This is a genomic window from Methanothermobacter thermautotrophicus str. Delta H (genome assembly GCF_000008645.1).
Lineage (GTDB): Archaea > Methanobacteriota > Methanobacteria > Methanobacteriales > Methanothermobacteraceae > Methanothermobacter > Methanothermobacter thermautotrophicus.
In genome coordinates, this window is the sequence record NC_000916.1 from 922,747 (window position 1) to 1,038,089 (window position 115,343).

Annotated in this window: 108 protein-coding genes, 7 tRNA genes, 2 pseudogenes and 1 CRISPR repeat array (1 of these 118 running past the window's edge); of the genes and pseudogenes, 60 read left to right on the top strand and 57 right to left on the bottom strand. The window is 48.7% G+C overall.

Going from position 1 to position 115,343, the window contains the following annotated elements:
- Positions 1–111 precede the first annotated feature (111 nt).
- From MTH_RS04770 to MTH_RS04780, 3 genes are all read left to right on the top strand, one after another.
- A complete protein-coding gene (locus MTH_RS04770; RefSeq protein WP_010876640.1) occupies positions 112–1,125 on the top strand; it encodes a phosphorylating glyceraldehyde-3-phosphate dehydrogenase in 1,014 nt (337 codons plus the stop codon).
- A gap of 32 nt (positions 1,126–1,157) precedes the next feature.
- The gene (locus MTH_RS04775; protein ID WP_048060947.1) at positions 1,158–1,985 is read left to right on the top strand and encodes a deoxyribonuclease IV; all 828 of its coding nucleotides are present in this window, start codon (positions 1,158–1,160) and stop codon (positions 1,983–1,985) included.
- Between the two features lie 145 nt (positions 1,986–2,130).
- Positions 2,131–3,246, top strand: a complete 1,116-nt coding sequence (locus MTH_RS04780; RefSeq protein WP_048060948.1) for an AAA family ATPase — start codon at positions 2,131–2,133, stop codon at positions 3,244–3,246.
- Positions 3,247–3,384: 138 nt separating this feature from the next.
- Here MTH_RS04780 and hemA read toward each other — a convergent pair whose 3' ends face one another.
- From hemA to MTH_RS04850, 14 genes are all read right to left on the bottom strand, one after another.
- The gene (gene hemA, locus MTH_RS04785; RefSeq protein WP_048060949.1) at positions 3,385–4,584 is read right to left on the bottom strand and encodes a glutamyl-tRNA reductase; all 1,200 of its coding nucleotides are present in this window, start codon (positions 4,582–4,584) and stop codon (positions 3,385–3,387) included.
- Positions 4,581–5,198: a precorrin-2 dehydrogenase/sirohydrochlorin ferrochelatase family protein gene (locus MTH_RS04790; protein ID WP_048060950.1), complete on the bottom strand. Its 618-nt coding sequence runs from the start codon at positions 5,196–5,198 to the stop codon at positions 4,581–4,583. Before MTH_RS04790 ends, hemA begins: the two co-directional genes overlap by 4 nt.
- An 11-nt stretch (positions 5,199–5,209) precedes the next feature.
- Complete coding sequence (locus tag MTH_RS04795; protein ID WP_010876645.1) at positions 5,210–5,677, bottom strand: methanogenesis marker 9 domain-containing protein; 468 nt, start codon at positions 5,675–5,677, stop codon at positions 5,210–5,212.
- Positions 5,678–5,804: 127 nt separating this feature from the next.
- Positions 5,805–7,397 carry a methyl coenzyme M reductase system, component A2 gene (atwA, locus tag MTH_RS04800; RefSeq protein ID WP_048060951.1) on the bottom strand — a complete coding sequence of 531 codons (1,593 nt, stop codon included), beginning with the start codon at positions 7,395–7,397 and terminating at the stop codon, positions 5,805–5,807.
- A gap of 93 nt (positions 7,398–7,490) precedes the next feature.
- Positions 7,491–8,219 (bottom strand): MJ0144 family RNA dihydrouridine synthase-like protein, encoded by a 729-nt coding sequence (locus MTH_RS04805; RefSeq protein WP_010876647.1) that lies wholly within the window; start codon positions 8,217–8,219, stop codon positions 7,491–7,493.
- A gap of 65 nt (positions 8,220–8,284) precedes the next feature.
- Complete coding sequence (locus MTH_RS04810) at positions 8,285–9,034, bottom strand: GTP cyclohydrolase III (protein WP_010876648.1); 750 nt, start codon at positions 9,032–9,034, stop codon at positions 8,285–8,287.
- A complete protein-coding gene (gene cofD, locus MTH_RS04815) occupies positions 9,031–9,936 on the bottom strand; it encodes a 2-phospho-L-lactate transferase (protein ID WP_048060952.1) in 906 nt (301 codons plus the stop codon). Before cofD ends, MTH_RS04810 begins: the two co-directional genes overlap by 4 nt.
- 46 nt (positions 9,937–9,982) lie before the next feature.
- A complete protein-coding gene (gene cofE, locus MTH_RS04820) occupies positions 9,983–10,741 on the bottom strand; it encodes a coenzyme F420-0:L-glutamate ligase (RefSeq protein ID WP_010876650.1) in 759 nt (252 codons plus the stop codon).
- Positions 10,742–10,751: 10 nt separating this feature from the next.
- Positions 10,752–11,360 (bottom strand): IMP cyclohydrolase, encoded by a 609-nt coding sequence (gene purO, locus MTH_RS04825; protein WP_010876651.1) that lies wholly within the window; start codon positions 11,358–11,360, stop codon positions 10,752–10,754.
- Positions 11,361–11,469: 109 nt separating this feature from the next.
- Entirely contained in the window at positions 11,470–11,859 is a 390-nt protein-coding gene (locus MTH_RS04830) for an ExbD/TolR family protein (protein WP_010876652.1), read from the bottom strand.
- A 4-nt stretch (positions 11,860–11,863) separates the two neighbouring features.
- Complete coding sequence (locus tag MTH_RS04835) at positions 11,864–12,703, bottom strand: MotA/TolQ/ExbB proton channel family protein (RefSeq protein WP_010876653.1); 840 nt, start codon at positions 12,701–12,703, stop codon at positions 11,864–11,866.
- A 172-nt stretch (positions 12,704–12,875) separates the two neighbouring features.
- Positions 12,876–13,496 (bottom strand): ribonuclease HII, encoded by a 621-nt coding sequence (gene rnhB / locus MTH_RS04840; RefSeq protein WP_010876654.1) that lies wholly within the window; start codon positions 13,494–13,496, stop codon positions 12,876–12,878.
- A gap of 35 nt (positions 13,497–13,531) precedes the next feature.
- Positions 13,532–14,602: a rod shape-determining protein gene (locus MTH_RS04845; RefSeq protein ID WP_010876655.1), complete on the bottom strand. Its 1,071-nt coding sequence runs from the start codon at positions 14,600–14,602 to the stop codon at positions 13,532–13,534.
- Position 14,603: 1 nt separating this feature from the next.
- Complete coding sequence (locus tag MTH_RS04850) at positions 14,604–15,284, bottom strand: hypothetical protein (protein WP_010876656.1); 681 nt, start codon at positions 15,282–15,284, stop codon at positions 14,604–14,606.
- A gap of 222 nt (positions 15,285–15,506) precedes the next feature.
- Here MTH_RS04850 and MTH_RS04855 point away from each other — a divergent pair, with 222 nt between their 5' ends.
- The 11 genes from MTH_RS04855 (at position 15,507) to sucC (ending at position 24,522) form a co-directional block, all read left to right on the top strand.
- Complete coding sequence (locus tag MTH_RS04855) at positions 15,507–16,178, top strand: archaetidylserine decarboxylase (RefSeq protein ID WP_010876657.1); 672 nt, start codon at positions 15,507–15,509, stop codon at positions 16,176–16,178.
- Between the two features lie 42 nt (positions 16,179–16,220).
- Positions 16,221–16,919 carry an archaetidylserine synthase gene (locus MTH_RS04860; RefSeq protein ID WP_048060953.1) on the top strand — a complete coding sequence of 233 codons (699 nt, stop codon included), beginning with the start codon at positions 16,221–16,223 and terminating at the stop codon, positions 16,917–16,919.
- A complete protein-coding gene (locus MTH_RS04865; RefSeq protein ID WP_010876659.1) occupies positions 16,920–18,245 on the top strand; it encodes a DUF515 domain-containing protein in 1,326 nt (441 codons plus the stop codon). It abuts the gene before it with no gap.
- Positions 18,246–18,325: 80 nt separating this feature from the next.
- Positions 18,326–19,225 (top strand): hypothetical protein, encoded by a 900-nt coding sequence (locus MTH_RS04870; RefSeq protein WP_238374175.1) that lies wholly within the window; start codon positions 18,326–18,328, stop codon positions 19,223–19,225.
- Between the two features lie 30 nt (positions 19,226–19,255).
- On the top strand, positions 19,256–19,978 hold the full coding sequence (locus tag MTH_RS04875) for a class E sortase (protein WP_010876661.1): 723 nt from the start codon (positions 19,256–19,258) through the stop codon (positions 19,976–19,978).
- 89 nt (positions 19,979–20,067) lie between these two features.
- Positions 20,068–20,433, top strand: coding sequence for a dihydroneopterin aldolase family protein (locus tag MTH_RS04880; RefSeq protein WP_048060955.1), 366 nt, complete (start codon positions 20,068–20,070; stop codon positions 20,431–20,433).
- A gap of 235 nt (positions 20,434–20,668) precedes the next feature.
- Positions 20,669–20,872: a 4Fe-4S dicluster domain-containing protein gene (locus MTH_RS04885; protein ID WP_048060956.1), complete on the top strand. Its 204-nt coding sequence runs from the start codon at positions 20,669–20,671 to the stop codon at positions 20,870–20,872.
- On the top strand, positions 20,865–21,995 hold the full coding sequence (locus MTH_RS04890) for a 2-oxoacid:acceptor oxidoreductase subunit alpha (protein WP_191216118.1): 1,131 nt from the start codon (positions 20,865–20,867) through the stop codon (positions 21,993–21,995). The genes MTH_RS04885 and MTH_RS04890 overlap by 8 nt, the downstream gene beginning before the upstream one ends.
- 10 nt (positions 21,996–22,005) lie before the next feature.
- On the top strand, positions 22,006–22,866 hold the full coding sequence (gene korB / locus MTH_RS04895; RefSeq protein WP_010876665.1) for a 2-oxoglutarate synthase subunit KorB: 861 nt from the start codon (positions 22,006–22,008) through the stop codon (positions 22,864–22,866).
- A 1-nt stretch (position 22,867) separates the two neighbouring features.
- Entirely contained in the window at positions 22,868–23,428 is a 561-nt protein-coding gene (locus MTH_RS04900) for a 2-oxoacid:ferredoxin oxidoreductase subunit gamma (protein WP_048060957.1), read from the top strand.
- Positions 23,425–24,522 carry an ADP-forming succinate--CoA ligase subunit beta gene (gene sucC / locus MTH_RS04905; RefSeq protein ID WP_010876667.1) on the top strand — a complete coding sequence of 366 codons (1,098 nt, stop codon included), beginning with the start codon at positions 23,425–23,427 and terminating at the stop codon, positions 24,520–24,522. Before MTH_RS04900 ends, sucC begins: the two co-directional genes overlap by 4 nt.
- A gap of 112 nt (positions 24,523–24,634) precedes the next feature.
- Here the strand turns inward: sucC and MTH_RS04910 are convergent, their stop codons facing one another.
- From MTH_RS04910 to twy1, 3 genes are all read right to left on the bottom strand, one after another.
- The gene (locus MTH_RS04910; RefSeq protein ID WP_010876668.1) at positions 24,635–25,720 is read right to left on the bottom strand and encodes a hypothetical protein; all 1,086 of its coding nucleotides are present in this window, start codon (positions 25,718–25,720) and stop codon (positions 24,635–24,637) included.
- 162 nt (positions 25,721–25,882) lie between these two features.
- Entirely contained in the window at positions 25,883–26,743 is an 861-nt protein-coding gene (locus MTH_RS04915) for a DUF1002 domain-containing protein (RefSeq protein WP_048060958.1), read from the bottom strand.
- Between the two features lie 74 nt (positions 26,744–26,817).
- On the bottom strand, positions 26,818–27,729 hold the full coding sequence (gene twy1, locus MTH_RS04920) for a 4-demethylwyosine synthase TYW1 (protein ID WP_048061270.1): 912 nt from the start codon (positions 27,727–27,729) through the stop codon (positions 26,818–26,820).
- Between the two features lie 649 nt (positions 27,730–28,378).
- Between twy1 and MTH_RS04925 the strand changes: the two genes are divergently transcribed.
- The 22 genes from MTH_RS04925 to MTH_RS05030 all read left to right on the top strand — a co-directional run bounded on the left by MTH_RS04925 (position 28,379) and on the right by MTH_RS05030 (position 45,440).
- Positions 28,379–29,035 carry a transglutaminase domain-containing protein gene (locus MTH_RS04925; RefSeq protein ID WP_010876671.1) on the top strand — a complete coding sequence of 219 codons (657 nt, stop codon included), beginning with the start codon at positions 28,379–28,381 and terminating at the stop codon, positions 29,033–29,035.
- 195 nt (positions 29,036–29,230) lie between these two features.
- Positions 29,231–29,920, top strand: coding sequence for a triose-phosphate isomerase (gene tpiA / locus MTH_RS04930; RefSeq protein ID WP_010876672.1), 690 nt, complete (start codon positions 29,231–29,233; stop codon positions 29,918–29,920).
- 32 nt (positions 29,921–29,952) lie between these two features.
- Positions 29,953–31,152, top strand: coding sequence for a phosphoglycerate kinase (locus MTH_RS04935; RefSeq protein WP_238374176.1), 1,200 nt, complete (start codon positions 29,953–29,955; stop codon positions 31,150–31,152).
- A 40-nt stretch (positions 31,153–31,192) separates the two neighbouring features.
- Positions 31,193–31,266 (top strand) — tRNA-Thr (locus MTH_RS04940).
- A gap of 7 nt (positions 31,267–31,273) precedes the next feature.
- Positions 31,274–31,348 (top strand) — tRNA-Pro (locus tag MTH_RS04945).
- 54 nt (positions 31,349–31,402) lie between these two features.
- Positions 31,403–31,475 (top strand) — tRNA-Tyr (locus MTH_RS04950).
- Positions 31,476–31,603: 128 nt separating this feature from the next.
- Positions 31,604–31,675: transfer RNA gene (locus MTH_RS04955), tRNA-Asp, on the top strand.
- Between the two features lie 8 nt (positions 31,676–31,683).
- A tRNA-Lys gene (locus tag MTH_RS04960) sits at positions 31,684–31,757 on the top strand.
- Between the two features lie 42 nt (positions 31,758–31,799).
- A complete protein-coding gene (locus tag MTH_RS04965) occupies positions 31,800–32,033 on the top strand; it encodes a DNA-directed RNA polymerase subunit H (protein WP_010876674.1) in 234 nt (77 codons plus the stop codon).
- 58 nt (positions 32,034–32,091) lie between these two features.
- Positions 32,092–33,633 carry a DNA-directed RNA polymerase subunit B'' gene (locus MTH_RS04970; protein WP_048060959.1) on the top strand — a complete coding sequence of 514 codons (1,542 nt, stop codon included), beginning with the start codon at positions 32,092–32,094 and terminating at the stop codon, positions 33,631–33,633.
- A gap of 22 nt (positions 33,634–33,655) precedes the next feature.
- A complete protein-coding gene (rpoB, locus tag MTH_RS04975; protein ID WP_010876676.1) occupies positions 33,656–35,467 on the top strand; it encodes a DNA-directed RNA polymerase subunit B in 1,812 nt (603 codons plus the stop codon).
- A gap of 38 nt (positions 35,468–35,505) precedes the next feature.
- On the top strand, positions 35,506–38,118 hold the full coding sequence (gene rpoA1, locus MTH_RS04980) for a DNA-directed RNA polymerase subunit A' (RefSeq protein ID WP_010876677.1): 2,613 nt from the start codon (positions 35,506–35,508) through the stop codon (positions 38,116–38,118).
- 138 nt (positions 38,119–38,256) lie between these two features.
- Complete coding sequence (gene rpoA2 / locus MTH_RS04985; RefSeq protein WP_394295920.1) at positions 38,257–39,483, top strand: DNA-directed RNA polymerase subunit A''; 1,227 nt, start codon at positions 38,257–38,259, stop codon at positions 39,481–39,483.
- A 10-nt stretch (positions 39,484–39,493) separates the two neighbouring features.
- Positions 39,494–39,790: a 50S ribosomal protein L30e gene (locus MTH_RS04990; RefSeq protein WP_010876679.1), complete on the top strand. Its 297-nt coding sequence runs from the start codon at positions 39,494–39,496 to the stop codon at positions 39,788–39,790.
- Positions 39,791–39,796: 6 nt separating this feature from the next.
- The gene (locus tag MTH_RS04995; protein ID WP_010876680.1) at positions 39,797–40,228 is read left to right on the top strand and encodes a NusA-like transcription termination signal-binding factor; all 432 of its coding nucleotides are present in this window, start codon (positions 39,797–39,799) and stop codon (positions 40,226–40,228) included.
- A 21-nt stretch (positions 40,229–40,249) separates the two neighbouring features.
- Positions 40,250–40,675, top strand: a complete 426-nt coding sequence (locus tag MTH_RS05000) for a 30S ribosomal protein S12 (RefSeq protein WP_010876681.1) — start codon at positions 40,250–40,252, stop codon at positions 40,673–40,675.
- Between the two features lie 5 nt (positions 40,676–40,680).
- Entirely contained in the window at positions 40,681–41,241 is a 561-nt protein-coding gene (gene rpsG, locus MTH_RS05005; protein ID WP_010876682.1) for a 30S ribosomal protein S7, read from the top strand.
- A gap of 17 nt (positions 41,242–41,258) precedes the next feature.
- Positions 41,259–43,451 carry an elongation factor EF-2 gene (locus tag MTH_RS05010; protein WP_048060960.1) on the top strand — a complete coding sequence of 731 codons (2,193 nt, stop codon included), beginning with the start codon at positions 41,259–41,261 and terminating at the stop codon, positions 43,449–43,451.
- Positions 43,452–43,564: 113 nt separating this feature from the next.
- Positions 43,565–44,806: a translation elongation factor EF-1 subunit alpha gene (gene tuf / locus MTH_RS05015; RefSeq protein WP_010876684.1), complete on the top strand. Its 1,242-nt coding sequence runs from the start codon at positions 43,565–43,567 to the stop codon at positions 44,804–44,806.
- Between the two features lie 34 nt (positions 44,807–44,840).
- Positions 44,841–45,149, top strand: coding sequence for a 30S ribosomal protein S10 (gene rpsJ / locus MTH_RS05020; protein WP_010876685.1), 309 nt, complete (start codon positions 44,841–44,843; stop codon positions 45,147–45,149).
- 81 nt (positions 45,150–45,230) lie between these two features.
- Positions 45,231–45,315, top strand: a tRNA-Ser gene (locus MTH_RS05025).
- A 40-nt stretch (positions 45,316–45,355) separates the two neighbouring features.
- A tRNA-Ser gene (locus MTH_RS05030) sits at positions 45,356–45,440 on the top strand.
- A 57-nt stretch (positions 45,441–45,497) separates the two neighbouring features.
- Here MTH_RS05030 and mtrA read toward each other — a convergent pair.
- Positions 45,498–46,040 (bottom strand): tetrahydromethanopterin S-methyltransferase subunit A, encoded by a 543-nt coding sequence (gene mtrA / locus MTH_RS05035; RefSeq protein ID WP_048060961.1) that lies wholly within the window; start codon positions 46,038–46,040, stop codon positions 45,498–45,500.
- A gap of 143 nt (positions 46,041–46,183) precedes the next feature.
- On the opposite strand from mtrA, the gene MTH_RS05040 reads away from it, so the two are divergent.
- From MTH_RS05040 to MTH_RS05055, 4 genes are all read left to right on the top strand, one after another.
- Positions 46,184–46,810, top strand: a complete 627-nt coding sequence (locus MTH_RS05040; RefSeq protein ID WP_010876687.1) for a TetR/AcrR family transcriptional regulator — start codon at positions 46,184–46,186, stop codon at positions 46,808–46,810.
- A 97-nt stretch (positions 46,811–46,907) separates the two neighbouring features.
- The gene (locus tag MTH_RS05045) at positions 46,908–47,375 is read left to right on the top strand and encodes a TIGR00288 family NYN domain-containing protein (RefSeq protein WP_010876688.1); all 468 of its coding nucleotides are present in this window, start codon (positions 46,908–46,910) and stop codon (positions 47,373–47,375) included.
- A 2-nt stretch (positions 47,376–47,377) separates the two neighbouring features.
- Entirely contained in the window at positions 47,378–47,821 is a 444-nt protein-coding gene (locus tag MTH_RS05050; protein WP_010876689.1) for a universal stress protein, read from the top strand.
- 11 nt (positions 47,822–47,832) lie between these two features.
- A complete protein-coding gene (locus tag MTH_RS05055; RefSeq protein WP_048060962.1) occupies positions 47,833–48,243 on the top strand; it encodes a transcriptional regulator in 411 nt (136 codons plus the stop codon).
- A 120-nt stretch (positions 48,244–48,363) separates the two neighbouring features.
- Here MTH_RS05055 and pscS read toward each other — a convergent pair whose 3' ends face one another.
- The 6 genes from pscS to hypD are packed head-to-tail and all read right to left on the bottom strand — an operon-like array spanning position 48,364 to position 54,050.
- Positions 48,364–49,497 carry an O-phospho-L-seryl-tRNA:Cys-tRNA synthase gene (pscS, locus tag MTH_RS05060; protein ID WP_010876691.1) on the bottom strand — a complete coding sequence of 378 codons (1,134 nt, stop codon included), beginning with the start codon at positions 49,495–49,497 and terminating at the stop codon, positions 48,364–48,366.
- The gene (locus MTH_RS05065) at positions 49,484–50,008 is read right to left on the bottom strand and encodes an NTPase (protein ID WP_010876692.1); all 525 of its coding nucleotides are present in this window, start codon (positions 50,006–50,008) and stop codon (positions 49,484–49,486) included. Before MTH_RS05065 ends, pscS begins: the two co-directional genes overlap by 14 nt.
- Before the next feature lie 10 nt (positions 50,009–50,018).
- Positions 50,019–51,011, bottom strand: coding sequence for a radical SAM protein (locus MTH_RS05070; RefSeq protein ID WP_048061273.1), 993 nt, complete (start codon positions 51,009–51,011; stop codon positions 50,019–50,021).
- A 21-nt stretch (positions 51,012–51,032) separates the two neighbouring features.
- On the bottom strand, positions 51,033–52,325 hold the full coding sequence (locus tag MTH_RS05075) for a TldD/PmbA family protein (RefSeq protein WP_010876694.1): 1,293 nt from the start codon (positions 52,323–52,325) through the stop codon (positions 51,033–51,035).
- 4 nt (positions 52,326–52,329) lie between these two features.
- Entirely contained in the window at positions 52,330–52,995 is a 666-nt protein-coding gene (locus MTH_RS05080; RefSeq protein WP_010876695.1) for a phosphoglycolate phosphatase, read from the bottom strand.
- 8 nt (positions 52,996–53,003) lie between these two features.
- On the bottom strand, positions 53,004–54,050 hold the full coding sequence (gene hypD, locus MTH_RS05085; protein WP_010876696.1) for a hydrogenase formation protein HypD: 1,047 nt from the start codon (positions 54,048–54,050) through the stop codon (positions 53,004–53,006).
- A 94-nt stretch (positions 54,051–54,144) separates the two neighbouring features.
- Between hypD and MTH_RS05090 the strand changes: the two genes are divergently transcribed.
- Entirely contained in the window at positions 54,145–55,086 is a 942-nt protein-coding gene (locus tag MTH_RS05090; protein ID WP_238374177.1) for a calcium/sodium antiporter, read from the top strand.
- A 123-nt stretch (positions 55,087–55,209) separates the two neighbouring features.
- On the opposite strand, the gene MTH_RS05095 is transcribed toward MTH_RS05090, so the two are convergent.
- Entirely contained in the window at positions 55,210–59,634 is a 4,425-nt protein-coding gene (locus MTH_RS05095; RefSeq protein ID WP_010876698.1) for a DUF11 domain-containing protein, read from the bottom strand.
- 278 nt (positions 59,635–59,912) lie between these two features.
- Between MTH_RS05095 and MTH_RS05100 the strand changes: the two genes are divergently transcribed.
- Entirely contained in the window at positions 59,913–60,560 is a 648-nt protein-coding gene (locus tag MTH_RS05100) for a class I SAM-dependent methyltransferase (RefSeq protein WP_143485768.1), read from the top strand.
- Between the two features lie 66 nt (positions 60,561–60,626).
- Positions 60,627–68,838: direct repeats of the CRISPR family, unit length 30 nt; unit sequence ATTTCAATCCCATTTTGGTCTGATTTTAAC.
- Between the two features lie 885 nt (positions 68,839–69,723).
- Here MTH_RS05100 and MTH_RS05105 read toward each other — a convergent pair.
- From MTH_RS05105 to MTH_RS05190, 18 genes are all read right to left on the bottom strand, one after another.
- The gene (locus tag MTH_RS05105) at positions 69,724–70,926 is read right to left on the bottom strand and encodes a TIGR02710 family CRISPR-associated CARF protein (RefSeq protein ID WP_010876700.1); all 1,203 of its coding nucleotides are present in this window, start codon (positions 70,924–70,926) and stop codon (positions 69,724–69,726) included.
- Positions 70,919–71,113, bottom strand: coding sequence for a hypothetical protein (locus MTH_RS05110; protein ID WP_143485769.1), 195 nt, complete (start codon positions 71,111–71,113; stop codon positions 70,919–70,921). Before MTH_RS05110 ends, MTH_RS05105 begins: the two co-directional genes overlap by 8 nt.
- Positions 71,114–71,123: 10 nt before the next feature.
- Complete coding sequence (gene csm5 / locus MTH_RS05115) at positions 71,124–71,984, bottom strand: type III-A CRISPR-associated RAMP protein Csm5 (protein WP_010876702.1); 861 nt, start codon at positions 71,982–71,984, stop codon at positions 71,124–71,126.
- Positions 71,985–72,893 carry a type III-A CRISPR-associated RAMP protein Csm4 gene (gene csm4 / locus MTH_RS05120; protein WP_010876703.1) on the bottom strand — a complete coding sequence of 303 codons (909 nt, stop codon included), beginning with the start codon at positions 72,891–72,893 and terminating at the stop codon, positions 71,985–71,987.
- Between the two features lie 6 nt (positions 72,894–72,899).
- Positions 72,900–73,637, bottom strand: coding sequence for a type III-A CRISPR-associated RAMP protein Csm3 (gene csm3, locus MTH_RS05125; protein ID WP_010876704.1), 738 nt, complete (start codon positions 73,635–73,637; stop codon positions 72,900–72,902).
- Between the two features lie 27 nt (positions 73,638–73,664).
- On the bottom strand, positions 73,665–74,075 hold the full coding sequence (gene csm2, locus MTH_RS05130) for a type III-A CRISPR-associated protein Csm2 (RefSeq protein WP_158296332.1): 411 nt from the start codon (positions 74,073–74,075) through the stop codon (positions 73,665–73,667).
- The gene (gene cas10 / locus MTH_RS05135; RefSeq protein WP_052261170.1) at positions 74,068–76,521 is read right to left on the bottom strand and encodes a type III-A CRISPR-associated protein Cas10/Csm1; all 2,454 of its coding nucleotides are present in this window, start codon (positions 76,519–76,521) and stop codon (positions 74,068–74,070) included. The genes csm2 and cas10 overlap by 8 nt, the downstream gene beginning before the upstream one ends.
- A 124-nt stretch (positions 76,522–76,645) precedes the next feature.
- Positions 76,646–76,909, bottom strand: a complete 264-nt coding sequence (cas2, locus tag MTH_RS05140; protein WP_048060963.1) for a CRISPR-associated endonuclease Cas2 — start codon at positions 76,907–76,909, stop codon at positions 76,646–76,648.
- A gap of 2 nt (positions 76,910–76,911) precedes the next feature.
- A complete protein-coding gene (cas1b, locus tag MTH_RS05145) occupies positions 76,912–77,880 on the bottom strand; it encodes a type I-B CRISPR-associated endonuclease Cas1b (RefSeq protein WP_048060964.1) in 969 nt (322 codons plus the stop codon).
- Between the two features lie 16 nt (positions 77,881–77,896).
- Positions 77,897–78,424: a CRISPR-associated protein Cas4 gene (gene cas4 / locus MTH_RS05150; RefSeq protein ID WP_010876709.1), complete on the bottom strand. Its 528-nt coding sequence runs from the start codon at positions 78,422–78,424 to the stop codon at positions 77,897–77,899.
- Between the two features lies 1 nt (position 78,425).
- Positions 78,426–80,912, bottom strand: a complete 2,487-nt coding sequence (locus tag MTH_RS05155) for a CRISPR-associated helicase/endonuclease Cas3 (RefSeq protein ID WP_083750453.1) — start codon at positions 80,910–80,912, stop codon at positions 78,426–78,428.
- On the bottom strand, positions 80,909–81,718 hold the full coding sequence (cas5, locus tag MTH_RS09390; protein ID WP_010876711.1) for a CRISPR-associated protein Cas5: 810 nt from the start codon (positions 81,716–81,718) through the stop codon (positions 80,909–80,911). The genes MTH_RS05155 and cas5 overlap by 4 nt, the downstream gene beginning before the upstream one ends.
- 1 nt (position 81,719) lies before the next feature.
- On the bottom strand, positions 81,720–82,889 hold the full coding sequence (gene cas7i / locus MTH_RS05165; protein ID WP_143485770.1) for a type I-B CRISPR-associated protein Cas7/Cst2/DevR: 1,170 nt from the start codon (positions 82,887–82,889) through the stop codon (positions 81,720–81,722).
- Positions 82,890–82,891: 2 nt separating this feature from the next.
- Positions 82,892–83,209, bottom strand: a complete 318-nt coding sequence (locus MTH_RS05170; RefSeq protein ID WP_010876713.1) for a hypothetical protein — start codon at positions 83,207–83,209, stop codon at positions 82,892–82,894.
- Complete coding sequence (locus MTH_RS05175; protein WP_010876714.1) at positions 83,209–85,005, bottom strand: hypothetical protein; 1,797 nt, start codon at positions 85,003–85,005, stop codon at positions 83,209–83,211. The genes MTH_RS05170 and MTH_RS05175 overlap by 1 nt, the downstream gene beginning before the upstream one ends.
- Positions 85,002–85,739 (bottom strand): CRISPR-associated endoribonuclease Cas6, encoded by a 738-nt coding sequence (gene cas6, locus MTH_RS09395; RefSeq protein WP_048060966.1) that lies wholly within the window; start codon positions 85,737–85,739, stop codon positions 85,002–85,004. Before cas6 ends, MTH_RS05175 begins: the two co-directional genes overlap by 4 nt.
- Before the next feature lie 220 nt (positions 85,740–85,959).
- The gene (locus MTH_RS05185) at positions 85,960–86,724 is read right to left on the bottom strand and encodes an ABC transporter permease (protein ID WP_048061277.1); all 765 of its coding nucleotides are present in this window, start codon (positions 86,722–86,724) and stop codon (positions 85,960–85,962) included.
- Positions 86,725–86,729: 5 nt separating this feature from the next.
- Complete coding sequence (locus tag MTH_RS05190; protein ID WP_010876717.1) at positions 86,730–87,668, bottom strand: ATP-binding cassette domain-containing protein; 939 nt, start codon at positions 87,666–87,668, stop codon at positions 86,730–86,732.
- Between the two features lie 96 nt (positions 87,669–87,764).
- Between MTH_RS05190 and kaiC the strand changes: the two genes are divergently transcribed.
- From kaiC to MTH_RS05210, 4 genes are read left to right on the top strand one after another with little or no spacing between them, the layout of a single operon-like run.
- A complete protein-coding gene (gene kaiC / locus MTH_RS05195) occupies positions 87,765–89,177 on the top strand; it encodes a circadian clock protein KaiC (RefSeq protein ID WP_010876718.1) in 1,413 nt (470 codons plus the stop codon).
- Between the two features lie 9 nt (positions 89,178–89,186).
- Complete coding sequence (locus MTH_RS05200; RefSeq protein WP_010876719.1) at positions 89,187–89,441, top strand: circadian clock KaiB family protein; 255 nt, start codon at positions 89,187–89,189, stop codon at positions 89,439–89,441.
- Positions 89,431–90,039 carry a rhodanese-like domain-containing protein gene (locus MTH_RS05205; RefSeq protein ID WP_010876720.1) on the top strand — a complete coding sequence of 203 codons (609 nt, stop codon included), beginning with the start codon at positions 89,431–89,433 and terminating at the stop codon, positions 90,037–90,039. Before MTH_RS05200 ends, MTH_RS05205 begins: the two co-directional genes overlap by 11 nt.
- Positions 90,040–90,073: 34 nt before the next feature.
- Positions 90,074–90,550, top strand: coding sequence for a pyridoxamine 5'-phosphate oxidase family protein (locus tag MTH_RS05210; protein WP_010876721.1), 477 nt, complete (start codon positions 90,074–90,076; stop codon positions 90,548–90,550).
- A gap of 269 nt (positions 90,551–90,819) precedes the next feature.
- On the opposite strand, the gene MTH_RS05215 is transcribed toward MTH_RS05210, so the two are convergent.
- A complete protein-coding gene (locus MTH_RS05215; RefSeq protein ID WP_010876722.1) occupies positions 90,820–91,665 on the bottom strand; it encodes a UbiA family prenyltransferase in 846 nt (281 codons plus the stop codon).
- Between the two features lie 220 nt (positions 91,666–91,885).
- Between MTH_RS05215 and MTH_RS05220 the strand changes: the two genes are divergently transcribed.
- The 3 genes from MTH_RS05220 to MTH_RS05230 are packed head-to-tail and all read left to right on the top strand — an operon-like array spanning position 91,886 to position 93,904.
- Positions 91,886–92,545 (top strand): diacylglycerol/polyprenol kinase family protein, encoded by a 660-nt coding sequence (locus tag MTH_RS05220; RefSeq protein ID WP_048061278.1) that lies wholly within the window; start codon positions 91,886–91,888, stop codon positions 92,543–92,545.
- Positions 92,542–93,144 (top strand): thymidylate kinase, encoded by a 603-nt coding sequence (locus tag MTH_RS05225; RefSeq protein WP_048060967.1) that lies wholly within the window; start codon positions 92,542–92,544, stop codon positions 93,142–93,144. Before MTH_RS05220 ends, MTH_RS05225 begins: the two co-directional genes overlap by 4 nt.
- A complete protein-coding gene (locus MTH_RS05230) occupies positions 93,122–93,904 on the top strand; it encodes an MBL fold metallo-hydrolase (RefSeq protein WP_010876725.1) in 783 nt (260 codons plus the stop codon). Before MTH_RS05225 ends, MTH_RS05230 begins: the two co-directional genes overlap by 23 nt.
- Positions 93,905–94,016: 112 nt before the next feature.
- On the opposite strand, the gene MTH_RS05235 is transcribed toward MTH_RS05230, so the two are convergent.
- Complete coding sequence (locus tag MTH_RS05235) at positions 94,017–94,277, bottom strand: hypothetical protein (protein ID WP_010876726.1); 261 nt, start codon at positions 94,275–94,277, stop codon at positions 94,017–94,019.
- A gap of 478 nt (positions 94,278–94,755) precedes the next feature.
- Here MTH_RS05235 and MTH_RS05240 point away from each other — a divergent pair, with 478 nt between their 5' ends.
- Positions 94,756–95,631 carry a hypothetical protein gene (locus MTH_RS05240; RefSeq protein WP_010876728.1) on the top strand — a complete coding sequence of 292 codons (876 nt, stop codon included), beginning with the start codon at positions 94,756–94,758 and terminating at the stop codon, positions 95,629–95,631.
- 201 nt (positions 95,632–95,832) lie between these two features.
- The gene (locus tag MTH_RS05245; RefSeq protein WP_048060968.1) at positions 95,833–96,930 is read left to right on the top strand and encodes an inositol-3-phosphate synthase; all 1,098 of its coding nucleotides are present in this window, start codon (positions 95,833–95,835) and stop codon (positions 96,928–96,930) included.
- 169 nt (positions 96,931–97,099) lie between these two features.
- On the opposite strand, the gene MTH_RS05250 is transcribed toward MTH_RS05245, so the two are convergent.
- Positions 97,100–97,285 carry an ATP-binding protein gene (locus tag MTH_RS05250; protein ID WP_048061279.1) on the bottom strand — a complete coding sequence of 62 codons (186 nt, stop codon included), beginning with the start codon at positions 97,283–97,285 and terminating at the stop codon, positions 97,100–97,102.
- Between the two features lie 176 nt (positions 97,286–97,461).
- Here MTH_RS05250 and oadA point away from each other — a divergent pair, with 176 nt between their 5' ends.
- On the top strand, positions 97,462–99,168 hold the full coding sequence (gene oadA, locus MTH_RS05255; protein WP_010876731.1) for a sodium-extruding oxaloacetate decarboxylase subunit alpha: 1,707 nt from the start codon (positions 97,462–97,464) through the stop codon (positions 99,166–99,168).
- 159 nt (positions 99,169–99,327) lie between these two features.
- On the opposite strand, the gene queC is transcribed toward oadA, so the two are convergent.
- From queC to MTH_RS05270, 3 genes are read right to left on the bottom strand one after another with little or no spacing between them, the layout of a single operon-like run.
- Entirely contained in the window at positions 99,328–99,996 is a 669-nt protein-coding gene (gene queC / locus MTH_RS05260; RefSeq protein WP_010876732.1) for a 7-cyano-7-deazaguanine synthase QueC, read from the bottom strand.
- Positions 99,993–101,228 (bottom strand): nickel pincer cofactor biosynthesis protein LarC, encoded by a 1,236-nt coding sequence (gene larC / locus MTH_RS05265; RefSeq protein ID WP_048060969.1) that lies wholly within the window; start codon positions 101,226–101,228, stop codon positions 99,993–99,995. Before larC ends, queC begins: the two co-directional genes overlap by 4 nt.
- Positions 101,229–101,248: 20 nt before the next feature.
- Positions 101,249–101,575 (bottom strand): MJ1244 family protein, encoded by a 327-nt coding sequence (locus tag MTH_RS05270; RefSeq protein WP_048060970.1) that lies wholly within the window; start codon positions 101,573–101,575, stop codon positions 101,249–101,251.
- A 129-nt stretch (positions 101,576–101,704) separates the two neighbouring features.
- On the opposite strand from MTH_RS05270, the gene cobZ reads away from it, so the two are divergent.
- From cobZ to upp, 4 genes are all read left to right on the top strand, one after another.
- Positions 101,705–102,538, top strand: a complete 834-nt coding sequence (gene cobZ / locus MTH_RS05275; RefSeq protein ID WP_394295908.1) for an alpha-ribazole phosphatase CobZ — start codon at positions 101,705–101,707, stop codon at positions 102,536–102,538.
- A 99-nt stretch (positions 102,539–102,637) separates the two neighbouring features.
- The gene (gene cobS, locus MTH_RS05280; RefSeq protein WP_010876736.1) at positions 102,638–103,387 is read left to right on the top strand and encodes an adenosylcobinamide-GDP ribazoletransferase; all 750 of its coding nucleotides are present in this window, start codon (positions 102,638–102,640) and stop codon (positions 103,385–103,387) included.
- 66 nt (positions 103,388–103,453) lie between these two features.
- Positions 103,454–103,996, top strand: coding sequence for a tRNA (cytidine(56)-2'-O)-methyltransferase (locus MTH_RS05285; RefSeq protein ID WP_048061280.1), 543 nt, complete (start codon positions 103,454–103,456; stop codon positions 103,994–103,996).
- A gap of 26 nt (positions 103,997–104,022) precedes the next feature.
- Positions 104,023–104,655 carry a uracil phosphoribosyltransferase gene (upp, locus tag MTH_RS05290; RefSeq protein ID WP_238374178.1) on the top strand — a complete coding sequence of 211 codons (633 nt, stop codon included), beginning with the start codon at positions 104,023–104,025 and terminating at the stop codon, positions 104,653–104,655.
- A gap of 101 nt (positions 104,656–104,756) precedes the next feature.
- On the opposite strand, the pseudogene MTH_RS05295 reads toward upp, so the two are convergent.
- The 5 genes and pseudogenes from MTH_RS05295 to rplJ form a co-directional block, all read right to left on the bottom strand.
- Positions 104,757–105,252, bottom strand: a pseudogene (locus tag MTH_RS05295) (fumarate hydratase C-terminal domain-containing protein).
- A gap of 21 nt (positions 105,253–105,273) precedes the next feature.
- Positions 105,274–106,422 (bottom strand): annotated as a pseudogene (mfnA, locus tag MTH_RS05300) (tyrosine decarboxylase MfnA); the annotation flags it as partial.
- An 89-nt stretch (positions 106,423–106,511) separates the two neighbouring features.
- A complete protein-coding gene (locus MTH_RS10265; protein ID WP_010876741.1) occupies positions 106,512–106,700 on the bottom strand; it encodes a putative PEP-binding protein in 189 nt (62 codons plus the stop codon).
- Positions 106,701–106,743: 43 nt separating this feature from the next.
- Positions 106,744–108,714 carry a phosphoenolpyruvate synthase gene (ppsA, locus tag MTH_RS05305; RefSeq protein ID WP_394295909.1) on the bottom strand — a complete coding sequence of 657 codons (1,971 nt, stop codon included), beginning with the start codon at positions 108,712–108,714 and terminating at the stop codon, positions 106,744–106,746.
- A gap of 55 nt (positions 108,715–108,769) precedes the next feature.
- Positions 108,770–109,252, bottom strand: coding sequence for a 50S ribosomal protein L16 (rplJ, locus tag MTH_RS05310; RefSeq protein WP_010876743.1), 483 nt, complete (start codon positions 109,250–109,252; stop codon positions 108,770–108,772).
- Between the two features lie 162 nt (positions 109,253–109,414).
- Here rplJ and MTH_RS05315 point away from each other — a divergent pair, with 162 nt between their 5' ends.
- The 4 genes from MTH_RS05315 to MTH_RS05330 are packed head-to-tail and all read left to right on the top strand — an operon-like array spanning position 109,415 to position 112,423.
- Positions 109,415–110,206, top strand: coding sequence for an AAA family ATPase (locus MTH_RS05315; RefSeq protein WP_048060971.1), 792 nt, complete (start codon positions 109,415–109,417; stop codon positions 110,204–110,206).
- A 1-nt stretch (position 110,207) separates the two neighbouring features.
- Positions 110,208–110,480 carry a KEOPS complex subunit Pcc1 gene (locus tag MTH_RS05320; protein WP_010876745.1) on the top strand — a complete coding sequence of 91 codons (273 nt, stop codon included), beginning with the start codon at positions 110,208–110,210 and terminating at the stop codon, positions 110,478–110,480.
- Between the two features lie 39 nt (positions 110,481–110,519).
- The gene (gene serS, locus MTH_RS05325; protein WP_010876746.1) at positions 110,520–112,061 is read left to right on the top strand and encodes a serine--tRNA ligase; all 1,542 of its coding nucleotides are present in this window, start codon (positions 110,520–110,522) and stop codon (positions 112,059–112,061) included.
- Between the two features lie 14 nt (positions 112,062–112,075).
- Entirely contained in the window at positions 112,076–112,423 is a 348-nt protein-coding gene (locus MTH_RS05330) for a hypothetical protein (RefSeq protein ID WP_010876747.1), read from the top strand.
- Between the two features lie 184 nt (positions 112,424–112,607).
- Here MTH_RS05330 and MTH_RS05335 read toward each other — a convergent pair whose 3' ends face one another.
- From MTH_RS05335 to MTH_RS05345, 3 genes are all read right to left on the bottom strand, one after another.
- A complete protein-coding gene (locus tag MTH_RS05335; RefSeq protein WP_010876748.1) occupies positions 112,608–113,654 on the bottom strand; it encodes a histidine kinase dimerization/phosphoacceptor domain -containing protein in 1,047 nt (348 codons plus the stop codon).
- A gap of 80 nt (positions 113,655–113,734) precedes the next feature.
- Positions 113,735–114,487 carry a peptidylprolyl isomerase gene (locus tag MTH_RS05340; protein ID WP_010876749.1) on the bottom strand — a complete coding sequence of 251 codons (753 nt, stop codon included), beginning with the start codon at positions 114,485–114,487 and terminating at the stop codon, positions 113,735–113,737.
- Positions 114,478–115,343: the 3' portion of a nucleotidyltransferase family protein gene (locus MTH_RS05345; RefSeq protein WP_010876750.1), read on the bottom strand. 232 nt of this gene lie beyond the right edge of the window; the window shows 866 of its 1,098 coding nt (coding positions 233–1,098); the start codon falls outside the window, past its right edge — the gene reads right to left on this strand; the stop codon is at positions 114,478–114,480. The genes MTH_RS05340 and MTH_RS05345 overlap by 10 nt, the downstream gene beginning before the upstream one ends.

Below are 115,343 nucleotides of genomic sequence, written 5' to 3' on the forward strand. Positions count from 1 at the left end.
TTTAGATAAGTATATAAAATAATCCATTAAAAATAGTATCAGGTTAGGAATTTAAACTCAAAGAGGTTTCCCTGGGAACAGCGTTTTTCAGGGGATAGGAGGTTTTTTTAAATGATATCTGTAGCCATTAACGGGTATGGGACAATAGGAAAGAGAGTTGCTGATGCTGTAGCTGCCCAGGACGACATGAAGGTCGCTGGTGTCAGCAAAACAAAACCTGATTTTGAGGCGAGGGTTGCAATCGAGAAGGGATACGACCTCTACGTCAGCATCCCTGAACGTGAGAAGCTCTTCGGCGAAGCCGGCATACCTGTGAGCGGTACCGTGGAGGATATGCTGGAGGAAGCAGATATAGTGGTTGATGCAACACCTGAGGGTATAGGTGCAAAGAACCTTGAAATGTACAGGGAGAAGGGCATAAAGGCCATATTCCAGGGCGGTGAAAAACACGACGCCATAGGATTATCCTTCAACTCATTTGCAAACTACGATGAATCCCTTGGAGCCGACTATACCCGTGTGGTTTCATGCAACACAACAGGACTCTGCAGAACCCTCAAACCCATCGATGACCTCTGCGGCATAAAGAAGGTGAGGGCTGTTATGGTGAGGAGGGGTGCCGACCCCGTACAGGTCAAAAAGGGACCGATAAACGCCATAGTACCTAACCCTCCAACCGTGCCATCACACCACGGCCCCGACCTCAAGACCGTCATGAAGGGCGTTAACATCCACACGGTGGCCCTCCTGGTCCCAACAACACTGATGCACCAGCACAACATAATGGTTGAACTTGAGGATCCCGTTGAGGCCGATGAGATAAAGGCCCGGCTCGATGAGACCACGAGGGTCATGCTTGTCAGGGCCTCTGAGGGTCTCGCATCAACGGCTGAGATAATGGAGTACGCCAAGGAACTTGGAAGGTCAAGGAACGACCTCTTCGAGATACCTGTATGGGAGGAGTCAATAAACGTTGTTGACGGGGAACTCTTCTATATGCAGGCCGTCCACCAGGAGTCAGATGCTGTGCCCGAGAGTGTGGATGCCATAAGGGCACTCCTGGAGCTCGAGGAGGACAACATGAAGTCCATCATGAAGACCAACAGGGCCATGGGCATCCTCTAAATCTCCCCCTCTTTTTTATAGTGGTGTTATTTTTGATAAGGGTTGGTCCGGCTGGTAACCCTGTTGGTTACCGTGGAAGCACCGTCAATGTCTTCAGCAAGATCAGAGCCATGGGACTGGACGCCTACGAGTACCAGGCAACCTATGGCCTCAGGTTAAAGAAAGAGAACGCCATCAGGATCGGAGAGAACTCCAGGAAGAATGACATCCTTGTCTCGATGCACGGACCATACTACATAAACCTCTCATCGGCCAGGAAGGAAACCGTTGAAAAATCCATTGAACGCCTATTTGACTGTGCCGTTGCAGCGGAACTGATGGGAGCCTACAGGATCGTATTCCACCCCGGATTCTATGGCGAGCATGGGAGATCAGGGGCCCTTGGACTCTGCATCAAAGCCCTGGATGAACTCATCGAGCGCCTGCATGGTGCAGGTATCAGGGAATTCACCCTTGCACCTGAGACAACCGGTAAGAGGTCACAGGTTGGAAGCCTTGATGAGATAATAAAGCTTTCAGAGGAATTCGATGAGGTCATGCCCACCATAGACTTTGCACACATACATGCAAGGGGCGGTGGATGCATAAGGGATGCCTCCAGTTACAGGGGGATACTTGAGAGAATCGAGTCCAGGCTCGGATCCCATCACCTACACTGCCACTTCACAGGGATAGAGTACACCGACGCCGGGGAGAGGAAGCATCACAGCCTCTCTGAGGGCTACGGGCCTCCCATAGAGCCCCTCATAGAGGTTCTTGTGGATGGTGGGTGGGATGCCACCATAATCTCTGAGACACCGATGAAGGACACTGATGCCAGGAAAATAAAGGGCATCATCAAGGAATACCTCGAGAGATAAGGAATACCTCCAGGAAATGATGGTAACTAACTTGAATCATCTGACCTAAAGGTTTATACAGACAACTGCACAATTTATCTATGATGACCTTGTTTCTGAGATATATCACAGTATCAGAATTTGTTTCTGAAGAACAGGTGATGTGGTGAAATTCAACAATATAATCTATGACCCCCAGGTATCCGATAAAAAGTTTCCAGTGCAGGCATCAGACCCTGAAAGGGAGGCTAAACTTGTTGTGCTGCAGCCAGTTGGATACCCCTTTGTATGCAACCTCATGGAGGCTCCGAGGATAGACGCTGTTAACAAGGAGCTCTTTGAGATATACGCCAGGGACCAGTGGGAGGGTTTCAGGGCAGCTGAGGGTTCATACCTCTTTGACCAGAAGCTGCTCCCTGACTATGCCTTCAAGATAATAAGGGCCCATCCTGACGGTTCAAAGATAACCAGGAACACCTCAATAATACTCCTGGAGAATGATCGGGAGGAATTCCATGAGGTCAGGAGCAGCATCACCATGGATGACGTTATTGGGCAGGAGGACGCCAAGATAAAGTGCAGGATAATCATGAAGTACCTTGAAGATCCGGACCGCTTCAGGGACTGGGCCCCCAGGAACGTTCTCTTCCATGGAAGCCCGGGGACAGGTAAGACGATGCTTGCAAAGTCCCTTGCAAATGAACTGAAGGTCCCCCTCTACCTCATAAAGGCCACGAGCCTCATAGGGGAACATGTTGGTGATGGCGCAAGGCAGATACATGAACTCTATGAACTCGCATCAAAGACAGCCCCCTCAGTCATATTCATAGATGAAATGGATGCCATTGGCCTTGACAGGAGATACCAGTCCCTCCGTGGAGACGTCTCAGAGGTCGTCAACGCCCTCCTCACAGAGATGGATGGTATAAACCAGAACTGGGGTGTTGTAACAATAGGAGCCACCAACAACCCTGAACTGCTTGATAAGGCCATAAGGAGCCGTTTTGAGGAGGAAATTGAGTTCAAGCTGCCTGATGATGAGGAGAGAAAACTGATGCTTGAGAAGTACATTGAAACCATGCCCCTCAAGGTGGATTTCCCTGTTGACAAACTTGTCAAGCTCACCAGGGAAATGTCAGGAAGGGATATAAAGGACAGGGTTCTTAAGACAGCCCTCCACCGGGCCATAGCAGAGGACAGCGAATCTGTTAGAGCCGAACACATAGAGTACGCCCTTAAGGAGCGTAAGGTCTCAGGCGAACCCAAACACATGTTTGCCTGAAACTTTTTTATTTACAGAGATAGCCTTTTACAGAGAAATAGCCGTTAAGCAATTATCTACTAGCTTTTTCACTTACAGAAAAAGAATAGCTTTAACGGGCTTACACCGCACAGAAAGAATAATCTTCTTAAGAGTTCCTCATTTTAGATCTTTGCAGTTAAAGAGCTTTGCGCACATGCTCAGAAATTCCTCATCGCCCCTCTCAGCCGCCTGCCGGATGCTGATGGCTATATCATGGAATATCTTATCCACGATGGACCTGCTGAGGGCCTCAATAACCCCCTCAGGGTCAGAGGAGTTCATGATCTTATTGAGGGCCCTTTCTGCCTCGCGCCTGCGGAGTGACTCCATATTGCCCCTCACCTCTGCAAGGAGGGGTTCAACCTCCATGTGTTTGAGGGACCTCAGGAGGAGCTTAAGTTCACCTTCAACAATTCTTTCAGCCTCCCTCGCCTCTGCCTCCCTCCTTCTCCGGTTCTCTTCCGCCACTCCCCTCAGATCATCGATTGTGAAGAGTCTGATGCCAAGTTCTCTTACCGACTCCTCTATGTCACGTGGGTTGGCTATGTCCACCATGACCACAGCGGATCTCCTCTCCGGAGGTATTGCGTCCCTGACACGTTCACGGGTCAGAATGTAGTGGGGTGAGCCTGTGGCACTGATAACAACGTCTGCGTCCCTGAGGGCCCTGTTGAGCCTGTCAAAGTGTATAGCATCTCCACCGAGTTCACATGCCAGCTGGTAGGCCCTCTCATAGGTCCTGTTGGCCACCATTATGGCGCTGAGGTGCTTCTCTGCAAGTGCCCTTGCAACGAGGGTCCCCATCTTACCTGCCCCTATGGCAAGGACCTTCCTGCACTTCAGATCTCCGTGTATGGATTCTGCAAGGTCAACCGCTGCTGACCCTATGGAAACAGAGCCCCTGTTTATCTGGGTCTTCCTCCTGACGGTCTGCCCCACATGGACTGCCTTGGTGAACACCATGTCCAGGACCGGGCCGCAGGTCCCTTCACGCAGGGCCTGAACCCTTGCAGCCTTTATCTGGCCGAGTATCTGGTCCTCCCCTATTATCATGGATTCAAGACCGGATGCGAGTCTCAGGATATGTCTGAGGGCATCCTCATCCCCTTCAACCGTGAATCCATCGAACTCAAAGCCCGGGGGTATCTCCTGGACTGAAAGGTAGTATTCGATGCGGTTGCAGGTCCTTATTGGGACCTTCTCCATCACAGTTCCACTGGACTCAAGTTCAGCCACAATGGCCTCCATCCTCTCATGTGAGGACTCCATGGTCTTCACATCGGATGTCTTGTGGTCCAGCCTTATGTTGAGAATCACCTGCAACACCCCAGCCGTTCCCTGATTATGATTTCAGCCCTTTCAACTGCCCCATCAAGGTCTCCCCCTTCAATCATCTCCCTCACCCCGGGGTCCTCTGAAATTTCATAGAGTATCCTGCGCCTCTTCCTGTGATCACCGGCCTCACCCATTAGAATCCTCCTTGCCCTGTCCTGGACCTCGATCATGAGGAGGTCCTGGGGGCTGATGGCCTCCTGGATCCTCTCCCTCAGATACCTTGCCATGAGGGGGCTCTTTGTCCCCGTGAAGATCGATACTGAAACCTCTCCAATGTTGAAGGTGGCCGGGACCACGACGTTACCCCTTGAGGGATCATCTGCCCTGTTTATCAGTTTACCGCCTGCAAGTTCAGTCACCCTTTCATTCAGGTCTCCGTCAGGACTTGCTGCCACTATGAGGTCGGCCCACTCCACCCAGTACTCAAGGTCGTCCTCCCTGGCAGGAATGGTTCCCTCAATTTCTGATGTGCCGATAACCGCGACCTCTGCTCCTGCTTTAAGGAATCTTTCAGCCCTCCTCCTCCCCACCGTACCGGAGCCAACGATGAGGACCCTTCTACCATCCATGTCTATGTAGATGGGTGTGAGGGACATCATATCATCCGTCAGAGGGACTTCATTCTCAGTATCTTCATTGCCGTCCTGAGGTCGTTGCCCGCATCCTCAAGGGCCTCCCTGGCCTCCTCGGGAGTTACGTCGAAGGCATCTGCCAGGGCCTTCACGCTCTCTGTGTCAGGTTCTGATGTGCCGACAAGTTCCTCGGAGAGTTTCTTCTTGAGTTCCATGTACTCCTCGGTGCTCATGTTTATCCTCTTCATTGCCATGTCCCTCAGGGGGCATGGTTTTGATGGCTTGCAGCACCATACCAGGGATCCGAAGCATGTCCCCTGGCCCTCCCCGAGCCTTGTTCTCTTTGCAAATGACTCCTTGATTTCAATGTAATCCTGGGGTGTGAGCCCTGCCTCCTCGAGGGCTATCATTATGGGGCAGGGTTTAACCGGTGGGCAGCAGAAGGTGAGTGCCCTCTTATCACCACCCCTGCAAACATGGGATGGTGCATCGCTCCATACCAAACAAAGTCCTCCTTTATTAACTATATTTACTATTAATAAAACATCATGGTTAACAGATACTTTAATGGCTTTAATTACAGTTTAATAAATAAATAAATTGTGGTTCCCCTGATTAAGAGGGGTCTATTTACTCCCTGAACATCTTACTCTTCTCATCGGGTGTGAGGTCACCGACGATTGACTCGGGGTCACCTGTCTTTAGAATCCTGCCGCCCCTCATGAGGGATGCCCTGTCACATACATCCAGTACAAAGTCCATGTCATGGGATATTATGAGGAATGTCTGATTCAGTTCCTCCCTTGCCTTGAGGATTGAATCTGTGACCTGCACCCTGGTTATGGGGTCCATTGTACCTGTCGGCTCGTCAAGTATTATTATGCGTGGCTCCTTGATGAGGACCTGGGCAAGGGCGACCCTGTGCCTCTCACCACCTGAAAGTTCATCCGGATATTTGTTCAGGATGCTCTCGGCGTATTTATCGTCGAAGCCAACCGTCTTCAGGACGTATACAGCCCTCATCTTTGCGAATTCATCGGGCAGCTCCAGGCTTATGGCCTCTGTGAGGTTGCCCAGAACATCCCTGTGGGGGTAGAGGCTGTACTCCTGGTGCAGTATTCCAAGGTAGGGTGTTACACGGCCACGGCCGAGGGGTCCCTTCTCGGTCATGTCAATCCATTCATCACCGAGCCTCACACAGACCTTCCCGCTGCTGGGCTCTGTGATACCTATTATTATCCTGGATAGGGTTGTCTTCCCGGCACCGCTTAGGCCAACAACACCAAAGATCTCGCCCTCATAGACCGTGAGGTCAACCCCATCAACTGCCTTAACAACACCCCTGTCAATGGAGTAGTAGTGTTTCTTGACATCAACCATCTTTATTATGGGGTTTTCCTGCTCGAATTCCTTGGCCTTTTCAGGGGCGGGTACCTGTTCCATGAACCTGGCCACCACTGTGTCCGGGTCTCCCTCCTCAACAATTTCGCCCTTCTCGATCCATATGGCGTAGTCTGAGAGGTCGCTCATGACCTCTGGCCAGTGGGAGGTTATGATCATTGTGATGCCCTTGTCCTTGACACCCTCAAGGAGTGCGTCGTGTATGAGTTCCGCTGTCTGGGGGTCCAGTGTACCTGTTGGTTCATCTGCCAGGAAGAGCATGGGTTCCTTTGCAAGCTGTCTTGCGAGTACGACCCTCTGTTTTTCACCACCACTCAGGTCCCTTGCAATGTGGGTTATCCTGTGGCCCATCTGAGTCATCTCAAGGAGCTCCAGGGCCCGGTAGAGGGCTGCCTCATATTCAAGCTCGGGCATTGACTTTATGACGTTATCGATTACGGTGTCATCCTCATAAAGGGCGAAGGTCCTCTGCAGCATGATGGCTATCCTTCTCCTCACAGCGGCGAATATCTTCTTGTCACAGTTCCAGAAATCGACCTCCTCCAGTGCAAAGCTTGATCCGCAGGAGCAGTTCCTGCCATCAAAGGATGGTGGCTCCACACGAAGGCATTCAGGACATATGGCGACGTTGTAGATCACCCGACCGCTGTCTGGTCGGTACTCCTTCATACCACGGAGCATGTTGATGAGAACTGATTTTCCGGCTCCACTCCTTCCGAGTATACCCAGAACCTTGCCCTCATCGATTTCAACACTGATATCCCTTAGAACCTCAACACCCTTAAACTTCTTTGTGACATTTTCCAGTTTTATGAAAGACATGTCCTCACCCTCAGTTACCAGAATCAACATTGTCAGTAAACATGAATCTGTATATTCTTTTGATGAAGCGACTATTAAAATTTTCCTAAATTTTTAGTCTGAATTAAATTTCAGTTCCCTGAGGTTGAAACCGAGTCTGCCGGATATTGCCGCCCTTGCAACCGACACAGCATCAGCCCCTGCTGCAAGCATTGCCCTCGCGGATTCAATGTCCCTCACAGAATTGTTACCTATGAGGATGGAGTCCCCCTTCACCTCTGAAACAAGGGATACGAGTTCCAGGTCAGCCCTGTCCTCCCCGGGTTTCATTGCATCGAGGTGGATGTAGTCGACCCCCAGGTCAGCCAGGACCCCTGCCACCCCGACGGTGTCAGCTCCAGGTACGTTTCCACGTATCTTGACTGAAACCTCAGATCTCGCCTTCCCTGTAACCTCCGCTGTGAAGTCCTCCAGGAATTCAGGATCCATGAGCATTGACTGGCCTGCCCCTATTTCTGTTATCTCCGGCTGTCTGCAGTGTGCATTGATCTCAACAACGTCAACAGACTCAATGGAGGAGATTTCCACTATTCTTTCAGGTTCAAGGGCTCTGATGTTCACTGAGACCATTACATCGAACCTCTCCTTTATCCTTGAGGCCTCATGATTGATGATTGATCTCAGTTCAGAACAGTCAAAATCAAATTCAGGTCTGCCCCTCTGAGCTATGAGCCTGCCGGCCCTGGAGGTCTCTCTATCCGCATTGTAGCCTCCAAGGGTGACCATGTCGAATCCATAGGGGATAAGTTTCAGGCAGAATTCCGCGTCACTTATTCCTGCCATGGGGGCCAGGACCCTTATGCTATCAGCAACCCTGATTTTTTATGGAGAATCAATCTGATTAGATACTATTCCTTCATCACATGGACAAGGTCATAGGTGAAGCCGCCCCTTATTTCCTCAAGGGCAAGGTCAGCCAGGTTGGCCGCCTTCTCGGCTGTCGGGGCCTTTCCTATACCCGCCTTAAGGGCCACGTTTATCTCATCATCTATCTCATTGATTATCCTCAGGAGCCCCTGAGGTTCAAGACCATTGCAGGGGGACATGAAGTTATCTCCGCCTATGAAGAAGAGGAGGGCGCCCTCCTTTATCAGCTTCTTCATCAGAAAATGCTGAACCCTGTTCACGATGAAGGATGTGTCATAGGCAGGTACAATGTCGGTCATCGTCTCTGTGATGCCATTGATATCGATGTGAGCTATCTGCACGTAGCCCTCATCCACAAGGCCGTCTATGGCAAGTACCTCCTTCCTCTCCTCTGACTGGGCGCCTCCATGGCTCTGAAGAGCCCTTGAAGCGTTCCTCTGAGCATCGTAGGGTGTCTCAGCAGCGCCCACACCCATGCTCACGGTTATTGGGTACCTGTTGCCTATGGATTTCTGTATCCTGCGGTGGTCCTCAAGGTCCATTCCATTGGTGACTGCAAGCATGTTATCGAATCTTGTGAAGAACACCAGTCCCTGGCGGGCAGCAAACTGGCGCTGAAGATCAGCGTAGAGCTCTGCCTGCATTATCTGGAGATCCGCCTCATTACGGGGGGTTGGTGTGACTGTCCATGGCCCATAATTGTCTATTTGAATTAAGGTCATCTGTATCATAATATTTCACCCAAAAGTATTCTGGCCAACATTATTTTATCCCCTATGTTTTCCATGTTGGTCTTTGTTATTGTCACCTCTTTTATTAGTTTTTCTATTTCCCCCTTGAGATCAGAATCGGTTTCATCGATTACCAGTCTGTCAAGAAAATCTGCGTAGATCTCTGCAACCCCAAGACTTGAGGCATCATAGCCCTTCGCCTCCATGAATTTCCCGGCTGGACCACTGAAGGGCCTCCCGCCGGTAAAGGGAGATACAGCAGATACATTCACCTTTCTCAGGGAATCAGTGACCCCCTCCATATTTATGATGGGCCCTATGGATGTGACTGGATTTGATGGCCCCAGTATAACCATGTCTGCTGATTCAATGGCATCAAGTACGCCGGGGGCGGGTTTAACCCGGCTGAATCTCACATCAAGGACCCCAGGCTCGGATCTCCTCTCAACAAGGAATTCATGGAACTCCATATCCCCCTCATCGGTGACTATTACTATGTCGGAATCCTCATTACTCATGGGCAGAACCCTGGATTCAACGCCCAGTGCCCTGGACTGTATCTCAACAGCCCGGTGAAGGGGCATCTCCCCGAGGAGAAGGGTCTTCTGTATCTTAAATGCCCGATCCCTGTCCCCTATTCTGAGGAGTTCAGGGCATCCAAGTTCCCTGAGGGTCTCATGGGTGATGAAGGTATCGCCCTCCACACCGTACCAGGTCTCCTCGTTGATGATACCTGCAAGGGTGTAGAGAACCGTGTCAACATCGGGAGCCACATAGACTCCTGAAAGGTAACCGTTCTCAACTGTGTTCACTATAACTGTTATCTCTTCAGGATCAACTACCCTGACGAGCCCCTGCAGGAGCTTGGGTGTTCCTGTACCCCCTGATAGAACGGTTATCATTGATTGCCTCCACACAGGATATTCATATTAACCTGGCTAACATTGATTAGCCCCTGAATACGTCCAGTTCCCTTGGTCTTAAGAGTGGTTTCACGCCCCCATCTGATCTGAGGTGTCCCCAGGGGTAACCCCTGATAATGACGGCGGGTACTCCCTCATCTGCCTGGCCCATTACCAGGGATGCTGCAGCTGCAAGTTCATCTGCGACTGCAACCCTGGTGGTCTCAAGACTCCTCCCATAGAGGTCCCTCTCACCCTTACGGTCCCAGATGGGTGAAAGACCGGCAACACCCACAGCAACACCCACGGCCCCCTCCCTGAAGGGCCTTCCCTGGGTGTCCGATATTATAACGGCAAGTTCCCTTCCGGTGGCCTCCTGCAACGTCCGCAGTATCTTCTCTGCACTTCCATCGGGGTCACGGGGGAGGGGTGTTGCCAGGCCATCGTCAACGTTGGACTCGTCGATACCTGCATTTGCACATACAAAACCGTGGCGGGTTTCGGAGACTATGAAGTCATGGCCAACCCTTATTATTTCACTGGACTCCCCAAGGATCGCCTCAACTAGCGAAGGATCCTTACCAGTCCTTTCTGCGATATCCAGAGCCTCTGGGGATGGTTTAATTTCTTCAAGGGATATTATGTTGCCCTCTGCCTTAGAAACGATGGTTTCGGCGATCACGATTATGTCACCATCAAGGAGGTCCTCTCCCCCTTCATTGAGGGCACTGATGATGAGGTATGCAATGTCATCACCAGCCCCTACGAGGGGCATGCCCTCGACTCCGATTAGACTTATTCCCATCCAAGCACCTTTACATTTCTCTTGTCGCCAGATTCCAGCCCTCACCATCGTTGAATGCGGCTGCTGCTGTGACCGGGTGTGTGAAGGCTGCAAATTCGCCCCCTTTAAGTATGAACTCCGCTGCCTCCTCCGGACTTCCTGCCTTGAATTCTGTGGCTGCTGGCTCTGTCTGCTCATAGGTGGAGATGTACACTGGTGTCTCCTCCGGGACCCTGCTGACCATCAGCCCGTCTGCAGTCACTATACCTATGAAGGCTTCTGAGCCGTTGATGGCCGCTGCTATTCGGGGGGTGTTGAGTTCATCCTTCTCATAGTCCATTGCAAGGAGTGAAAGGCCGATGGCGTCCCTGAGGTTCATGCCGAGGGCCACCTTATCTGCGATGGTGTCTGTATGGGACCCGTTGGATACAACCGCAGTGTCACCAACTATCCTGATGCAGTTATATGCTATGTACGGGTTCCTGAAGACATCCCTTTCATGTCCCTCCACCGGGACAACTGCCACCCTCTCCTCCTGGATGCTCGTCGTCCTGTTGGGGAATGATCTGCTTGAAACCCTGTATGCTACAAAGGACCCATTACTGTTTCTTCCGACTGCAAGTATTCTTCCAAGATACAAAAAACCACCACTTCAAACTTTTTTATGCGGATTCCTATGAAGGTTCTTATGAGATTCCACAGGGACCATGGGTAAGTTCCTGGCAATTATGAGGTTCCTCAGTGAATGACTATGAGGGAGTCCTCACAGCCCTTTCTACTGGAAGGTCCGGAGGTGTGGTTATGATTATGGCCCCCTCCTTTGGCCTTATTATTATTTCACCCTCATCTATGACCCTTGTGTGAACAGCCACCGCACCGTTCCTTATGCGGTCGGACATGTCAATGCCGTTCACGGTGACCCTCCGGAGGCCTGCCACCGGGATGAGGTAGTACTCTGAGGGTCCTGTGTTTTCACTTATCTCAGGTTTTCCAGAGGCCTCTCCAGTTCCGCCTCCAGAGAATGTTGCTGTCACAACAAGGAAGATCAGTATCGTGAAGAGTATATCAATGAATGGGACCATGTTGAATCTGGGCTTACCGTGGATCTTGTTCCTGTACCTTTCTGTGTCAAGAGCCATCCTATCACTGTCTCAGTTTACTCTCAATGATCTCGGCACTCTTACCGCACCTTTCAATTATAATATTGTTTATGCTCTTCTCAAGCATGCTTGGCTTGAACGCCACAACCACGTTGGCGTCGGGTTCATCAACAACCCGGACACTCACCACACCATCAGATTCCATGAGTGCCTTCACAACGTCGTCCACATTCCCCTCAACACTTATCCTCATAACGGCGTAGCCCCAGTTGGTCATCTTCTTTATGAGTTCAATCTTGTCAATCTCATCATCGATTCTTCCTGTTATGTAGGAGTAGAGTGGCATCAGGATGATGGCGACGGCAAGTCCAAGGATGGTTGTTATCAGGGCCACATAGATCCCCTCAGCCATTGCAGCAGGGTCAGCGTTAACCCCAAGGGCCCTGAAGGTGTACCAGATCCCTATAACAGTCCCTATCAGACCCAGCATCGGGGCCACCTCTATGATGGTCCTCAGGGTGCCGAGGCCCCGGGTCATGTTACTCATCTCCACGATGAACACTCGCTCCATGGCGTCCTCCACCTCTGAACGGTTCCGGTACCCTATCTTGAGGGCCTCTGATATTATCTTTGATACCGGGTTCTGGTACTGACCTATCTCTCTGAGGGCCTCCAGGGCCCCTCCCTTCTCCATGGACTCATTGACGGCCCCTATTATCTGGGGCGTACTTACACGTGAAATTTTCCTCAGGTAGTGTATCTTCTCAAGTGCTGTGATGAATCCATAGATTCCGATTGCTGCTATGAGGTAGGTGATAACACCACCGCTGCGGAACATCTCAAGTACCGTGCCAAAGAAGTTGATAACTGGATCGAGAAACATTTTTCTGCCTCACCTGGTGGATATTTAAAAATCAATGGGTATTTAAGAATAGTGGTTTTAATCCGGCTACACGGTTAAAGAGTATCATGGTCTCAATCACAGTTAAAGGAACACCATGATCTTAATCGCCATGAAATGCTGAGGTCACCAAAATCTTTAGTGTTCCATTAATTCACTGCTTCTTCTTCTGAACGGTTGCCCATGACCTCCTGACAAAGTCTGGCAGTTCATCATAGGTGAATGATTCAAGAAATTCCCGGGTACGTGGGTCAGAGGGGTAACCGGACCCAATATCCCCGAGTTTCCTGTTCTTCTTCTGTATGCTCTCTATTTCAAGGTCCCTTTCAACCTTGGCTATTATGGATGCTGCGGCCACAGGGTAGTACCTTGTATCTGCACCGTGCTCTGCAGTGACCTCAATTTCCCCGAAGTGTGACCTGATCTCCTCCTCAAGCCTCTCTGGCTTAACATCCACCGAGTCAATGATCACACGGTCTGGCTGGGCCTCTGGTATTATCCTCTTTATGGCTATCTTCTCTATCTCATTCAGGTTGAAGCCCCTTTCACGCATTCTGTCAATGTCAGAGGCCGAGATCTTAACCGTGAATACCCTGGCGATTCTTCTTATCTTCCTTGCAAGGAACCGTCTCCTCTCGGGTGTGAGCTTCTTGGAGTCCTTCACACCCATCTTGCGGAGTATGGAGAACTTCCTCTCAGGGATCATCACACCCGCCACAACCAGGGGGCCTATCACCGGTCCCCTCCCGGCCTCATCAATACCAAGAACCTTCATCTGCTGGAGGCCCCTTCAAATCAAAAAAAGAATGATTATTTCATGGCCTTGAGCCTTACCTCTGGTTCAAGGGCCCTTGGCTCTGCAGCAACTATTGCGGCTCCCTTGGCCACCACTGTCATGGGGTCATCTGATATCTCAACAGGGATGCCCACCTCATCATAGATCCTCTCCTTCAAACCCCTCAGCTGTGAGGTTCCACCAACAACAACTGTCTTGTTGTAAACCCCGGATATGAGTTCCGGTGAGAGTCTCTCAAGGACCTCTGCGATGGATTTAACAATACCATTCACCACTGGCTCCGCTGCCTCTGCAACCATCTCTGAATCGATTTCGACCTTTTTGGGTTTGTTGGTTTCCATGCATTTTCCTATGACCACGGTTTTGAGGTTTTCAAGGTCCTCATCACATTTGACCATCCCGACCTCTATCTTTGCCTTTTCTGCTTCATGGATACCTATCTCAACATTGAATTTCTCCTTAACGAGTTCAACTATGTTGCTGTCTATGTCGTCTCCACCAACTCTGATGGTCTGGATATCGGTTATTCCACCCAGGGATATCACCACGATGTCACTTGAACCGGCGCCGATGTCAATTACCATGGTACCTGATGCCTCGGCTATTGGAAGACCTGCCCCTATGGCCGCTGCAAGACCCTCACTTATGACCAGGACATAGTTGGCGCCGGCCTTCCTCCCTATCTCCTCAACAGCGTTCCTCTCAACCTCCGATGCGTCCCCGGGTATGCCTATAACTATCCTGTCTATGGAATCAGAGTCACCGGCACCCATCTCCATTGCATAGACCAGGAGGGCTTCTGCCTGGGCCACGCTCTCAATAACACCCTTCCTGAGGGGTCTCACTGCAATTATATCCTCAGGAGTCCTTCCGAGCATCATCTTTGCCTCTTCACCCACTGCAAGAACATATGATGGGTCATCCTTCTTCACAGCCACCACTGATGGGATCTTGTAGATATCAAATTTATCTCCTGCCGGCTTGGCAACAACTGTGTTGAGGGTACCCAGGTCTATCCCGAGTGTGTTGGTGATGGCACTCTTCTTTTCAGGTTTTTCTTCAGATTTCTTTCCAAATGAAAACATTTCACTCCTCCTCGAATATGTCTTTAAAGTCAACTGCAAATATGTTGTTACGGGATGCTATTTCAGCTATCCTCTCAACGTCCTCCCTTTCATGGACAGAGATGAGAAGTGTTACAAGAACAACGTCTGTAACCTTGAAGAGGGGGTCTATGATGTTCCTTATTACTGATGGAAGCTTCTCTGTGAGATAAACATCTGTTTCTATGAAACCGCTGGTTTTATCTTCAAGTACGAATGAGAAGCCCACATCATTCTTTTCAGCCTCCCCTGCAAATTTCTTCATATAGTTCTCCGGCGCAACAAGGAGTACAAGGTTGGGTTCGTTCTCAACATAGTAGGGGGCTATCTTAATGTAGGCCCCTCCCTTGTCCTTACAGATAAGTGAAAGGTCCCTTATCTTGTTGCTGTCACCATAAAGCATGATGAGGTCGAACCTCTTCCTTAAAAAGGAGTCTCTGATGGTAACGTGTTCCCTGAAGATTATCCTTACAAGGTCCCGGGATGATATTGCCTCATAGGCCACAGAGTTAACCATGTCCTCATTACCTGCAATTACACACCACAGTCTATCTGAACTCTGGGCCGTTGAGACCTGTGCCGCCTTTCTGAGAACCTTTATCTTACTCTCTATCATCACCATCACATCTACCAGAAGGAACTTGTAGAAATGAAGTTCCCCCATCAGAAGGGAAGCTACTCTTTTAACTTGGATTACATTTAATCTTCAGTACATGAGTATATATATCTTTCACCGGCATATCACATTCTGAGGTTCATCATATGGTGTTCATATCGCTGTGAACTCCATGTGAAATGTTCATGTCACCGTGAACTCCATGTGAGAAGAAACCTATCAGATCATATTACCGGTAATGGGAACAGGTGAGTTATTTGTTTGTAAAGGGTGTTGCCAAAGAGGGCCAGCTTCCTCGTGAGTGTGGCCACAATTCCTCTGCTATTTGGTTACCATGCCATAGGCATACTCATGTTCACGGTTATAGCCTTCATGATGCAGTTCTTCCGGGACCCTGACAGGATCCCCCCCTCTGATGAGGACCTCATCATTGCCCCTGCAGATGGAAGGCGCCTTTCAGGTAAGATAGACAGGATAGAACGGGTGGGATCAGACTACCCCCTCATTGACAGGATATTCCCTGATGGGAGTGGTGGTATCCTCATAAGTACCTTCATGTCACCCTTCGATGTCCATGTTAACAGGGCCCCTGTCTCCGGGAAGGTGATATACACCGAGCATGTTGATGGGAGATTCCAGGTGGCCCGTTCAAGGGTACTCACTGAAAACGAAAAAAACTTAATTGTAATAAAAACAGATTATGGGAACGTTGGTGTTATCCAGATAGCGGGCTTCGTTGCAAGGAGAATCGTTCAGTACGTTAAAGAAGGCGAATATGTGGAGAGGGGCGACCGTATAGGTATGATAAGATTCGGCTCCAGGGTTGACCTGGTACTGCCTGAGAACTGTGAGGTGCTTGTGAAAACCGGTTCAAGACCCATGGCCGGGGAGACAGTGGTGGCAAGGTTCAATCCAGGCAAAAAAAGGGTTAATGTGCAGTGAATGATGACTACACCAGATTATAAGTAAAACAGGTGGCGGTTGATGAACGATAAAAAAATAACCTCATTTATAGCTCTTCCAGATCTTTTATCAATGTTAAATGCATCTTCTGGTTATCTGTCCATCCTGCTATCCATTGACGGTTCCCTTAACGCCGCATGCATACTTATGCTTCTTGCAGTATTATTTGATTCCCTTGACGGGTGGGTTGCGCGAAAAACAGGAAGAATTGATATCCATGGATTCGGCAAAAACATGGATTCCCTTTCGGATGTGATCTCCTTTGGTGTTGCCCCAGCAATTCTCATCTATTCAGCGGCCGTTGATTTTCGATATATTAATATATTAGTGGGTCCCTTAATAGTATTATGTGGTATACTGAGACTTTCAAGGTTCAATGTTCTCACAGGGGGTGGGAAGAACTTCACGGGTCTGCCAATACCCGTGGCGGCTGTTACAATATCATCATTCTATCTCACGGGATTTTATAGCGAACTGAGTGCTGCCTTCATAATGATTGCAGTTTCAGTTCTGATGATAAGCAGCATAGAATATCCGCGGGTGGATGGTATGGGGGCCTCTACAGCCCTCATACTGATAATCGCGACCATAATCTCGGTTGCAGCCGTAGAAATCCTCCAGGCCGCCAGTGTTGTAGCAGGTCCCGTGGCGATAATACTTTTCATCGCTACTTTGACCTATATTGCAGTGCCCATACTACCTAAAAGAGATGTGATCTGAATGCTGGACAAGATTAAGGGTAATGATAGGGATAAAAAGAATAATCCTCCTGACCTCCGTAAAAACAACGATAAAGGCGATTCTGACATTGGGGGTAAACTGAAGGGACTTGTGGGCAAATTCAGTGGTGGGAGTGGTTCTGATAAGAAAAAACCCCGCCCCATGCCCAAACCCCGCCCAAGACTTAAACCTCCTGAGAATTCAGAAAACCGGAAGCCACTTAAAGGTGGGGAAAAACCAAAGCCGCGTTTAGGCAGTGAAAAGCCAAGGCCAAGGCTCACACCACCACCCAAGAAGCCAGAGGGTCCCTCGGGTGGTATAGGGAGGAGAATCCCTGAGGAGGAACAGAGAACCATAATAGGTGCCCTTGTATTCGGCCTTATCATCCTTGTGCTTGCAGGGGCAGGGTACTACTTCCTGGTCTACCAGCCATACCAGGAGACCCTCCAGAATGCCAAGGCCACAAAGATCGCCGAGGTCGACGCCCTCTTCAAGGGTCCCCTTGCAACGGATCCCCAGAAACAGGCCATACTTGCCCAGATAGACGCCGCGGTGACGCCGGAGGAAGCCCTTGCAGTTGATGTTGTGGGGCCAGCCACACAGTCCTGGCGCACCTACCAGAACCAGCAGATTAACATCAAGAAGGACCGGGTAGGCAGGGTCATGGTGAACTACACCGATAACAACCAGGAGAAACGTGTGATAATGAAGGTTGATGATGCCAAGAAATTCGTGAGCCAGGCGGATGCAACCGTGCTTGCCAACACACAGATCCAGACCCCGGATACAGTTGCCGTGCCCATCATGATAACAAGACTGCAGGCCGCCGGTGGGCTTATAAGTGTGGGGGATATGGTGGACGTCTACCTCAACCAGAATGCGACCGGCAACAACACATCAGCAGCGACATCAACACCCCGTATAAGTGGCGCCACCGTACTTGCAATTCTCCGGTCAAAGGACAGTGGAGCCGTTGATGCGCGAATACTTAACACTCAGAGACTTACACTGAACAGTATAACCTCACAGAGCGAAAATGAGAGGGCATCATCAACTGATGTTGAGCAGCTGCTGAGGGCTGCAGCATCAGGAGGACTCAATGAGGCAGAGATCAACGCCATACTCCAGAATTACGGTATAAGACTCTCAGATTACGAAAGATCATCAAATCTGGGTGAGCTGGACACCAACTACCTCATCATACTGGAGGTCCCAAGGGAAGATGTCCTGTTCCTGATACAGAACATGAACAGCATAATCCTTACAGTACCAACACAGAACGCGCCCCAGTGGATGATACAGGAGCTGCAGAGAATATACGGTTAACCAAAACAAAAAATTAATTAATTTCTTATTTAATATTTTATGTGGGGATGCTTATGAAAAAATTGGTGTATACGGCTATAATGGCAATATTTATTATTTCTGTCCTGGGAGTTTCAGATACAGGCTCCGCTGCAAAGGAGACCTGGGTCAAGGAGAAGCCGGAAGCAACAAGTTTCAGGTTGAAGGATCTCACAGCTGTTATCACCGTTAAGATAAAGAACAATGATAACAATGTTCAGTACTTCAAGATAGGGCATGTATACCAGGGAAGTCTGACTGAGAACAGCACCATAAAATGGCTGATTCAGTGGACAGATCCTGCAGCGCTTAAGATGGTTAAATCAAGGAGCCCTGAACTTGGAGGGGACTATGGATGGAAGATTAAGCCTGGAGAGACAAAGACCGTGTCCTTCGGCCTTCAGGCCACAGGTGACATGGGGGAGATACCCAGCTACATCGTTAACGTTGAATCTGATGACAGCAACTACTGGCCCCTCATAAACGAGCCAGGCCTCATGGCTTCATGGTTCATGCCAAATGAGATAGAGGTGCTGAACCCCTCACTTGACCTCAAGTACTGGAAGGGGACCTTCGGATTCACACTGATAAACCTGGATGAGGAATCCGTCTCTGGAATCGTGAGGGCCCCAATAGCCCCTGCAAACTCCAAGCTCATATACAGCAGTCCAAAGGCCTTCGTGGATGATGACCTCTTTGTGAGCACACAGGTGGCTGCCTGGGATGTCACAATGGAGCCCGAGACATCACAGAGGTTCGTCTATACCTACGAATGGCCAGCCAAGGTCAGTGGTAACGGCTCAAGGGGCAGCGGATACTACCCTCCAGGCACCCTCTATGGAGCCACTGGAACATCAGCAGCATCCACTTCAGGGGCTAAGACCGGTGCGCCCTACGGGCCCCTGGTGATCGGTGTGCTGGTGACAGCAGCCGCAGTTGCATACACAAGGATCATGCGCTGATCCACCAACCATTTTTTTATTTTCAGGGACATGAGAGCATCAACTCTTCTGATAATCGCAGGCATGTTCATAGTATCCCTCTACGCCCTCATTGAGGTGAGTTTTTATTCATCCCAGGTAACAGTACACCGTCCTGATGTAAGGGCCCCTGTCATTGAAGTACCCTCCATAAACCTCACAGAGACCATCAACAACAGGTCAGTCTTCTACGGGGTGTACCATGAACCCATGTCCTACCCTCCCGGAAACCGGACGGTTATACTCTTCGGGCACAGGACCCTCTATGGTTCCCCCTTCCTTCACCTGGATAAACTCAGGGCAGGGGACAGTGTATACCTGAACTGGCCGGGCGTAGGATTTGCTGAATACCGTGTTAACAGGTCATTCATTGTGCCGGCCTCCTACCAGATGCCGGTGAATCAGGGTGCGAAGCTTTTCCTCATAACCTGCCACCCCCTGGGGTCCACCAGGGAGCGGCTGATAGTTGAGTGCCACCTGGAGGGTATAAGACCCTACCAGAGGAATGTCAGGGTCGATAACCCGAAGAGCTACTACTCGATTCCAATAATCCTGGGTTTCCTCTCTGCTGGACTTCTGGTTACACGATTCTATCCTGTTGAGGAGGATAGGAGGTTTCTCCTTGCAGCGGTCATCGGACTGACTGTATTCCTTGTGCTGGGATACCTGTTCCCGATACCTCCAGAATTCATCTCTGATAAGTTAATGGAATTCAATAACATCCTCGGCATTTGAATAAAGAGTGAAGTTTAAGTGATTGACAGTACCCTGGAGAAAAGCTTTTAATGGAATGAGTGAAACTGAAGATTTTGGTGGTGTTTGATATGAATGAACCTGGAGAGAAGTACTTTTCAAACCTGTCAGACCGTGAGAGGGCCATATTCGAGGGTGGCATAAGTATGGGGGCCCTCTTCCACCAGTTCACCGGGACGCCTGTCAGCCTCGAGACAGCCGATGGACTTGAGAGTGCCATCAGTGAATCCATAAAACTTCAGCCAGCCATCATGGACGTTGAGGTCCATATAGACAGGGAGATGATCAGAAAAACCGCGGGGGAATTCGGTTACGTCTCCCTCACCGGGGACATGCTGAGTGTGAGGTTGACCGTGGAGCATGGTTCAGAAAGGGTAACCGTCCGCATGGAGTACCTGGAGGAACTCAGGTATCCTCTGATGTACATAGAAGACTGAGTAAACCATGAAATGGAGAATCTCAGGTATCTGATTTACATAGGCCCCGGAAAACCTGAAAACCGGAATATACACATCTTTACCCCGGGACTGACAGGGCATTTTGCTGAAAACCTCTGGTGAAGGGAACACCCTGATAATTTATTATAATCTGAGTTCTGAATAATATTATTCTTGATTAATTATTTAAATTCTGAAGGCAAAGCTAAGATAAGAACCACGATGGAAGATGACCATGATAAAGATAGATTCAGATCTCTGTAAGGGATGTGACATATGCAGAGAGTTCTGCCCCGAAGGGGCCTATGTTAGATCAGAGGAACTCAACAGGAAGGGTGTGCATGAGCCAGTCCCGGAAAATCTGGAAAAATGCACGGGATGCAAGCTCTGCATGCTCCTGTGTCCAGATCAGGCGATAGTGGTGTATGAAGATGACTGAGGAGTATTTTATCCAGGGAAACGATGCCTGCGCACGCGGAGCCATCAAGGCAGGGTGCAGGTTCTTCGCGGGTTACCCCATCACACCATCAACCGAGATAGCAGAGGAAATGGCCCTCCTCCTCCCCCGGGAGGGTGGTGTTTTTGTGCAGATGGAGGATGAGATAGGGGCCCTGGGGGCTGTTATAGGTGCTGTCTGGAGTGGTGTCAGGGGGATGACCGCCACATCAGGACCCGGTTTTTCCCTCATGCAGGAGCACGTGGGATACGCCGCCATGACAGAAACACCCCTAGTAATCGTGAATGTACAGAGGGGTTCCCCCTCCACAGGACAGCCCACAATGGCCTCCCAGAGCGATATGATGCAGGCCAGGTGGGGCTCCCACGGGGACTACGAGATCATAGCACTCTCCCCATCATCGGTGCAGGAGTGCTTCGATTTCACGGTCCGCGCCTTCAACCTTGCAGAGGAATACAGGGTCCCGGTGATGGTCATGGGCGATGAAATAGTGGGCCACATGAGGGAGAAGATAACCATCCCCGACCGTGTGAAGATCAGAAAAAGGAGAGGTCCCTCAGTTCCCCCGGAGGAGTTCCTTCCCTTCAGTGCCCCTGAGGATGGTGTCCCTGAGATGCCGGCCTTTGGTGATGGCTACAGGATACCCGTAACTGGACTGACACACGATGAGGGGGGTTACCCTGACGCATCAAACCCCGAGGGACACCACAGGCTGGTTAAGAGGCTCTGTGACAAGATACTCAGGCACAGGGACAGGATAAGCGATGTCCAGGAGGAACTGACAGAGGATGCCTATATAACTGTTATCTCCTACGGAGCCCCCTCACGTTCAGTTGCGACGGCCGTCAAGATGGCCCGGGAGGATGGTGTCAGGGCAGGGTACCTGAAGATCAACACACCGTGGCCCTTCCCTGAAACCGAAGTGAGGGCTGCCGCAGAGAGGTCCGGGAAGCTGCTTGTGGTTGAAATGAACCTCGGCCAGATGTTCTATGAGGTCCAGCGTGTTGCCGCTGGAATGGCTGAGGTTGAACTCCTCCCGAAGATTGGTGGGGAGATCCACAGGCCAGAGGAGATCCTCAACATGATCTTGAAGATGAACAGATAGGAGTGTTTAGATGGAAAAAAGAGAAAACCCTTACCTCAGGTATCTCAGAAGGGAGAGGCTTCCACACATATTCTGTGCAGGATGTGGTAATGGAATAGTCCTCAACAGTTTCTTCAAGGGCATGGAGATGGCCGGCATTGACTTTGATAACATTGCAATGGTTTCAGGTATAGGCTGCTCCTCAAGGATTCCAGGTTACGTTAACTGTGACTCACTCCACACAACCCATGGAAGGCCCATATCCTTTGCAACCGGTCTCAAGCTAGGGAACCCCTCACTTGACGTGGTTGTATTCACAGGGGATGGTGACGCCGCAGCCATAGGAGGTAATCACCTCATCCATGGTGCCAGGCGGAACATCGACATGACGGTGATCTGTATCAACAACAGCATATATGGGATGACAGGCGGTCAGATAAGCCCAACTTTCCCGGAGGGTAGCTATGGGAGTACCGCACCATATGGAGCTCTTGAGGATCCATTTGACCTTGCAGAGCTTGTAACCGCTGCCGGGGCAAGTTATGTGGCCCGATGGACCACCGCACATCCCCTCCAGCTTGCAAACTCCATAAAGAAGGGGCTGAAGAACAGGGGTTTCTCATTCATAGAGGCCATATCCCAGTGCCCCACCTACTTCGGGAGGAAAAACAGGATGCGCTCCCCGGTGGAGATGATGAGGTTCATGAAGGAGAACAGCCTTAACAGGAGGAAGGCCCTTAAGATGGAACCAGATGAAGTTGAGGGTAAAATCATAGTTGGAGAATTTGCAAACAGGCCACAGCCTGAACTCTGCGAAAAGATCTGCAGTATGGTTGATGAGAAGTCAGGCAGGGCCCTTGATATGATCAGATCAGCTTACCGGGATGATTGAAGTGAGAAAGGAAATCAGAATAGCTGGATTCGGTGGACAGGGAGTTATACTTGCAGGCATAGTCCTTGGTAAGGCTGCAAGTCTCTATGATGGTCTATACGCTGTTCAGACCCAGTCCTATGGCCCTGAGGCCCGGGGAGGGGCTTCAAGGGCGGAGGTCGTGATAAGTGACCATGAGATAGACTACCCCAAGGTTCAGAGCCCGGATATACTCGTTGCAATGTCCCATCAGGCCCTCCTGACATACATGGACGACCTCAAAAGGGGAGGGGCCCTCATAGTTGACCCTGATATGGTTGTTGAGGCTGAAATAGAGGATTTCATCAGGGCGCGGGAGGTTAAATATTTCAGGGCCCCCGCAACAAGAACAGCCGAGGAAAGGGTTGGCATAACCATAGTGGCCAACATGGTCATGATCGGGGCCCTCACCGAGGCAACAGGGATTGTGAGTGTCAGGGCCGCTGAGGAGGCCATAAAGGACAGCGTACCCCCAGGTACAGAGGAGAAGAACCTCATGGCATTCCAGGCCGGTCGCGAACTTATAATGGAGGGAAGCAGATGAAGTTCTATGAGTACAGCGCCAAGGAGATATTCCGGGCTGAGGGTATAAGCACCCCCCGTGGAGGTGTTGCAGAGACCCCTGAAGAAGCTGAAAGGATAGCTGCGGAACTGGGGTGTGATGTTGCAGTTAAATCCCAGGTCCTTACAGGTGGAAGGGGAAAGGCCGGTGGTATAAGGTTCGCATCCCCCTCAGGTGTCGCTGAAGTTACCGGGGACCTCCTTTCCTCAGAGGTCCGTGGTGAAACCGTTGAGAAGGTCCTCATAGAGGAGAAGATACCCATAGACCGGGAGCTCTACGTGAGTGCTGTCATTGACCGGACAGCGAAGATGCCCCTCATAATGGCCAGTGCCGAGGGAGGGGTTGATATAGAGGAACTGGCAGCCAGATCCCCCGAAAAGATCGTGCGCTACCACATCAACCCCCTCGATGAGTTTCTTCCCTATGAGGCCAGGGAGATTGCAAGGAAGATGGGTCTTGAAAGTGAACTGATACCCTCTGTCGGTGGAGTGATCTGGAAGTTATATCAGCTCTTCAGGAAGTACGATGCCAGGCTTGCAGAGATAAACCCCCTGGTCATCTCAGGGGACAGTGTCATCGCAGCAGACGCAAAGCTTGAGGTGGATGACGACTCCATTTACCGCCACAGGGAATTTATGGAAATGGAGGAGTATGAACCCGAGGAGTTTGCCTTTGTGAAGCTCGACGGAGATATTGCGGTTATAGGTAACGGTGCCGGGTTAACCCTCACCGCAATGGACCTCATAAAACTGAACGGGGAACCCGCCACATTCCTCGACATCGGTGGCGGTGCCTCAGAGGACGTCATAAGGAGGGCCCTTGACCTCGTCATATCCCATCCCTCAGTCCGGGTTGTATTCCTCAACGTCCTTGGCGGTATAACCAGGGCCGATGATGTTGCCAGGGGTGTTGTGAACGCCCTGAGGGATGCCAGAAGAGACGTGCCCCTTGTGATACGCCTTACCGGAACCAATGAGGAGGAGGGTCAGAGGATCCTGCGGGAGGCAGGAATCCCCTTTGAGACGTCCCTTGAGAGGGCTGCTGAGAAGGCCGTTGAGATAGCAAAAAACCTCTAAACCTCCAGCTCCCCTTCTCTTTTTTCTGGAAATAGAAAAAACCTCCAGCCAGCTTCCCTTTTTCTGTTTCCTTATAACAAACCCTGAAACGTCGGGTTAATGCACACCAGTATCAGGAGATTGTCCTCTTGATGGTGACGGTGTGGGCCATCACCAGGGCGGATATTATTATGTATGTGAGAAGGGCTGATGAGTTAAATGACCTGTTGAATATGAAGAGGCCCATCAGGCTCTGTGACAGGAATGCTGCAAGGGACCCTATAAGGAGGGCCTCCCGGCCAAGGTACATCCTGCTACCGTTGAGTCTCTGCTCCTGATACCTCCTGAGAACACTGAGCCCACAGAAGGTGACTATCATAACCCAGAAGAGGAGGAAGAGCAGCCCAAAGAAGCCCGCGTCAAAGGCCACCGCAAAGATCCCGGGTAGCATGTAGTCGATGTAGTCCTTCTTAACCACCAGAACCCCGTAGAATATGTGGTATGGAAGCCCCAGGTTCTGGATCATGGTGATGGGGAGGGTGATATATCCATCGGCGCCCCCCAGGCAGGCTGATTTCCAGTAACAGGAACCCTGCACATGTCCCCAGAAGGTCGTATTTTTAAGGACCAGTGAAAGGCTTGGAACCGTGTTCTCCTCAAGCCTTGTGATCCTCAGCATTGGACTCAGAACGCTCTTATTGAGGACCTTCGAGAGGAACTCCATGAGGGCGAAAGCTCCAGCACCGGCGAGGATGAATGATAGGACCGATTTTTTGGTTATCTTTGTGCTCCTCCTGAAACTCTTTGACATGAGGAGATAACCGAAGGCCCATCCCAGGAGCCAGAGCACCAGGAATGACCTGTGCATCAGCCCCCCGGAGATGGCTATTACAAAGAAGAGTAGAAGTGAAAGTTTCTTAACGGATGCTGATCCTATACCTGCCTCGGTGAGGAGGTTTGAGGATGCAACCATTGTAACCCAGAATAAAACCGCGAAGGGTCCGAAGGGGTGGGTGAATTCATGGTGTGATAGGAAGGGTAGCAGAAGAAAAGCTGCATCCAGTGAGAATATAAGTGCAAGTGCGACTGTCAGCACGGTCCCCAGGAACATCACAAGACTGAGGGGTGCCGCCACCACATTGAAGAGCAGAATTATGCCAACATGGATTATCACTGCAACTTCCAGGATGAACTGAAGGTTATTCTGAGCTATCAACATGATTAGGAGATATTGTAATAATCCTCAATATATATTATGGTCTGATGTGAAGACCGGTCACCGAAAAGGATGCCCCTGAATAAGGGGACCCCATGAACCACTCCAGGCTGGAAGGTATGCCACCACTAGAATCCCCTGGAACTCCGGCACTCTAAAAATAATCTATGGGGATGCAATCCCCATGATGTAGTTGTAGATGCTCTGGAGGAACGCATATATCTGGTCCAGTATACCTGATCCTCCAACCTGCTGGCTAACACCCTCCAGCCTCTGTTTAAATTCTGTGAGGCTTCCCTGGACCCTCTGGGATGCTGCAACCGAATCGGCAACCTGCTGGACCTGGGTCTCTGTGAGGTTGATGTTCATCTGCTGTGATACATCAACCACGACCCGCTGTATGTCAGCGGGGTCCTGGAGGTTCTGACTCTGGGTCCTGTTTTTGACCTCATCGAAGAGTTCAGCCACCCTATCCCCTGTGGCGTTTGTTTCGTTAACAAGCCTGCTCTGGAGGTATATCTCCTCAACAGATACCCTCTTGGCCTCCTCGGGTATCTGCTCTCCGACGGCGATCTCATATGATTTCAGGACCCCTGCAAGTGCAGCCTCCCCTGACGCAGGTACCGGTGAAGTCACTACTACGTAGCCACGATCTATCCCTGAGGACCTGAGGGCGCTTGCATACATCTCAGGTGTTACAACCCTTATCTTGCTGGTATCAACCGAGACCTTGATCCCGTCACTGTAGGAAAGGTCCACCATTGCACAGGACAGTATCTGCGATGGTGAGTACACACGGCCTGTGACGCCCCGTGAAACCTCGTTGACCTCTGATGCTGTTACAATCTTAATATCAGCACTCTGAAGGTCCTTATCTGTCTTTGCTTTGAAGTAGTCCATCACAGCGCTTTTGTATGATGGATTGCTGCTGGTGGCCTCCCCAAGTGTCACAGAGAACCCTGAAACTGCAAATACAGGGGCGGCCACAAGGAATGCAATTAGAATTAATGGAAGAATTTGCCTCATAATTACCACCTGTTTAATAATTATCGTGGATGAATTATTTAAGGGTGGTGTCTGGTCATCCAGAATCCGGCGCCCTAAGCCAGAAGAACAACCCTGCTCTCCCGTGATTCATCCACGATCTCCATCCCGGATGCAGCCGCAAGTTCTTCTGCAAATTCATGGACCTCATAGAAGAGGGGCATGTTCTCTATATCAAGGCGTCTTCTTGAGTAGCCTATGTACATGTAGGCCTTTACCTCAACAAAGTCGGGTCTGGCCCTCTCGATCATCCTGGCGAACCCCTCAGGATCCTTCATGTTAATATGCCTTACTGCGGTGATCCTGAGGACCTTCCTGCAGCTGAAGGATGGCATGAGTTCAAGTGAGCTGTTGAGGAGATCCCAGGCCCCTGGTATCTGTGGCCTGCAGAGTTCCTTATAGGTGTCCCTGTCAGGGGCGTCCAGGGATATGTAGAGCTGTGTGGGTTCCTCTGAAAGTTTTTCAAGGTTCATGGGTGCCAGGCCATTGGTTACAAGGAATGTTGTGAAGTTTCTCCTGTGAAATTCCCTCAGGAGACCATCCATGTCAGGGTAGAGCATTGGTTCCCCTGCAAGTGATATGGCAGCATTTGTCGGGTCCTGTGACTCCATCACCTTGATTTTATCTGCCCTTTCATTGCCGAGGTATCCACATAGCAGTTTCCTCTGTGCCTCTATGGCCCCATCAATTATATCTGCGGGTTCATCATGGGGGCCCTCCCATGCTGTCCCTGTTGATGAGAGGTCCCTCCAGCAGAAGAGGCATTTCTGCTGGCAAAATGGCACACTTGGAGACATCTGGAGGCATCTGTGGCTCCTGATTCCATAGAATTTTTCCTTGTAGCATACTCCCTCATTGACTATGCTCTTCTTTGTCCAGAGGCAGGTTTTAACCGCTGAATGTCCGTGCTCTCCCACGAAGCGGTATCCCATCCTCTCCATTTTTCTCTGAGATTCTTCCAGGTACATGGCCAACCCATCTCTAACATTTTTTCAGATGTTCTGCCCTTGATATGATTTCTGCAGCTCCATTTAAATATATGCCAGCAGGTTCTCTGATGGAATGATGCTATGAAATGTTTCTTATTCAAATATATATGCCAGACACAGGAACCGCTGCGATTAGATGACCTCCTGTTAGCCCCCCTTACATCAGCCACACCAGACAGACAGGAATGTGGGTTAATAATAAATATAAGCTTAGTATTAAAAGGTCTGTGTTTAAATGGCTTTATAATCTCTGGTTTTGCCATATAAGCTCTCTTAAAAGCCCCTGATGGAATTGAATTCATTAAAATGTGCTTAGGTGTGCGTGAGGTGCTGATTTAATTTAAAAGGCTTTCAGATTTTTTTAGGGCCCCATATTCATTCTTTGGAAAAAATAAAACCTTTTAACAGAGTATTGGGGCGCCATTATCAATTCATGATTAGAATCCTCTGAATGCTGAAAAAAGCATTATATAAGCCTTTTTGTCTTATTCCGGAAACAAAGGTTTATATATAGTGGTGATGTGATTAAGGTTCATGGTAAGGTCGGCGGGTAGATCCTGCCATCAGTGGAGGCGGTAAGATTAAGAGACACTCGCGTTACCTCGCTCTACTTGCACTCGCAGTAGCAGTGAGTACCATACCCATAGGACAGCTGGAATTTCAAGATTCCAGTGGCGATAAGATAACAGCAAAGTCCACATCCCTCCCAAAGGTTGATGCAGCATCCAAGTACAAGAAGTACAAGAGATACAGCAAGGTCCATGCTTCCAAGGGTACGGTAAAGAAAACCTACCGGACAAAGACAAAAAAGAAGTACACGTACCGGACAAAGGCTGCCTATAAGACAAAGACAAAGAAGAAATACAGGAGCCGTGCTACCTACAGTACAACCTCAAGAAAAGCATACACCAGGGCTATAAGCTCTGATGAGCTTAACAATCTCCAGGGCGATGAGGGGCTTGAGAAGCTTGCATCCTACATTAACAGGAACCTTAATCACAGATCAGGCGGGCCACACACAGCTGAAGGCGTTGAGAAGACAGGCTATGGGGACTGCTGGGGACTCTCTGACTGGTCTGCCCGGAAACTTGCAGCAAACGGCTACAAGGTGAAGGTCGTGCAGGGTGCCACCTCATCATCATCAAGACACCGATGGCTTCACGTGTATTCTGAGGGCAGGTGGACGAGCTTTGAACCGTCACTGGTAACCAAGCGTTACGGTAGTAAACATTATACTGCAACCTGCGGTCGCGCAACACGCGTTGTGAAGACCTACAACATGTAGTATAATGTTTACAATTTAATTTTTCACTGGTTTAACATCATCCAACAGCTTTCTGCATTTAACACCTTCACTATGTGGGGATGCGCTGGATATTACAGGCAAATTCATTCATGAACCCCTTCAACAACTCCCGCACGGATGTCACAGCATATTTTATAATACACCTCAACCATACTATGAGATATCCCATTAATCATGCTGGAGGATTTGGAGTTGAAGGACACACCCATTGTCATACTGAATTTTAAAACATACCTCGAATCAACAGGTGAGAGAGCCCTCGAACTTGCATCAATATGCGGGGATGTCGCAGATGAGACCGGTGTTAACATGGCTGTGGCACCGCAGCACATGGACCTCCACCGGGTGAGTGATGCTGTAGAAATACCGGTGCTGGCACAGCACATTGACGCCGTTGATGCTGGTGGACACACAGGGAGCATCCTTGCAGAGTGCGCCAGGGACGCAGGTGCAGCAGGAACCCTCATAAACCATTCAGAAAAGCGGATGCAACTTGCAGACATCGAATGGGTGATATCAAGGATGAAGGAACTTGAGATGATGTCCGTGGTATGCACGAACAACGTCATGACCACTGCTGCTGCCGCCGCCCTGGGACCGGACTTCGTGGCGGTTGAACCCCCTGAACTCATAGGATCCGGAATACCTGTGTCAAGGGCCGAACCTGAGGTTATAACGGGAAGTGTTGATGCTGTGAAGAAGGTGAACCCTGAGGTCAGTGTGCTCTGTGGCGCCGGAATATCCACAGGAGACGACATGAAGGCTGCTGTTGACCTGGGGGCCGAGGGTGTTCTTCTTGCATCAGGCATCATCCTGGCTGACAGCCCACGGGACGCCCTTCTGGATCTTGTAAGTAAGGTTTGATGGTGATCCCGGTGTCCTTTAAATTTAAAACCATGGATGACATTGAAGTCACAGGAAAGACAGTCCTTGTCCGCGTGGACATAAATTCGCCTGTGGACCCCAATGATGGGACAATACTCGATGATACAAGGATGAGGCTCCATGCAGAGACCATAAGGGAACTCTCAGATAGGGGTGCCAGGACAGTTGTGATGGCCCACCAGAGCAGACCCGGGAAGAATGACTTCACAACACTGGAGCAGCATGCCAGGGCGCTCTCCGGGATACTCAGGAGGCCCGTTAAGTACGTTGAGGATATATTCGGATCCGCTGCAAGGGAGAACATCTCAGGACTGGGTGATGGTGAGATAATCCTCCTTGAGAACGTCCGCTTCTACTCCGAGGAGGTGCTCAAGCGAGACCCTGAGGAACAGGCGGAGACACACCTTGTTAGGAAGCTGGCGCCCCTCCTGGACTACTTCATCAACGACGCCTTCGCGGCAGCCCACAGGTCCCAGCCCTCCCTTGTTGGCTTCGCCCTGAGGGTACCGTCAGCTGCGGGTCGTGTGATGGAGAGGGAACTTCGAACACTTCAGGGTGCCCTTGAGAATGTTGAAAGGCCCTGTGTCTATGTTCTCGGCGGGGTGAAGGTTGATGACTCCATCATGGTCATGAAGAACGTCCTTGAAAACGGTAGCGCAGACCTTGTACTGACAACGGGCCTTGTTGCCAACATATTCCTGGCGGGATGCGGGGTTAAGATCGGTAAGGTGAACATGGACTTCATCAAGAGCAGGGGATACTGTGACTTCATCAAGGTGGCGAAGAAACTGAAGAAGCGCTTCCCTGAAAGGATAGTTGTACCCGTTGATGTTGCAGTATGCAGGGACGGCAAGAGGGTTGATGTTCCTGTGAAAAAGATACCCAACCATCCGATACAGGATATCGGAATGGAAACCATAAAGCTCTACGCCAGGAGGATACGTGAGGCAAGGACCCTCTTTGCCAATGGACCGGCAGGCGTATTTGAGAACCCTGATTTCAGCATAGGAACCGAGGACATACTGAATGCAATATCCTCTTCAGAAGGTTTCTCAATAATCGGCGGGGGTCACCTTGCTGCTGCAGCAGTGAAGATGGGCTTTGAGGACAGCATAAACCATATCAGCAGTGGAGGCGGTGCCAGCATAAGCCTCCTTGCAGGTGAGGAGCTTCCCGCAGTCAGGGTGCTTGAGGAATCCAGGCACCCATAACCACAAACTATATAAATGAGTAGTTACTAACATTGGAAATGCCTCGGTAGCTCAGTCTGGTGGAGCGCGAGACTTGTAATCTCGTGGTCGCGGGTTCAATTCCCGTCCGGGGCTTCAAAAAGGGACCATAGGGTAGCTTGGTCGATCCTTTGGGCTTTGGGAGCCTGAGACCCCGGTTCAAATCCGGGTGGTCCCATCCACAAAGCTTAAATATGCATCATGTCCAATGATGTCCAATGATGTATATCAACCCGCCTTAGCTCAATTGGCAGAGCATCGGACTGTAGATCCGAGGGTTGCTGGTTCAAGTCCGGCAGGCGGGACTCCACCAATGGTGTGAAAGCTTTAAATACTAGAAAAATGTAACTCATAGCATGCATGTCATATAGGAATGGAAAAGTATATAAGCAGGTAACTAGAGAACAATGGAATGCTCTCATTCTAGAGACTTGCCCTGGTGGTGTAGGGGCTATCATGCGGGCCTGTCGAGCCCGCGACTCGGGTTCAATTCCCGGCCAGGGCGTTTCCTGAGGGCCCGTAGCTCAGTCTGGCAGAGCGCTTGGCTTTTAACCAAGTGGTCGCGGGTTCAATTCCCGTCGGGCCCGCTATCTAATTTTACGGTGACTTTTTATCTGGAGGACTGAATTGTGAAGAGGGAGATCTTGAAACACCAGCTGGTTCCGGAACACGTGATTTTGAATGAATCTGAAGCAAAGAGGGTGCTGAAAGAACTCGATGCGCATCCAGAACAGCTTCCAAAAATAAAAACAACAGACCCTGTGGCCAAGGCCATAGGTGCTAAAAGGGGGGATATAGTGAAAATAATCCGTAAAAGTCCGACTGCAGAGGAATTCGTAACCTACAGGCTTGTTCAGGACTAGTTTTTAAGATCAACACTGCAGGATCATTTCATCATCTAATTTGTTTTGGAGGAAGTCCATGAAAAAAAGTGCATGGGGATTGGTAGACGCGTTTTTTGATAAATACGATCTGGTGGACCACCACATCCATTCATACAACGACTTCGTAAGTAACCGCATACAGGAAATAATAGATACAAGCGAACCCATTGAACTGGAACAGGGAAAATACCGGGTCGAAACAGGAAAGGTGAGCATAGAGAAGCCCTTCATCAAGGAGGCTGACGGCTCAAAGAGCAAGATATATCCCACAGAGGCCCGGCTAAGAAACCTCACCTACTCAGCCCACATGAGCCTGGAGATGAGACTCCTCAAGGAGGGGGGACCTGAAACGGAATTCGAAAAGGTATACATCGGTGAGCTGCCGGTGATGCTGAAATCGGAGATATGCCACCTCCATGGCCTCAGCAGGAAGGAACTGATGGAGAAGGGAGAGGACCCCGCGGACCCTGGAGGCTACTTCATTGTTAATGGATCAGAGAGGTCCATCGTCACGATGGAGGAGATAGCTCCCAACAAGATAATCCTTGAAAGAATCGGTGAAGAGGACGAGAACAGAGCAAGGGCAATAGTAACATCCATAAGGAGTGGATTCAGGGCCAGAATATCCCTGGAGTACCGTAAGCCAAGGAAGACCGGTGTTTTCCTGAGAATATCCTTCCCCTACGTTCCAGGGGAAATCCCGCTCGTCATACTCCTCAGGGCCCTTGGACTTGCAACTGACCAGGAAATCATCACCAGCATATCAGACGACTTCAACTACCAGATGATAGCTGCAGACGATATACAGGTCTCCCTCGACAGGCTCAACCTCAATAAAAAGGAGATGAAGGAACTCGATGAAGAGGACCGGAGAGAATACCTCATAAGGAGCGCCATAAAGTACATCGGTAACCGCGTCGCCAAGGGGATGACCGAGGACTACCGTATAAAAAGGGCTGAAGACGTTATAGACCGTTACCTCCTGCCCCACATAGGAACAGAACCCGAAAAGAGGCTGGAAAAGGCAACATACCTTGCCGAGATGACCGAGATGCTCCTTCAGGTCATATCAGGGGAGCGCAGGCCACACGACAAGGACCACTACACAAACAAGAGGCTCAGGGTTTCAGGCGACCTCATGGAGGACCTCCTCAGGGTGGCCTTCACAAGCCTGAGCAGGGATATGAGCTACCAGCTCGAGAGGAGCCTTGCCAGGGGTAAGGAACCATCCGTAAAACAGGCTGTGAGATCCGACGTGCTGACAGAGAACCTCAAGCACGCCATTGCAACCGGTAACTGGGTTGGTGGAAGGGCAGGTGTGAGCCAGCTGCTGGACCGGACAAGTTACATGGGTACACTCTCCCACATGAGGAGAGTCGTTTCACCCCTCAGCAGAAGCCAGCCCCACTTCGAGGCAAGGGACCTTCACCCCACACAGTTCGGTAAGATCTGTCCAAACGAAACCCCTGAGGGTCCAAACTGTGGTCTTGTTAAGAACCTCGCCCTGCTGGCAAAGATATCCGAGGGCTCAGATGCCAGTGAGGTTGAGGAGGTCATTAAAATGGGGGTTGTGAACTAATTTTCCACCGGGAGGCTGTTAAGTGAGTAAAACCAAAATTTACATTAACGGGAAGCTTATAGGAACCTGTGAAAACCCTGAAGAATTTGTTGAGGAGATGCGGAAAAAGAGGAGATCCGGAGAAGTCTCCCCTGAAATGAACATAACCCATTACCCTGAAAACCATGAGATTTACATATTCACAGACCCTGGAAGGGCCAGGAGGCCCCTGATCATAGTTGAGGACGGAGAACCTCTCCTCACAGAAGAACACCTTGAAAAGCTTGAAACAGGGGAAATGTCATGGGACGACCTCATAGCCGCTGGAATAATAGAGTACTTGGACGCAGAGGAGGAGGAAAACGCCTACATAGCCATGAGCCCTGATGAAATCAATGACGAACACACCCACCTCGAAATAGATCCCTCCACGATGCTCGGTATCTGCGCAGGTATCATCCCCTTTGCAAACCACAACTCATCACCGAGGAACACCATGGAGGCGGGGATGACCAAGCAGGCCCTGGGTCTATACGCATCAAACTATGACTTGAGGACAGATACACGTGCACATCTCCTCCACCACCCCCAGGTCCCCATAGTCAAGACAAGGATAATAGATGTGACAGGCTACGATGAAAGACCATCAGGTCAGAACTTCGTTGTTGCGGTAATGTCCTATGAGGGCTACAACATGGAGGACGCCCTCATACTCAACAAGGCATCCCTTGAGAGGGGCCTTGCAAGATCATCATTCTTCAGATCCTATGAGGCCGCCGAGAGGAGATACCCCGGTGGTCAGGAGGACCGCTTCGAGATACCAGAGAAGGGTGTCAGGGGCTACAGGTCAGAGAGCGACTACAGGCACCTCGATGAGGACGGTATAATAAACCCTGAGGCAGAGGTCTCATCCGGTGACGTCCTGATAGGTAAAACATCACCACCACGTTTCCTTGAAGAGATAGATGAATTCGGGACCGTGGCAGAGCGAAGAAGGGAAACATCAGTAACCGTGCGGCATGGTGAAAAGGGTATAGTGGACGCCGTTCTCCTTACAGAAACCGTCGAGGGCAGCAGACTCGCCAAGATCAGGGTCAGAGAACAGAGGCAGCCCGAGCTAGGTGATAAATTCGCCTCAAGACACGGTCAGAAGGGGGTTGTCGGCCTCATAGTATCCCAGGAGGACATGCCCTTCACCGAGGACGGAATAGTGCCCGACCTCATAGTCAACCCCCACGCCATACCATCAAGGATGTCTGTGGGACAGGTCCTCGAGATGCTCGCAGGTAAGGCTGCATGCATGGAGGGCCGCCGGGTTGATGGAACACCCTTCACAGGAGAGGACGAGGATGACATAAAGGAGGCCCTCAGGGCCAACGGATTTGAAACTGCAGGTGTTGAATCACTCTACAACGGCATAACCGGTGAGAGGATAGAGGCAGAGATATTCATTGGAGTGGCCTACTACCAGAAACTGCACCACATGACAACAGACAAGGTGTATGCAAGATCCAGGGGTCCGGTCCAGGTCCTCACAAGACAGCCGACAGAGGGGAGGGCCAGGGAAGGAGGTCTCAGATTCGGTGAAATGGAAAGAGACTGCCTTATCGCACATGGAGCAGCCCTCGCCCTTAAGGAAAGGCTCCTTGATGAATCAGACAAGTATGAGGCACTCGTATGTGCAGACTGTGGTATGATAGCAGTCTATGACAAGATAAGGGACAAGAAATACTGTCCTATATGTGAGGACTCAGAATCATTCCCTGTGGAAGTATCATACGCCTTCAAATTACTCCTCGACGAACTCAAGAGTCTCTGTATCTTCCCGAAACTCATACTGGAAGATAAGGCATGATAATGGATTTAAGGGAATAACAAAAAGGAGAGAATACCTTGAGAGGAATTTTAAAGAAAATTTCCCAGATAAACTTTGGCCTCATGTCCCCCGAGGATATCAGGAAGATGTCCGTCACCCAGATCGTCACCCCGGACACCTACGACGAGGACGGGTACCCCATAGAGAACGGACTCATGGATCCCAGGCTCGGTGTGATAGACCCCAGCCTCCGCTGCAGGACCTGCGGCGCCAAGGGAGGGGAGTGCCCGGGCCACTTCGGAAGCATAAACCTTGCAAGGCCGGTCATACACGTGGGATTCGCAGACACCATACACAAGATCCTGCGCTCAACCTGCAGAAAATGTGGGAGGGTCCTTCTCACCGAGACTGAAATCGAGGAATACCGTCAGAGGATCCTGGACGCCATGGAGAAGGAGGAAAGCCTCACACCAATAATAAAGGAGATATACGCAGAGGCGCGCCGCGATAAGTGCCCCCACTGTGAGGAGGAACAGGAGGAGATCAAACTCGACAAGCCCGTCTCAATCGTTGAGGGAGATTACAAGCTCACACCCAGTGAAGTGAGGGAGCGTCTTGAGAGGATAAGCGATGACGACGCCCTCATCCTCGGTGTCAACCCCGAGGTTGCAAGGCCAGAATGGATGGTTCTGACAGTCCTCCCTGTCCCCCCGGTCACGGTGAGACCCTCAATCACCCTCGAAACCGGTGAAAGGTCAGAGGACGACCTGACCCACAAACTGGTCGATATACTCAGAATAAACCAGCGCCTCAAGGAGAACATGGAGGCAGGGGCTCCCCAGCTGATCGTGGAGGACCTCTGGGAACTGCTCCAGTACCATGTGACCACCTACTTCGATAACGAGGCCTCAGGTGTCCCACCTGCAAGGCACCGATCAGGAAGACCCCTCAAGACCCTGGCCCAGAGGCTCAAGGGTAAGGAGGGAAGGTTCAGGAGCAACCTTTCAGGTAAGAGGGTTAACTTCTCTGCCCGTACCGTCATCTCCCCTGACCCCAACATCAGCATAAACGAGGTCGGTGTCCCTGAAATCATAGCCAGGGAGGTCACGGTACCGGTCTACGTCACAGAATGGAACATAGACCGTATGAGGGAGTACATAGAAAACGGGCCAGACGTCCACCCTGGAGCCAACTACGTCATAAGACCCGACGGACGCAAGATAAGGATCTACAACGAGACCAAGGAGGTCGTCCTTGAGAACCTCAAACCGGGATACATAGTTGAGAGACACCTCAAGGATGGTGACATCGTACTCTTCAACCGTCAGCCATCCCTCCACAGGATGTCCATGATGGCCCACCAGGTCCGTGTACTGCCCTACAAGACCTTCCGCCTCAACCTGTGTGTCTGCCCACCCTACAACGCCGACTTTGACGGTGACGAGATGAACATGCACGTGTTCCAGACCGAGGAATCCCGGGCAGAGGCCAAGACCCTCATGCGTGTCCAGGAACACATACTATCACCCAGATTCGGTGGGCCCATAATAGGTGGTATACATGACCATATCTCAGGCGCCTACCTCCTCACAAGGAAGAGTGCGGTCTTCAGTGAGGAGAAGGTCTTCCAGATCCTCAAAAAGGCAGGACTGCCACTTCCAGACAGTAGAGGACGTGACTGGACCGGTAAGGAGATCTTCAGCATGGTTCTCCCCGACGACCTCAACATGGTCTACCGGGCCGAGGTCTGCAGAAAATGCGAGGAATGCCTTGAAATGGAATGTGAAAACGACGCCTACGTTGTGATAGAAAACGGTCAGCTGATCTCAGGGGTCATCGACGAGAAGGCCTACGGTGCCTTCGCAGGTAAGATCCTCGACCATATCGTCAAGGAGTACGGCACCGACGCCGCAAGGGAATTCCTTGACTCAGCAACCAAACTCGCCATCGCAGGTATAATGCACGCGGGTTTCACCACAAGTACCAACGATGAGGAGATCCCTGAGGAGGCACGTGAGCGAATAGAGGCCCACCTGCGGAACGCAGAGGCACGGGTGGACCAGCTCATTGAGGCCTACGAGAACGGTGAACTCGAACCGCTACCCGGAAGGAGCCTCGAGGAGACCCTGGAGATGAAGATAATGCAGGTCCTCGGTGAAGCAAGGGACAAGTCAGGGGAAATCGCAGAGAGCTACTTCGACATGGACGAAAACCATGCCGTCATAATGGCACTGACCGGTGCAAGGGGTTCAATGCTCAACCTCACCCAGATAACAGCCTGTGTGGGGCAGCAGTCCGTCAGGGGTGGCCGTATCAGCAGAGGATATGATAACAGGACACTCCCACACTTCAAGAAGGGAGAACTCGGGGCAAAATCCCGTGGATTCGTACACTCAAGTTACAAGGAGGGCCTTGACCCAATAGAATTCTTCTTCCACGCCATGGGGGGAAGAGAGGGTCTCGTTGATACAGCCATCCGTACAGCCCAGAGCGGTTACATGCAGAGGCGTCTCGTAAACGCCCTCCAGGACCTCACAGTCGATGAGAACGGCAGGGTCGTTGATAACAGGGGCGTGATAATACAGAACCGCTTCGGTGAAGACGGCGTTGATCCGGCCAAGAGTGACTACGGAAAGATAGTGGACCTTGATAAACTCGTAGAGGAGATAAGGCTCAAGTCAAAGGGGTAAGGTGATTCTGTGCAGGACATTATAGGGAAGATAGAGGATTACTCCTCAAAGAACGGGATCCTTCTCCCGGATCCCGTGGTGGAATATGTGGCCCGGATTGCCGATGAGGAGAAGCTGAAGGAGCCTGAACTCCAGGAGATGGTGAGGCTCTTCAGCAGAATAGCCGAAAGAAACCAGGGCCTTGATGACGATGAACTCCTGGATGCGGTGGAGGATGACTACCAGCGGATACTCAAGGTTCAGGAGCTTGTCAAACGGAAGAGGGCCAGGTTCCCCCCGAAACTCATTGAGGACATAGCTGAGGTCATGAAGAAGCATGAACTCAGTGACGATGAACTGGATGAGCTCATAAGAAGGGTCAGGAGAGCCTATGACCGGGCCCGGGTTGAGGCCGGTGAGGCCGTTGGGACGGTGGCAGCCCAGTCAGTGGGTGAACCAGGTACCCAGATGACAATGCGTACCTTCCACTATGCAGGTGTGGCAGAGCTCAACGTTACACTGGGTCTTCCAAGGCTCATAGAGATCGTTGACGCCCGGAAGAAGATATCCACGCCAACCATGAGCATCTACTTCGAGGGGGACCTCAGGTACGATGAGGAATTCGTGCGAAGGAAGGCCAACAAGATAGGTAAGAGCACTCTGAACGATGTGCTTAAAAATTTCAGCATCCAGTACGCTGACATGTCAGTTGTTGCTGAACTGGATGAGGAGAAGATCCAGGAGAAGCACCTTGAATATGATGAGATACTGGCCAAGGTGGAAAAAACTTTTAAGAAAGTAGAAATAGATAACAACATACTGAGATTTGAACCCCCGAAGCCCACCATAAGGGAGCTCAGGTTACTCGCAGATAAGGTGAGGAAACTCCAGATAAGCGGGGTTAAAAACATAGGAAAGGTGGTTATCCGTAAAGAGGATGATGAATGGGTAATCCATACTGAGGGTTCAAACCTTGGAGCTGTTCTTAAAGAAGAGGGTGTGGATAAGGTCCGGACCACGACCAACGATATACATGAGATAGAGACAGTTCTGGGCATAGAGGCTGCCAGAAACGCAATAATACACGAAGCAAAGAGGACCATGGAGGAACAGGGGCTCACAGTTGACATAAGGCACATAATGCTCGTTGCAGATATGATGACTGCTGATGGCTCTGTCAAGTCCATTGGAAGGCACGGTATCAGTGGTGAAAAGGCCAGTGTTCTTGCAAGGGCTTCTTTTGAGGAAACCGGTAAGCACCTTCTGAGAGCAAGTATCAGGGGCGAGGTGGACCACCTCACCGGTATCATAGAGAACATTATTATAGGGCAACCTATACCCCTGGGTACAGGTTCCGTTAGTGTTGTGATGAAAGAAAGAAAATAGGAGGCAGTAGATGGACATAGATAGAGGAATACGAGTCGCTGTAGATACTGGTAATGTTATCCTTGGATCAAAGAGGACGATTCAGAGCCTCAAACTGGGTAAGGGTAAACTGGTGGTGATGGCCAGCAACATTCCAGAGGACCTCAAGGAGGACATAGAATACTATGCGAAGCTATCAGAGATCCCGGTGTACACCCATGAAGGCACCAGTGTTGAACTGGGCTCTGTCTGCGGTAAACCATTCACCGTGGGGGCCCTCTTAATCCAGGATCCAGGTGATTCAACAATACTGGAAATGGTGGGGTAGGTTGCTGTGACTATCAAATTTACCACAAATGAGATAAGGTACATTGCACTCTTTGAGAGCATGACGGGTGCAATGGTGAAGGACTGCATCGTGGATGATGAAAACGGCAGGGTAACCTTCCTTGTCAAGAAGGGTGATATGGGTCTGGCCATAGGTAAAAAGGGAAGCACGGTTGCCAAGGTTCAGAAGGCCCTTGATAAGGGTGTTGAAGTAATAGAACACTCAAACGACCCCGTGGAGTTCATAAAGAACCTCATGGCACCCGCCAAGGTCAGGAGTATCAGGATACTCCAGAAGGAAAACGGTGAAAAGATAGCCACAGTCGAAACAGACCCCAAGAACAAGAGAATCGCCATTGGACGTGGCGGGCAGAACATTGAGAGGGCCAGACTTCTGGCCAGAAGACAGCATAACATAAGCAATATTATAATAAAATAATCTTTACAGGAGGAATCTTATTTGCCAGGACTTTTCGCAGCAAAGAAACTTAAAAGCAAGAGGCAGAAGTTCAAATGGAAGGACACACACTACAAGAGGAGATCACTGCGCCTCGACGTTAAGGCGGACCCCCTTGAGGGAGCACCCCAGGCCAGGGGCATAGTGATCGAGAAGGTTGGTATAGAGGCAAAACAGCCAAACTCAGCCATAAGGAAATGTGTCAGGGTCCAGCTAATAAAGAACGGAAAACAGATCACCGCCTTCGCACCTGGCGACGGCGCCATTGGTTTTATCGATGAACACGATGAGGTTGTTGTTGAGGGTATAGGTGGACCTTCAGGAAGGTCCATGGGTGACATACCCGGTGTCAGGTGGAAGGTGACAAAGGTCAACAACGTATCCCTGCAGGAAATGGTTAAAGGGAAAATAGAAAAACCTGTGAGGTAATCCCTATGAGTTTAGTTTTTGATAAATGGGAACTGGACGAGGTCAAGGTTGAGGACATGGGCCTCGCCAAGTACATATGCCTTGACAGCATACTCGTCCCCCACACCATGGGAAGACACGTCAAGAGACAGTTCGCAAAGTCAAAGGTCTCCATTGTTGAGAGGCTCATAAACAAGGTCATGAGGACAGAGAGGAATTCAGGTAAAAAGAACAAGGCCTACAAGATAGTGCAGGAAGCCTTTGAAATAATAAACCGGAGGACCAAGGAGAACCCTGTTCAGATCCTTGTTAAGGCAGTTGAAAACACATCCCCAAGGGAGGAGACCACAAGGATCAAGTACGGTGGTATAGGATACCAGGTCGCAGTTGACATCTCACCCCAGAGGAGGGTGGACCTCTCACTCGGATTCATAACCAGGGGCGCCATGCAGGCAGCATTCAAGAACAAGAAGTCCATAGAGGAGTGCCTTGCAAATGAGATAATGCTGGCTGCAGAGTACGACACAAGAAGCTTCGCGATACAGAAGAAGGAAGAGAAAGAAAGGATAGCCAGATCCGCACATTAAACTTACAGGTGGTTTTAGTGAGCAGACGTGCAAAAATGATTAGTAAGATTAAGGAGCTCATGTACCAGCCGGAGTACATCCGTAACATCGGTATAGTGGCCCACATTGACCACGGGAAAACAACACTTTCAGACAACCTCCTGGCTGGTGCAGGGATGATCTCCGCCGAACTGGCCGGGGATCAGCGCTTCCTTGACTTCGACGAACAGGAACAGGCAAGGGGTATCACCATTGACGCTGCAAACGTCTCAATGGTCCACTCCTACGAGGGAAATGAATACCTCATAAACCTCATCGACACACCAGGTCACGTTGACTTCGGGGGGGACGTTACAAGGGCCATGAGGGCCGTGGACGGTGCAGTTGTTGTCGTATGCGCCGTTGAGGGCATAATGCCCCAGACAGAAACCGTGCTAAGGCAGGCCCTCAAGGAAAATGTGAGGCCCGTCCTATTCATCAACAAGGTTGACAGGCTCATAAACGAACTGAAACTGGACGCCAGTGAACTCCAGGAGAGGTTCGTGAAGATCATAGCTAATGCAAACAAACTCATCAAGAACATGGCCCCTGAGGAGTTCAGGGATAAATGGCAGGTTCGTGTTGAGGATGGAAGTGTTGCCTTCGGTTCAGCCTATCACAACTGGGCCATAAACGTCCCGATAATGCAGGAGACAGGCATAAACTTCAACGACATCTACAAGTACTGCACAGAGGACAACCAGAAGGAACTGGCCCAGAAGGTGCCACTGCACCAGGTCCTCCTGGGAATGGTTGTTGAACACCTCCCAAGCCCGGCCGAGTCCCAGGCCTACAGGGTTCCAATAATATGGTCAGGGGACCTTGAAAGTGAAGAGGGACAGGCCATGCTCAAAACAGACCCTGAAGGTCCCCTGGCGGTTATGGTGACCGATGTGAGTATAGACAAACATGCAGGGGAAGTCGCTACCGGAAGGGTCTACGGCGGAGCAATAGAGAAGGGAAGCGAGGTCTTCCTTGTGGGTTCCCACAGCAAGGCACGTGTCCAGCAGGTCGGTGTCTACATGGGACCAGAGAGGGTTAACACCGACAAGGTCCCGGCAGGTAACATCGTGGCCATAACCGGTGCCAAGAATGCAGTTGCAGGTGAAACAATCTGCGACACCGGCAGGAAGATAAAGGCCTTCGAGGGTCTTGAACACATCTCCGAACCTGTGGTTACAGTTGCAGTTGAGGCCAAAAACACCAAGGACCTCCCAAAACTCATAGAGGTGCTCAGACAGGTGGGTAAGGAGGACCCAACCGTAAGGGTTGAGATAAACGAGGAGACCGGTGAACACCTCATCTCAGGTATGGGTGAACTCCACCTCGAGATCATAGCCTACAGGATCAACGAGAAGGGTGTTGAGATAGAGACATCCGAACCAATAGTCGTCTACAGGGAGACCGTTGCAGGTACCGCAGGACCAGTTGAGGGTAAATCACCCAACAAACACAACCGCTTCTACATAGAAATTGAACCGGTTGAAGCATCAGTGATGCAGGCGATACAGGAAGGTAAGATAAAGGAGGGCCGTGTCAAGGGCAAGGAGATGGCCAAGAACTTCATTGAGGCAGGTATGGACAAGGAGGAGGCCAGAAGGGTCTGGGATGTCTATGAAAAGAACCTATTCATCAACATGACCCGTGGTATCCAGTACCTCGATGAGATCAAGGAACTCCTCATGGATGGATTTGAGAGTGCAATGGACAACGGTCCAGTCGCCAAGGAGAAGGTCATGGGGGTTAAAATAAAACTCATGGACGCCAAGATCCACGAGGACGCTGTCCACAGGGGTCCCGCACAGGTACTTCCAGCCATAAGGAAGGGTATCTTCGGTGCCATGATGTCTGCGGAGCCAGTGCTCCTTGAACCCATACAGAAGGTATTCATCAACGTGCCACAGGATTACATGGGAAGCGCAACACGTGAGATACAGAACAGGCGCGGACAGATCGTCAACATGACCCAGGAGGGTGACATGGTAACCGTTGAATCCACTGTACCGGTGGCAGAGATGTTCGGATTCGCAGGTGATATCAGGTCAGCCACCGAGGGACGATGTCTCTGGTCAACAGAGAACGCTGGATTCGAGAGACTTCCAAATGAACTGCAGCACACCATAACAAGGGAGGTAAGGACCAGGAAGGGTCTCAGTCCTGAACCTTACAGGGCAGACCACTACCTGGGTTAACCCCATTAAACTTATATAATTAAAAAGAATATAGGAAATTACCTTAGACAAACAGCATGCCCATTTGCTGGATCTAAAAAATCAGGCTAAACCATCATATATGGAGGTATATTATGGCTAAAGAAAAAGAACACATGAACCTGGCGTTTATTGGACACGTAGACCACGGAAAATCCACACTAGTGGGACACCTGCTCCTGCAGGCCGGAGCAATCGCCGAGCAGCAGTTAGCTGAAGGTGAGGACAAGTTCAGGTTTGTCATGGACAGGCTCTCCGAGGAAAGGGAAAGGGGAGTTACAATCGACCTTGCACACGCCAAATTCGAAACAGACAAGTACGAGTTCACAATCGTGGACTGCCCTGGACACCGTGACTTCGTTAAAAACATGATCACAGGTGCGTCCCAGGCAGACGCAGCAGTCCTTGTTGTCGCAGTTGACGACGGTGTAATGCCTCAGACCAAGGAACACGTGTTCCTATCAAGGACACTTGGTATAAACCAGCTCATAGTCGCAATCAACAAGATGGACCTCGTCAACTACGACGAAGAGAAATTCAACGCCCTCAAGGATGAGGTTGCAGCCCTCATCAAAACCGTGGGTTACAAGCCAAGCGACGTTGAATTCATCCCACTCTCCGCCTTTGAAGGGGACAACATAACATCAAAGAGCGAAAACACCCCATGGTACAAGGGTAAAACACTCGTTGAAGCCCTCGACGACCTTGAAGCACCTGAAAAACCTGTGGACCTTCCACTGAGGATACCTATACAGGACGTCTACTCCATCACAGGTGTCGGTACAGTTCCAGTGGGACGTGTCGAGACCGGTGTCCTCAAGAAGGGTGAAAACGTCATATTCGAACCAGCAGGTGTAAGTGGAGAGGTTAAATCAATCGAAATGCACCACGAAATGATCGAACAGGCAGAACCCGGTGACAACATAGGTTTCAACGTCAGGGGTGTCGGTAAAAACGACATCAGAAGGGGAGACGTTGCAGGACACCTTGACAACCCACCAAAGGTTGCCAAGGAGTTCACAGCACAGATCGTTGTTCTCCAGCACCCTGGTGTCATAACAGTGGGTTACACACCTGTATTCCACTGCCACACAGCACAGGTTGCCTGTACCTTCCTTGAACTGGTGCAGAAAATGAACCCTGCCACAGGTCAGGTGGAAGAGGAAAACCCTGACTTCCTGAAAACAGGTAACGCTGCTGTTGTGAAGGTCAAACCAACCAAGCCACTGGTCATCGAGAAGATAAAGGACATCCCACACATGGGAAGATTCGCCATAAGGGACATGGGACAGACAGTGGCTGCTGGAATGTGCATAGACCTCGTACCAGCAAAATAAACCCACCTCTTCCCTTTTTTACAGGAGGATTTAAATGCACAAAGCAAGGATTAAACTGACAGGGACAGACCCTGAAAAACTGGCATACGTCTGTGACCAGCTCAAGAAGATTGCTGAAAGGACAGGCGTGGACATGTCAGGCCCAATCCCCCTCCCAACAAAGAGGCTCGTGGTTCCAACAAGGAAATCCCCGGATGGTGAGGGAACCGCTACCTGGGAGAAATGGGAGATGAGGATCCACAAGAGGCTTGTGGGTATAGAGGCCGATGAAAGGGCCATGCGTCAGGTCATGAAGGTCAATGTGCCTGACAATGTCAGCATTGAAATTGAACTCAAAAGTTAACTGGGGTGTAAACCCCTCTAACTAAATTCACCACCAAAAACTATATAAATAAGAGTTTATCAATCTCTTTTATCTGATACTGCCGGGATAGCCTAGCCAGGTAAGGCGCGGGACTTGAGATCCCGTGGAGATTCTCTCCGCCTGGGTTCAAATCCCAGTCCCGGCGCTTAAAAAAACTTTTTTCTGAACTGAAATCTAACTGTTCTGCCGGGATAGCCTAGCCAGGTAAGGCGCAAGACTGGAAATCTTGTGGAGCTTTGCTCCTCCTGGGTTCAAATCCCAGTCCCGGCGTGAAAATAGGAGGAAGTGACCGCCTTCTGGTGGCGGTCAGACCCTTAAAAAAAATAATCAGGTGTTTTCTTCTGAATCCCCTTTTCCTATCTCTGGAACCTTTAAAATGAGGGGTTCCTCTTCCATTGCACCGGAGTCATGAACCACACATTCCTGGATCCTTGCAGCTATTGAATCTGGATCCTCAACATCAACCATGTCCACCAGTTCAACCTGTCTCCGGAACCTCTCTATGGCCTCCTCCGGCATGTTCTCAATGTAGGGTATTGCACCGGTTGCACCGATGATCCTCCCTGTTTCCAGGTCTACACCATTGCTGTGGAGGGCCTTCATGGTCTGCCCTGTGATGTGCCCCATTACCTCTGCACCGCATACAACAAGGAAGCGCAGGTTGGGGTTTGCAATAACGTTCCCAACAACCTTCTCTATCCCAAGGTTCTCTGTGTGAAGTGGACCTGAAATTGCAGCACCCGCCTTCACGGGTTCATCTTCCATGTGTGACCCGAGGGTGACAACCGCAACCGGGCTTTCTTCATCACCAACCACATAGTCCCCAACTATGTGTGGCCAGTCTTCAGGTACGGGTTTCTTTTCAACCATAAGAAACACCTCTTTAACCGTCAGTTAATTTTTAACTTTCGGTTAAAATTTAACTTGTAGTTAATGACATATAAATCTTCCGGTGCAAAATGTTTTAAAATACCGGAACAGATATTCATAGAGATACTGAATGGTGAATCCACATGGCCCCATCAAGACGCGAACGTGAACGTGAACGGAGACGTGAACAGATAATAAGGGCGGCAGAGAAGGCATTCTTTGCACGGGGATACGACAGAGTGACCATGGATGAGATAGCCGAGGAGGCAGAGGTCAACAAGGCCCTCCTCTACTACTACTTCAAAAACAAGGAATCCCTCTTCTTCGCAGTGAACCTCTACGGTGTCCGCATACTCCACAGCATGTACAGAAGGTGCCTGGAGCTTGACACGGATGGATACGGTAAGGTCAGGGCCATGGTGGAGGCCCTCTACAGCTTCTCAAAGGAACACCCCGACTACTTCAGGATATACTGCTACAGTGGCACCGAGAGGTTCGAGCTGAGTGAAAGTGAGGATGCGCGGGAGATAGTGGACCTCCGTACCGGAATGTGGAGGCTCATGGTTGAGGCCATAATGGAGGGCATGAATGACGGAAGCATCCGCAGCGACCTCGACCCTGTGGAGCTATCCATATACATCCATACACTGGCCATAAACGCCCTGAACCTTGATTTCACATCCAGGATGGTCCTGGAGGCCAGGAATATCAGCAGGGACAGGTTCTGGGAGGACCTTGAGGTTTTCCTTGAATCCGCCCTCAGGCCCTAATAAAATAACATCTAAACTCTTTCTCAACAGCACCACATAACTATATAAGTTTTTAGATACATAAGGGTATTAAAAGTTAAAGAGAGGAACTGATGAAATGGATAATGACGATAACTTTGTGATAATAAACAACAGCAGAAAAGATAAAAAGAGTCTTGGGCTCCTTGTTGATGGTCCAAACATGCTCAGAAAGGAATTCTGTTCAGATCTTGAATTTGTAAAGAACCTCCTCTTTGACAGGGGAAACCTCAAGGTAGGAAAGGTGCTGCTGAACCAGTACGCCTCAGATAAGCTGATAGAGGCCGTTGTGAACCAGGGCTTCTCACCCATGATAGTTGCGGGTGATGTGGATGTTCAGCTCGCAGTTGAAGCCTTTGAACTCATACACAACCCCAACATCGATGTGGTTGCAATTATGACAAGGAACGCTGACTTCCTCCCCCTCATAAACATAGCCAAGGAGAACGGGAAGGAGACCCTGGTCATAGGTGCAGAGCCAGGTTTCAGTATAGCACTCCAGAACTCAGCAGACGACTCAATAATCCTTGGAAGCGAAGGGGTGTAGAGGTGTACCGGCGAATACTGATACCCACAGACGGCTCAGGGGACGCCAGGAAGGCAACCCGGCACGCATTCCACATAGCAGGGATGAGCGGGGCAGACATACTGGCCATAAGTGTAGTTGACACGTCCTACAGGAAAATCTGGGACGAGGATATCAGCAGACGCCTTGAGGAGATACTGAAAAAACAGGCAGAGAAGGCAATATCCATCCTCAAGGAGGAATTCAGCTCTCAACAGGAGCTGGGCCACATGACAGAAACCCGCCTTGATACGGTTATACTTGAGGGTAACCCCGCAGAGGTGATCCTCGAGGTCATGGAGGACGAGGACGTGGACCTCGTTGTAATGGGCAGCTCAGGCAAACACGGCCTTGACCGCATAATATCCGGAAGCATAACAAGGAAGGTTCTTAAATCAGCCACAAAGCCCATGATGGTCGTTGGTTAACGGTGATTGTAATGATAGGTAAAAGGACACTGGATGATGAGAAACTTGCTGTGATAACCTTTACAGGGCCCTTCAGTAAAACACTGGAGGTCCTTGAAGAGGTTTCAGACTTTGTATCATCAAATGATAAACTTGAGGCCGACGGTGACCCCACAGTGATCTTCTACACAGCACCCCTCAAGGACGAGGGAAGATACGATGTGGGTATACCTGTAAAGGGCGAATCTGAGGGTGACGGGAAGGTGAGGATAGTCACAATCCCGGGCCATACTGTGATATTTACAGAATACTCAGAAGCCCGTGAGGAGGCCTACAGAAAGCTCATAAAATACGTTGAGGAGAACAGGCTGGACGTAATAGGTGCGCCAAGGGAGATCCTCCATGGGGATGTGAGGGAGATCCAGTTCCCTGTGGTCCTCTAAATGTACTCATAAAATTGAGAACAGCCTACTGGAATCCACTGATTTTTCTCCCTTACCCCTCTTTACATGAAAAAGGTAACATTTCTCCTCTCTTTTCAAGAACTGCAGCCAGCGGTCAGCTCACCGGTTCTCCTCGACTATATCCCTGAATGAGTCAACCACGTACTGCACCTGCTCCTCTGTCATGCCATAGATGCTGCACTTGAACCACTTTGTCTGGCCCCTCCTTATTCCAACTATACCCCTCTTCTTAAGTTCCTCATAGAGGAAAAAGCCCTTCCTTGGATGTGAAGCCGCTATCTCATGGAAAACAGGGGTTTCAAACCTCACGAGGTCATGTTCCTTGGGTCTCACACCCAGCTGCTCTATACCCCCGATATCCTCAAGTTCAGAGACAAGGTAGCGTGTCTTCTTAACCTCCCCGTCCCAGCGTGAAACCCTCTCCCTCACATAGGGCAGAGAGGCCATGAGGGTTGCCAGTGGCGCTCCACGTGATGTGCAGCCCAGGAGTTCAAGCTCCTTCTTCTCATGCCTCCCTGACCTCCTGAGCACAGTGTCCTCCCACTCAGATTTCATCCCCAGCACACCTATAGGCCCGGAGGCCGCCATGCTCTTGTGACCGCTCCCAACAACGAAGTCAACCCCAAGTTCCCTGAGGTTAACCGGGAGCCTTCCCATGGAGTAGGCGCAGTTCAGGAGTAATGGGACCCCCAGCTTCCTGCAGACGTCCGCCACGCCACGTGCATCTGTCAGGTTCCCGTAGTTACCATCGACATGGGTCAGCACAGCAAGTTTAACCTCAACCCTGTCGATGGTCTCCTCAAGGACCTCCCTGTAGGCTTCGGGTGTTACCTCATAGCTGGGGTGTCCGGTTGATGGCACCTCAACGATTTCAAGGCCGTTCCTCTCAGCTGCAAGGTGTGTTGTGTAGTGGGCATTTCCATCAACAACAACGGTGTCACCCCTCTCACAGAGTGCATGCATCACCGCAAATTTACCCTCCCTTGCACCATGAACCGTCCTCACCGCATCGGAGCCTGTGAAGTCTGCAAGGTCATCAAGGAAGCAGTTTATCGCGGGCCTTGTGACCTGGTCCAGCCTCCCATCACAGTAGTCACAGACACTGTAACCATCCCCGAATTCATGGAGGGCCTTCCTTGCAGCGGCGGGGAGAACACCGCCACGCTGGAGGGGGTTGAGGTTGAGGTTATCCCTTTCAAGTTTTCTTGTAAGACCATAATCAGCGCATTCCATGATAATCACCAAGTAAGTCAATTATCCTGAGGTAAACCCTGTCCCGTTTTTCAGGATCAACAACAAATACCCTTATGTCCTCCCTCTTTTTTATACTTTGAAGGGTTTTCCTGTGTACCGCTGCAATGAGGAGGACGTCAGAGCTGAGGACCTCGTCTACCGTCCTCCTGAATTCCCGGCTCTTAAGCTCCATGGGGCCGATTTCGTCTATGATTATGCAGTCATCCTCCAGCATGGCCCTCCGGATTGCAGGGACAGCCAGTTCATCCATGACCCCCACATTTACACCGTACCTTCCAATACGGGGGCCCTCTGTTTCAACTGACGCAAGGAGGCCCCTCCTGCCCGATGCTATGTCAACGACCTCAAATCCCCACCTTGAACCACCCACCCTCACCTCAGGTGTTATGATCCCCCCAACCGAAAAGCCCATGCCCTCAAGGTAATCCCTCAGCCTTCCAACCATGGTGCTCTTCCCGCTGCCGGGTCTCCCGGTGATCAGTATCTTCATCAGATTCCCCCTAGATAAGGTTTTCAAGGCCTTCACTCAGGGCCCATCTTCTGGCCTCCTCCAGCTCCTCAATGTAGAGGGGACGGTTGATCTCAGGGTAAGCTGAAGCCCTGTAGAGGGGCCGGTACTGGCCCATTATGTTCATTACAGTGTCTGTTCCCAGGTTCTCTGCGACCCATGATATGATGGGCTTCGTGCAGCACTCCAGGTGCCCTGGAAGCACCAGGTGCCTTATTATCATATCCTCACCTGCTATCATGAGGTGGTTCCTGGATACAACCTCAAAGTAGTTACCGGCACCTGCCAGTCTCTCTGCACATTCACTGTTGCCGAACTTGAAGTCCGTGAGGTAGAGGTCTGCAGCACCCATTATGAGCCTGAGGGATTCCCTGGTCATGTACATGTTACTGTTCCATACGACAGGCACACTGATGGAAACCCTGGATAGAACCCTCAGGATATATGGGAGTGCTGGTGTCGGGTCTCCGCCCACGAAGTTGACGTTTGCTGCCCCCATGCGCCTCCTCTCCTCTATGAGCGCTGCAAGTTCATCCACCTCAATGTGTCTGCCTGCAGAGGGGTTCTGGGATATGTCCCAGTTCTGACAGAAGACACACCTCAGGGTGCAGCCAGAGAAGAATATGGTATGGCTGGGTACAAGGGGGGCCTCCTCCCCGTAGTGCAGGAACTCCGAGGCCACCCGTGGCTCCATGACACCGCAGTGTCCCTGCTCCCTGTGGCGGTTAACCCCGCACCTCCAGGGGCACAGTGAACACTCCCCCAGGATCCTTTCAGCGATTTCGATTTTAAGATCAAGGAAGGACCTTTCACATGCTCCTGAACACTCTATGCCCTTCTCTATCCTTTCATGTTCCCTCCAGAGTTCAGACATCCCTGAGGTTTCATGGAAGGATGCCGGTGTCCTGGCGGCCACCATGAAACTGGCATCCGTCCTACCATCCCTCACAGAGAGGTAGTGGTGAAGTGCATCCTTCAGTGACATGATCATGAATGATAAATGGGGTTACCCTGTGACATGAACATCCTCAACCATGAGGGGCGCGGTTACAAAGCCCCCCACCTGCCTCCTTTCAAGGTCCGTTGATGAGACCTTCATCATGAGCTCAAATATGTTCCCTGAGAGCATTGCCTTCTTAACAGGTGTGAATTCCCCTGAGTCCGCCATGAACGCATTGTTGGCCTCCACCGAGAAATCACCGGATATTGGATTTGCTGTGTGGGCTCCAAGGACATCTGTGACAAAGATCCCCCTGAAGTCGTCCAGTGGCACTGTACTGTCAAATTCAAGTATGAAGTTGGTGGTTGAGACGGCCGGGACCTCCATGTAGCCCCTCAGACCATTACCTGTGCTATCAGCCCGCCCCTTTGATGCTGTGTATATGTTATGCATGTATCCCCTCAGAATTCCATCCTCAACAAGGGCTGTCCTCTGGGAGGGTGTCCCCTCACCATCAAAGGGGGCTGATCCCAGGCCCCCCTCAAGGGTACCGTCATCGTATACTGAGAGGCCCTCACCTGTGACCTGGCTTCCAATCCTATCTGCCAGTACGGACCTCCCCCTCTGGACGTTATCTGCGCTGAATGCGCCTGCGAATGTTCCAAGGAGTCCTGCTGCTGCATGGTAGTCCAGGACTGCGGGGATCCTGCCGCTTTCAATACTCCTGCCCCCCATCGAATCCCTTGCAATCCGGCAGGCCCTTCCAGCTACCCATTCAGGGTTGATGTCAAGTTTGCAGGAGGAGTCTGATTCGTAGGCGGTTGTCTTCATGCCATTCTCCCCGGCTGTCACAGATATGTGGGCTGAGAACCCTGTTGAAGATGATGACTCCTCAACACCCTCCGAGTTTAGGATGAATGTTTCAATCCTGGATGCGGTGAACCCGCCGCTGGTGGGTTTGCATCCCTCCTCCAGGACCCTGTTGATCATTCTACCGGCCATCTCCACGGAGTCCTCAACTTCAAGGTCATCGAAGGACCTGTCATGGATCCCCTTCACCGATGGATATGTGGAGGGTTCAGAGAACCCGAAGTTTTCATCAGGATCTGCAAGCTGGAGGTTCTGGGCCGCCATCCTCACAGCTACGTCCACCCCATCAGGATCCGATGTGTAGGCAAACCCCATTCGCCCCTCCTTCAGGATGCGGATGCCTATCCCTGTCATGGATTCAATTTTCCCGAAGTCTATGAGGTCACGCTGGATCTCAACCTCCAGTGTCTTCTCCCTCTCAATGTAGACCTCAGCCATCTCACCATACCTTAATGCGAGTTTAACCGCCTCTTCACCAATCCCGAACATCAGCTCACCACCCCATGAATCTCCTGACCGCCTCTGCAACCCCTTCTCCATGGGCTGCGGAGGTCACATAATCTGCCATCTCCCGCAGTTCAGGGTCTGCATTTGCAACCGCAACCCTGAATCCAGCAGCCTCAATGAATTCCAGGTCATTTTCACTGTCACCTATGGCCATGACATCCTCCATCTCTATCCCCATGGATTCAAGCAGGATCTCCAGGGATGAACCCTTATTCACTGAGGGGTCTGTCAGGTGTATGGCAAAGCCGGTATCATAGACCTCAACATCAAAATCCCTGAGCGCCTCCCTGACAGTATCTGCAGGTACATCCCTGGTCAGTGCTATCTCCGACACCCTGAGGTCAGAGAACTGGACCTTCCGGACAGGGTAGATCCCTTTGAGGTGACTGTAGGCCATCTCAGCCTTACTTATATCACCCAGGACCCTCACCTCATCATTGATGTGCAGCACACCGCCATTTTCAGCTACAACCCCTCCGCTGGCCCCTATTAGGACCGATGTTGCCATAGCAAAGCAGAGGATGTTACCGGTAACCATTATAACAGGCACCCCTGCCTCCTCGGCACCCCTGAGGGCCTTCACAGCCTCCAGAGACAGCCTCCTTTTTTTGTCGGTTATTGTGCCGTCGATGTCAACTGCAATGGCCCTCATCCTGACACCTAGAATGAGCTGTACCGGTAGGCTATGTTACAGGTGCCCTCCCTTGACACCATGCATGCCCCGATGGGACTGGTGGGGGTGCACTCATTCTTGAAGAGTTTGCATTCCTCCGGCCTTGCAACACCCCTCAATACAGCACCGCATATGCATCCCGCCGGTGTATCAACCGTATCTTCAACCTCTATATCGAATTTCTCCCGGGCATTGAATTCAGAGAACTCATCCCTTATCTCATAGACTGATTCGGGTATGACCGGGAATCCCCTCCACTCCCTCTCGGTTACCTTGAAGACCTCATCCATCACCTTCTGGGCCTTGAGGTTACCCTCGGGTTTCACGGCCCTCTTATACTCGTTCTCAACCTTTGCCTCTCCCCTATCGATCTGTCGGAGTATCATGTAGACCGCCATGAGTATATCCAGGGGGTTGAAGCCCGCTATGACCTGTGGTATGTTGTAGTCCCTTGAGAAGGGCTCATAGGGTTTCATGCCGATTATGGTTGACACGTGACCTGGTTCTATGAGGGCGTTGAGGTTCACCTCACCTGACTCTATGAGAAACCTGAGGGCGGGTGGTATGAGCCTGTGGCATGAAAGAACCGAGAAGTTCTCAGGTGGTCCTGAGAGTATCTCCGAGGCTGTTGTTGGCGCCGTGGTCTCAAATCCCGCTGCCATGAATACGACTTCCCGGTCAAGTTTCCTTGCTATCTCCACTGCGTTGCCCACACCGTAGACTATCCTGACATCCGCACCGTCCGCCCTGGCATCCGCGAGGGATCCCCTGGAGCCCGGGACCCGGAGCATGTCACCGAAGGTTGTTATGGTGACACCCTGCCTTGCAAGTTCAATGCACTCGTCGATTTCCCTTGCCGGGACACAGCAGACCGGACAGCCAGGCCCGGCGACCACCTCCACCTCCTCAGGAAGGAGGGACCTTACACCATGCTGCATTATTGTGTGCTCATGTGACCCGCATACATGCATTATCTTAACTGGACGTGATATCTCCTGTATCCTTGAAACCAGTTCCCTTGAAAGATTCTTCATAAGACCACCATTACACTTAAAGATCTATTTATCACGATCATATATATATGGAGGAGGCCAAAGGATTATGTTTTATGGGGAGAGAAGTTTAAACATGTCAGTTATCATCCTCCTCTTCCTCTTCACTGTCTCACTGATTGGCGTTATAAAGTCGGCCGATATATTCGTGGATCGGATCGTTGATATAGGTAGGGCCCTGGGGATATCCCAGATAATACTGGGGGTGACAGTCGCCGCTGCAGGGACCTCCCTTCCTGAATTTGGATCCGCACTGATATCCGTCCTCACAGGAAACCCTGATCTCGGTGTGGGTGTTGTTATAGGATCAAATATATGGAACATAGCCGGCATCATAGGCATATCAGCCATCCTTTCATGTGCGGTTACAACAAACCGGGATGAGATCCGGAGGGATGGTCTTTTCGGGCTTCTGAGCATACTCATCCTCACATTCTTCATGCTCATGGGACCGGTTGGCCCCCTGACTGGTGTCGTGCTCCTTGCACTCTACGGTGTTTACCTCTGGGTCCTCATAAAAAAACAGAGGGGCTACTATACCAGCCACCTCATGGATCATGGCGAGGTTGATGCGAAAACCATAATATCCGCCATCCTGGGATTCACTGGTCTTGTGGTGTTCTGCAGAATACTCGTATACAGTGCCGTTGGGATCGCTGAGATCATGAATGTTCCTGAGATGATAATCGGTCTTTTTGCCCTCGCAATAGGCACAAGCCTCGCTGAACTGGTCGTTGCTGTTAACTCTGCAATGAAGCGTATGTGCAGCCTGTCCCTTGGAACCGTCCTGGGGAGCAACATATTCAACATCCTGATAGGCATCGGGGTTCCATCACTCTTTGTTAGGATCCCTGTTGAGCCCCTATCCCTCATTCTTGACGCTCCAGTGCTCATGGGGGTGACAGTGGCCGTCATGTACTTCATGTGGACTGATATGGAGCTCAGGAGGGTTGAGGGGGTTGCACTGGTGGCATTTTACCTGGCATACGCTGTAATTAGAATAACACTTACACGGTAGGTTTAATGCGTTTTTTAAGATGCACTTAGAATAGCACTTACACAGTATATTGACATCAGTTGCACTGAAAAAACTAAAAAAACCGCTCAATATACCAAAATAAAAAAATGAAGGGAAATTTTTTTATCTTCTCCTTGCTATGGCTGAACCTGCAGCTAGAAGCAGTAGGCCTGCCATGAGTGCAGCTACCGGAGCACCCGTTGGCTGCATCGGTACCCTGCCAGGTGAAGGTCCTGGACCCGGTGTGGGTTCTGTGACCTCGATATCGACCTCTGTCGTGTTGTTGCCGCCTGATGAGCCTGAGCTCACCGTTGCCACGTTGATGAATGTGCCGCGCCTTATCATCTGGACCACTATTTCAAGGACTGCGCTTGAACCTGATGGCAGGTCTCCTATCAGCCATACGCCGGTTACCGGATTGTATGATCCCACAGTGGCGCTGGATGATACGTACCTCATTGAATCCGGTAGCCTGTCAACCACTGTTGTGTTGAGTGCAGTATCAGGTCCATTGTTTGTCACCGTTACTGTGAATTTCACGTTCTGTCCGAGGCGTACAGCCCTCCTATCAGCCGTCTTGGTGATGGTGAGCTCTGCCCGTGGATTTGCTGTTACAGTGGCATTAGCATCCCTATCAGGGTTCGGATTGTACGTATCAGACGTGACATTGGCAATATTGGTCAGGGTAGTGTTACTCACAGCAACCCTGGCAACAATCTCCAGAGTCGCCACAGCATCCCTTACCAGTGAACCAACAAGCCACACACCAGTACCCACATCATAGCTTCCCTGTGAAGCACTGTGACTCACGTAGTCAAGACCAGCAGGTAACACGTCATTAACAACAACACCCACTGAATCATCAGGACCCATATTGGTAACTGAAACCACGAACCTCACAGTATCATTGAAGTCAACCACCGTCGCATTAACCACCTTATCTATCACAAGATAAGCAGCCGGTGGGATGGTCACTGTGACGTTTGCAGTGTTGTTTTCAGGGTATGGATCGAACTGATCCCCAACTGCCTGAACCCTGTTTATCAGTTCACCTGTGGTGTTCACAAGGACCGTGAAGTTGAGGGTTGCTGATGCACCGTTTGCAAGGTCTCCAACTATCCAGATGCATGCAAGGGGATAGCAGATACCCTGTGAAATTGCATGTGACTGGTAGACAAGGCCCTCTGGAAGCATTTCTGTTACCGTGACCCCTGTTGCATCGTCAGGTCCATTGTTCGTAACCGTCACAAAGAAGGTTATCTGCTCACCGAAGTTCGGTGTGCTGTTTGACACCGTCTTTGTGATTGATATATCTGATGATGGGTTCACGGTGAGTAGAGCAGTTGCATTGTTGTTTGAGAGCAGAGGGTCGTACTCCTCGGCTGATGCATTCACGTAATTCGTGAATATGCCTGCGGCATTTGCAATTACCTCAAGCACCAGGGTTGCTGATGTGCCATTTGCAAGGTCTCCAACAGTCCAGAGCCCGCCTGCGAAGGTTCCCTGTGAGGCGCTGTGACTGAGCAGTCCGAGTCCTGGTGGTAGTATATCCGTTACAGCGACACCTGTTGCATCGTTCGGTCCGTTGTTGGTGACAGTGACCGTGAAGTTTGTTATCTGTCCATTGTTGATTGGTGTCAGGAGGACCGTCTTCTGTACCGCGATATCAGCCACGGCCTCTGCATTTAATAGCCCAGCAGCATGGTTGTTGGTCAGGTCAGGGTCATACTCGGTGCTCGTGACTGAGACCGTGTTTATCATTCCACCTGTGGCATTGACAAGCACGGTGATGTTCAGTGTCTCTGATGCACCGGGTGCCAGTGAATCAACAGTCCATACATTGAATTCCACGAAGTAGATACCCGCGGATGCACTGTGGGACTGGTAGACGAGACCTGATGGCATTGTATCAACGGTCCTCACAACCGTGGCGGTGTCCGGTCCAAGGTTCGTTACCGTTATGTAGAACACCACGGTGTCACCGAAGTCTGGTGCTGTGTTGCTGACGGTCTTCGTGATCTTAACATCCGCGCTTGGCCTCACATCGACTGTAACCGCATCAACGTTGTCTCCGGGTAGTGGATCTGGAAGCTCTGATGATACGTTGACTATGTTTGTCTGGAAGCCTGCCTGGGTTGCCCTTACAACCAGTGTGAGGGTTGCCTGGAACAGGGCAGGTAGTGAGCCAACCTCCCAGACGCCAGTTGTTGTGTTGAAGGATCCCTGTGTAACCGTGTATGATATGATTGAGAGTCCAGCAGGCAGGAGATCTGAGACCACAACATTTGATGGTGTGTCTGGACCAGCATTCCTCACGATCACCGTGAAGGTGGCGGTTTCCCCGTTATTTATAACAGGTCTGTCAACGGTCTTCTGGATGCTAAGGTCTGCTGATACCGCGTTAAGGGTTGATACCGCATCATTGTTGGTCCTGTCAGGGTCACGCTCATTACCGGTGACTGATACTGTGTTATTTGAATCACCGGTTGTGTTCACAAGGACTGTGAGGTTCATCAGGGCTGATGCCGCGTAATTCAGTGCTCCGATGTACCATACGCCAGTTGTGGCATTGTAGGTTCCCTGTGTGACAGTGTGACTGAGGTAGACAAGGCCCGGTGAGAGTATATCTGTGACGGTTACACCTGTGGCGTTGCTCGGTCCAAGATTTGTGACAGCAACCGTAAAGGTCACAACGGACCCATAATCTGGCCGCGGGTCACTCACTTGTTTCACTATAAGCAGGTCAGCCACCGGGATTCCCACCACCTCGGCGGTGTCATTGTTGTTATCCGGGTTGGGATCAAAGTTTGGTGATGTGATATTTGCAAAGTTTGTCAGTGATCCAGTTGCGTTGACCCTGGCTATTATTGTGAGTGTTGCTATTTCAAGGTAGTTCAGTGTCCCCACATTCCATGTGCCCATGTAGTAGGAGCCCTTGGATGGTGTCGCGCTGATAGGTATCAGTCCAGCCGGCAGAACATCCTCCACCACAACTCCTGCTGCGTTATCAGGTCCCCTGTTGCTCACAGTGATTGTGTACTGGATATTTTCACCCACATAGGGTTCCGGATTGTTAACAGACTTGTCTATGGTGAGGTCTGATGCCGGTGGAGAATTCAGGGCTGCTGATGCGTAGTTGTTTGCCATGTCTGGGTCGAAGACGTCACCTGTCACGTTGGCGTTGTTGACAATTGCCCCTGTTGCTGTGACCGTGGCTGTGATGTTCAGTGTTACCGTCTCGAAGTATTCAAGGTTTCCTATGGTCCATATACCTGTGGTGCTGTTGTAGATTCCCCTGGATGCACTTGCTGATACGAAGCTCAGCTGTGGTGGTAGAAGATCCGTTACATAAACGCCAGTGGCATTGTTTGGGCCATAGTTCACCACGGTGATTGTGAATCTGACGGTATCGCCAATGCTGGGTGCCGTGTTGTTGACTGTTTTTGCAATTGCAAGGTCGGCCCTCTCAAGTGCCCGGATGGTGATATTCTCACCGAAGTCTGAGTTGTAGTGGTAGCTTGAACCGCTCCTGTCTGTTATGAGACCGAAGAGCCTGGTCACCCCTGCGCCGGTAACGTTGAACAGCCAGACAGATACAAAGTTTGTCTGACCCTGTGCGTCAAGGCGTACATTGTTGCTGGTGTTTGGTCCGTAGGTCACCGTTACGTTGATGGGCTGGATAATTGCCGGGTTGTAGTTGGTTAGTGGAAGGTTAAGGATATCATATCCGGCTGATGCCGTTGTTGATACGACTGTGACTGCAATCACGTCTCCAATGGCCGGTGACGGGTTACTCACAGTTATGGATACCACGTCATTACGGTTCTGTGAGACAAGTTTCTCAACATAGAGTGTTCCGTTTATGGTGTCAGCGGAACCCGTGTTCGTCCCGCCCACCGTCACCGTATAATTCCTGGACGTCAGGTAGGCAAGTGAATTCCTTGATACCTCCACAAGGTAGAAGACATCCACCGTTGCACCCGGTGCTATATCACCCAGGTACTTGCTGGCTGTTTCATTCGCCGCGAGGTCGACGTAGGGATTGGTTGAAGTGAATGTGAGGTTGGCTGTTACATTAGTTGCGGTGGTCAGGGCATCGTTCCTGACACGTATCTGGATGAGATACTGGTTGGGACCGACATTCACATTATTATGGTCAAGCCCGATGATGTCCCATGAACCCTTGGTCAAGTTCAGGGTTCCGAGCCTGAAATCGGCAGTGGCTCTTCCTGACTCATCAAGGGTTACAGTGCTGGATGGTATCACGTGTCTAGGTGCAACTGCTGAGACAATAAATGTCCGGTCGGCTGCCTGGAAACTCACAGAGTAACTTCCATCCGGACCTGTTACCCCGGATGCCACACTGGAACCATTAACTGAGGCCACGTTTATAACTGCGCCCTCAAATGGATCTGTACCGTTACACTGTGTCACAGTTCCAGTTATGAGTGCATTAGAATCAGTCTGATTGTCAGAATCGGCGGCACTTACTGTTCCAATGGTAAGAATCACCAGAAGAATCGAAAGTGCCAGTGTAAATCTCTTCATTTTTCACCCCCCCTTTAAATTTTTTACACATTTACCTATTATGTTGAGGAGATATTTATAATCTTCTAATTTAATGCCCAGAACGGCCTTCAGGAAGATTTTATATTTAATTCCGGAGGGGTCAGAAGGTGATATACATCACCCAACACCGGTCAGCGCAAGTACCCTCCAGAGAAAGTTGCGTCGAATAGCATTATTTTGCGCCCCACATATACATCAGATGGGTGATCCATGCCTAAATCGAATGAATTTTATAGATGGTCATAGAATCAAAACTTATGAAGTCCGTGGTTTTCATTGGTAGGGGCCTCGCTGAATACATCGATATGTTCAGCCTGGATCCCATGGAACTGGAGGGCAGCAGGATACTTGACTGTGCTGCAGGTGTGAGCTCATTCCGGAGCGAAATGGATGAGATGGGATTCAGTGTAACAGCCGTGGACCCCCTCTACAGCAGGACCCCCGATGAAATTAAAAAACTGGCATGCGAAAGTTTCAGGAGCCACACCATGAACCATAGGGACTTTTTAAGGGATTTCAGGGTTGATGGGATCCCTGTTGAGGATTACCGGAGGATGGTTTTCAGAAGATTCCTGGATGACTATAAAAGGAACCCATCAGAGTACATAGCCGGTGAACTCCCCTTTCTCCCATTTGATGATGGGGAATTTGACCTGGTGGTCTCTGCAAATTTCCTTTTCCTGTATGAGGACCTGCTGGACTACAGTTTCCATGTTGAATCTGTGAGGGAGATGCTCAGGATCGGGAAAGAGGTTAGAATATTTCCTGTGTACAATATACACAGAAGAAAGCGTTCTTTACACCTTAAACCATTGATGGATGAATTTAATGATTATGACATTGAGGTCAGGAAGGTTAAGTACCATGAGGAGGCCGGCTGTAATGAAATGTTAATCATAAAATAAAATCCGGATCAAACAACTGGTTCTATAGTTCGTTATAGCTTTATATAACGAAATAAACGCATTCAAATTTCAATCCCATTTTGGTCTGATTTTAACTATCTTATGTCCGTTATTTTTTACCTACGTTGCAGATTTCAATCCCATTTTGGTCTGATTTTAACCAACAATAAAATTCAGGGGGACTGAGTACATAAAAGATTTCAATCCCATTTTGGTCTGATTTTAACGATTGAAATTACTGAGGATGGTCTCTACTTCCACCTTATTTCAATCCCATTTTGGTCTGATTTTAACACGGCGTCTGTGACGTCGTTAGAGAGGATGGAGTCGTATTTCAATCCCATTTTGGTCTGATTTTAACGGTTTTGTGTGGGTGTGCATTCTGGTTGTGGTTGGTCATTTCAATCCCATTTTGGTCTGATTTTAACAAGCGCCGGGCAGACAGCACACATACAAGACTTCACAAATTTCAATCCCATTTTGGTCTGATTTTAACTTTCACGATGACTCTGTTGAGTTCATCGTATTCTTTCCATTTCAATCCCATTTTGGTCTGATTTTAACTGATGTTGGGAAGGTTTGGCCATCTGAATGATTTGAATTTCAATCCCATTTTGGTCTGATTTTAACTCAACATGGGGACATACGTCCAGGGGGACAGACGCATTTCAATCCCATTTTGGTCTGATTTTAACTCACCCTCCAGACTAGCTCATCAATGTACCCATTACCATTTCAATCCCATTTTGGTCTGATTTTAACGAAATACAACCCCACACGCCAGTCCATCCTCTTTCATTTCAATCCCATTTTGGTCTGATTTTAACCTGTCTGCCCCTATTGTTTTGATCATGTTTGTGCATGATTTCAATCCCATTTTGGTCTGATTTTAACCCTTTAGAACTAAAAAAATAACAAAATAAAAAAAGACATTTCAATCCCATTTTGGTCTGATTTTAACGGGTTCTCATAGATGGGCGACAGAAAGACATGAAAAATTTCAATCCCATTTTGGTCTGATTTTAACCCGTTACTCATGCATTATTAGTGAGAAACAACTCTTTATTTCAATCCCATTTTGGTCTGATTTTAACGATTGAAATTACTGAGGATGGTCTCTACTTCCACCTTATTTCAATCCCATTTTGGTCTGATTTTAACGGTCGGTGCCCGGGTCGGGTCGGTGCCCGGGTCGGGTATTTCAATCCCATTTTGGTCTGATTTTAACTATCATCACGCTTGAAGAGTATAATAAAGTTGTTAAGAATTTCAATCCCATTTTGGTCTGATTTTAACTGTTCACTATTTGGGTCATTTATGGGTACTATTTTGATTTCAATCCCATTTTGGTCTGATTTTAACTATGAGGGCTGTGCATGCACGGATCAGCAAGGAAACAAATTTCAATCCCATTTTGGTCTGATTTTAACTCAGATTCTTTCTGACAATAATATGAGGTGATATAAAATTTCAATCCCATTTTGGTCTGATTTTAACAGTATGTGCAGTATCCTCTCTATGTCCCCTTCATTCATTTCAATCCCATTTTGGTCTGATTTTAACCCTATATTATGTCCATTATTTTTCATTTACGCTGCAGATTTCAATCCCATTTTGGTCTGATTTTAACAATATTGAAACGTTCAAGGACATGTTGAAGAGGTATGATTTCAATCCCATTTTGGTCTGATTTTAACGAGGAAACGTTTACCCTTGAAGGGCGTAAGGCCTGATAATTTCAATCCCATTTTGGTCTGATTTTAACTTTCGGTGGGGGGTAGGTGGGGGGTGTGAAGGTAGATATTTCAATCCCATTTTGGTCTGATTTTAACGTATCCATGACTCCTGATGCCCTGGCACGTCGAAGTCAATTTCAATCCCATTTTGGTCTGATTTTAACAGTATGTGCAGTATCCTCTCTATGTCCCCTTCATTCATTTCAATCCCATTTTGGTCTGATTTTAACGGTTTAGGGACTGTGAGATCGTTGTTGAACATAATAAATTTCAATCCCATTTTGGTCTGATTTTAACTCGGTGGGGGTAGGTGGGGGTATAATCAGAACAAATATTTCAATCCCATTTTGGTCTGATTTTAACGGTTTAGGGACTGTGAGATCGTTGTTGAACATAATAAATTTCAATCCCATTTTGGTCTGATTTTAACTCGGTGGGGGTAGGTGGGGGTATAATCAGAACAAATATTTCAATCCCATTTTGGTCTGATTTTAACAATATAGTGCAAATGATTCTAGAAAATAGTAAAATAATTTCAATCCCATTTTGGTCTGATTTTAACTAAAATGAAAAAAAGATTCAAAAAAACATGCAAATGATTTCAATCCCATTTTGGTCTGATTTTAACACAAAGTGCCCCGCATGTCGTGAAAAGATGAAGAAAATTTCAATCCCATTTTGGTCTGATTTTAACCGTGGAGGGCCTCGACTACTACAAGGCTATCAGGTTATTTCAATCCCATTTTGGTCTGATTTTAACTGAATCTGACATGAACTGCTATTGCTGTAACCGATATATTTCAATCCCATTTTGGTCTGATTTTAACGCTAAAAAGGAGTACCTGCAACGGAAAGTACCGGTATTTCAATCCCATTTTGGTCTGATTTTAACCTTTTAAATCCTCTAAAAACTGTTCTAAACACCAATCATTTCAATCCCATTTTGGTCTGATTTTAACAACTTCACAGAAAAGCCTCCATGGAGCAAGTGCTCTATTTCAATCCCATTTTGGTCTGATTTTAACAAGAGGTGAAAGATATGAAAATAAAAGTAAAAATAGAATTTCAATCCCATTTTGGTCTGATTTTAACCTCCTCACTACCACTAAGATCATATGCTGCCGCATAAATTTCAATCCCATTTTGGTCTGATTTTAACAGGAGAAACTGGATAGGAGGTGAATGAGATGATTGAATTTCAATCCCATTTTGGTCTGATTTTAACATGTTTTTGAGGTCGTATAGCACTATGATCGCACAAATTTCAATCCCATTTTGGTCTGATTTTAACGATTTTGACGGTGAGTACAATCTCTGCTGTCAGAACTGATTTCAATCCCATTTTGGTCTGATTTTAACAGGTTTATGGGTTCTAAACAATAGAACCCCTGATTAATTTCAATCCCATTTTGGTCTGATTTTAACATAGAATGAAGAGGAAATACAAGAAAACATGCAAATGATTTCAATCCCATTTTGGTCTGATTTTAACGGGTTAATAAAATCGTCGATGATGTTGTAGACAAAATCAATTTCAATCCCATTTTGGTCTGATTTTAACATGGATGAGGAAGGTGACGGCCCTGGGAAGTACAGGGATTTCAATCCCATTTTGGTCTGATTTTAACACATACCCTTCTTCATATAAGAACTGCACATAGTCAATATTTCAATCCCATTTTGGTCTGATTTTAACCGAGAAGGGTGAGGACGTCCTTGAGGGCGCATACGATGTCCTATTTCAATCCCATTTTGGTCTGATTTTAACGCTTAGTCGTTATAATCGAGTCGATAAGATTCTTTGAATTTCAATCCCATTTTGGTCTGATTTTAACCCGTGCTGAGGATGTCTTCGTGTACCCGGTCCTTCTATTTCAATCCCATTTTGGTCTGATTTTAACCTGTAGCGAATTACTCCGCTGAGTTCTCATCCTTTGATATTTCAATCCCATTTTGGTCTGATTTTAACCCATTTTGTTGCCTCATTTAAACTCATCTTTAAAATTATTTCAATCCCATTTTGGTCTGATTTTAACGCAGAGGAAAACGAAGAAAAGGAGAAAATAGAAGCCAATTTCAATCCCATTTTGGTCTGATTTTAACCTATCTAAGTAGTATGAGTCTTCAAAGAGGATATTGAATTTCAATCCCATTTTGGTCTGATTTTAACCAGGCTTAGTGTGGGTTTTATTGAATCTGTACTTATATTTCAATCCCATTTTGGTCTGATTTTAACCCGTGCTGAGGATGTCTTCGTGTACCCGGTCCTTCTATTTCAATCCCATTTTGGTCTGATTTTAACCTGTAGCGAATTACTCCGCTGAGTTCTCATCCTTTGATATTTCAATCCCATTTTGGTCTGATTTTAACCCATTTTGTTGCCTCATTTAAACTCATCTTTAAAATTATTTCAATCCCATTTTGGTCTGATTTTAACGCAGAGGAAAACGAAGAAAAGGAGAAAATAGAAGCCAATTTCAATCCCATTTTGGTCTGATTTTAACCTATCTAAGTAGTATGAGTCTTCAAAGAGGATATTGAATTTCAATCCCATTTTGGTCTGATTTTAACCAGGCTTAGTGTGGGTTTTATTGAATCTGTACTTATATTTCAATCCCATTTTGGTCTGATTTTAACAGGTGAGAAAAAATGAAAGGAAAAGAAGTTGAGAAAATTTCAATCCCATTTTGGTCTGATTTTAACTGGCTTGGCCAGGCTGGGGTCCAGGCCACCCTCATCGCATTTCAATCCCATTTTGGTCTGATTTTAACACTTATTTATCGATAAAGTTCTACTCACATGTTTAGTATTTCAATCCCATTTTGGTCTGATTTTAACGGGGAGGACCTCATAAAATTTTTGGATTAAAATGTGATTTCAATCCCATTTTGGTCTGATTTTAACTTTCCCTGAGATGATGTCCTTGATTGTGCTGCATTTCAATCCCATTTTGGTCTGATTTTAACATATACATCATATATTAATAAAATAAAAAAAATCAATAATTTCAATCCCATTTTGGTCTGATTTTAACGAGTTCATTGTACTCATTGATCGTCTCTTCATCCCCATTTCAATCCCATTTTGGTCTGATTTTAACTGGATTATTGGGACTTACATGCGACAGATTTTTATAATTTCAATCCCATTTTGGTCTGATTTTAACGGATCTGAAAATAAAGAAAGCTTCAAATCAAAAAATAATTTCAATCCCATTTTGGTCTGATTTTAACCTTCTAGCAAGAGACATTGACGATATACACAAGTACATTTCAATCCCATTTTGGTCTGATTTTAACCGGGGAGAGTCTGACATTCTTGAAGTAGAACCTCCCCATTTCAATCCCATTTTGGTCTGATTTTAACTCACACTGTACCCGAACTTCTCCGCGACTTTCTTTAATTTCAATCCCATTTTGGTCTGATTTTAACAGAGGTTATGAAATCAGTAATAGCCTCAAGGAGTAAGATTTCAATCCCATTTTGGTCTGATTTTAACTAAAAGTAACCTATAACAATTACCTATGGCTCATAAATTTCAATCCCATTTTGGTCTGATTTTAACCCTCAGTAATGTAATAATCGATATAGCAAGTTGCGATGATTTCAATCCCATTTTGGTCTGATTTTAACACGTAACAGTATATACTGTCCAAAATGTGCCGCAGAAATTTCAATCCCATTTTGGTCTGATTTTAACCTATAGGGTCATCCTCGAGGACAGCGCCCGCTTGATTTCAATCCCATTTTGGTCTGATTTTAACGGCTCGGCCAGGCAGGGGTGGAAATGGAACTCGTCGATTTCAATCCCATTTTGGTCTGATTTTAACTATGACGCCCTCAAAGTCTTTTTCCCGTGCGGCCTCGATTTCAATCCCATTTTGGTCTGATTTTAACCATGTCATGACCCGTGCCATGATCCGCCGATCAAAAATTTCAATCCCATTTTGGTCTGATTTTAACTCGAATGCCTATTAAGCCTGTATTCAGCATTAGAAGAATTTCAATCCCATTTTGGTCTGATTTTAACAGGCCTGGTTCATGGTCGAGGGTCTCCTTGCTTATATTTCAATCCCATTTTGGTCTGATTTTAACTGTTCACTATTTGGGTCATTTATGGGTACTATTTTGATTTCAATCCCATTTTGGTCTGATTTTAACTATGAGGGCTGTGCATGCACGGATCAGCAAGGAAACAAATTTCAATCCCATTTTGGTCTGATTTTAACTCAGATTCTTTCTGACAATAATATGAGGTGATATAAAATTTCAATCCCATTTTGGTCTGATTTTAACCATATAACGAAATTAAGTCAAATTCGTTTCATTAGTATTTCAATCCCATTTTGGTCTGATTTTAACTCAGGTTGAGGTTTCAGGTTGAGGTTTCAGGTTGATTTCAATCCCATTTTGGTCTGATTTTAACGGATGATCGGGGTGGGTATGTTCATGCATGGAAATCATTTCAATCCCATTTTGGTCTGATTTTAACTGAATACCTGTTCCTCTTCGTATTCCTCATCGCAACATTTCAATCCCATTTTGGTCTGATTTTAACCCTTTTTACTCTGTTTAGCCCTTTTTACTGCACAATATTTCAATCCCATTTTGGTCTGATTTTAACTTACTTTTATAAATAATATCTGAACTTTTTCACCTTATTTCAATCCCATTTTGGTCTGATTTTAACAAGGCGGTTAAGCACACTCAACGCTCTGATTGAGTGTATTTCAATCCCATTTTGGTCTGATTTTAACTCACAGTCAGCTCCACTGAGTCCATGCTTAGAGCCTCATTTCAATCCCATTTTGGTCTGATTTTAACTTAATTCCAATATGGGCCGATATCTGCCCTCTTTTATTTCAATCCCATTTTGGTCTGATTTTAACCCGGAACACCAGGTCCTGGGCTTGTGGGTTCTGCTCGATTTCAATCCCATTTTGGTCTGATTTTAACCATCTGTTTCACCTCTTCTTTTTTTCTTTGTGATTTCAATCCCATTTTGGTCTGATTTTAACTTTATTAATTTAGTATTGGTTGTTTGGTTAATTCATTTCAATCCCATTTTGGTCTGATTTTAACATATATACCATATTGAACATTGATTTTAGCGTTTTTATTTCAATCCCATTTTGGTCTGATTTTAACCCAGCAGAAACAGTAATAGTCAAATATTATAAGCACAATTTCAATCCCATTTTGGTCTGATTTTAACCTTGATAAGGGTAGTAAACGAACCCGATAGTGAATATATTTCAATCCCATTTTGGTCTGATTTTAACCCAAATAAAACGTTAATATCGATTTAATTCCAATAATTTCAATCCCATTTTGGTCTGATTTTAACCGTTTCAACTAATGAAACTGTCTTAAATTGCTTATTTATTTCAATCCCATTTTGGTCTGATTTTAACTCGCAGAACATCATACACATCAGGTAGTCTATACAGTATTTCAATCCCATTTTGGTCTGATTTTAACTGATGGTTTTGATGTTTTGTGTAAAATTCGTGAGATTTCAATCCCATTTTGGTCTGATTTTAACGAAGTCACACTGAATACGAAGAAATACAAGACACAGTATTTCAATCCCATTTTGGTCTGATTTTAACCCGGTCCTTGACGGGAAAATCTACAGGGCCACAATAGATTTCAATCCCATTTTGGTCTGATTTTAACACACAGTACAATTATTCGGAATAATACACGCACAATGATTTCAATCCCATTTTGGTCTGATTTTAACATGAACATGCAGATAAAAGATGATATAATAGAAAAATATTTCAATCCCATTTTGGTCTGATTTTAACAAGTATTTTTCTGAATTCACGGATTGCTTCGCATTTCAATCCCATTTTGGTCTGATTTTAACTATAATCGAATATTGTTGCGTATTGTGTTGTGTTTTTATTTCAATCCCATTTTGGTCTGATTTTAACAGGTTCTTGTGGGTTATTGTTGTCCTAGTCCAGTTTACACATTTCAATCCCATTTTGGTCTGATTTTAACCTAAAGTTTCTCTGTAGTCCACATCCCCTTTTTTCAATTTCAATCCCATTTTGGTCTGATTTTAACTGAGGTGACAAGTATCAGGTTCTCACAGTGTTTCATGATTTCAATCCCATTTTGGTCTGATTTTAACACCGATGGTACCTCAGGATACTATTCCCACCACTCACCATTTCAATCCCATTTTGGTCTGATTTTAACTTGAAGACTCATACTACTTAGACAGTTTTGAATTCGATTTCAATCCCATTTTGGTCTGATTTTAACATCGAGGAATTCTATTTTATCCTCACCAGGATAGCGGATTTCAATCCCATTTTGGTCTGATTTTAACATGTTTTCCGTTATACTATAGTGCGTTTTGGTATTGATTTCAATCCCATTTTGGTCTGATTTTAACCCATACCACACATTTGGATTGTAGGTGGTTGATGTTAATTTCAATCCCATTTTGGTCTGATTTTAACTAGCGGTTAATGTCGTCGATGTCCCTTGTTATTATTTCAATCCCATTTTGGTCTGATTTTAACAGGGCGGATTTTTTCTTCATTTGACCTCTATCGCTTTGAAATTTCTCCTTTCAGACATATAAATTTGTCGATCCCAGAAAATGCATTCTATTTATATGGATAGACGACTTAACAGAAGGTATTAAAATCCATAAATAAGACATTTAAAGTATTTAAATCAATTTAAAAAGAATTTTGGCAGGATAAAAAACCATCAGGTTGATAATAAAACCTTTAATCCTGAAAGAAGCTTAAAATAACATTATGTTATTATAATGGGATGCTGAAAAATGGCTCATAAACGACTGAACGAAAGGACCCCGATTGGATATATGGATTATTTAATCAATTTAAATTGAATTTTAAGATTTTTTAGTGTGATAAAGAATAAATAAAATCTTTAAAATGGTAGCCAAGGTTTCATGAAAAATCTAATTCAACATGACCAAAAAATAAATGTTTTTGGGGACATTTAATTAAAAATAGATGCTTATAAAACCTGAATTTGTCATAAAACCCTCTGGACTTCATTACAAAGAATAAAATGACCACGACGCTTCTTAGCAATATGCAAACCATGGAAGTATAACGTTGGTGAGGTTAACTCATTGCCAAAGAGTCTTTAAATATCGATAATGCCCATTAAAAACAATTAAAGCACCAAAGTTAATAAGAGTTCCTTAGAGACACAATAGAGACACAATAAGGGCAATAGCGACATTAAAACAATTAAAGCACCACAGTTAATCCATGCAATGACTGTGGTGACGGGGGCTTCGCAGACATTAAAACAATTAAAGCACATAGATTGCGGGGGTGGAAACAACCACCCCCAAGGGCTTCGCAGACATTAAAACAATTAAAGCACCAAAGTTCACTTACAGGCAGAGTAGTCTCTAAAAAAGATTATAAGCGGGGAAAGGTTGCATTATCTATTTTTGAATCTATTCTCTCATCGATCATACGTGCATATTCAAGAACCTTATCATAGAACCTCTCGTATTGCTCTCCGTTAACGGATTCAAATCCATGGGCCAGTATTGAATGGTTCCGGATCCTAAGGAGATCCAGTATCTCATTATCCTTACCGAAGGCCCTCCCCACATCATGCCCTTCGCATTCAAGGAGCCTGTATGCATTTTTGAGGGCGAGGTGTTTTTTACCGTCCAGTTTGAGGGCTGCCCTGGTACTCATGGCATATTTATCTGGATTGATACTGTCTGTTTCATCACCGTACTCTTCCTCGATTAATATCTGGGCTATGAGTTCAAGTGCACGGTAAAGCCTCGCAGCTGCATCATCATACCGGCCCTCAGAGGCTCTCCTCCTGGAATTGGCAAGAAGATCCGGAAGGAATGGCCGGTATTTATATTTGCGTCTTCCATTCCTTGAGCTGATTATCTCTCCCAGTATGCTCTTGTTTCTCTTTATAACATCCTCAAGTTCCTCAAGGGAGTTGACCTCATCGCTATTAAGATAATCGAGGGCCTCCTCATGTTCAAAGAGGTCCCAGTGGAGGTACGCCCTTGTGAGTTTGATGTAGGCCTCTTTTCTTTCATGGTTCACCACATCATTTTCAAGTATCTGGAGGGCTGTTTCAAACCTTCCATGGTTGAATAGTTCCTTGAATCGCCTTATATTCAGTTTATCGTATATCTGGTAGGTGTTCTGTTCTATATTAGACTCTGTTCCACTCTGAACTGTCCCATTCCTGTCACGAAACCCTGTTATCACTGAGAGCTCCTTTCTGTAGAGTATCCCCATAACAAAGGCTATAGAGGTCATTGTCTTGGTCCCTGAGGTGTAATCGATTATAACCTCCTGGTCGCCATATATCTTCATCTGCTCCTCAAACTTGTCGAACAATTCTTTGACGCCGTCAATGTCAAGTATCTCAATGAATTTATATTCGGGTAGATCCTTTCCCTGCGCCTCTGCCTCCTCCTTTATGTACTCAACGGTCTTTTTGCTCATCTCTGACCCAAAGAAGACTATTTTATCGGGTCTTTTGTTGGTTATTGATTGGAAGAGTCCATGGGCCAGACTCCTGATGCGGTCCTCTGATGTTCCTGTGCCAGTTCCCACCGTCATGAAGAGTACTCTATCCATTGAAGATCACCTTAACCCAGCCGGGTGGTATTCTGCCATCTATTAGCTTCCTTGTCTTTGGAAACTCATAGGGATAACTTCTTCCCCTGCTGACTTTTCTTATGGATTCATAGGTCCTGTAATCATCCTCCTTGAATCTGAGGCCTATGGTGGTTGCAAGGAAGCCGCTGCCCTGTCCTATCCTCATGAGGGGGTTTTCAGGGGAGTTCCTTTTTTTCAAGTTTTCTGTATATCCTCTCAAGGAAATCCACGCCATACCTTGATGCGAAATCCAGCTCATGTTCTATGTAGTCCCTGCTGAAGGTGTAAAGGGATTCCCTTATGGTTTCAGGGTCAACAAGTTCCCTTTTATTCCGCAACCCGATCCTATCATATACATCGTTATAGGTGAAGTTCATCTCAAATTCCAGTTTTTTTCGTGGTATGAACTCAAGGTAGAGCGGAAACTTCTTATAGCTGTATGATCCGCCTGAGACCGTGAGGACCCTGACCATGTGAAGTGCAGGTGCCTTTGAGGTGTTTGTGTCTGTAACCTCCAGGAACCTCATTATACTTTTCTTTGCAGTATCACGTGGGTCAGATGAGAAGAAACTGTTTATGATTTTATTCGGATCCCCTCGATGTCCCCTGCTGACTTCCTCCGAAATTCTTTCAAGGTCAGAATCCCTCAGGTTTTTATAGAGTAGAGCCGTTCTTATAGATCCCTTGATTGATGAACCCGGAATATATATCTCATCAGAGGTTTTAATGTGCTCATGAACATCCTTTATGTTTGAGCTTTCTGTTTTAAGAAAGCCCCTGTATCTCACAGCCCTCCTTGCAGCTTTTTTAAATTTTTTCATACTGTCAAGCTGGAAATCTTGCGTTGATATGTGATCAACAAGTTCATCCCTTGCATCATCATCAAGTTCACTGTAGAGTTTCGAAACGTCGACCCTCCCAAAAATTGGGACAAGCTTATCCCCTGACTTCGCCTTTCCGGTGTAAAACTCCTGGGGCCCATAGGTTGTGCCGTTGCCTATATGGACCGGTGTTATAACCTCAAGGGTGCATTGCAATTAACCACCACCAATCATGAATTTATATGCAAGGCCATATTCCACTGCAGATCTCCCGGACCTCACCAGGGTTCCATAGTATTCCTTTCCTGTATCATTGAAGGTTGAACCCTCCCTGAAGAACCTTACCTGTTTTCTTATCTCCCCATCGGGCCCCCTTCCCCTGCGGGACCCTAATTCAAACCATGCATCTCTGGTCACAGATTCAAGTTCAGAGGGGGCCGGTATGAACCTTGAAAGGGTTACAAACCTTTCACCTGTATATTCTGGGAGGGGGTTCCTGTCGAATTCGAAGGAGAATGTCCCCTTACCCGTGGATACGTCTGGACCAAGGCCCCTGTCTGCCAGAAATCGGAGGGCTGATTCCAGCCGGGATCTGAATGAAGCATCCCTGAACTTCACAAGGAAGAACCTTCCCATGTTCTCATAGAAAACTCTCCTGAGATGGAATACTCCCTCTGTTCTTCTTTCGATCCTGTTTACAACGTTGTGTGGCTCCTCAAATTCCACTTCACCAAATCTAATATCTTTATCGCCATCGATGAGGAGGCCTCCATATACCCTGTTTTTCTCCATTGAATTAACTATATGCTCCTCATCGGCTTCCCCGGATGCCCATTCAAGGAATAAACCTTCGGGAATGTATGAGACGCCCTTGTATTTCTTGAAGAGGATTGGATCATAGCTCCCTGGCTCGGTGATTATCCTGGGGTAGAAACGAAGCCTTTCATCCGTCTCTATGTAGGGGAAACTTGATGAGATGAGGAATGGAGGGTCCTCCATGAATTGATCCACAACTTCATCCACCTCATCGGGGTAGAGCTGGCTGAAGCTGTAGATGAGAGCACCGAAGATGGTGTCTGAAGATAATGGTGGGAGAGAGGACTCGGGTTTGAGGTATACGAGCATTTTAACTCACTCTGCAGTTGTATTGATATCTGCAAGGGATTCGAAATCCCCCATAGTGCTTTCGCCGGCTTCTCCACGGTAATATTCTACGGGCCTCTCTCTGATTTTTATGTTCTTGAATTCGATCTTACCGTAGCCCCTTGTACCGCTTCCACCAAGGTAGCTGTCCTCAAGGAGTCTGAGTCCCTCAAGTACAATTCTGAGGTTATCACTGTCACCATCATATTCACTCACTATTATCTCAAATCCAAATTTTGATCCCCTTGGAACCCTCTCCTGGTTCCTTGGATTTGCCATTGAGGTTATCCTGTTCAGGTTGTTCTCGTACTTAAGTTCAGCTCCTTCAACCACTTCACTGCTCTCCTTCCACTCCTCCACCGTTTCATCTGTTGGGAAGGCGTCTCTTACTATTATTCTTGTGGGCCCTGAACTGCTACTGCTATCTGTTCTTGTGGGCCCTGAACTGCTACTGCTATCTGCTGCGCTTCCAAATACCCTGCAGATTTCACATTTCCCGCATTTACATGGCCCGCCATTGCTTACACGGTCGAGTTCAAGCTCAAGGAGGGATCTCATCTTACCCTTGATTGATGATCCGGGGATGTAGGGTAGCCTCGTCACCGGATCCCTTATTATGGGGTTATCTGAGCCCCCTATCTCAATGGAGTCCTTGGATACTCCTATGTGGAGTCCTGTTCTGCACAGGATTTCGCCTGTTATAATATAATTTTTCTGGAACCTCATTTAAAACACCATCTTGATTAATAGAACTTAGCTTCTTGGGTTGTAGAACTTATGATAGGCCACTATTGATTCAAGAAAGCGTACAAATACCCTGAAATTTTCGATTTTTTCGTCATCATCTCCCCTGTCAACCTTATCCATCATTTTCTTCATTACCTCATAGAACCCCTCGGGTATGAGGTCCCTTCCCCTTGCATTTGCAAGCTGGGGTTTGAGTAGATAGAAATCCGCCTCTATGCTTTTCCAGGAATCAGCCTTCTTCTCCATGCTCCTTATTGCACTGAAAAATTTTCTGAGCTGTGTTGTCTTCAAATTGTTTGCCCTGGCTATAACATCAGCATATCCACCAGTATCGGCGTATTTCTTCGCCTCCAGATCGCTGAGCTTATCCAGTGCACTTATCTCCTTCTTAACATCCTCAAAAGTTAAATCACTCATGGATATCACCATTTCTTGTTCTTAAGCTGACCCATGACACCGGTATTCTGATCCATGGGATGAACCTGATCCCCTCATTAAAGAGCTCCCTTCTAATTTCCCTGTCAGATATATTTCTCAGTTTATAGACATAGTAGGGGACGTAGTCCTTTATGCGGAGCCTCAGCTCCTGGGATTCGACCCATTCATCGAAATCCCTGATATCTTCATTGAATGATGATTCATGGAGTTTAAGAAGGGAATATACGAAGTTCTTGGACAGTTTTCCATTTCTTTGGAGTTTCTCCAGTCTCATGCCGAATTCAAGGAGTTCATTGAATCCCATGAAATGGTCTGTATCCCACTGTACCGTCTCCCCAAATACAGATATTTTTCCCTTACCAAGGTTCTTGGATAGTTCAAGCTGCTTTTCTGCAATTTCAGCAGCTTTGCCGGCGGGAAACTTATGTCCGCCCATGAATATGCCTGCTGATATCTCAATTGAGGGGTTTTCGCACGTCCATTCCCTGAATTCGTTCCGGAGTCTTCCAGCGAATTCAATTATATCATCGTATGGGCCGAACACAAGGACATCGTCTCCTCCAGAGTAGGTTATGTATATGGTTGGAGTTGACCTTTCTCTGCATTCATCGCAGATTTCAGAGCTGGACGCTGATGATGGGCGGTATACTGTTCCAATTTCGCTTTTTATACTCATAAGTTTATCCCTACACCCATCGCAGGGCTCTCTTATGAAGAAGAACTCGGACGCGACCTGGTTTATGTATCCAAGGAAAAAGAGGTCCATGAAGGAGCTCATTGTCGAGATCCTTGATATTGATCGGTTCTCCAGTCCCTGGCTGAATATCTGTCCAAGGTTATCAACGTCCATCTTCAGGGTGGCCAGTTTACCTGCTCCAATGCTCAGGGATGATATCTCTGTGAAGTCAAGAGCTCTCTTCCTTCCACCATCAACCTCTACAGGCACAGTGTTTCCCATCAGGGTAAATCCAAAGGACACATTTTCATTCTGAATCCTGTCCTGAATTCCAAGGAAGTCTGTGCTGTTCAGCCTCAGCAATTCTATCCTTCCGCCGAAATCTGCCAGATTATCGAGCCTTGAAACAACAGAATCTTCTGTTTCAAAGAAGTATGATATTCCCCCCTCATTGAAATCAGAATCCATGGATCCATGAACCCTTATCATGTAATCTGCATTGGCAGCCCTTGCCCCCAGTTCTTCATGGGATCTGCACGAGCCACAGATGGTTGAAGATGAGGGCAGACCACAGACGGCACATGTTTGAGATGGAGCCTCCTCCTCAAATGTGAAGAACTCGTTGAGGAGTTCCCTGAACTTCGACCTCTTGTTTCTGAGGTTCCTCTGGGCAAGCTTATCCATGATGGCGCCGAAATCCTTAAGTTCATCACCGTTTACCTCGATGTAGGAAAGTGCAAGGTAGAGTTCCGCGTTGAAGGCCCCTATGAATCTCTGGTTAACCTCCCTGGAAACCCTATCAAGGATATCCTTCACTTCCTGAGTATTTGGAAGTATGATTGTGAAGTGTCCACCTCCGCAGAAGAGTATGTTTGGCTGGGATAGTCCTGCCTCAGATATTATCCTGTTTGCAACTGCATCTGTGAGGAGGCTTATGTAGAGGGATCTTCCCCTCAGACGTTTGCTCATACCCTTCTGTGCTTCCTCAGGAGATTTTACACTGGTTATGAAGTTCTGAATCCCTGATAGGTCGCCTGATACAATGAGGTATGGTTTACCCCCATTCCCCTCTTTCCTGTGAAGGTAGAGACATCCTGCCAGGGCTGCTGTCGTCTTGAGGTGGTCGAAGAGGGATATGTCTGGAACGCTCATATAGACTGCTGATGGAATCAGGGATGTGTACTTTTTGAGGAGGTGGTGGAGCGTGCTGACATCAAAGTTTTTGAGTTCAGCCACCTCTGAGGTGAAGAGTTTCCAGAGTCTCCGGTATTCTCTCTCAAGGTTCCAGCCAGCCATAACCTGCCTTTTTATCCTATCTGGTTTTGTTCCTTTAAGATCCGTTGGTATGAGTTCCCGGAGGGGTAGATAGTATTCACCCTCTGCTTTTTCCCTTTCAGGTAGTCTGACCTGGGAGAATACTGATATCAACGGGTGTTCTTTAACCTCCTGTTTTGATTCCGACTTCTCCCTTTCACTTGCTGAATGATGGTCCGCGTCCCTTATTATTCTGGCATATTCAGGATTCATGGAATTTGAAGGCTTGTGATGGTAGAGCACAAGGTCCTCTATATCCTCACCGAGGCCATGGTCAGCCACAAAGCTTGCTGACCATTTACCATGGGCTCCTGATTCCCCAAAATCAGACCTGGTGAGGCCACTATATTTATCACTGTGAGGTGAAGATGTTCTCTGATAAAATTTACCTATGTCATGTAGGAGTGCAGCTAGCTGTATATCCTCAAGATTCATATAGAACACCGGCAATTAATTATTTTAATATGGTTGGAATTATGATTAATATATATGTTATCCTTACAATTGAATGGAAAGATTTATAAATATGAAAATTTGTGGGATGTGATGATGAAGCTGTTCAGAGAATAACATCAAGTGGTGATTTCTCCAGGCCAAGAACATTGCGGTTCATGGCCCTCTCAGACCTGAAGGAGTATATGATAACAGAGTCCCGTTCACGATCGATAATTCTCTCAAGGTTTGTTTCTATGCGCCTAAACTGGCTTTCAGTTACTTCTCCCTCAAATACGGAATTCTGGACCCAGTGAAGTTCTGTCCTTAGATATGACTTCACCCGGTTAACCCTCTCAACCCCCACATCGTATACAATTAGAAGGTACACAGTTACCACCACATCACGAATGGTTCATAACTCTTCTGACCGATTAAATGTTTGATGAGCTTGTATGCCTCCAGCCTTATTAGACGTCTGTATGAAACTTTTCTCCCCAGTTCCCTGTGTTTAACTGTCTTCCCAAGACGTCTGTCATACTCTGCGAGAAATTTCCTTTTACCAGAATTGTTAAGGAGACAATGATTCATTCCATGCTCAAAATCTTCAGCCTTAATCGCTTTTTTCTTGATAAGGGAAATTATCATCCTGTCAATGAGGGTTGGTTTGAATATCTCACTTAGGTCCAGGGCGAGTGAATATCTCCTTTCAAAGGGTTCATGTAAATAGGAGATGGTTGGATTAAGCTGTGTATTGTAAAGTTCAGTTATTACTGTTGAGTAGAGGAGTGAGTTCCCAAAGCTTATCATGGCATTGGTCATATTTTCAGGGGGTCTGCGTGTCCTCTTACCTATCCTGAATCCTTCAGGAAGGATACTGTCAATTGCATTGTAGTAATCTGAACGTATCCTTCCCTCGACATTCATGACATCGGTTACTGAATTTGAGGAGTCCAGATCCATCAGTGTATCAGAAATCCCATTTTCGATGCCATAGTAACTCAGAACCCTCCTCATGTTAAGGGCGGCTCCCCTGACAAATGACCTTGCAAGTTCAATTCTTTTATCATGGTCAATGACATGTTCGGCCTGTTTAATAATTACATCTCCAGATAGAAGCGTCTCGCGGGGGTAGAAACTGCCACTGTAGAAGCCATATCTGTTGAAAAAGTGGATGGGTATGCCTTCCTTTGATAGAAGATTCAGGGCCTGTGACGATATTGTCAGGGCGCCATAGGAGTATATCGAATAAATTTTGTTTATGGGTATTGGTCGCTTTAAATCCTTGTTGATGAAGTATAACGTGTTTTCATTCCTTTTAAGCAAGCCATCTGTTGTTATATAGTAGTTTTTTCTTGTCATGATCATCCCACACTGCTCAAGCCCAGCAGAGTTCAAAGTAAGCGCAGCTTCTGCAGATGGGTTTTCTCTGGGGGGCTGGTGGAGGTCCCATTATTATCCTATCAATTTCATGGATCACTCTACGAAGTTCCTCTTCATCTTCAGCACTAAGTGAAACCTCGGTTCTCTTTTTAAGAGCTGGGTAGTCAATGAATCCCCTGATCTTTTCTATTCCCTTTTCATTTTTTAGGTAGAATAGATAATATAGAAGCTGGAACCTGTGGGCCTCCTCCATGGTCATGCCCTTTTTAACCTCATGGACCTCCAGGTAACCTTTTCTTTTAACAAAATCAGCGGCTATAAGATCATCAATTATCAATTCCTTTTTCTCACGTGTATATGATTCCTCATGTAACAGTTTCCCCAGTTTAACGAGTTCAGACTCCCGTTCCATACTAATATGGTGGGAGAAGAACCATAGCTTGGTTTTGCAGATGAAGTAATAGTTTATCTGCAATCCCCTGACTCTGAGGTTATCCTCTCCGATTATCAAGAAAACCGCCATCTCACACTATGAGTGATGATTCTGTTTCCCCGAAAATGCTGTCAAGTCCAAGTTCTTCTAGGAGCTCCACATCATCATCTTCCATAGATCCCCATACATAGAAACCCTTGAATTCGCCTGTCGTCCTGCTCCAGAAATCACTTTTCTCCTCGTAGAATACCGGCACATTGACTGAGTATTCATAGAGAACCTTCTTGAGGTCCCACATTGTTGTTTTCTCTCCAGTTATTCTCTCTATTTCTCCAAGTATATCCTTCCAAAGCCTGTAATCGCCCTTTATCAGTTCAGCGAAGGTTCTTTCAATTTCGGATTCTGAGTAGCGGAGGACCGCATCTGGAATGAAGACCTTGTAACCTGCCATGTTACGAAACAACCTCTGTGCCTGGGTTCTCTTTTCCACTGTAAAGTAATCAAGGTCAGATATTGTTTCTCTGATCTGGTTCTCATAAATCTCCTTGAGTGTCGATCCGTCAATTTCCTCCTGGAAGACCTCCTCTATCATGGACCTTTCAAGGTTATAGTCAAGAATCTGTCCATCATACCTTTCAAGAATTGCTCTAGTCGCATCCAGGACCTTTTTATCATATATGAGGGATGTTCTTCTATCTGAATCTGTGAAGATTATTATATTGGGATCTCCTGAATCGTAGTCAGCATCACGGTTACGGTGTATCCTTCCCCATCTCTGAATCTGACTGTCTATTGTTGAAATCTCTGTAATCATGAGATCAAAGTCAATGTCAACTGATGCCTCAATTATCTGTGTTGATATAACAGTTAAGCCCCTTTCATCTTGACTCCTTTTTTTTACCTCCCCTATCCTCTGGGACTTCACCTTCTCAAGCAACCTTGAGTGGAGTAGATAAACATCAGGATCGTCCTGATATTCCCTGTAAAGTTCAATTGCCTTCTGAACATTATTGACAACTATCAGAACGTTTTTTTCGGAATTTTCATCAAGTATTTTACCGAGTTTATCTGAAACTTCAAGTTCATCATTAAACAGAGGTTCCTCTATAAGCTGAGGGACATGCCTTTTTAAGTTGAGGTTTTTTATGTCATGTGCACCTGGAATGGCTGCGACATCCATCACCTCAAAGTTCATTGCATCAAGAAAGCTCCTGAAGTAGGGTGGAAGTGTGGCTGTCATTACAAGTATATTCCCATCAACCTCGTTGACCAGCTCGAGGGTTTTGATTATCACAGCAGCCATTTCCTCATTGTAGGTCTGTATTTCATCCAGAATCATCGAAGCGAAGGGATAAACAGATATAACCTTATCAGAACCGAAGTAATTGAGTGATGTTATTAGAACCTGGTCAGGTGTTGTCAGAAGCGCCGGTGACGCCATTAACCTTGCAGAGGTCATCATGGAATCAAGATCCGTCCCCCTGCCAAGTCTTTCCTCCTTCAGGTATTCTATGAATGCAGTTGAATGTAGTATATCGATTTCATCCTCACTGAAATATCCATCAGAGTCCCGGAGTCTCATGAAGATATCGTTGAGGGCGACCCTGAGTGGCAGTGTATAGATGAATTTTCTTCCATGCTTCGCCGCCCATAAAATAGAGAACTCTGTTTTTCCAGAGCCCGTTGGTGCGACAAGAACCATCTTTTTAGGGCCGCCAAGCTCCCCCATCAACCTTATCTGCCATGGTGCCCCACCTATCTTTGAGGTTATTTTCTCATCAATATCCCTGAAAACCTCTTCACTGAATAGTTCAATGTCAACGCCTGCACTGGCAGAATAATCAGCCCTTCGGAGGATCCCTGAGAGAATTAAAATGTCAGCTGATCTCTCTTCAGGTTCATAGAAGGCTGCAAACTCGGATATGTCATCATCATATTCCTTTATCTTCTCTAGGAGAAGCTCTGGCTTTTCGAAGTCCATGTTTGATCTTATTTCATCAGCTGCGGAAATCACAAGATCTGATTCCAGGGAATTCTGAATATAATTGAGTATGTCCTCAATGAAAATTCTCAGAGTCTCTTTTTTCTCAATTATGAAGTTCAGGTAGATTTCAAATGCGTCCCTGTAGGTGAAGATGATCTCCATGAGGTCCTTATCATTCAAGAAGTATTCATTGTAATGGTGGAGGAGTATTGCTGTCCTCATCATTGCATCAAGGTCATCGTTGCCGAGAAGGAATGTGCTCCATATTATGGAAAGTATCTCATGCCGGGGGGACCTTTTAAGGGGTTTAAGTGGTGAGAGGAATTCTTCAAGGACTTCCCATGCTTCTGAATCATCACCCATGAGTTTTTTCTGGAAGTTATAGTCAATCTTTCCCAGGTCATGTATTATGGAGGCCATGGCCAATGCTCTGAATGTCTTCTCTCCAATTTTATAGGAAAATTTTTCCCTGTTTGTTTGATAGAAATTATGGAAATCATCTATGCGCGCCACTGTTTCTTTTAAATGGTCCTTTAAAAGATAGTTTCGCTGATCATTGGATTTAGCCCGTATTATATCGATTAATTCCATCATAGCCACCCGAAATCTGCAGGTATTTTAAAAGTGGATCCATCTTCAAGTTTGTAAATCTCAGTCCTCACGGTGTCATTGAGGAATATGACCTGGTTCATGCCTGTGTATATAACAGTTTGAAATGTGGGAATCCTCTCGGTTGATTCGCCGATTTCCGCCTTGTTTGAGATTATACTTTCGCCATTTCTAAATATGACGCGCTCCGGGATTGAATAAACCGGAAATCTCTCATTTCTTATGGGGAAATGTGTTTTACCGTTACTGAGTTTTATGTATGTGGGGTATGTCATCCAGAGGTTCTTTTTAACCTCCCTTTCAATTACCTCAAAATCCCTGTGAATCCCTCTTATGAATATTATGTCCTCTGACCTCCCTAGGGATAGTGGCTTCGTGGGTTTGCGCAGTGAATCACATACCTCCTCAATTATGTCATCATCCCCTCTCAGGAAGATGTAGTAGTGACCGTTGAAGAGTTCCTGCTGATAGGAAGGACTCCGCTGGGACTTCTTGTTTACACTGTAAAGAGGGTAGCCCTTGTTCCAGAGTTTTAATTTATTATGGTGATACTTCAGGGCGATATCCCCCACTATAAAACTCTGGTAGTTCCAGAAGGTGCTCTCAAAGAGTCCATGTATGCTCACACTGATTTCGCTGATATCCTGGTCATAGTATCTTCCAGTGGCGTTCTGCAGCATTCCGGTCACAGTTGATTTGGGGCTGAGGGGATATGTCTGCGCGTAATCAAATGTGAAGGGGTTTCTGAACTGGGCAAATGGCTGGAATATCTCCACTGCAAGGGTTTCCATCCTAATCCCCTGAACCTTTCCGTAACTCTACAGAAGGGTCTGTGAAAACAGCCACTCTAGATAACTCTCCGTCGTCAAATATCCCTTCGACGAACTCTTCCACCTTATCAACGTCTAAACTTTCAGCTTCAAGGCCTTCCACTTCAAAAACAGGTTTTCTCTGTTTGCTTGTGACGTGCCTGACTTTAAGTATGCGTCCATTATCGGTTTCCTGTTCCTCTATCTCATCATATTCTTCCTCAGTGTATTCATCAAGGAGAACAATTCTGTCCTTGAAGGTCATGTATGGTGAATCCCTGTAGAGTCCCATTACCATGATTTTAGGTGAGAGGTCCTCGTCCCTAGCCTTTATGGATCGTTTAAGGTTCATAACTGTCTTTATAAGGTTCATTATGCGTTTCTTTATCTTTTCATCATCCTTGAGACGGTAACGTATCCTGTAAACCTTATCTATCTTTTCAAAGTCGCATAATTCAACATTTTCTGACTGTAATATCTCTTTCTTGTTCTTTCCCTTCTTCAGCTTAATAAGAAGCCCGTCGCCCTTCAGGCTGGATACCTTCTCAATAGATTCAAGCTTGTATTTACCATCTGCAAGAGTAACGTCACTTTTCTCAGAGATGTAAACCTCAATTTCGCCGATGCTGTCAACATCCACAACTATGGAATACTGATAGAAGGTCTGATGCTCCTCAGCTGTGAAGGGGTTTGGCTTCATCTCACCGTGACGTTTGCGCATACGATTCGCGAGACCTATGTTGGCATTGAAGTGGGCGTCATACATGAATGGTGTCATTGAAACTGCATGCCCCACCTTAACTGGGGCCGTTCTGAAATTCTGGGGTTTTGTCTCAGTTATCAGGTAACCAAAGAGGTCGAACTCAGGGTACTCGAGTATATCTCCTGTAAGGAGGAACTCAGTGGCTGGCTGTATCACTGTACTGTCGCCTTTACCTGATTTAACAAGGTTGTCTGCCTCAGCAAGTTCAAAGAGTCCAAACTTATCTGCAGTGTCCAGCATGCTGTACCTGAGAGCGTACCTACTCACAAGGGTGTATTGGCGACCATCCCACTTTGTTATCTTCTTGAGTTCCTGATAGTTTCCACTTCCCTGGTCATAGTTCAGGGAGTTTCCATAGAACACGAGGTCCATTACAATGTACCTTGACATTTTCATTCACCTTCTCCTGCTGCCATTATTCCGATGATTATTGAGTAAGCGACCTTCTCAAAATTTTCAGGGCTGAGAGGGTAGACCCATTCAAGCTTTCTGCACAGTTTCCTGACGTTTTCATCCCCCTTCCTGGAGTTGAGGGTTCTGAGCAGAAACGAAAAGAAATCTGACTGGTTATTAACCCTCGCTGTGTTGAGCAGTTTATAAACAAGCCTCTGTCTGTAGTTCTCAGACCCGATACTTTCAAATGCAGACCTGGAATACCTCTTTATCTGCCAGTAGTCCCTCTCAGAGAGGAGTTTCATTTTCTTATACATTATCTGCCTCCTAAAAATCCAGTTAGAAGTGCCGCTGCGTAAATATCCCATGTATCATCATTCTGAAGGATCCTGTTAAATAGATAATTTTTGAGGCTGTGAAATGCCGCATTCTCCTGAATAAGAATCTTCAAGAGGTTGTTAACGAAGAGGTACCTGTTGTTCCTCCTAAGGATTGATATTAGCTGATTTATGTTGTTCTCTCTGGTTCCTGGTGGTATGAGCTCCTGAATGTTTCTCCTTGCAGTATTCATTTCCCTGTAGGTCTCCTTTATCCTTAAAACGATTTCATCCATTCTGGCTGAAATTTGAAGTGGATCATTGAAGACCTCCGGTTCTTTACGGGAGAATATCTCAGAATCAATTGCAAGTGAATAAAGGAGGGGCTTGATTCCCATCTGCCCCGTCTTTCTGTTGGCCCTTAGTATGATATGCCTCATTATCAGTGGCTTTAGGGGCTTGTTCTGAATCAGGTTTTCAAGCAGCCATCTGTACTCAGACTGGCTAACATGTAGATTGTAGTTGATTGCATCCCTTATGACATCGTCAAGGAGTATTGACGCATGGATCTTTGAGATTCCTATGTACTCAACATCGACAAATCTCTGGGTCTGACTGTTAACATCCCGGTACTTTATGATATACATGTTCTCAAGGGCCCACGAAGATTTGAGTTCAATGAGTGAATCTATTATCTCCTGCCAGGTAACCCTCATAAGCACACTGTTTTCCTCTATCTTCGACTTTCTGAGTCTTAATTTCTTATTGACCCGGTATGTAATTTCAATGTCATTGGAGTAGAAGAGAACATAGCCTAATCTGTTAAAAAATTCAAAGGCCCTGTCAAATGATATTAGGTATACAAAGAGGTATTTGCTGAAACCTTTGAGGTGCTTGCTTGTTAGGGGCGTATAGTATGTATTCTTTGCCTTTTTGTAGGATGTTAAGAACTTGTTGATTGTTTTATCAACCCTTCTAAGCACATCCAGGTCATCAACTCTGAAGCTTATGATATCAAAGAGGCCCTGTTTCTGTTTCTGATGGGTCGTGGATTGCTGGAAGAATACAAAATTCTTATAGAACTTGTTATCAATGGGGATTCTGTAGAAAGAATCAAGATCCTCCGGGATGCTGCTGGTACCGATGACATCCCGCAGCCACATGCCTTTAAGTAGCTCCCTGAACCTCAACAGATGATCCTTGTAGTCTCTGAATGACTCTGAAAATTCTTCAGAAATTTCCCTGAGATTCTCATCGGGTACTGAAAATATCCTGTCAATGTCATCAAACTTGAAGCCTTTGAATTTACGTTTAAAAATCTCTCCCAGTTCCTCTGAATTATTATCAATTAAATTTTTCTCGAGTTCCTTTACCTTCAGCGCAAGATTCTTCACATCGTCTGGTAATTTATCAGGAACTTTCTTCTTGAATATTGTTGATTCTGTCTTATTTTCAATCCAGAGGTCCATAGCTGCCCTTGTGATGTAACTGTTCCATGTGAACTCAAATATTTCATCTGGTGAATCAAATTCAGAATCGAAAAGTGCTTTTATGAATTCATTTATCAGTTCGCTGGAAACCCTTGATTTGGACTTTCTGTTTATCTCGCTGCACAGGTATGCGAAGGGGAAAAGTCCATAGTAGAGTAGTTTCTCATTTTCTGAAATTTCACGAATTTTATGGATATCAAATCCATAAATGTCCTCGATTATAAATATGAATCCAAGAATACCTGAATCAACGAACCAGTTCCCTGTGAATTCAAGGCCTGAAGTGCGTCTGAATTCGTAGATCATGATGTAACCACCATACCAAAACCCATACTGTTCTTTTCACCAAAGCCACAGTCATATCCAAACTCTATTAAACGGGGATCCCCCTCTACCCTGAACTTCATGTGATAGGCCCTGTGGTATGTCTCAGCGCCCTCCTTGGGTATCATTATCCTTTTCCTCTTTATTGAGCGCTGATAGGGTACCAGTCTGAGGTACTCGTCGCCATCATAGTCACCATAAAACTCCCGGTACTTCCTCACAAGGTTATTCTGCAGGTTCTCATAGAATTTGAGGTCATTGGGGTTAACGTCCCACTGCTTCAGGACCCCATCCTCCTCCCTAACAGTCTTTATTATTATCGGGGAGAGTGTCCTGAACTTCATGTTTCTCCTGAATTCAGGTGGCTCCAGGAACTCCACGTACTCGACGTTTACACTTCTCCTTAGAAAATCAATCTCTGGCCTGTCGATGAATCCCTCCACCAGGCTCTTGATCAGTTCCGTGTTTGGTGATGATATGAAGAAGTGGAATCTGCCGTCCTCTGAGAGAAGAAAGTTCTTGAAGGCCTTCCTGCGGGGTATGCTGATCTGTGAGAAGGTGAAAAACTTGAATCCATCTGCACCATGCAGCTGACTTGCAAGTTCCAGGTCAGCTATCCTGCGGTATATTATCGCGGACAGTACATGGTTGTAGTTGTACTGAATCTTGAATGGCCTAATGTCTGATTTCAGCTCTATCTTGATTCTTAATTCAATACCCCCTACATAATGTCAATGACTAATGTTGACATTATTGTATATAAATTTATCTATTTTTGTTTAGCTAATAATATCTCACAGATAACTCAATTCCCGCATTATTTTAAAAATGTGCTAAACCCTTCAACCTTAAAAAGAATAATATAATATTATCCTGGGAATTTGATGGCCTCTTTATGCGCAGCCCCTCTGTCTCCCCCTAAATGACCTCCTGGATCTACATGAGGTTCTGCTCCTTCCTGTTGAAGAGGAAGGCTGCGATGAGTACCGCTATCACCGCAAAGATGGTTATCACCAGGAGGTTAACCTCAAGGGGGAGCACAGATCTTCTGAGTATTGTGAACCTGAGGGCATCCACTGCATAGGTGAGGGGGTTGATGTACACCGCGCCCTGAAGCCATGCTGGAAGCCCTGTTATCGGGAAGAGGGCCCCGCTCAGGAGGAATATGGGGAGCACTATGAAGCTCATTATGAGGTTGAATCCCTCCATGCTGTCGGTGAAGGCTGCTATCACCAGTCCGAGGCCCCCGAGGCCCATGGAGATTATGAGGGCTATCACCATGCTCACAATAAAGCACTGGGGTGACATGGTGATTCCGACTATGAATGACAGGGCAAGGAGTATTGCTGCCTGTATCATTGAGGCCGTGCTTATACCCAGCGCCTTTCCAACCACCATTGACTCCCTTGAGATGGGTGCCACCAGGATCTCCTTCAGGAACCCGTACTGCCTGTCAATTATCACCGAGACCCCCGAGAATATGCTGGTGAAGAGCACTGTCTGGCCTATTATACCCGGGTATATGAATGCCTTGTAGCCCCCAGGGACTCCCCCGAATCTGACCGCGGCCCCCAGCCCTGTCCCGAATATTATGAGCCAGAGGAGGGGTGTGACTATTGATGTGACTATCCTTGACCTGTACCTGAAGAACCTCTTCATTTCACGGAGCCATATCGTGTATATACCTTCAATTTCAGCCATCCAGATCACGCCTCACTTATTCCCCTGCCTGTGTACTTTATGAATACGTCCTCAAGGGTGGGGTGTTCGAGTTCCACTGCCCTCACATAGTAGTTGTTCCTGGCTGCCAGGTTAACTATCTCAGGGACCAGGTTCTCCCCCCTCTCAACCAGCACCTTAACCTCATCATCCATCAGGTATGCCTCCTTGACGTAGTCCTGTTTCTCAAGGATTTCATGGAATCCCCTGGCCCTGTCAACCCTGACGGTTATGGTGTCAGCGCCGAGCTCCCTTTTGAGGTTCCCTGGACTGTCGGCCTTTATTATCTCACCGTGGCTCATTATGGCCACCTCGTCGCAGAGCTTATCTGCCTCCTCCATGTAATGGGTTGTCAGGAGCACTGTGACGTCCTCCTCCCTGTTGAGCTTCTCTATGTACCTCCATATGCTCTCCCTTGTCTGGGGGTCGAGTCCCAGGGTTGGCTCGTCCAGGAAGAGCACCCTTGGGTGGTGTATGAGGCCCCGCCCTATCTCCAGGCGCCTCTTCATACCCCCGGAGTAGGTCTTCACGTACTCGTCTGCCTTGTCCCCGAGGGCTATGAGTTCAAGTACCTCCTCTATCCTCCTATCCCTTACATCGCGGGGTACGCCGTAGAGGGCGGCGTGCATCTCCAGGTGCTCCCTCCCTGTGAGTATATCGTCGAGGGCCCTTGACTGGAAGACTATCCCTATGGATTCCCGGACCTTCCTCGCATCCCTGACTATGTCGTAGCCGTTGACGGTACCCCTGCCCCCTGTGGGGCGTAGTATTGTGCACAGCATGGAGATCAGTGTTGTTTTACCTGCCCCGTTGGGTCCCAGGACCCCGTAGATGGATCCCTCCGGTACCCTGAGGTTCACCCCCTTAACCGCAAGGAATTCATCATACTTCTTTTTTATATCCTCTGTCTCGATTATGTGATCCATCCAAATCCTCCGCGACCCTGAAGCATCGGGTATTATGGTTAGATTTTTATCCCTGATAGTATAAATTGTTATAGTGATGCTGTGGAGGGTGCATGAATGGATTTTGAGAACATTGAGAAGGCCCCTACCGGAATAAAGGGCCTTGATATGATTACTGAGGGTGGTTTTCCAAGGGGTCGTAACACGCTGATATATGGGGGTCCCGGGACAGGGAAGACTTTCATTGCAATGGAGTTCCTGCTTAAGGGTGCATCGGTCTATGGAGAGCCCGGTGTCATGGTGAGCTTCGATGAAGCCATGGAAAACCTCATTGAGAACTTCAGATCATCGGACAGGCTTCTTGAAAGGCTTATTGATGAGGGCCTGCTCTTCATAGAGGATGCTTCCAGGGGTATGGACCCGGATGCGGGGTCCTACAGCCTTGAGGCCCTGAAGCTCCGGCTTGAGGATGCCATAAGGAGGACAGGTGCCAGGCGGGTGGTCCTGGATAAGGTAGATAATCTCTTTGATGGCACTGAAAGGCAGGGAATGATTGGCTTCGAACTCAGGGAACTCATAAGGTGGCTGAATGGCATGGGGGTTACCAGCGTATTCACCTCAGGGGATTATGGTGGTTCCCCAACCCATAGGCTTGAGGAGTACATATCCGACTGTGTTATCCACCTGACACACACCTTTGAGGGACAGGTGGGTACAAGGCACCTGAGGATAGTGAAGTACCGTGGATCAGGCCACGGCCTGAACAGGTACCCCTTCATTATAACCCGGCGCGGTGCATCCATATTCCCCATCACCTCCATCAGCCTTGATTACAGTGTGAGCAGGGAACTTGTATCAACAGGAATCCCTACCCTGGATGAGATGCTCGGTGGGGGCGTGTACAGGGGGTCAGCAGTGCTCGTATCAGGTACCACCGGGGCCGGTAAGACCAGCCTGCTCTCGAAGTTTGCCTATGAGTCATGCAGGAGGGGGGAGAGGTGCCTATTCTTTTCCAATGAGGAACCCGCTGACCAGATAGTCCGCAACATGGAATCCATAGGCATCAAACTTGGTGAGTTCCTGGGCGATAAGCTACTCATACACTCTGACCGCCCCACATCCCTTGGCCTTGAGGCCCACCTCACATACATGCAGGACCTTATCATGGACTTCAACCCGGACAGTGTTCTGGTCGACCCGGTCACCGGGCTGGCAGGGGCTGGTGGGAGCCCTGAAACCCGGAATGAGAATGCTAAGCACCTCTTCATAAGGTTAACGGATTTCCTCAAAGGCAGGGGGATCACCTCAATATTCAGCTATCTGATAGCCTCGCCCTTCACCGCGACAACGACTGAGCTTAAACTCTCCTCCCTGATAGACACCTGGATCGTCCTTGAGAGCATCCGGGCCAACGGAGAGTACCGGAGGTCCCTCAGGATACTCAAGAGCAGGGGTATGAACCATTCAAGCAGCGTCGCCGAGGTCAGATTCACAGACAGGGGTATACTCATCAAGGGGGGCTCCTGGTGAAGGCTGGGGGTGTTATCTGATGATAAGGCTGCGCTCTATGTAACCGGGGATAGCCTCTCAGAGAGGGCCCTTGAAAACCTCATGGATGTCATTGATGATAGGGTGGAACTGGAGGTTGTGAACGTCCTGGAGAAACCCTGGCTTGCAAGGGAGAGGGGTATAATAGCGATCCCCACCCTTGAGAGGCTCAACCCGGGGCCTGAGAGGAGGGTTATAGGGGATCTTTCCGATGCAGATGCGCTGAGGAGGTTCCTTGGAATCTGAGGTGGATGCCATGGAGGGGAATCTCAGGAAGTTCAGGGATCTGCTCAGGGAGATATCATGTCATAGGAGCATGGAGTCCCTCATCAGGGACATGAGGGCAGGGGACCATATATGCCTAATATATGATGGTGATGATGAGTGGAGGGGTGCCGTTGTCCCCTTCATTGTTGAAGGCCTCCGGAGGGGTGTGGACCCTGTGAGGAGGTCCCTGATACGGCTGGGATACGATAACATGGCAGGATACCTTGCAGGTGGATTCCCCTCCTGGTACATGGCTGGACTTGAAATCATGAAAATGAGGGCCATCAGTGTCCATGAGTTAAGGGAGATGGAGGGTGACTTCTTCCTCCTGGACGTCCGTAAGATAACAGACAGGGAGAGGTTCCACATTGAGGGCTCAGAGCACATCTGGGTTGGTGATCTGCCAGATAACCTTGATTTGATCCCAGAGAAGGATGTTGTCATCTACTGTGACTCCGGTTACAAGTCAACCATTGCTGCGAGCATACTTGAAGGCCATGGTTTCAATGTGACCACCGTCCTTGGCGGTATCGGGGCCTGGCTGAGGGCAGGATACCCTGTAGCCGGTGATGTTTAAGTTTTAATGGATAACTGAATATGGAGGAAAAAGGATGAGTATTGTTAAGATACCCCTGATGACAAAGGAAGAGTATGATGAGTTCATAGCAGAGAACTTCATAAGCAGGATAGCCTTCAACGGTGACTATCCATACATAGCCCCATTTCTCTATGTATTTGATGGGGAACACCTCTACTTCCTATCAACGAGGTACGGCAGGAAGATAGAGCTCCTCAAGAGGAACCCCTACGTCGCTGTTGAAATCGAACACTACAGTGATGACCTTTCAGAGTATCGCTTCGTTACACTGCAGGGCCAGATAGTTGAGGAGAATGACCCCTCAACAAAGAGGCGTGTGAAGGAGATGTTCGCTGACCTCATAGAGAAGCGGGGGCTCTCAAGGAACATCCTCAGGGCTCTGGGGCATTCACCAGAGGACCCACTCAACTGTCTTGTGGAGATGGACCGATCCTATGTCTGGAAACTCGTTGAAGTGGTTGATATAGTCGGGATAAAGGGTGGTGAATGAATTCAATGGTTCCAGGTCGTTTCAGGATCCACAAATCAACCATAAAACAGTTATAAAGAAATTCAATGGTTCCAGGTGGTTAACCACCCGGAACAGGTTAGGGGGATGAAAATTAGAAAAAGGGTTAGGGTGGTTTTGAAGGAGTTTAAATGAAGGTTGGGGGGATGAACATCTACCTCCTTCACCTACCCTGCTCTCTTCTAACAATTCACATACACTAAATCTTTTTTGTGAATATATTCACTGTGGCCAGTTACTTTGTGATCACCTCAGGAAAGGCCTGTGAGTGCTGTGATGGTCCCGCTGCCAGCTGCAAAGGCGATGAATGTCAGGGCCATGCCTACCTTTATCATCCTTGATACCCGGGATGCTGTGGCCCTATCCTGACCCCTGAGGATCATTATGGCTGCCCTTAGAAAAACAGCCACTGCTAGTAGGAGTACAGGAATATAGAGAGCTGAGAATATCCCTAGGAGGTAGAGGCTGGGACTTGTGAGGCTGGCGATCAGCATGAAGGAGGCTGCCAGGACCCCTGAAATCCTCATCCCGTGGGTTATGGGGAGTGTTGTTGCACCCTCAGCCCGGTCCCCCTCAACATCCTCCATGTCCTTGACAATCTCCCTCGCCATGGTCATCAGGAAGGCATAGAAGCCCAGGAGGATTGAAGCCCTCACCTCCCCCAGGACTATGCCCCCGAAGACGAAGCTGAGGCCCGTTAGGAAGGATATCGTAATGTTACCCACCAGGCACCTTTTCTTGAGGCGCCATGCATAGTAGACCATGAGAAGTGAACTTGAGACCACAACGAGTCCCGGGAGCAGGCCAAGGTAGAACCCCATCAGGGACGCCAGAGCAAATAGTATGATTGAGTAAACCCCTGCAACGCCCCTGCTGATCCTCCCTGATGGTATGGGACGTTCTGGCCTGTTTATGGCATCTATTTCATGGTCAAAGTAGTCATTGATAACATTACCTGCACCCGTGGCTGTGAAAACAACCACAGATGCCAGGAGAACACTGAAATCGAATCTGCCCGTGATGAGGGCCATCAGCATAACTGTTATCACCGCCATGACGGCATTTACGGGTCTGAGTATCTCTATATATGGATTCATATGGAAACCTCCTCTTGAACCGGTAAAATCTCATCACCTCAGGTTAAAACTGAAGTCTGTCAGTTTGTTATCCTCCACCGTAAATTGGAATCAGAGCCATCCAGACCAGGTCAAATCAAAACCCTCATGGAAGCGGATAGTGTGGGCTGGGATGTACCCGAGCCAGCCAGACCAGGTCAAATCAAAACCCACTTATATCTTGAATTACTTCATAAATCCTATGACTGGCAGTGACATTCTTGGACTCCTGATGGTATATGTATATGTTGCAGTTTTATTACTTGTATCTGAGAGGTTCCTGGGTGATAGGCCAAATCTAAGCAGAAAGTTTGTACATATAATGGTTGGTAACATCCTATTTATATTACCACTCTTTGAGAGCCGCCTCGTCATAACATTCCTTGCAGCAGCCCCCTTCATCCTCATAACCTTCCTCCTAAGTCCCTACTCCCCCCTCAGGGTGAAGCACCGTGCCTCATCCTACGGACACGGCCTTGGACTCGTATATTATTCCATATCCTGGACCATCCTGGCATACCTCTTCTTTGAGGCCCCCTGGATTACAGGTATAGGGATAGCAGCCATGTCCTACGGTGACGGGTTCGCAAGCCTGACGGGTGAGAGGTTCGGGAGGACAACCTTCAGTGTCCTGGGGGATAAGAAGAGCCTTGAGGGTTCACTTGGGATGTTCATCATCCTCCTGGTGATGCTCCCCGTGGTCCTCACCTACTACTCCCAGGGCTTCACCCCGTACCTTATCCTGGGGGTGGCCCTGGTATCAACTGTACTGGAGGCCCTCACCCCCCGGGGACTCGACAACCTGACTGCTTGCTTCGGGGCTGTTGCAGCATACATCCTACTTGGGGGAATGGGGATTTGAGGTTCATAGTGATTGACGGCCTCGACGGAGCAGGGAAGGACACCCACGCGGAGCTGATAAGGAGGAGGTACCTTGAGAGGGGTGAGCATGTCGTCTTCAGGTCCCACCCCGAGGATGACAACCCCTATGGTAAGAGGGCTAGGGAGGCCCTCCTCAGGGGTGGTAAGGTTAACCACATCAGGGCAGCCATATTCTACGCCCTGGACGTCATAAGGTCCCTGTGGCTCTACCACTGGCGCTCCAATCCCGGACCGGATACACTCATATTCTCAAGGTACCTCATGGGTGTCGCCTACCTCCCTGGGCCCCTCTCATCAGTACTTTACCGTCTGCTATCAAGGGTTCTGCCCACAACAGAGTACATGTTCTTCCTGGACGTTTCCCCTGAGGAGTCCCTGAGGCGGCTGATGGAGAGGGATGAACATGAAATGTTTGAAAACCTCGATGACCTCACCAGCACCCGGGAGAAGGCCCTCAGACTTGCAGATGGATGGTACATCATAAACACCGAGGACCCCATCGAGGACGTGCAGAGTAGGATTGATGAGATCCTGGACAGACTTGACGGTGATGTATATGAAGATAACGTGCCTTGTTGAGGATAGGGCAAGACCACCCCTCCGGGCCGAGCATGGACTGTCACTCCACATTGAGGGTGATGTGAACATACTCTTTGATACCGGTCAGAGCGGACTCTTCATGGAGAATGCTGAGCTGCTTGGTGTTGACCTGGGGGATGTGGACCTGGCCATCCTTTCCCATGGACACTACGACCATGGCGGCGGCCTGACCCATTTCATGGAGATAAATGAAAACACTGAGGTATTAACCGGTGAAGGAGCGTTCAGGGGGCGATGGGCTGTTGAGGACGGTGCTGAGAGGTTCATAGGAATTGAGGAGATAACAGATCCCAGGATAAGGCTCATTGATGAGGATACGGTGATCCATGAGGGCTACACCATCCTGAAGGGTTTCAGTGGTCCATTCAGAAGACCCCTGGGTAACAGGACCCTCTTCATGGAGTCAGCGCAGGGTCTGGTTCCTGACACCTTCGATGATGAACTGGTCCTTGTCATTGATGGTCAGGGTGGGCTTACTGTTGTGACCGGTTGCTCACATAATGGCATACTGAACATACTGGGCACTGTGCGGGACCATTTCCCTGACAGGGAGATTGGAACGGTCGTGGGGGGCCTCCATATCTCAGGGGATGCACTGTATGTGGCCAGTGAGATCCAGGAATTTGAGGTTGGAAAGATTTACACGGGCCACTGCACCTCAGAGGAGGCATTTAAAGTTCTGGGCAGATCATGTAATGTAAATGTGCTCAGAACAGGAACTGTCATCGAGGTTGATTAAAAAAAGACCCGTGGCGACATCAAACATTACCCTGCTTAACCTGTTGAAAACAAAGCAGCTCTGGAACTCAGGTGACCGGTTCAGCACTCCCTTAATAGCTGCAAGCATGCGCTCATATCAGGTACATGGTAATTATAACTAATGTAATTAAAATTATGAGCAAGCTCCAGTATAAAGGATGATCATATTTTGATCCCTTCTCCCCTCTCCTTCCTGGAATGACGGTGAATGCCCAGTAGATGATTATATAGACGAGAACATCCCTGGATAGGATATCTGATGGGATGAGAAGAAGATTCTTCAGTACAATAACTAATCCCACCAGACAAAGTCCCGCCACTAGGGATACCTTATTCTGGTCTGATAGTCTCATGATCTATCATTTTTATATCGGCAGGTACATAACTGTAACCCTGATCTCCGCCGACCAGGATGGGGCTCCTATGATCCTCAGTTGAATGGGCTGGAGTTAATTTAATTGCTAAGGTTTCAGCTGGCTTCTAACCTCTAAAATCTCGAAGATCATAGCATTCTCTCAAAAATAGCCGATGCATATGCTTGAATACAGGGAGTGCATGGAATCCGGCGGTTATGACTACAAATCTCAAACTGGCCCCATGGAGTGCATTGAGGACCGGAATTCAAATTTTTTTTTAACAGTAAATAGCCGGCTAGCTTACCTCTACCTTTTTTCTTCTGAAACCCATGCCTCATCATCAGTTGCCATCCAGGCCACCTGACGCTACGGACAGTTCATTAAATAATATCTTATCGGAGAAAGGAGGGATGATATATGACAAAAAGAATCCGCACCGTGATATTTATTAAATCATATCTCCATATATATCAACATGAGAGGCTGGGTTCTGTTTATCATCGTACTCATAACCATTACCTGTGCCTCAGCTGCATACTCACATCAGCCGAGGCTGGTAACAGGGTCAGATGAGGTCATTGTACAGAACCCTGAAGTTTCACAGGCATTCTACGGTGAGCTGAAGGGAAAACCTGTCTACTTCAGGATAACGTCAGAGAGTCCCTTCAGGTTATACGTGAACATACTTGTCCCCTACTCTCCAGATGCAGAGCCCGTGTATGTGGACATAATAAGGGGTGACGGTAAGGTCATAGGGACCCTCAAGGGTAACATCAGCACCTGGGAGCCCTACTTTGAAGAATTCGGTGGCGACTACTACCTCAAGGGCCCGGAGTTCAACGGTACCGTTGATGCAGGCACATACCGGCTGAAGGTATACAGTCCCGCAAACAGGGAAAAGTTCTCCCTTGCTGTGGGTAGCATTGAATCCTTCCCACCGGATGAGTCCCTGAAGGCACTGGTGCTGCTCCCGGTGCTTAAATCAGAGATATTCCAGGTGCCGGTCATTCTCCTCTTCACACAGTTCCTGGGCATGATACTGGGTATGGGATCATTCACAGTTATCCTGCTACTCTCACGGCTGAAACTCGGATCAGAGGATGTTTACAGGCCACTTGTTAAGCTGGGGTGGGCCGGGATCATCCTGACGGCCGTTGCCTGGATACTAACCTACATTAAAAACCCCCTCAACATACTGGGTAACGTTGAAAACCTCATTCTAATATTGATCATAATTTTAACCTGGCGCTTCAATGCAGCCCTCCCCGATTATCAGAGATTCAGGGGTCCCTTCACGCTACTTATGTGGCTCCTCTTCCTCCTGATAAGGGTGAGCCTCATCTTCTACTGATCTGGAAGCGTTAATCCTACTGCTTCTGTGATTATCCCCTCATCAGGACATATAAAATGAGTGCGCAGATTCCTATGCAATTGAGAGGTTTCAGGGAAGGGCGAAACATTTAATAGTTTAATATGCAAATCTTAAAAAGTAGGTTGATCAATTTATAGCCTTGATTTTATGATTATCACAAGTCTCTGAAAGGTGTTTCAATTGGATAAGATAAAGATCGCGATAGTAGGTGTGGGAAACTGTGCCAGCTCCCTGATTCAGGGGATATACTATTACCGTAATAAGGGTGCCGGTGACTCGATAGGTCTCATGCACTGGGATATAGGCGGCTATGAACCCGGCGATATTGAGGTCGTTGCTGCCTTCGATATTGATAGGCGGAAGGTTGGCCGGGATGTGAGTGAGGCCATATTCGCCCCACCAAACTGTACAGCAGTCTTCTGCGATGACGTCCCGGAAATGGGTGTTGAGGTGTCCATGGGGCATGTCCTTGATGGTGTGGCCCCCCACATGAAGGACTACCCTGAAAAACAGACCTTCGTGGTTGCGGATGAGGAACCCGTGGATGTCGTTGAGGTCCTCCGGGAGAGCGGGGCTGAGATACTCCTCAACTATCTGCCGGTGGGTTCAGAGGAGGCCGCAAGGTTCTATGCCCGCTGCGCCCTTGAGGCGGGGGTAGCCTACATAAACAACATGCCTGTATTCATTGCAAGTGACCCTGAATGGGCTGCCAGATTCCAGGAGAAGGGCATACCCATAGTCGGTGATGACATAAAGGCCCAGCTGGGGGCCACCATAACCCACAGGACCCTCACAAACCTCTTCAAGAGGAGGGGTGTTAAACTCGACCGCACCTACCAGATAAACACTGGTGGGAACACTGATTTCCTCAACATGCTGAACCGTGACCGTCTGGACTCAAAGAAGGAGTCCAAGACCGAAGCTGTCCAGTCAATACTTGGTGAGGACCGCCTGGATGATGAGAACATCCACATAGGGCCAAGTGACTACATACCCTGGCAGAAGGATAACAAGATCTGCTTCCTGAGGATGGAGGGCAGGCTCTTCGGGGACGTCCCCATGAACCTTGAGCTCAGGCTGAGTGTTGAGGATTCCCCCAACTCTGCGGGCTGTGTTATTGACGCCATAAGGTGCTGCAAGCTGGCCATTGACCGGGGTATCGGTGGGCCCCTGACCTCCATATCATCCTATACAATGAAGCATCCCCCGGTCCAGTACACTGACGACGTGGCAGCGCGTATGGTGGATGAATTCATTGCCGGTGAAAGGGAGAGATAATCCCTTCACAGAATTCTCTTTTTTAAAAATACAACTTTAGAATCCCTGAAAATCTTCTTACCAGAATTCCATACATACAAAAAAAACCTTAGAAACGATCCCCTGAAAATCTTCTTACCAGAATTATCATATACAGAAATAAGGAATAAATAAAGGGTCTGTAAGGGAATCAGTCCTCTTCAACCTCTATGCACTCGTTTGGACATACGTCCATGCACACCTCACATTCATTGCATTCCTCAGGGTGCTGGACCTCGAGCTTACCATCAACTATTATGAGTACCTCCATCGGGCATACATCAACACATTCTCCACATGCATCACATTCATCATAATCTATGATTATCTTTGCCATTTTTGATTCTCCCTTAAAATTCCATGTAAATTTAATTGTTAGGATTATGATTTCATCCCTTATAACCATTATACGTTGTAGTACAGAGTTCTGATGAATTAATACATCTGCTGTGTATTTAAGGAAGTTCCTACTATGTATATAAAGAATCTAATTGATCTCATGAGAGGGTCACGATGAAAGGGATAAAGGTCGTTGAAACAGCATTCAGGGATGCGCACCAGTCACTTCTTGCAACACGCCTCCGTACCCGTGACATGACACCCATCGCAGAGGAAATGGACCGGGTGGGTTTCTTCTCACTGGAGGCATGGGGCGGTGCAACCTTCGATACCTGCATACGCTACCTGAATGAGGATCCATGGGAGAGGCTACGGGAACTTAAGGAACACGTGAAAAGGACGCCGATACAGATGCTCCTCAGGGGCCAGAACCTTGTGGGGTACAAGCACTACCCCGATGACATAGTGAGGAAGTTCATTGAGAAGTCCTATGAAAACGGCGTTGATGTCTTCAGGATATTCGACGCCCTCAATGACATAAGGAACATGGAGTACGCCATAAAGGTCGCCAGGGAACAGGAAGCCCATGTGCAGGGAGTCATCTGCTACACCATCAGCCCTTATCACACCCTTGAGAGTTATGTGGACTTTGCAAGGGAACTGGAGGCCCTTGAATGTGACTCCGTTGCAATAAAGGACATGGCAGGCCTAATATCTCCACATGATGCCTACGAACTCGTGAGGGCCCTCAAGGAAGAGACCGACCTCATGGTGAACCTTCACTGCCACTGCACAAGTGGAATGACACCCATGAGCTACTATGCCGCCTGTGAGGCCGGCGTTGATATACTTGATACCGCCATATCACCCCTATCCTGGGGTGCCTCCCAGCCACCCACAGAGAGCATTGTGGCTGCACTCCGGGACACACCCTACGACACGGGCCTTGACCTTGAGATCCTGAAGAACATCAAGAAGTACTTCGAGGAGATCCGGAAGAAGTACAGCAGCATCCTCGACCCCATAGCCGAGCAGATCGACACAGACGTCCTCATATACCAGATACCCGGGGGTATGCTGTCAAACCTTGTTGCGCAGCTCAAGGAGCAGAACGCCCTGGACCGCTATGAGGAGGTCCTCGAGGAGATGCCCCGGGTGAGGAAGGATATGGGTTACCCTCCCCTTGTAACCCCAACCAGTCAGATAGTCGGTATACAGGCCGTTATGAACGTCCTGAGCGGTGAGAGGTACAGCATGGTCACCAATGAGGTGAAGGACTACTTCCGGGGACTCTACGGCAGACCCCCTGCCCCATTAAATGAGGAGGTCGCAAGGAAGGTCATCGGAGATGAGAAACCCATCGACTGCAGACCAGCGGACATCCTCAAACCCCAGTATGATGAGTGCAGGAGGAAGGGTGAGGAGATGGGCATAATAGAGAAGGAGGAGGACATACTGACCCTCGCCCTCTACCCTGCCATTGCACCTAAATTCCTGAGGGGTGAAATCGAGGAGGAGCCCCTGGAGCCCCCGGCAGAGGAGATGGCCCCGACAGGTGAGGTGCCAACCGTCTTCCACGTGGAGGTCGATGGTGACGAGTTCGAGGTCAAGGTGGTCCCCACAGGCTACATGACCATCGAGGAAGCTGAACCCGAACCGGTGGATGTTGAGGGTGCAGTTAAGTCCACCATGCAGGGCATGGTTGTGAAGCTCAAGGTCAGTGAGGGCGACCAGGTGAATGCCGGGGACGTTGTCGCGGTTGTTGAAGCCATGAAGATGGAGAACGATATCCAGACACCCCACGGTGGTGTTGTTGAGAAGATATACACCGCTGAGGGTGAAAAGGTTGAGACCGGCGACATAATCATGGTCATAAAATAAAAACCTTCTTTTATATTCTGCCTCTAGTCCGGGACCGTTAAATATATGATTCAGGCCTCAACCATTCCTCTGAAAGAAGCCTGTTTTCATTATTTTTTTCACTGCGGATTTTACTGGATCAGACAAAAAATAGAATAGGGTTATGGGGCCGCTGTCGAACTATTCACGGTACTCTGTGGGATCATCAATACCTGCAAGCTCAAAGGCCCTTCTCCTCCTCATGCAGGACTCGCAGACGCCACAGTGGACCCTGTCTCCAGCGTAGCATGAGTAGGTTAACTCGAATGGTAGCCCCACTTCATGGCCTGCCTCCACTATCTCCCTTTTGGTCATACCAATCACCGGTGCCACCACACGAACACCATCCAGGGTCCCTATCTCCAGGAGCCTGTTGAATGCATCAAGGAACTCCTCTGAGTTATCAGGGAAGGTCTCAGCCTCCTCCAGGTCCCAGCCAACTATAACCGCACCGGCATCCATGGCCTCGGCGAAGGAGACCCCTATGGAGGTGAATACCAGGTTCCTCCCCGGTACCCAGACCTTCCTGGCTGTCTCAAGGCACTCGACGGTGTCATCAAGGTTCGATGGGGATGGTATGTCCCCTCCAGCCGTGAGCACTGAGCCCCCGAGTCTTCCAAGCCACTGGAGGTCCAGTGTGGTGTGTTCGATGCCGAGGTGCTCTGATAGTCTCCTCGCATATTCCAGCTCCATCCTGGCACTCCTCTGACCGTAATCAAAGGTTATGGCATGGATCTCATATTCATCCATCATGAGTGCCGTTGCAACTGCCGAGTCCATACCCCCTGAGAGTATGCTTATTGCCCTCATTTCAGGCCTCCGCTACCATCATTCTCCTGATCCGCCTTGAATTTAAGGTCTCTGAACTGTTTCTCAGACATTTCAATAACATCCCTGAGTGGTATTCCTGTCTCAAGTGATATCCTCCGGGCATCCTCGTATTCTATCCGTGCATTTACGACCCTTGAGCCCATGAGGCCAACCTTGAACCTTGCCGTCCTGCGGCCCTTGATATCAACCTCGGCCTCCATGATCCTCCTCTCAAGGACTCCCCTGTGGACCTGGGGGAATATCCTCACACCCAGGGTCCCTGTCTCTGAGAAGAGGTGCTCAAGGATCCTCTCATACTCGTTTTCCCTGCAGATGACCCTTATAAGCTGTCCTGGTCTGTTCTTCTTCATTATGACCGGCGTGAGGGTCACATCCAGCGCCCCGGCTTCCAGGAGCCTCTCGAAAATGTTTCCGAGGACCTCGCCGCTCAGGTGGTCCACGTTGGTCTCAAGGAGCGTGACAGTGTCATGGGGTACCTGCCCTGAGCCCCTTACTATCCTCAGTATGTTGGGGAATTCAGGGTCCATGCTCCCGGCCCCGTAGCCTGTGGCCTGGATCTCCATTGGTGGGAAGAACCTGCGGTGCTCCCGCACCATGTTCACGAGGAGGGCCGAACCGGTGGGTGTGGCAAGTTCAACCCCGGATGGTCCCCCTGTGACAGGGAATCCCCTGAGTATCTCGGTTGTGGCGGGTGCAGGGACCGGTGTGAGGCCATGGGCACCCCTCACCAGTCCCCCTCCGACTGCAACCGGGAGGGTGTAGACCTCATCCCTGTGGAGGTTGAGGTCGAAGTATGCGAACACCGCCCCCATGACATCTGCAACCGCATCCGCGGCGCCGACCTCATGGAAGTGAACTTCATCCAGTTTCACTCCATGGACAGAGGCCTCTGCCTGGGCTATGGTGTGGAAGACGGCCCTTGCCATTGATAGCATCTCATCATCCAGGGCAGGGTGGCTGATCCCCTCAAGGAGTCTGAGGAACTCCAGGTAGCCCACACTGAGTGATTCGTCAGCCCTCACATCAACGTATGTGGCCCTGAGGCCCGCCCTTTTAACCTCAGATACACTCACATCAGCACCGCCGAAGTGGGACGCCGCATCCTCCATGACCTCAGCTGTCCTCTCGGGGTGGGCCCCGAGGTCTATGAGGGCGCCCACCATCATGTTACCTGATACCCCTGCCAGCTGGGGGTCTATGACTGTTACCATCCGAGCACCGCTTATATTCACTAGGGTGAGTTGACTATTATCCTTCTTATGGGTATCTCTATTATGGTGTACTTCTCACTGGCCAGTTCCTCACCGAACCTGTTTACGATTGGTTCAACGAGTTCCTCATCAACCACCGAGCATATGAGGACTGCGTCCCTTGCATAGTCGTGTATCAGTGAAATGGCTGATTCAGGGTCCTCCTTGACTGAGAATCCCTTCCACTCTGTCGGGGAGACGCCCTTGTACTCCACTATGTAGAAGCCTGTGACGCCCTCATCTGCCAGTATGTTCATGACACGGCCCAGGTTCTCGACCTCAATGAATACCCGTAGATGCACCTTCATTAATATCACCATACATAGATATGTGCTGTGTAGATAATAAATCTGATGAGGGTGTAAACTCCAGCAGCTGAGAACTGCCGGTATCATAAGAGCTGTCACAGCTGGTGGCGTATGTTGAAGGTGAATCACTTGAAGAAGAAAATGAATGTTAACGGTGCAGAGATTGTGGTTGAAGAGGATCATGTAACTGTGAGTGCAGATTCAGGCCTTGTTACTGCAGATTCAAGCATCAGAATTGAGGACGAGGTCCATCATGACCTCCCCCGGGGCCACTGCATGGTGAGGGATGGTGATGCGGTGGCATTCTCATCCACAGGGGATGTGATGGACGTCCTGGTGGTCGTCGGGGAGCCCTGCGGTGACCGGATACCTGAAGCCCTGAGGATCAGTGTGGAGGAGGTATCATCGACCGCCGGGATCCTCACTGAGATAATGGGGCAGCGGTTGAGGGTCGTGGCACTCCCGGGTGATGGACGGCCCTGTGAAGATTACATAAGGGGGGCTGTCAGGCGCTCCCTTCAGGGTGTGCTCCTGGATGGCCCGGGGGTTGAGGAGCTCCTTGAGGCCCGCGGCGTCACCATTGATGGCATGGTCGATGCGGGTATGGATCTGGTGGTGGGTGTTGATGTCACCGCCGAGCTCCGGGACCGTCTCAGGTCAGAGATTCAGAGGGCACTGGGGGACCTCAATGTCAGGGCCCTCCTTGCAGCCGCCCTGCACCTTGAGGGGGACATAGAAAACCTGAGGATCCTCGGTGTGGATCTGAGGGATGACCCTGCCTTCCTCTACAGTGATGAGGTCCTGGGGATGGCGGTTGCCAACCAGGTGGCAGGTACGAAGGCCATATTCAACTTCAAGAGATATGATGAGGAAAAACCCGGTATCCTCGGGGAACTGGGCCCCATGGTGGATGATGCCGTTGCGGGTCTCATAGCCGGGTGCATGTCACGCCTCTTCGAATGATGGGGGTAGACCTGTGAGGACAGCAAGATCCGCCAGAACCCTGTTTACACCACTCCCCTCACCACAGACAGAAAGATCCGCCTGCGAGGGGGGTGCCTGATGAACGTCACCGGCAAACTCAGGGGACTCATATCCTTCTCAACGGTTCTGCCCCTGAAATCAGAGGCCAGCATTGAGGATATAGCTTCACTCACACTCCACTGGCCCCTTGTGGGCGCCCTCATAGGGGTTGCAGTGGGTTCAGCCGGGGTGGCTGCATCCCTAGTGTTCCCGGGGGCGGTTGTTGCCTGTGTTGCCTATGGATTCGCCATCTGGTTCACAGGTTTCCACCACCTCGATGGCCTCATAGATATGGGTGACGCCCTCATGTCCCATGGAAGCTTTGAGAGGAAGATAGAGATAATGAGGGATCCCAGGATAGGCACAGGTGGCCTTGGACTTCTGCTCATCGTATCATCAACCACCATAGCAGCCATCTATTCCCTTCCACAGGGTGTCCTGTTCCAGGGACTCCTCATAGGGGAGGTCTCGGCCAAGGTGTGCCTCACGGGCTGCGCCCGGGTATCCAGGCCCCTCGATGGTGGGACCGGGAGGCACTTCATAATGGCGAGTAGAAGCCCCTTCACCGGCATGGTCTGGATCTTCTGGGCCGTTGCAGCATACCTCCTGGCGGGGGTTCCCGGTGCTGTTAGTGTTGCTGTTGCTGTCCTCTCAGGAGTCTTCATTGGTCTTGTTGCCAGGAGGAACTTCTACTGGAGCACGGGTGACGTGCTGGGGGCCTCGAATGAGGTGGGGAGGATGATGTCACTTCTGGGCCTCCTTGCGGCCATCAGATTAACGGGGCTGTAGGTAAAGGGGGTGCCCATCCAGCATGTGGAGAGTTTAATGGTATTTAATGATTCATTGGAGGTCAGTATAATGGATGTGAAGGTTTTGAGGCTTGGTCACAGACCATCAAGGGATGCGAGGATCACGACACACGTATGCCTCACTGCAAGGGCCTTCGGTGCCTCGGAGGTTATACTGAGTGGTGAGGAGGACCCTAAACTCATGGAGGGTGTTGAGGATGTTGTCAGGAGATGGGGTGGTCCCTTCAGTGTGGTCTACCGGAGGAACTGGCAGGGTGTCATAGACTCCTGGAAGAAGGATGGTGGGGAGGTCATACACCTCACCATGTACGGTTTACCTGCCAGGGACGTTGTGCCCGGGATAATGGATAACGGCAAGGACAAGCTCATTGTGGTGGGGGGTGCAAGGGTCCCCGGGAAGGTCTACAGCCTTGCAGACTACAACGTGGGGGTGACCAATCAGCCCCACTCTGAGGTCTCCTCCCTGGCGGTGTTCATGCACATGCTCCTTGATGGGGCTGAATTCGACCTTAAATTTGAGGATGCCAGGATAGAGGTCATCCCCCAGGCCAGGGGTAAAATGCTCAGGGAGATCGATGATGGCGATTAACATGATAAGCTGTGGATGGAGAGAGGATGATGCTGAGGGTGATTGATAACCTGATAGTCAGGGAGAAGCTCACCACCATAAGGTGCAGGGGGATAGACCCGGCCAGCTTCAGACGGGGAGTGACTGATATAGGTCGCTACATGGCCTACGAATTTGCAGACACCCTTAAATGGCGTGAGGTTGAGGTTGAAACCCCCCTGGGCACGGCCAGTGGTGTTGAGATAACCGACAGGGACAGGATAGTTCTTCTGAGCATCCTCAGGGCTTCACTGCCCTTCACAGAGGGTGTGATGAAGGTCTTCCCTGAGGCAGAACACGGTATTATCGGTGCGAGGAGGTCAGATGAGCCCCCATTCAGGGTCTCAATCGACTACATCAGGGTCCCTGAACTTGATGATAAGATACTGGTGATAGCGGACCCCATGCTAGCAACAGGGAACACCATGATAGGTATCCTGGAGGCCCTTGAGGCCCATGGCTCCCCTGCGAGGACGGTGGTCTTCAATATCATATCCTCCAGGATGGGCCTTGACAGGGTCCTTCAGAGGGGTATAGATGTCTACACATGCGGTGTTGAGGAGGAGGTTAACGATATGGGCTACATAGTCCCTGGACTCGGGGACGCAGGGGATCTGGCCTTCGGGAGGCCATCAGATTAGTCCGATCCGGGTTGCCGTTTGAGCCATACCCTTTAAAATCAGAGAAAAACCAGTTACTGGTGTTCACGACAGGGTCTGCTAGGGTGAAGGCAGGGATCAGGTCAATCATAGATGGATGTTCCCCTGGCAGCTGCGACGATGCCGGGTATGCCCTCAACCCTGAGTTCGAAGATGGCCTCCATGCCCTCCTCCTCAAAGGCGGCACCTGCTCGATTTAACCCTGCTTGTCAGCAGGGCCGCTGTGGGTGGTGTTACTATGAAGACTGCGCCGGCCTCCTTGAGGGCCCTGACAGTCTCATCTCCAAGTTTTCCTTTGCCTATGTGGACAAGCACGCCCCTTGATGCAAGGTAGGGTATGCTTTCCTCTATGTCCTCCTTGTTGCTGCTTGTGGGGGCTATGCCTGCTGGACTTACAGCTGTGTGCATTATGGCGGCGCCCATGACGTTGATGGGCTCCTCTCCCGCTTTCAGGGCCTTGACCAGTTTTGGGAGGGCTGCATCCCTTCCCGTGTAGATGGTGCCATCCATGAGCACCCTGTCACCGACACTGAGTTTTGCTATCTCATCTCCGGTGGCTGGTAGTTCTATCCTTATCATGGTATCAACCTCTGACCCGGGTTACTCCTCCCTCAACCTGATACCCTCAAGGTCCCTCAGCAGTAGTTCGATGTGCTCCTCCATTATATGGGGCATGAGAACCACCCTTATGGCTGGCGGGCAGGATGAGACCGATACCGCCCATCCCAGCTCCTCGAGTCTGTCTGCAAGTTCATGTGGCCCCATGGCGGGGTGGTTGAAGGCCACTATGTTGAGTTCGGGTTCTACCACGAGCTGGTAGTCCAGTTCCACCAGTCCGTCCCTGAGTCTGCGTGTTACACCCATGACCCTCAGGGCGAGTTTGCGGTAGCCCTCACGGCCCATGTGTTTCATGATTGCCCAGGTTGCTGCGGCTGATGCCCCGGTCCTGGTGCCCACTATGGTTGACTGCTGCTTCTCTGTGAGGTAGGGTGTCTCTATACTCATGGCATCCAGGTAGGAGGCGTCCCTGAAGAGTATGCAGCCGCTGGGGATGGGGGCCAGGCCCATCTTGTGGGGATCCACGGTTATTGATGAGACCCCCTGAAGTTTGAAATCAAATTCAGGTAGTTCAGCGCCGGTTTCCCTGAGGAAGGGTATTATGAAACCCCCGAATGCGGCGTCTATATGCAGGTGTATGTCCTCATCAAGGCAGATCTCTGAGAGTTCCTCCACAGGGTCTATCCTCCCGAGTTCTGTGGTCCCTGCGACTCCAACAACGGCCACGGTGTTTTCTGATATGAGTTTCCTCACAGATTCAACGTCCACCCTGTAGTCCTGGTCCAGTTCAGCCTCCCTGAGTCTGAGTCCCAGTATATCTGCGGCCTTTCTGAAGGAGAAATGGGCTGACTTCGGGACTATTATCTCAGGTTTTTCAGCTCCAGCCATGTTTCTGGCTGCCCTCATGGCCATGAGGTTTGCCTCGGTGCCCCCTGTTATTATGTGACCTGCTGCATCGGGTTCTGAGAGGAGCTCCCCGAGCATGCCTATCACCCCGGATTCCAGTTCCCTGGTGCCCCTGAAGAGCCCGGGGTCCCCCAGGTTGGACTCCAGGAAGTCACAGTAAACCCTCCTTGCGAGGGGGTGGGATGATGTGCACATGGATCCGAGGATTCTGCCTGAGGTGTAGGTCATGTCCCTCCTCTGAAATTCGGCGAGAAGTTCAAGTACTTTTTCCTCGGGTAGACCCTTTCATCCATTTTTACGCCCAAAAATAGTTTAGAGGAGTTCCTGTGCGGCCTTGAGGAGGAGTCTCTGCTCGGCCCTTGCAACCGTCTTCCTCACCTCTGCAACCGCGTCGGTGTTGCGGATACACTGCTTATCCCAAGCTCCACCAGTTTCTCAACTATCCGTGGGATGCTGCCTGCTTGGCCACAAATACTTGTCCTGACACCTGCCACGTAGCATATCCTTAAACCCTCTCTATGAGTTTGAGGACGGCAGGGTGGCCCTCGGTGTAAGGTCGCCACGTGTTCATTGTACCTGTCTATGGCGAGGGTGTACTGGGTGAGGTCATGGTTCCAATCTCACAAAGTCAATTCCCTCCTCTATGAAGTCCTCGATTATCAGGGCCGCTGCAGGTGTTTCGACCATTATACCGAATTCAACGTCCCTGTGGGGTTTAAGGCCAGCCTCCTCAGCGATCATCTTGGCCTTTCTGAGTTCATCAGGGTGCTGGACCAGTGGTATCATTATGCCTATGTTAGTGTAACCCTGCTCATGGAGTTTCTTTATCGCCCGGAACTCGGCCCTCAGGATCTCGGGTTCATCGAGTTCCCTGCGTATACCCCTCCATCCAAGCATCGGGTTGTGCTCGTAGGGCTCATTTTCACCGCCCTCAAGGGTTTTGAATTCGTCTGTGGGCGCATCCAGGGTCCTGTACCATACGGGGCGTGGATAGAACTCATCTGCAACCTTAAGGATGTTCTCTGCAAGGGTATTGACGAGTTCGTCCTCCCTGCCCTCCTCAATGAACTTCCTGGGGTGCACGCCCGTGGTTAACATCATGTGCTCTGTCCTTAAAAGTCCAACCCCGTCGGCCCCTGTGGCGGCGGCCTTCCTTGCAGCCTCTGGCATGCTGACGTTGACCTTGACCTCTGTGACTGTCAGAAGGGGTGACTCCACGGTGACGGTCTCGGCCTCAGCCTCCTTCTTCTCCCCCTCAATTACACTGCCCTCATAGACGAGTCCCCTGTTACCGTCTATGCTGACGACCTGGTTCTCCTTGAGGACCTCAGTTGCGTTCCCGGTACCAACAACGCAGGGTATTCCAAGTTCACGGGACACTATGGCTGCATGGCATGTGACACCACCCTCATCGGTTATTATGCCGCTGGCCCTCTTCATGGCTGGCACCATGTCGGGGGTTGTCATGACCGTGACGAGAATATCTCCGATCTGTATCTTGTCAAGTTCATGGATCTCCCTGATTATCTTGACCCTACCTGAGGCAAGGCCCGGGCTTGCACCGAGGCCCTTAACCAGTATCTCCCTGGATTTGACCTCTGTCTCCTCGGTTGCCTCTCCCAGGGTTGTTATGGGTCTTGACTGGAGCATGTAAACGTCACCATCCATTATGGCCCATTCTGTGTCCTGTGGTGAGCCGTAGTGGTCCTGTATCCTCCTGCCCATCTCTGCAAGGGCCGCGATCTCCCCGTCAGAGAGAACACGTTTGTTCCGGAGTTCAGGGGGGACCTCCTTCTTCACGGTTCTGCCATCCTCCCGGGTGAACATTATGTTCTTCTCACCAACAGTAAATTCAAGGAGCTTCCCTGTTCCCTTATCAACCCAGTAGGTGTCAGGGGTGACTGAGCCTGATACAACGGCCTCACCAAGGCCCCATGACCCCTCTATTAGTATCCTGTCCTCACCTGTTGATGGGTGGACCGTGAACATGACCCCTGCCTTCTCGGCGTCCACCATCTCCTGGACAACGACTGCTATGTAAACCTTTGAGTGGTCGAAGTTGTTCTCCTCCCTGTAGAATATGGCCCTGGCCTCAAAGAGGGATGCCCAGCACCTCCTTACATAATCCAGGACATCCTCGGCGCCCCTGATGTTCAGGAAGGTGTCCTGCTGACCCGCAAAGGATGCTTCGGGGAGGTCCTCTGCCGTGGCTGAGGAACGTATGGCTACGTAAACATCATCCTTTCCTATCCTCTGACATAGTGCATTGTAGGACTCTATTATGAGGGTCTGTATGTCCTCCGGTACCTCAGTTGATGTTATTATGTCCTTTATCTCGGCTGAAACCCTCTGGAGTTCCTTTGTATCGTTGACATCAAGGTTTTCAAGCATCTCCATGACCACCGGCTGCAGTCCGGTGTCTGTCATGAACTTGTCATAGGTCGCCGCTGTTACAACAAAACCCGGGGGGACGGGTATGCCTGCCTGTGTCAGTTCACCCAGGTTGGCCCCCTTTCCACCGGCTATTCCCACATCATCCTTACCGAGTTCCTCAAAAAACGCCACATACTTAACCATTTTATCCCCTGGACTAGCTGTGTGATGATTATTGAATTTGAAAAAAATTAGAGGTTTATTTAACCAGTTCCTCGCCCCTGTCAATGACGATCCTGCATGGCACCGGGAACTTCATTGCAGCCCTTCTGAGGGCTTCCTTGGCATCCTTGAAGTTCTTCTTGTTCGTTTCGATTGTAATTATCTTCTGGTTCTTCTTAACGAGTGCCACAGTACTTACAGGTTTACCGAAGGCCTTCCTCATACCGTCCTGTACACGGTCAGCCCCGGCACCGGTCGCCATGGGGTTTTCACGTACAATGTGGTGGGGGTAAACCCTTATTTTGAGGTGGTAACCCATCCTACCGGCCCTCCTCTGCATGTAACGGTTTGAAGCTATCCTGGCAGCCTCAAGGGCGTTGTGGGTTATCTGGGTGGGTGCCTTGACGGCCACACTCAGTGAAATAGGGAATTCAGCTGAGAGGTTACCCATATCATATTGAACGATCTTTGAACCTGGAATCTTCTTGATATATTCTCTTCTTGTGTATGCACGAACCATAAATAATCCTCCTGTGATCCTGTGAGAATAACTATGAAATGAGTATCTCGGTAACCATTAATAAATATTGTCTTGGACAGCAAAGAGTTAATAGATAACCTGAAAATATAAGGATACATATAATTAGCAGGGATGGTTTTTAAAAGTTTCCATGGTGTCATCATGAAGATAGCCATAACAGGTAAGGGTGGGGTCGGCAAGACAACCATAGCCGGGACCCTGGCCTGCATATTCTCAGAGAACTTCCAGGTCTTTGCCATAGACGCTGACCCTGATATGAACCTGGCATCCAGCATAGGGATAAAGGGGGATGTGGAGCCGATATCAAGGATGAAGGATGTTATAAGGGAGCGAACCGGTGCTGAGCCGGGTTCCTCCTTCGGTGAGGTCTTCAAGCTAAACCCCAGGATAGGTGACCTCCCGGATTCCCTCTCAATTGAACATCCCCTCCGCCCCGGCCTCAGGGTCATGGTGATGGGCACCGTTGAACATGGAGGTGAGGGATGCGTATGCCCGGCCTCGGTGCTCCTCAAGGCCCTGCTGAGGCACCTGATACTCAGGAAGGATGAGATGGTTATACTGGACATGGAGGCGGGGATAGAGCACCTTGGAAGGAGAACCGCTGAATCCGTGGACCTCATGGTGGTGGTGGTTGAACCCGGCCTCAAATCACTTGAAACCGCTGAAAGGATAAAGAAGCTCGCAGGTGACATTGGAGTGAAGAGGATAATGGCAGTGATAAACAAGGTCTCAGATATCCATGAGGAGGAATTCATGAGGGAGCGACTCGCATCCCTTAACCTGGAGGTCCTTGGATCGGTGCCAAGGGATGAAAAGGTTATAGCCGCGGATATGAGGGGAGAACCCCTCATGATGTACCCTGATTCAGAGGCACTGAGGTCCATAAGGGACATCTCAGAGAGGATAATATCACTCCAGGAGGAGGTGGGATGAGATGAATCCTGAACTACAGCCCCAAAACAGGCAGAAGAAAATGATGATATCCATAACCATAAAAGCAGAATATGAATCCAGGGAGGAGGCCGAGATCATGAAAAGGGCCCTTGAACCAGATAACGCATCATTTGTTGAATCCGAAATTCAGGGCTCCGAGGTCAGGTTCACCACAGAGGCGGATTCCATTGGCACCGCCCTCAACACCGCAGATGACCTTATATTCTCTGAGATGGTGGTTGAGAAGATGATGAAACCATGTGATACTGACTGAATTATTGAAATTAGGTGTGAATAAATAAACGGTGATCGGATGAAATTCAAACTCAAGGGAATAATAAAACTCAGCAAAGAGGTTCCTGGGATAGAGGATGACCTGGAAAAATTCTTCACTGAAGCCGAATCAGACATCCTGCGCAGGGGAGTCCCCGAGGGGCAGGAACATGAAGCAGCCCATATAAAATCCTGGAGACTTGAAGGCGACACACTCCACATTGAGATGGAGTCAGGGAGACGGGTCAGGGCCCATGATGGTCTTCTAAGGCTCAAGAAACCCCTTGGACAGTTACTCGGGCCAAAGTACAGGGTGGGTGTTAGGGGGATATCAGTCACCGATTACACCATGGAAATGAAGGCCCCGGGTGTATCAGGTATCCCCAGCCTGGCTGAACTGCCCTTCGTGGAGGACGCCGCCATCACAGATGGCACCATAATGGTCAGATTCCAGCCCCTGGAGGAATCCGACCTGAGGAAACACGTGTTCGACCGTGTGGTGAAGCACGCCAGGACCCTTGTTGAATCATCAGATGACCTGACGGTACAGGTCACAAGGGCAACGCCCGGTGAGATAATTGCCAGGAGCAGGAGCAGGGATTTTTTCTTTGAGGGTGACCCCACAGAGGAGGCTATGCGCCTTGGATGGGTCAAGAAGTTCCCTGGAAGGGGACAGTGGTTCTACGGTCCAAAGATAACCGCCCTCCACCGGGCCCTGGAGGAGTTCTTCATTGAAAGGATTGTGAAACCCCTGGGATTTGTTGAGTGCCTCTTCCCCAAACTCATACCCCTTGACATCATGAACAAGATGAGGTACCTTGAGGGCCTCCCTGAGGGGATGTACTACTGCAGCGCCCCGAGCAGGGACCCTGAGACCTTTGAGGAGTTCAAAAATGAGCTCATCATAAACCGGGAGGTTCCCATGGATCTGCTTAAGAGGGGAATAAAGGATCCCGGTTACGTTATAGCCCCGGCCCAGTGCGAACCCTTCTACCAGTTCCTCTCACACGAGGTTGTGAGTGCTGAGGACCTCCCAGTAAAGTTCTTTGACAGGAGCGGCTGGACCTACAGGTGGGAGGCCGGAGGGTCCAAGGGCCTTGACAGGGTCCATGAATTCCAGAGGGTGGAACTCGTATGGCTGGCCGAACCAGGAGAGACAGAGGAGATACGTGACCGGACAGTTGAACTCTCACATGATGCCGCCGATGAACTGGAACTTGAATGGTACACAGAGGTGGGTGATGACCCCTTCTACCTGGAGGGCCGGAAGGTTGAGGAGAGGGGTATAGAGTTCCCTGATGTTCCAAAGTATGAGATGAGGCTCTCACTCCCTGGAAGGGAGAAGGGGGTTGCAGTTGTATCAGCCAATGTCCATGGCACCCACTTCATCGAGGGCTTCTCAATAAGGGAGGCCCGTAACCTGAACATCTGGACCGGCTGCACCGGCATAGGGCTCTCAAGGTGGATCTATGGTTTCCTGGCCCAGAAGGGCTTTGAGACCGGGAACTGGCCAGACTTCATAGGAGAACGTGTTGAAGGAGTTGAGAACCCGAGAATCATAACCTGGCCGCGCCAGGACTGAATGGTGGTGATGCCTTGAACTGCGACAAACACCCTGAACGTGAGGGTGTGGCCTCATGCATAATATGCGGGAGGATACTCTGCGAGGAGTGCCGGCTTAAACTCGCCGGCAAGAACTACTGCCAGAGCTGCGCAGATAAGCTCTTCCAGGAAAGATCCGGAGAACCTGTGAAAGGGAAGGGGATGGGTCTGGGGGCTAAAATCCTCATCGCCCTCCTCATAATCCTCTGTGTCCTTGCACTGGTATCCTACCTGATCTACACGGTGTACCTTGCACCATACTATGGAAGTGCTGAGAACGTCATGAGGATACTCATGAATGACCCTGAAAGGATAATAAGATTCCTCTCAGCTAACATCTAAACCACTGAAATAGGAGTCAGAGCAGCTAAGATTCCTCTCAGCTAACATCTAAACCACTGAAATAGGAGTCATTGGCAAACTCAAACCATACCCTCAAGCCTCTCAGGATACTTCAGCTCCCTGAACTCAACCATGAAGGTTGTCCATTCATTTGAATGGCAATCAATACTCCCCTCAAGCTGTTTCACCAGATTCTTAACAAGCTCCAGGCCGATGCCGGCTGATTCCTGAAGGCTGAAGTTATCGGGAAGGCCCCGCCATTATCAGCCACCACCAGAATGAATCCATCATCCCGGGCCTCAAGGGATATTCTGATGGTTCCACCATCAGTAAATGCATGCCTGAGGCTGTTGGATACAAGTTCGCCCACTATGAGGCCCAGTGGAACGGCTGTCTCAATATTGAACTCCACATCAGGTACATCCAGCTCGAATTCGGCGGCTGATTGATACATGTCACGGAGGTAGCCTGTGAGGCCCGAGACATAGGATGCGAAGCTGATGCTGCTGGACTCGGGGCTTGATAGAAGCATCTCATGGATCACCGCAATTGACTTTATCCTCAGCTGAAGACTCCTCATGATCTCGGCGTGCTCCCGGGGCATTTTGGAGGACTGGATGCTTATCAGGCTGGATATTATCTGCAGGTTATTTTTGACGCGGTGATGGAGTTCTGCAAGGAGTGTTCTGTTGGCCTCAAGGGACCTCCTTGCAGCCTCCTCTGAATTCTTTATATCTGTGAGGTCCTCGAAGATTCCAAGGAATCCGCCCTCGATTCTGGTGATGACCACACGGAGCCACCTTCCATCCATCCTTACCATGAATTCCCTGTCAGGGCCGGGTTCGAGGTCCGGGTGGATCTCACCAATCAGCATGCCATCCAGGGAATCACCATGGAACCTCCCCATGGCAGGGTTGGATTCAAGTATTCTGCCGTAGGTGTCCATGAGGACCACACCCAGAGGAAGTTCCATGAAGAGTGATCGGAACTTATGCTCGCTGATCCTCAGTGCCCTCTCCTTATCAGTGAGGGATCTGAGGTATAACTTAAGGAGAAAATAGAGAAGTAAAGACGTTAAAATTATGAAGAGTGAGCCCTTGAGAACAGATAACCTCACCATAACGTGGGGCTGGAACATGAGGGCTACAAGGTAATCAGAGGATAGAATCCAGAGTATGCTGAAGAGGGCATAGTAGAGTGCTATCCTGAGTGCATCTCTTTCTGGATCCATGTATTGATTATGGTTGTGGAAATATAATAAATTTGGTGACCTCTGGGTAGGACAAAAACAGATTACAGGATATGGGGGAATTAATCCTCCCCTGCATCCTCAACCTCTTCCTCCTTTTCTTCAGCTTCCATGTCCCTCTTTTCGAAGACATCGGCGAATTCGACCTTCTCAACACCTTCGATGTTCTCCCAGATGTCACGGGCTATCCTGAACCTTGCAAGGGTCACGTCCATGTATGACCTGTTATCGAAACGGGTCATCTCATCCATATGTATTATAACTTTCCCGTCCTCTATTTTAACCTCTGTCTTGTCTATGTCCATGTTCTGGGACGGGTAGTGGAGCTGGATCATGCTCTTTACCTTCTCAGCATCATCCGTGATTATCTCCTTAACCTTTAAATCGTATTCAAGGGTTTTTCCTGCCAGTTCATGGTTGAAGTCAACCCTCACGCGACCTCCTGAGACATTGAGAACCCTGCCCTCATGGCCCTCAACGGTGAGTGTCATTCCAGGGTATGGCTTTATGCCCTGCCTTTTGAACTCGCCCATGGGTATGAGCTGAACGAGCTTGGGGTCCCTGTTACCGAAGGCGTCCTCGGGTTCGATCTCGACGTGTTTCTCTTCGCCTTCCTCCATTCCGATGACGGCCTCATCGAGGCCCTTTATGAGGTGTCCGCCGCCAACAACAACGGGTATGGGGCCGAATATCTTCTTTATGCCGAGCCCTGCTTCCCTGGCAACCTCCTCGTATGTTGTGTCAAAGACCTCGCCGGTCTCCTTGACCTTACCTGTGAATTCTATTTTTATAAAGTCTCCTTTATTCACTGCCATATCTCTAGCCTCCTGTGTGGTATTCTATCTTTAAATTCTTTCAGGATCTGTTTATCCTTAAATCCAAGAATTCGAATTACTGATGGATAATTTTCTATATATTTATGGACCAGTCCCTTATGAACCTTTGCCTCAAGAACCGATAGTATGCGCTGCCTGTGGTGTCTGCTGAATGATGGGGGTATGGCCTCCTCAACCTCCCTCAGGGTCATGTACGGTCTTCCCCTGATAAGGGCAGAGGCTGTGACCTCATCGAAGAGGTTAAGGTCCATGAGCTCGTCCATTCCAGGTTCACTGGCGTTCCTGATTATCTCATCCTCAAGGCGCATGTCATGGAGGGGTGCCCTTCCAGCTTCAATCTCCTCACTCAGGACATCCATGGTCTCCGGGGGTAGCATGCCGGCTACCCTCTGAAGGTCCCCATCAGAGACCGCCCTCCGTATCTCTGTGCCGCTCACACCACCGATCCTCTCCACGAAGATGAACTTCCCCCTGAAGTCAAATCCAAGCTTACCCAGGGCCCTTGCGAGTGAGGTGATGACGTAGTTGTCCTCCTCCAGTGGGCCCTTCAGCAGTGTTTCTCCTTTGTCAAGGTCCACGATCCTGTGGGGCCTTGGCACAACCCTGTGGCCCAGGTTTATCCTCCTCAGGACCTCCTCAAAGCCCGGGATGGGCCGGTAGCCCCGAGGTATCCAGTCTGCATCCAGCGCCCTGAACATGCCTGCAAGGCAGAGTGAGTACTGGCCTGAACCCATAACCCCCATGGGTGGGCCCTCAACAGCTATGTCTGCCCCTGCACGTATGGCTATTGCTGCCCTCGCCTCACGGGTCATCATGTAGGGCAGACCCCTCCCGT

What these genes read in the sequence shown, in the direction of transcription:
- MTH_RS04770 (WP_010876640.1), top strand. Translation starts at nt 112, where the DNA reads ATGATATCTGTAGCCATTAACGGGTATGGGACAATAGGAAAGAGAGTT.
- MTH_RS04790 (WP_048060950.1), bottom strand. Translation starts at nt 5,198, where the DNA reads ATGTCCCTCACACCCATCTACATAGACATGGATGGTAGAAGGGTCCTC.
- atwA (WP_048060951.1), bottom strand. Translation starts at nt 7,397, where the DNA reads ATGTCTTTCATAAAACTGGAAAATGTCACAAAGAAGTTTAAGGGTGTT.
- MTH_RS04805 (WP_010876647.1), bottom strand. Translation starts at nt 8,219, where the DNA reads ATGGCAGGAATAAGTGACGCGGAATTCTGCCTGAAACTTATCCCCTAT.
- MTH_RS04810 (WP_010876648.1), bottom strand. Translation starts at nt 9,034, where the DNA reads ATGATACAGATGACCTTAATTCAAATAGACAATTATGGGCCATGGACA.
- cofD (WP_048060952.1), bottom strand. Translation starts at nt 9,936, where the DNA reads ATGATAACCGTTCTATCAGGGGGTACAGGAACACCCAAGCTCCTGCAG.
- cofE (WP_010876650.1), bottom strand. Translation starts at nt 10,741, where the DNA reads ATGGGAATAAGTCTAATCGGAGTCGAGGGCATGCCCCTCGTAGGGGCT.
- MTH_RS04830 (WP_010876652.1), bottom strand. Translation starts at nt 11,859, where the DNA reads ATGGCTCTTGACACAGAAAGGTACAGGAACAAGATCCACGGTAAGCCC.
- MTH_RS04835 (WP_010876653.1), bottom strand. Translation starts at nt 12,703, where the DNA reads ATGTTTCTCGATCCAGTTATCAACTTCTTTGGCACGGTACTTGAGATG.
- rnhB (WP_010876654.1), bottom strand. Translation starts at nt 13,496, where the DNA reads ATGAAGGTTCTTGGTATTGATGAGGCCGGGAGGGGACCGGTGATAGGC.
- MTH_RS04845 (WP_010876655.1), bottom strand. Translation starts at nt 14,602, where the DNA reads ATGTTTTCATTTGGAAAGAAATCTGAAGAAAAACCTGAAAAGAAGAGT.
- MTH_RS04850 (WP_010876656.1), bottom strand. Translation starts at nt 15,284, where the DNA reads ATGGGGGAACTTCATTTCTACAAGTTCCTTCTGGTAGATGTGATGGTG.
- MTH_RS04860 (WP_048060953.1), top strand. Translation starts at nt 16,221, where the DNA reads ATGAACGATAAAAAAATAACCTCATTTATAGCTCTTCCAGATCTTTTA.
- MTH_RS04865 (WP_010876659.1), top strand. Translation starts at nt 16,920, where the DNA reads ATGCTGGACAAGATTAAGGGTAATGATAGGGATAAAAAGAATAATCCT.
- MTH_RS04870 (WP_238374175.1), top strand. Translation starts at nt 18,326, where the DNA reads ATGGCAATATTTATTATTTCTGTCCTGGGAGTTTCAGATACAGGCTCC.
- MTH_RS04875 (WP_010876661.1), top strand. Translation starts at nt 19,256, where the DNA reads ATGAGAGCATCAACTCTTCTGATAATCGCAGGCATGTTCATAGTATCC.
- MTH_RS04880 (WP_048060955.1), top strand. Translation starts at nt 20,068, where the DNA reads ATGAATGAACCTGGAGAGAAGTACTTTTCAAACCTGTCAGACCGTGAG.
- MTH_RS04885 (WP_048060956.1), top strand. Translation starts at nt 20,669, where the DNA reads ATGATAAAGATAGATTCAGATCTCTGTAAGGGATGTGACATATGCAGA.
- MTH_RS04890 (WP_191216118.1), top strand. Translation starts at nt 20,865, where the DNA reads ATGACTGAGGAGTATTTTATCCAGGGAAACGATGCCTGCGCACGCGGA.
- korB (WP_010876665.1), top strand. Translation starts at nt 22,006, where the DNA reads ATGGAAAAAAGAGAAAACCCTTACCTCAGGTATCTCAGAAGGGAGAGG.
- sucC (WP_010876667.1), top strand. Translation starts at nt 23,425, where the DNA reads ATGAAGTTCTATGAGTACAGCGCCAAGGAGATATTCCGGGCTGAGGGT.
- MTH_RS04910 (WP_010876668.1), bottom strand. Translation starts at nt 25,720, where the DNA reads ATGTTGATAGCTCAGAATAACCTTCAGTTCATCCTGGAAGTTGCAGTG.
- MTH_RS04915 (WP_048060958.1), bottom strand. Translation starts at nt 26,743, where the DNA reads ATGAGGCAAATTCTTCCATTAATTCTAATTGCATTCCTTGTGGCCGCC.
- twy1 (WP_048061270.1), bottom strand. Translation starts at nt 27,729, where the DNA reads ATGTACCTGGAAGAATCTCAGAGAAAAATGGAGAGGATGGGATACCGC.
- tpiA (WP_010876672.1), top strand. Translation starts at nt 29,231, where the DNA reads ATGCTGGAGGATTTGGAGTTGAAGGACACACCCATTGTCATACTGAAT.
- MTH_RS04935 (WP_238374176.1), top strand. Translation starts at nt 29,953, where the DNA reads ATGGATGACATTGAAGTCACAGGAAAGACAGTCCTTGTCCGCGTGGAC.
- MTH_RS04970 (WP_048060959.1), top strand. Translation starts at nt 32,092, where the DNA reads ATGAAAAAAAGTGCATGGGGATTGGTAGACGCGTTTTTTGATAAATAC.
- rpoA2 (WP_394295920.1), top strand. Translation starts at nt 38,257, where the DNA reads ATGGTGAGGCTCTTCAGCAGAATAGCCGAAAGAAACCAGGGCCTTGAT.
- MTH_RS04990 (WP_010876679.1), top strand. Translation starts at nt 39,494, where the DNA reads ATGGACATAGATAGAGGAATACGAGTCGCTGTAGATACTGGTAATGTT.
- rpsG (WP_010876682.1), top strand. Translation starts at nt 40,681, where the DNA reads ATGAGTTTAGTTTTTGATAAATGGGAACTGGACGAGGTCAAGGTTGAG.
- tuf (WP_010876684.1), top strand. Translation starts at nt 43,565, where the DNA reads ATGGCTAAAGAAAAAGAACACATGAACCTGGCGTTTATTGGACACGTA.
- rpsJ (WP_010876685.1), top strand. Translation starts at nt 44,841, where the DNA reads ATGCACAAAGCAAGGATTAAACTGACAGGGACAGACCCTGAAAAACTG.
- mtrA (WP_048060961.1), bottom strand. Translation starts at nt 46,040, where the DNA reads ATGGTTGAAAAGAAACCCGTACCTGAAGACTGGCCACACATAGTTGGG.
- MTH_RS05040 (WP_010876687.1), top strand. Translation starts at nt 46,184, where the DNA reads ATGGCCCCATCAAGACGCGAACGTGAACGTGAACGGAGACGTGAACAG.
- MTH_RS05045 (WP_010876688.1), top strand. Translation starts at nt 46,908, where the DNA reads ATGGATAATGACGATAACTTTGTGATAATAAACAACAGCAGAAAAGAT.
- MTH_RS05055 (WP_048060962.1), top strand. Translation starts at nt 47,833, where the DNA reads ATGATAGGTAAAAGGACACTGGATGATGAGAAACTTGCTGTGATAACC.
- pscS (WP_010876691.1), bottom strand. Translation starts at nt 49,497, where the DNA reads ATGGAATGCGCTGATTATGGTCTTACAAGAAAACTTGAAAGGGATAAC.
- MTH_RS05065 (WP_010876692.1), bottom strand. Translation starts at nt 50,008, where the DNA reads ATGAAGATACTGATCACCGGGAGACCCGGCAGCGGGAAGAGCACCATG.
- MTH_RS05070 (WP_048061273.1), bottom strand. Translation starts at nt 51,011, where the DNA reads ATGTCACTGAAGGATGCACTTCACCACTACCTCTCTGTGAGGGATGGT.
- MTH_RS05075 (WP_010876694.1), bottom strand. Translation starts at nt 52,325, where the DNA reads ATGTTCGGGATTGGTGAAGAGGCGGTTAAACTCGCATTAAGGTATGGT.
- MTH_RS05080 (WP_010876695.1), bottom strand. Translation starts at nt 52,995, where the DNA reads ATGAGGGCCATTGCAGTTGACATCGACGGCACAATAACCGACAAAAAA.
- hypD (WP_010876696.1), bottom strand. Translation starts at nt 54,050, where the DNA reads ATGAAGAATCTTTCAAGGGAACTGGTTTCAAGGATACAGGAGATATCA.
- MTH_RS05090 (WP_238374177.1), top strand. Translation starts at nt 54,145, where the DNA reads ATGTCAGTTATCATCCTCCTCTTCCTCTTCACTGTCTCACTGATTGGC.
- MTH_RS05095 (WP_010876698.1), bottom strand. Translation starts at nt 59,634, where the DNA reads ATGAAGAGATTTACACTGGCACTTTCGATTCTTCTGGTGATTCTTACC.
- MTH_RS05100 (WP_143485768.1), top strand. Translation starts at nt 59,913, where the DNA reads ATGAAGTCCGTGGTTTTCATTGGTAGGGGCCTCGCTGAATACATCGAT.
- MTH_RS05105 (WP_010876700.1), bottom strand. Translation starts at nt 70,926, where the DNA reads ATGGATAGAGTACTCTTCATGACGGTGGGAACTGGCACAGGAACATCA.
- MTH_RS05110 (WP_143485769.1), bottom strand. Translation starts at nt 71,113, where the DNA reads ATGAGGATAGGACAGGGCAGCGGCTTCCTTGCAACCACCATAGGCCTC.
- csm4 (WP_010876703.1), bottom strand. Translation starts at nt 72,893, where the DNA reads ATGCTCGTATACCTCAAACCCGAGTCCTCTCTCCCACCATTATCTTCA.
- csm3 (WP_010876704.1), bottom strand. Translation starts at nt 73,637, where the DNA reads ATGAGGTTCCAGAAAAATTATATTATAACAGGCGAAATCCTGTGCAGA.
- csm2 (WP_158296332.1), bottom strand. Translation starts at nt 74,075, where the DNA reads ATGAGTGATTTAACTTTTGAGGATGTTAAGAAGGAGATAAGTGCACTG.
- cas10 (WP_052261170.1), bottom strand. Translation starts at nt 76,521, where the DNA reads ATGAATCTTGAGGATATACAGCTAGCTGCACTCCTACATGACATAGGT.
- cas1b (WP_048060964.1), bottom strand. Translation starts at nt 77,880, where the DNA reads ATGACAAGAAAAAACTACTATATAACAACAGATGGCTTGCTTAAAAGG.
- cas4 (WP_010876709.1), bottom strand. Translation starts at nt 78,424, where the DNA reads ATGGCGGTTTTCTTGATAATCGGAGAGGATAACCTCAGAGTCAGGGGA.
- MTH_RS05155 (WP_083750453.1), bottom strand. Translation starts at nt 80,912, where the DNA reads ATGATGGAATTAATCGATATAATACGGGCTAAATCCAATGATCAGCGA.
- cas5 (WP_010876711.1), bottom strand. Translation starts at nt 81,718, where the DNA reads ATGGAAACCCTTGCAGTGGAGATATTCCAGCCATTTGCCCAGTTCAGA.
- cas7i (WP_143485770.1), bottom strand. Translation starts at nt 82,889, where the DNA reads ATGTCAAGGTACATTGTAATGGACCTCGTGTTCTATGGAAACTCCCTG.
- MTH_RS05170 (WP_010876713.1), bottom strand. Translation starts at nt 83,209, where the DNA reads ATGTATAAGAAAATGAAACTCCTCTCTGAGAGGGACTACTGGCAGATA.
- MTH_RS05175 (WP_010876714.1), bottom strand. Translation starts at nt 85,005, where the DNA reads ATGATCTACGAATTCAGACGCACTTCAGGCCTTGAATTCACAGGGAAC.
- MTH_RS05185 (WP_048061277.1), bottom strand. Translation starts at nt 86,724, where the DNA reads ATGGCTGAAATTGAAGGTATATACACGATATGGCTCCGTGAAATGAAG.
- MTH_RS05190 (WP_010876717.1), bottom strand. Translation starts at nt 87,668, where the DNA reads ATGGATCACATAATCGAGACAGAGGATATAAAAAAGAAGTATGATGAA.
- kaiC (WP_010876718.1), top strand. Translation starts at nt 87,765, where the DNA reads ATGGATTTTGAGAACATTGAGAAGGCCCCTACCGGAATAAAGGGCCTT.
- MTH_RS05210 (WP_010876721.1), top strand. Translation starts at nt 90,074, where the DNA reads ATGAGTATTGTTAAGATACCCCTGATGACAAAGGAAGAGTATGATGAG.
- MTH_RS05215 (WP_010876722.1), bottom strand. Translation starts at nt 91,665, where the DNA reads ATGAATCCATATATAGAGATACTCAGACCCGTAAATGCCGTCATGGCG.
- MTH_RS05220 (WP_048061278.1), top strand. Translation starts at nt 91,886, where the DNA reads ATGACTGGCAGTGACATTCTTGGACTCCTGATGGTATATGTATATGTT.
- MTH_RS05230 (WP_010876725.1), top strand. Translation starts at nt 93,122, where the DNA reads ATGAAGATAACGTGCCTTGTTGAGGATAGGGCAAGACCACCCCTCCGG.
- MTH_RS05235 (WP_010876726.1), bottom strand. Translation starts at nt 94,277, where the DNA reads ATGAGACTATCAGACCAGAATAAGGTATCCCTAGTGGCGGGACTTTGT.
- MTH_RS05240 (WP_010876728.1), top strand. Translation starts at nt 94,756, where the DNA reads ATGAGAGGCTGGGTTCTGTTTATCATCGTACTCATAACCATTACCTGT.
- MTH_RS05250 (WP_048061279.1), bottom strand. Translation starts at nt 97,285, where the DNA reads ATGGCAAAGATAATCATAGATTATGATGAATGTGATGCATGTGGAGAA.
- oadA (WP_010876731.1), top strand. Translation starts at nt 97,462, where the DNA reads ATGAAAGGGATAAAGGTCGTTGAAACAGCATTCAGGGATGCGCACCAG.
- queC (WP_010876732.1), bottom strand. Translation starts at nt 99,996, where the DNA reads ATGAGGGCAATAAGCATACTCTCAGGGGGTATGGACTCGGCAGTTGCA.
- larC (WP_048060969.1), bottom strand. Translation starts at nt 101,228, where the DNA reads ATGGTAACAGTCATAGACCCCCAGCTGGCAGGGGTATCAGGTAACATG.
- MTH_RS05270 (WP_048060970.1), bottom strand. Translation starts at nt 101,575, where the DNA reads ATGAAGGTGCATCTACGGGTATTCATTGAGGTCGAGAACCTGGGCCGT.
- cobS (WP_010876736.1), top strand. Translation starts at nt 102,638, where the DNA reads ATGAACGTCACCGGCAAACTCAGGGGACTCATATCCTTCTCAACGGTT.
- upp (WP_238374178.1), top strand. Translation starts at nt 104,023, where the DNA reads ATGATGCTGAGGGTGATTGATAACCTGATAGTCAGGGAGAAGCTCACC.
- ppsA (WP_394295909.1), bottom strand. Translation starts at nt 108,714, where the DNA reads ATGGTTAAGTATGTGGCGTTTTTTGAGGAACTCGGTAAGGATGATGTG.
- rplJ (WP_010876743.1), bottom strand. Translation starts at nt 109,252, where the DNA reads ATGGTTCGTGCATACACAAGAAGAGAATATATCAAGAAGATTCCAGGT.
- MTH_RS05315 (WP_048060971.1), top strand. Translation starts at nt 109,415, where the DNA reads ATGAAGATAGCCATAACAGGTAAGGGTGGGGTCGGCAAGACAACCATA.
- MTH_RS05320 (WP_010876745.1), top strand. Translation starts at nt 110,208, where the DNA reads ATGAATCCTGAACTACAGCCCCAAAACAGGCAGAAGAAAATGATGATA.
- serS (WP_010876746.1), top strand. Translation starts at nt 110,520, where the DNA reads ATGAAATTCAAACTCAAGGGAATAATAAAACTCAGCAAAGAGGTTCCT.
- MTH_RS05335 (WP_010876748.1), bottom strand. Translation starts at nt 113,654, where the DNA reads ATGGATCCAGAAAGAGATGCACTCAGGATAGCACTCTACTATGCCCTC.
- MTH_RS05340 (WP_010876749.1), bottom strand. Translation starts at nt 114,487, where the DNA reads ATGGCAGTGAATAAAGGAGACTTTATAAAAATAGAATTCACAGGTAAG.